The 115,343-nt window shown below is 38.1% G+C and carries 93 protein-coding genes and 7 pseudogenes (2 of these 100 running past the window's edge); 32 read left to right on the forward strand and 68 right to left on the reverse strand.

Annotation, left to right across the window (positions count from 1 at the left end; all coding sequences use genetic code 11):
• From AC2IP4_RS07560 to sbcD, 5 genes are all read right to left on the reverse strand, one after another.
• Nucleotides 1–1,317 carry the 5' portion of an MATE family efflux transporter gene (locus tag AC2IP4_RS07560; RefSeq protein WP_486307222.1) on the reverse strand. It extends 81 nt beyond the left edge of the window, so the window shows 1,317 of its 1,398 coding nt (coding positions 1–1,317); its start codon is at nt 1,315–1,317; its stop codon lies beyond the left edge, outside the window.
• A gap of 138 nt (nt 1,318–1,455) precedes the next feature.
• Nucleotides 1,456–1,887 (reverse strand): DUF2000 domain-containing protein, encoded by a 432-nt coding sequence (locus AC2IP4_RS07565; RefSeq protein WP_486307221.1) that lies wholly within the window; start codon nt 1,885–1,887, stop codon nt 1,456–1,458.
• 168 nt (nt 1,888–2,055) lie between these two features.
• Nucleotides 2,056–2,541, reverse strand: a complete 486-nt coding sequence (locus tag AC2IP4_RS07570) for an acyl-CoA thioesterase (protein WP_130086818.1) — start codon at nt 2,539–2,541, stop codon at nt 2,056–2,058.
• Between the two features lie 36 nt (nt 2,542–2,577).
• Nucleotides 2,578–6,258, reverse strand: a complete 3,681-nt coding sequence (locus tag AC2IP4_RS07575; protein ID WP_486310147.1) for an AAA family ATPase — start codon at nt 6,256–6,258, stop codon at nt 2,578–2,580.
• Nucleotides 6,255–7,499 carry an exonuclease subunit SbcD gene (gene sbcD, locus AC2IP4_RS07580; protein ID WP_486310148.1) on the reverse strand — a complete coding sequence of 415 codons (1,245 nt, stop codon included), beginning with the start codon at nt 7,497–7,499 and terminating at the stop codon, nt 6,255–6,257. The genes AC2IP4_RS07575 and sbcD overlap by 4 nt, the downstream gene beginning before the upstream one ends.
• A 180-nt stretch (nt 7,500–7,679) precedes the next feature.
• Here sbcD and AC2IP4_RS07585 point away from each other — a divergent pair, with 180 nt between their 5' ends.
• Entirely contained in the window at nt 7,680–8,696 is a 1,017-nt protein-coding gene (locus tag AC2IP4_RS07585; RefSeq protein ID WP_375322304.1) for an endonuclease/exonuclease/phosphatase family protein, read from the forward strand.
• A 51-nt stretch (nt 8,697–8,747) separates the two neighbouring features.
• Here AC2IP4_RS07585 and queD read toward each other — a convergent pair whose 3' ends face one another.
• Nucleotides 8,748–9,110, reverse strand: coding sequence for a 6-carboxytetrahydropterin synthase QueD (gene queD / locus AC2IP4_RS07590; RefSeq protein WP_061002237.1), 363 nt, complete (start codon nt 9,108–9,110; stop codon nt 8,748–8,750).
• A 266-nt stretch (nt 9,111–9,376) separates the two neighbouring features.
• Between queD and asnS the strand changes: the two genes are divergently transcribed.
• Nucleotides 9,377–10,777, forward strand: a complete 1,401-nt coding sequence (gene asnS, locus AC2IP4_RS07595; RefSeq protein ID WP_375322303.1) for an asparagine--tRNA ligase — start codon at nt 9,377–9,379, stop codon at nt 10,775–10,777.
• Between the two features lie 103 nt (nt 10,778–10,880).
• On the opposite strand, the gene mepK is transcribed toward asnS, so the two are convergent.
• The 6 genes from mepK to AC2IP4_RS07625 all read right to left on the reverse strand — a co-directional run bounded on the left by mepK (nt 10,881) and on the right by AC2IP4_RS07625 (nt 20,234).
• Entirely contained in the window at nt 10,881–11,432 is a 552-nt protein-coding gene (gene mepK, locus AC2IP4_RS07600) for a peptidoglycan L,D-endopeptidase MepK (protein ID WP_375322302.1), read from the reverse strand.
• A 169-nt stretch (nt 11,433–11,601) separates the two neighbouring features.
• Nucleotides 11,602–13,146, reverse strand: coding sequence for a L,D-transpeptidase family protein (locus AC2IP4_RS07605; RefSeq protein ID WP_375322301.1), 1,545 nt, complete (start codon nt 13,144–13,146; stop codon nt 11,602–11,604).
• Nucleotides 13,147–13,317: 171 nt separating this feature from the next.
• Nucleotides 13,318–14,553: a group II intron reverse transcriptase/maturase gene (gene ltrA / locus AC2IP4_RS07610; RefSeq protein ID WP_375320790.1), complete on the reverse strand. Its 1,236-nt coding sequence runs from the start codon at nt 14,551–14,553 to the stop codon at nt 13,318–13,320.
• Between the two features lie 226 nt (nt 14,554–14,779).
• Nucleotides 14,780–15,904 carry an ISAs1 family transposase gene (locus AC2IP4_RS07615; protein WP_375319889.1) on the reverse strand — a complete coding sequence of 375 codons (1,125 nt, stop codon included), beginning with the start codon at nt 15,902–15,904 and terminating at the stop codon, nt 14,780–14,782.
• An 830-nt stretch (nt 15,905–16,734) separates the two neighbouring features.
• Entirely contained in the window at nt 16,735–17,970 is a 1,236-nt protein-coding gene (ltrA, locus tag AC2IP4_RS07620) for a group II intron reverse transcriptase/maturase (protein WP_486310149.1), read from the reverse strand.
• A gap of 854 nt (nt 17,971–18,824) precedes the next feature.
• The gene (locus AC2IP4_RS07625) at nt 18,825–20,234 is read right to left on the reverse strand and encodes an amidohydrolase (protein WP_375322299.1); all 1,410 of its coding nucleotides are present in this window, start codon (nt 20,232–20,234) and stop codon (nt 18,825–18,827) included.
• 392 nt (nt 20,235–20,626) lie between these two features.
• Between AC2IP4_RS07625 and AC2IP4_RS07630 the strand changes: the two genes are divergently transcribed.
• Together AC2IP4_RS07630 and AC2IP4_RS07635 are read left to right on the forward strand one after the other, a co-directional pair.
• Complete coding sequence (locus tag AC2IP4_RS07630) at nt 20,627–21,910, forward strand: dicarboxylate/amino acid:cation symporter (RefSeq protein ID WP_375322298.1); 1,284 nt, start codon at nt 20,627–20,629, stop codon at nt 21,908–21,910.
• Between the two features lie 113 nt (nt 21,911–22,023).
• Nucleotides 22,024–22,536: a hypothetical protein gene (locus tag AC2IP4_RS07635; RefSeq protein ID WP_060990787.1), complete on the forward strand. Its 513-nt coding sequence runs from the start codon at nt 22,024–22,026 to the stop codon at nt 22,534–22,536.
• A 161-nt stretch (nt 22,537–22,697) separates the two neighbouring features.
• On the opposite strand, the gene AC2IP4_RS07640 is transcribed toward AC2IP4_RS07635, so the two are convergent.
• Complete coding sequence (locus AC2IP4_RS07640; protein ID WP_105054570.1) at nt 22,698–23,183, reverse strand: YehS family protein; 486 nt, start codon at nt 23,181–23,183, stop codon at nt 22,698–22,700.
• 142 nt (nt 23,184–23,325) lie between these two features.
• A complete protein-coding gene (htpX, locus tag AC2IP4_RS07645; RefSeq protein WP_061002229.1) occupies nt 23,326–24,201 on the reverse strand; it encodes a protease HtpX in 876 nt (291 codons plus the stop codon).
• A gap of 304 nt (nt 24,202–24,505) precedes the next feature.
• Between htpX and AC2IP4_RS07650 the strand changes: the two genes are divergently transcribed.
• Nucleotides 24,506–24,667, forward strand: coding sequence for a heat-shock protein HtpX (locus tag AC2IP4_RS07650; protein WP_105054569.1), 162 nt, complete (start codon nt 24,506–24,508; stop codon nt 24,665–24,667).
• Between the two features lie 85 nt (nt 24,668–24,752).
• On the opposite strand, the gene AC2IP4_RS07655 is transcribed toward AC2IP4_RS07650, so the two are convergent.
• Nucleotides 24,753–25,343: an acetate uptake transporter gene (locus tag AC2IP4_RS07655; RefSeq protein ID WP_060990784.1), complete on the reverse strand. Its 591-nt coding sequence runs from the start codon at nt 25,341–25,343 to the stop codon at nt 24,753–24,755.
• A gap of 241 nt (nt 25,344–25,584) precedes the next feature.
• On the opposite strand from AC2IP4_RS07655, the gene AC2IP4_RS07660 reads away from it, so the two are divergent.
• Together AC2IP4_RS07660 and btsR are read left to right on the forward strand one after the other, a co-directional pair.
• Nucleotides 25,585–27,267 carry a LytS/YhcK type 5TM receptor domain-containing protein gene (locus AC2IP4_RS07660; protein WP_486310150.1) on the forward strand — a complete coding sequence of 561 codons (1,683 nt, stop codon included), beginning with the start codon at nt 25,585–25,587 and terminating at the stop codon, nt 27,265–27,267.
• A complete protein-coding gene (gene btsR, locus AC2IP4_RS07665; protein WP_105054566.1) occupies nt 27,260–27,976 on the forward strand; it encodes a two-component system response regulator BtsR in 717 nt (238 codons plus the stop codon). The genes AC2IP4_RS07660 and btsR overlap by 8 nt, the downstream gene beginning before the upstream one ends.
• A 2-nt stretch (nt 27,977–27,978) precedes the next feature.
• Here btsR and AC2IP4_RS07670 read toward each other — a convergent pair.
• The 3 genes and pseudogenes from AC2IP4_RS07670 to AC2IP4_RS07680 all read right to left on the reverse strand — a co-directional run.
• Nucleotides 27,979–28,185 (reverse strand): annotated as a pseudogene (locus AC2IP4_RS07670) (LysR family transcriptional regulator); the annotation flags it as partial.
• A gap of 26 nt (nt 28,186–28,211) precedes the next feature.
• Nucleotides 28,212–29,312 (reverse strand): ISAs1 family transposase, encoded by a 1,101-nt coding sequence (locus AC2IP4_RS07675; protein WP_486310151.1) that lies wholly within the window; start codon nt 29,310–29,312, stop codon nt 28,212–28,214.
• Nucleotides 29,313–29,378: 66 nt separating this feature from the next.
• A pseudogene (locus AC2IP4_RS07680) lies at nt 29,379–30,059 on the reverse strand (LysR family transcriptional regulator); the annotation flags it as partial.
• Between the two features lie 109 nt (nt 30,060–30,168).
• On the opposite strand from AC2IP4_RS07680, the gene AC2IP4_RS07685 reads away from it, so the two are divergent.
• The 4 genes from AC2IP4_RS07685 (at nt 30,169) to AC2IP4_RS07700 (ending at nt 33,444) form a co-directional block, all read left to right on the forward strand.
• Nucleotides 30,169–30,777, forward strand: a complete 609-nt coding sequence (locus AC2IP4_RS07685) for a LysE family translocator (protein WP_486310152.1) — start codon at nt 30,169–30,171, stop codon at nt 30,775–30,777.
• A gap of 194 nt (nt 30,778–30,971) precedes the next feature.
• Nucleotides 30,972–32,438: a carbon starvation CstA family protein gene (locus AC2IP4_RS07690; RefSeq protein WP_486310153.1), complete on the forward strand. Its 1,467-nt coding sequence runs from the start codon at nt 30,972–30,974 to the stop codon at nt 32,436–32,438.
• 122 nt (nt 32,439–32,560) lie between these two features.
• Nucleotides 32,561–32,722 (forward strand): hypothetical protein, encoded by a 162-nt coding sequence (locus AC2IP4_RS07695; protein WP_375322295.1) that lies wholly within the window; start codon nt 32,561–32,563, stop codon nt 32,720–32,722.
• Between the two features lie 440 nt (nt 32,723–33,162).
• Nucleotides 33,163–33,444: a hypothetical protein gene (locus tag AC2IP4_RS07700; protein ID WP_486310154.1), complete on the forward strand. Its 282-nt coding sequence runs from the start codon at nt 33,163–33,165 to the stop codon at nt 33,442–33,444.
• Between the two features lie 278 nt (nt 33,445–33,722).
• Here the strand turns inward: AC2IP4_RS07700 and AC2IP4_RS07705 are convergent, their stop codons facing one another.
• Nucleotides 33,723–36,398 (reverse strand): peptidase inhibitor family I36 protein, encoded by a 2,676-nt coding sequence (locus AC2IP4_RS07705; RefSeq protein ID WP_375322293.1) that lies wholly within the window; start codon nt 36,396–36,398, stop codon nt 33,723–33,725.
• Between the two features lie 307 nt (nt 36,399–36,705).
• On the opposite strand from AC2IP4_RS07705, the pseudogene AC2IP4_RS07710 reads away from it, so the two are divergent.
• Nucleotides 36,706–37,216 (forward strand): annotated as a pseudogene (locus AC2IP4_RS07710) (methyl-accepting chemotaxis protein); the annotation flags it as partial.
• Between the two features lie 94 nt (nt 37,217–37,310).
• Here the strand turns inward: AC2IP4_RS07710 and AC2IP4_RS07715 are convergent.
• The 5 genes from AC2IP4_RS07715 to AC2IP4_RS07735 form a co-directional block, all read right to left on the reverse strand.
• On the reverse strand, nt 37,311–37,766 hold the full coding sequence (locus tag AC2IP4_RS07715) for an exoribonuclease R (RefSeq protein WP_375322292.1): 456 nt from the start codon (nt 37,764–37,766) through the stop codon (nt 37,311–37,313).
• A gap of 9 nt (nt 37,767–37,775) precedes the next feature.
• The gene (locus AC2IP4_RS07720) at nt 37,776–39,080 is read right to left on the reverse strand and encodes a DEAD/DEAH box helicase (RefSeq protein WP_375322291.1); all 1,305 of its coding nucleotides are present in this window, start codon (nt 39,078–39,080) and stop codon (nt 37,776–37,778) included.
• A 173-nt stretch (nt 39,081–39,253) separates the two neighbouring features.
• A complete protein-coding gene (locus tag AC2IP4_RS07725) occupies nt 39,254–40,543 on the reverse strand; it encodes an NAD(P)/FAD-dependent oxidoreductase (RefSeq protein ID WP_375322290.1) in 1,290 nt (429 codons plus the stop codon).
• 385 nt (nt 40,544–40,928) lie between these two features.
• Entirely contained in the window at nt 40,929–41,480 is a 552-nt protein-coding gene (ycfP, locus tag AC2IP4_RS07730; RefSeq protein WP_375322289.1) for an alpha/beta hydrolase YcfP, read from the reverse strand.
• A 128-nt stretch (nt 41,481–41,608) separates the two neighbouring features.
• Entirely contained in the window at nt 41,609–42,445 is an 837-nt protein-coding gene (locus AC2IP4_RS07735) for a phosphotransferase (RefSeq protein WP_375322288.1), read from the reverse strand.
• A 442-nt stretch (nt 42,446–42,887) separates the two neighbouring features.
• Between AC2IP4_RS07735 and AC2IP4_RS07740 the strand changes: the two genes are divergently transcribed.
• Nucleotides 42,888–43,631, forward strand: a complete 744-nt coding sequence (locus tag AC2IP4_RS07740; protein WP_486310155.1) for a class I SAM-dependent DNA methyltransferase — start codon at nt 42,888–42,890, stop codon at nt 43,629–43,631.
• Nucleotides 43,632–43,726: 95 nt separating this feature from the next.
• Here the strand turns inward: AC2IP4_RS07740 and AC2IP4_RS07745 are convergent, their stop codons facing one another.
• The 5 genes from AC2IP4_RS07745 to hinT form a co-directional block, all read right to left on the reverse strand.
• A complete protein-coding gene (locus AC2IP4_RS07745; RefSeq protein ID WP_375322286.1) occupies nt 43,727–44,065 on the reverse strand; it encodes a YggL 50S ribosome-binding family protein in 339 nt (112 codons plus the stop codon).
• A 155-nt stretch (nt 44,066–44,220) separates the two neighbouring features.
• The gene (gene lpoB, locus AC2IP4_RS07750) at nt 44,221–44,811 is read right to left on the reverse strand and encodes a penicillin-binding protein activator LpoB (RefSeq protein ID WP_060990773.1); all 591 of its coding nucleotides are present in this window, start codon (nt 44,809–44,811) and stop codon (nt 44,221–44,223) included.
• Nucleotides 44,812–44,870: 59 nt separating this feature from the next.
• Nucleotides 44,871–45,260, reverse strand: coding sequence for a YcfL family putative periplasmic lipoprotein (locus tag AC2IP4_RS07755; protein ID WP_375322285.1), 390 nt, complete (start codon nt 45,258–45,260; stop codon nt 44,871–44,873).
• On the reverse strand, nt 45,260–46,657 hold the full coding sequence (locus AC2IP4_RS07760; RefSeq protein ID WP_375322284.1) for a COG3014 family protein: 1,398 nt from the start codon (nt 46,655–46,657) through the stop codon (nt 45,260–45,262). Before AC2IP4_RS07760 ends, AC2IP4_RS07755 begins: the two co-directional genes overlap by 1 nt.
• 65 nt (nt 46,658–46,722) lie before the next feature.
• Entirely contained in the window at nt 46,723–47,073 is a 351-nt protein-coding gene (gene hinT, locus AC2IP4_RS07765; protein ID WP_060990770.1) for a purine nucleoside phosphoramidase, read from the reverse strand.
• Between the two features lie 301 nt (nt 47,074–47,374).
• On the opposite strand from hinT, the gene AC2IP4_RS07770 reads away from it, so the two are divergent.
• Nucleotides 47,375–49,366, forward strand: a complete 1,992-nt coding sequence (locus AC2IP4_RS07770) for a methyl-accepting chemotaxis protein (RefSeq protein ID WP_486307204.1) — start codon at nt 47,375–47,377, stop codon at nt 49,364–49,366.
• A gap of 82 nt (nt 49,367–49,448) precedes the next feature.
• Here AC2IP4_RS07770 and AC2IP4_RS07775 read toward each other — a convergent pair whose 3' ends face one another.
• On the reverse strand, nt 49,449–50,831 hold the full coding sequence (locus tag AC2IP4_RS07775; protein ID WP_486307203.1) for an alpha-amylase family protein: 1,383 nt from the start codon (nt 50,829–50,831) through the stop codon (nt 49,449–49,451).
• Nucleotides 50,832–50,994: 163 nt separating this feature from the next.
• Nucleotides 50,995–51,468, reverse strand: coding sequence for a LabA-like NYN domain-containing protein (locus AC2IP4_RS07780; RefSeq protein WP_130045289.1), 474 nt, complete (start codon nt 51,466–51,468; stop codon nt 50,995–50,997).
• A gap of 94 nt (nt 51,469–51,562) precedes the next feature.
• On the opposite strand from AC2IP4_RS07780, the gene AC2IP4_RS07785 reads away from it, so the two are divergent.
• Complete coding sequence (locus tag AC2IP4_RS07785) at nt 51,563–52,021, forward strand: RNA methyltransferase (protein WP_060990765.1); 459 nt, start codon at nt 51,563–51,565, stop codon at nt 52,019–52,021.
• A gap of 34 nt (nt 52,022–52,055) precedes the next feature.
• Nucleotides 52,056–53,036, forward strand: a complete 981-nt coding sequence (locus AC2IP4_RS07790; protein ID WP_486310156.1) for a phosphotransferase — start codon at nt 52,056–52,058, stop codon at nt 53,034–53,036.
• 128 nt (nt 53,037–53,164) lie between these two features.
• Here AC2IP4_RS07790 and AC2IP4_RS07795 read toward each other — a convergent pair whose 3' ends face one another.
• The 13 genes and pseudogenes from AC2IP4_RS07795 to AC2IP4_RS07855 all read right to left on the reverse strand — a co-directional run bounded on the left by AC2IP4_RS07795 (nt 53,165) and on the right by AC2IP4_RS07855 (nt 70,200).
• Entirely contained in the window at nt 53,165–56,968 is a 3,804-nt protein-coding gene (locus tag AC2IP4_RS07795; RefSeq protein WP_486317121.1) for an SIR2 family NAD-dependent protein deacylase, read from the reverse strand.
• A gap of 72 nt (nt 56,969–57,040) precedes the next feature.
• Nucleotides 57,041–57,580, reverse strand: coding sequence for an SLATT domain-containing protein (locus AC2IP4_RS07800; protein ID WP_486310159.1), 540 nt, complete (start codon nt 57,578–57,580; stop codon nt 57,041–57,043).
• A gap of 317 nt (nt 57,581–57,897) precedes the next feature.
• Entirely contained in the window at nt 57,898–58,074 is a 177-nt protein-coding gene (locus tag AC2IP4_RS07805; protein WP_486310160.1) for a hypothetical protein, read from the reverse strand.
• Between the two features lie 335 nt (nt 58,075–58,409).
• The gene (locus tag AC2IP4_RS07810) at nt 58,410–58,538 is read right to left on the reverse strand and encodes a hypothetical protein (RefSeq protein ID WP_258132450.1); all 129 of its coding nucleotides are present in this window, start codon (nt 58,536–58,538) and stop codon (nt 58,410–58,412) included.
• On the reverse strand, nt 58,519–59,553 hold the full coding sequence (locus tag AC2IP4_RS07815) for an SIR2 family NAD-dependent protein deacylase (RefSeq protein ID WP_486310161.1): 1,035 nt from the start codon (nt 59,551–59,553) through the stop codon (nt 58,519–58,521). The genes AC2IP4_RS07810 and AC2IP4_RS07815 overlap by 20 nt, the downstream gene beginning before the upstream one ends.
• A gap of 290 nt (nt 59,554–59,843) precedes the next feature.
• A pseudogene (locus tag AC2IP4_RS07820) lies at nt 59,844–60,017 on the reverse strand (BCCT family transporter); the annotation flags it as partial.
• Between the two features lie 73 nt (nt 60,018–60,090).
• Nucleotides 60,091–60,327 carry a hypothetical protein gene (locus AC2IP4_RS07825; RefSeq protein WP_486307198.1) on the reverse strand — a complete coding sequence of 79 codons (237 nt, stop codon included), beginning with the start codon at nt 60,325–60,327 and terminating at the stop codon, nt 60,091–60,093.
• Entirely contained in the window at nt 60,324–62,246 is a 1,923-nt protein-coding gene (locus tag AC2IP4_RS07830) for an S-type pyocin domain-containing protein (protein ID WP_486310162.1), read from the reverse strand. Before AC2IP4_RS07830 ends, AC2IP4_RS07825 begins: the two co-directional genes overlap by 4 nt.
• Before the next feature lie 203 nt (nt 62,247–62,449).
• On the reverse strand, nt 62,450–62,827 hold the full coding sequence (locus AC2IP4_RS07835; RefSeq protein WP_375322274.1) for a helix-turn-helix domain-containing protein: 378 nt from the start codon (nt 62,825–62,827) through the stop codon (nt 62,450–62,452).
• 20 nt (nt 62,828–62,847) lie between these two features.
• Nucleotides 62,848–63,159, reverse strand: coding sequence for a type II toxin-antitoxin system HigB family toxin (locus AC2IP4_RS07840; protein ID WP_486310163.1), 312 nt, complete (start codon nt 63,157–63,159; stop codon nt 62,848–62,850).
• Nucleotides 63,160–63,380: 221 nt separating this feature from the next.
• Nucleotides 63,381–64,985, reverse strand: coding sequence for a BCCT family transporter (locus tag AC2IP4_RS07845; RefSeq protein ID WP_486310747.1), 1,605 nt, complete (start codon nt 64,983–64,985; stop codon nt 63,381–63,383).
• Between the two features lie 329 nt (nt 64,986–65,314).
• Nucleotides 65,315–67,858 (reverse strand): hypothetical protein, encoded by a 2,544-nt coding sequence (locus AC2IP4_RS07850; protein ID WP_375322271.1) that lies wholly within the window; start codon nt 67,856–67,858, stop codon nt 65,315–65,317.
• 305 nt (nt 67,859–68,163) lie between these two features.
• Nucleotides 68,164–70,200: a prolyl oligopeptidase family serine peptidase gene (locus AC2IP4_RS07855; RefSeq protein ID WP_375322270.1), complete on the reverse strand. Its 2,037-nt coding sequence runs from the start codon at nt 70,198–70,200 to the stop codon at nt 68,164–68,166.
• 446 nt (nt 70,201–70,646) lie between these two features.
• Between AC2IP4_RS07855 and AC2IP4_RS07860 the strand changes: the two genes are divergently transcribed.
• Nucleotides 70,647–72,599 carry a BCCT family transporter gene (locus AC2IP4_RS07860; protein WP_375322269.1) on the forward strand — a complete coding sequence of 651 codons (1,953 nt, stop codon included), beginning with the start codon at nt 70,647–70,649 and terminating at the stop codon, nt 72,597–72,599.
• Nucleotides 72,600–72,802: 203 nt separating this feature from the next.
• Here the strand turns inward: AC2IP4_RS07860 and AC2IP4_RS07865 are convergent, their stop codons facing one another.
• Nucleotides 72,803–73,594, reverse strand: coding sequence for an arylamine N-acetyltransferase family protein (locus AC2IP4_RS07865; protein ID WP_375322268.1), 792 nt, complete (start codon nt 73,592–73,594; stop codon nt 72,803–72,805).
• 157 nt (nt 73,595–73,751) lie between these two features.
• Nucleotides 73,752–74,609, reverse strand: a complete 858-nt coding sequence (locus AC2IP4_RS07870) for a Vmh family MBL fold metallo-hydrolase (RefSeq protein WP_375322267.1) — start codon at nt 74,607–74,609, stop codon at nt 73,752–73,754.
• 143 nt (nt 74,610–74,752) lie between these two features.
• Here AC2IP4_RS07870 and AC2IP4_RS07875 point away from each other — a divergent pair, with 143 nt between their 5' ends.
• Nucleotides 74,753–75,658, forward strand: a complete 906-nt coding sequence (locus tag AC2IP4_RS07875) for a LysR family transcriptional regulator (protein WP_486310164.1) — start codon at nt 74,753–74,755, stop codon at nt 75,656–75,658.
• Nucleotides 75,659–75,680: 22 nt separating this feature from the next.
• Here the strand turns inward: AC2IP4_RS07875 and AC2IP4_RS07880 are convergent, their stop codons facing one another.
• The 4 genes from AC2IP4_RS07880 to murQ form a co-directional block, all read right to left on the reverse strand.
• Nucleotides 75,681–76,409: a sulfite exporter TauE/SafE family protein gene (locus tag AC2IP4_RS07880; RefSeq protein WP_375322265.1), complete on the reverse strand. Its 729-nt coding sequence runs from the start codon at nt 76,407–76,409 to the stop codon at nt 75,681–75,683.
• A 92-nt stretch (nt 76,410–76,501) separates the two neighbouring features.
• Nucleotides 76,502–77,041 carry a YaeQ family protein gene (locus AC2IP4_RS07885; RefSeq protein ID WP_105054542.1) on the reverse strand — a complete coding sequence of 180 codons (540 nt, stop codon included), beginning with the start codon at nt 77,039–77,041 and terminating at the stop codon, nt 76,502–76,504.
• Between the two features lie 230 nt (nt 77,042–77,271).
• Nucleotides 77,272–78,726, reverse strand: coding sequence for a PTS N-acetylmuramic acid transporter subunit IIBC (murP, locus tag AC2IP4_RS07890; RefSeq protein ID WP_375322264.1), 1,455 nt, complete (start codon nt 78,724–78,726; stop codon nt 77,272–77,274).
• Nucleotides 78,727–78,779: 53 nt separating this feature from the next.
• A complete protein-coding gene (murQ, locus tag AC2IP4_RS07895) occupies nt 78,780–79,682 on the reverse strand; it encodes an N-acetylmuramic acid 6-phosphate etherase (protein WP_375322787.1) in 903 nt (300 codons plus the stop codon).
• 261 nt (nt 79,683–79,943) lie between these two features.
• Between murQ and AC2IP4_RS07900 the strand changes: the two genes are divergently transcribed.
• Nucleotides 79,944–80,795: an SIS domain-containing protein gene (locus AC2IP4_RS07900; RefSeq protein ID WP_375322263.1), complete on the forward strand. Its 852-nt coding sequence runs from the start codon at nt 79,944–79,946 to the stop codon at nt 80,793–80,795.
• 205 nt (nt 80,796–81,000) lie between these two features.
• On the forward strand, nt 81,001–81,984 hold the full coding sequence (locus AC2IP4_RS07905) for an HAD family hydrolase (protein ID WP_375322262.1): 984 nt from the start codon (nt 81,001–81,003) through the stop codon (nt 81,982–81,984).
• Nucleotides 81,985–82,249: 265 nt separating this feature from the next.
• Here the strand turns inward: AC2IP4_RS07905 and AC2IP4_RS07910 are convergent, their stop codons facing one another.
• The 3 genes and pseudogenes from AC2IP4_RS07910 to AC2IP4_RS07920 form a co-directional block, all read right to left on the reverse strand.
• Nucleotides 82,250–83,149: a DnaJ C-terminal domain-containing protein gene (locus AC2IP4_RS07910; RefSeq protein ID WP_375322261.1), complete on the reverse strand. Its 900-nt coding sequence runs from the start codon at nt 83,147–83,149 to the stop codon at nt 82,250–82,252.
• Between the two features lie 131 nt (nt 83,150–83,280).
• Nucleotides 83,281–83,506, reverse strand: a pseudogene (locus tag AC2IP4_RS07915) (ABC transporter ATP-binding protein); the annotation flags it as partial.
• An 82-nt stretch (nt 83,507–83,588) separates the two neighbouring features.
• Nucleotides 83,589–84,365, reverse strand: a complete 777-nt coding sequence (locus AC2IP4_RS07920) for an outer membrane lipoprotein-sorting protein (protein WP_486310165.1) — start codon at nt 84,363–84,365, stop codon at nt 83,589–83,591.
• A gap of 497 nt (nt 84,366–84,862) precedes the next feature.
• On the opposite strand from AC2IP4_RS07920, the gene AC2IP4_RS07925 reads away from it, so the two are divergent.
• The 5 genes from AC2IP4_RS07925 to AC2IP4_RS07945 all read left to right on the forward strand — a co-directional run bounded on the left by AC2IP4_RS07925 (nt 84,863) and on the right by AC2IP4_RS07945 (nt 88,648).
• Nucleotides 84,863–85,207, forward strand: coding sequence for a YajD family HNH nuclease (locus AC2IP4_RS07925; RefSeq protein WP_105054534.1), 345 nt, complete (start codon nt 84,863–84,865; stop codon nt 85,205–85,207).
• A gap of 82 nt (nt 85,208–85,289) precedes the next feature.
• Nucleotides 85,290–86,207: a 1-aminocyclopropane-1-carboxylate deaminase/D-cysteine desulfhydrase gene (locus tag AC2IP4_RS07930; protein ID WP_375322257.1), complete on the forward strand. Its 918-nt coding sequence runs from the start codon at nt 85,290–85,292 to the stop codon at nt 86,205–86,207.
• A 40-nt stretch (nt 86,208–86,247) separates the two neighbouring features.
• Entirely contained in the window at nt 86,248–87,099 is an 852-nt protein-coding gene (gene bla, locus AC2IP4_RS07935; RefSeq protein ID WP_486310166.1) for a class A beta-lactamase, read from the forward strand.
• 50 nt (nt 87,100–87,149) lie between these two features.
• Nucleotides 87,150–87,647 carry a peptidylprolyl isomerase gene (locus AC2IP4_RS07940; RefSeq protein ID WP_105054531.1) on the forward strand — a complete coding sequence of 166 codons (498 nt, stop codon included), beginning with the start codon at nt 87,150–87,152 and terminating at the stop codon, nt 87,645–87,647.
• A 92-nt stretch (nt 87,648–87,739) separates the two neighbouring features.
• Nucleotides 87,740–88,648, forward strand: coding sequence for a glucosaminidase domain-containing protein (locus AC2IP4_RS07945; protein WP_375322255.1), 909 nt, complete (start codon nt 87,740–87,742; stop codon nt 88,646–88,648).
• 70 nt (nt 88,649–88,718) lie between these two features.
• On the opposite strand, the gene AC2IP4_RS07950 is transcribed toward AC2IP4_RS07945, so the two are convergent.
• Both AC2IP4_RS07950 and AC2IP4_RS07955 read right to left on the reverse strand, forming a co-directional pair.
• Nucleotides 88,719–89,924 carry a NupC/NupG family nucleoside CNT transporter gene (locus AC2IP4_RS07950; protein WP_375322254.1) on the reverse strand — a complete coding sequence of 402 codons (1,206 nt, stop codon included), beginning with the start codon at nt 89,922–89,924 and terminating at the stop codon, nt 88,719–88,721.
• A 285-nt stretch (nt 89,925–90,209) separates the two neighbouring features.
• Nucleotides 90,210–91,145 carry a LysR family transcriptional regulator gene (locus AC2IP4_RS07955; protein WP_375322253.1) on the reverse strand — a complete coding sequence of 312 codons (936 nt, stop codon included), beginning with the start codon at nt 91,143–91,145 and terminating at the stop codon, nt 90,210–90,212.
• 204 nt (nt 91,146–91,349) lie between these two features.
• On the opposite strand from AC2IP4_RS07955, the gene AC2IP4_RS07960 reads away from it, so the two are divergent.
• Nucleotides 91,350–92,213, forward strand: a complete 864-nt coding sequence (locus tag AC2IP4_RS07960; RefSeq protein WP_375322252.1) for a LysR family transcriptional regulator — start codon at nt 91,350–91,352, stop codon at nt 92,211–92,213.
• An 83-nt stretch (nt 92,214–92,296) separates the two neighbouring features.
• Here the strand turns inward: AC2IP4_RS07960 and AC2IP4_RS07965 are convergent, their stop codons facing one another.
• The 9 genes and pseudogenes from AC2IP4_RS07965 to AC2IP4_RS08005 all read right to left on the reverse strand — a co-directional run bounded on the left by AC2IP4_RS07965 (nt 92,297) and on the right by AC2IP4_RS08005 (nt 103,333).
• On the reverse strand, nt 92,297–92,998 hold the full coding sequence (locus AC2IP4_RS07965) for a class I SAM-dependent DNA methyltransferase (protein WP_486310167.1): 702 nt from the start codon (nt 92,996–92,998) through the stop codon (nt 92,297–92,299).
• Between the two features lie 49 nt (nt 92,999–93,047).
• Nucleotides 93,048–94,241, reverse strand: a complete 1,194-nt coding sequence (locus AC2IP4_RS07970; protein ID WP_486310168.1) for an ISL3 family transposase — start codon at nt 94,239–94,241, stop codon at nt 93,048–93,050.
• A gap of 160 nt (nt 94,242–94,401) precedes the next feature.
• Nucleotides 94,402–95,502: a transporter substrate-binding domain-containing protein gene (locus AC2IP4_RS07975; RefSeq protein WP_486310169.1), complete on the reverse strand. Its 1,101-nt coding sequence runs from the start codon at nt 95,500–95,502 to the stop codon at nt 94,402–94,404.
• A 184-nt stretch (nt 95,503–95,686) separates the two neighbouring features.
• Nucleotides 95,687–97,576, reverse strand: a pseudogene (locus tag AC2IP4_RS07980) (TRAP transporter permease).
• Between the two features lie 83 nt (nt 97,577–97,659).
• Nucleotides 97,660–98,157, reverse strand: a pseudogene (locus tag AC2IP4_RS07985) (TAXI family TRAP transporter solute-binding subunit); the annotation flags it as partial.
• 200 nt (nt 98,158–98,357) lie between these two features.
• A complete protein-coding gene (locus AC2IP4_RS07990; RefSeq protein ID WP_486307187.1) occupies nt 98,358–100,127 on the reverse strand; it encodes a phosphoethanolamine transferase in 1,770 nt (589 codons plus the stop codon).
• Between the two features lie 173 nt (nt 100,128–100,300).
• Nucleotides 100,301–101,614, reverse strand: coding sequence for an anaerobic C4-dicarboxylate transporter family protein (locus AC2IP4_RS07995; protein WP_375322249.1), 1,314 nt, complete (start codon nt 101,612–101,614; stop codon nt 100,301–100,303).
• A gap of 331 nt (nt 101,615–101,945) precedes the next feature.
• Nucleotides 101,946–102,425: a hypothetical protein gene (locus AC2IP4_RS08000; RefSeq protein ID WP_375322248.1), complete on the reverse strand. Its 480-nt coding sequence runs from the start codon at nt 102,423–102,425 to the stop codon at nt 101,946–101,948.
• Complete coding sequence (locus AC2IP4_RS08005; protein ID WP_375322247.1) at nt 102,416–103,333, reverse strand: winged helix-turn-helix domain-containing protein; 918 nt, start codon at nt 103,331–103,333, stop codon at nt 102,416–102,418. The genes AC2IP4_RS08000 and AC2IP4_RS08005 overlap by 10 nt, the downstream gene beginning before the upstream one ends.
• A gap of 365 nt (nt 103,334–103,698) precedes the next feature.
• Between AC2IP4_RS08005 and AC2IP4_RS08010 the strand changes: the two genes are divergently transcribed.
• Together AC2IP4_RS08010 and AC2IP4_RS08015 are read left to right on the forward strand one after the other, a co-directional pair.
• Nucleotides 103,699–104,289, forward strand: a complete 591-nt coding sequence (locus AC2IP4_RS08010) for a porin family protein (RefSeq protein ID WP_486310170.1) — start codon at nt 103,699–103,701, stop codon at nt 104,287–104,289.
• Between the two features lie 199 nt (nt 104,290–104,488).
• Nucleotides 104,489–107,245, forward strand: a complete 2,757-nt coding sequence (locus AC2IP4_RS08015) for a hypothetical protein (protein ID WP_486307186.1) — start codon at nt 104,489–104,491, stop codon at nt 107,243–107,245.
• A 101-nt stretch (nt 107,246–107,346) separates the two neighbouring features.
• On the opposite strand, the gene brnQ is transcribed toward AC2IP4_RS08015, so the two are convergent.
• A complete protein-coding gene (gene brnQ, locus AC2IP4_RS08020) occupies nt 107,347–108,666 on the reverse strand; it encodes a branched-chain amino acid transport system II carrier protein (protein WP_375322244.1) in 1,320 nt (439 codons plus the stop codon).
• Nucleotides 108,667–109,171: 505 nt separating this feature from the next.
• On the opposite strand from brnQ, the gene AC2IP4_RS08025 reads away from it, so the two are divergent.
• Nucleotides 109,172–109,696, forward strand: a complete 525-nt coding sequence (locus tag AC2IP4_RS08025; RefSeq protein ID WP_375322243.1) for a DUF1993 domain-containing protein — start codon at nt 109,172–109,174, stop codon at nt 109,694–109,696.
• A gap of 69 nt (nt 109,697–109,765) precedes the next feature.
• Here the strand turns inward: AC2IP4_RS08025 and blaALI are convergent, their stop codons facing one another.
• Nucleotides 109,766–110,506: an ALI family subclass B1 metallo-beta-lactamase gene (blaALI, locus tag AC2IP4_RS08030; RefSeq protein WP_375322242.1), complete on the reverse strand. Its 741-nt coding sequence runs from the start codon at nt 110,504–110,506 to the stop codon at nt 109,766–109,768.
• Nucleotides 110,507–110,660: 154 nt separating this feature from the next.
• On the opposite strand from blaALI, the gene AC2IP4_RS08035 reads away from it, so the two are divergent.
• A complete protein-coding gene (locus AC2IP4_RS08035) occupies nt 110,661–111,263 on the forward strand; it encodes a LysE family translocator (protein WP_375322241.1) in 603 nt (200 codons plus the stop codon).
• 14 nt (nt 111,264–111,277) lie between these two features.
• Complete coding sequence (locus AC2IP4_RS08040; RefSeq protein WP_375322240.1) at nt 111,278–112,108, forward strand: AraC family transcriptional regulator; 831 nt, start codon at nt 111,278–111,280, stop codon at nt 112,106–112,108.
• On the opposite strand, the gene AC2IP4_RS08045 is transcribed toward AC2IP4_RS08040, so the two are convergent.
• Together AC2IP4_RS08045 and AC2IP4_RS08050 are read right to left on the reverse strand one after the other, a co-directional pair.
• Nucleotides 112,098–113,582: an SgrR family transcriptional regulator gene (locus AC2IP4_RS08045; protein ID WP_486307184.1), complete on the reverse strand. Its 1,485-nt coding sequence runs from the start codon at nt 113,580–113,582 to the stop codon at nt 112,098–112,100. The genes AC2IP4_RS08040 and AC2IP4_RS08045 overlap by 11 nt on opposite strands.
• Nucleotides 113,583–113,593: 11 nt before the next feature.
• Nucleotides 113,594–114,589 (reverse strand): Gfo/Idh/MocA family protein, encoded by a 996-nt coding sequence (locus AC2IP4_RS08050; RefSeq protein ID WP_375322238.1) that lies wholly within the window; start codon nt 114,587–114,589, stop codon nt 113,594–113,596.
• A 251-nt stretch (nt 114,590–114,840) separates the two neighbouring features.
• Here AC2IP4_RS08050 and AC2IP4_RS08055 point away from each other — a divergent pair, with 251 nt between their 5' ends.
• On the forward strand, nt 114,841–115,343 hold the 5' portion of the coding sequence (locus AC2IP4_RS08055) for a DUF2860 domain-containing protein (protein ID WP_375322237.1). The gene runs 451 nt beyond the window's last position; 503 of the gene's 954 nt are visible here — the first part of the coding sequence; it begins with the start codon at nt 114,841–114,843; its stop codon lies beyond the right edge, outside the window.

The following is a 115,343-nucleotide window of genomic DNA, read 5'->3' on the forward strand; positions in this document are numbered from 1 at the left end:
TTCTAGAAAGAATAAACAGTATACAATTTCCGCAGAGTAACCAAAATAGATTGCCCCGAATGCCGCTATTGGAATACCGAAAAACCATTGAGTAAACATATCCTGATAAAGGCAAAACTTAACGTCACCACCCGCTCTTAAAATACCGACAACCAGCGTCGTAGGAATAGAACGAAGCATAATTCCTACACACAAAATAGATAAGAATGTATCTGCAAGATCTCTGGTATCCACTGTTAATGCCGTAAACAGATCTAAAATGCCCTCTTTTGAAAAATAAAGAGCGATTGACACCATTAAGGTTACAGTAAAACCAACCATCATCATTAATATCGCTTGATAATAAACCTTATCATATTCTTTTGCACCAATATGATTACCAACAAGTACCCCAGAAGCATTTGCAATGCCCATTAAAAAGCTTAGAGAAACCGCTTCAACAGGGGTAACAACAGCAAACGCAGCTAAACCTTCGGTTCCTGTCTGTCCCATAATAGCGGTATACGCAAATAACCCTCCCGCCCATAAAAGAAAATTGGTTGTCGTAGGAATAGCTAAACGAATAAATGGCGTTATTTTATCAAGACTTGCACTAGCGATAATGTCAGTGACTGTAAATCTTAAAAGATGCTTTTGATAAACCAAATAACCATAAAAGAGAGTAATTTCGATAAGAGAGCTAATTACTGTCGCCATCGCAGCCCCTTTGATGCCCAGCGCAGGAAAACCAAAATGACCAAATATGAGTATCCAATTTAATAAGATATTACTGGCAATCCCTATCGCGCTAAAAAAAGTGCTGACTCCGGGTCTTTGAATGGACCGAAAACTCGCGCCTAAGCTCGCACTAAAAGCAATAGCGAGCATACTCCAACTGGTAATCCGTATGTATTCAGCACCCAATCCAATGACGAGAAAATCAGATGACGCTAATCCCATGACCATCTCAGCACTAAACTGCAAAATAGCAATAATAATTAACGCACCAACCGTTGAGGTTAGCCAAGTTAGTGCCGTAGTTTCTCGTAATCCTTTATTGTCTTTTGCTCCCCAGTGCTGAGCAGCTAATAGCGCGCCTGTCGTTGCTACACCCGTTAATATAATCGTGGTAAAGAAGATAGCTCGACTAGCAACACCAACCGCAGCAATATCAGCTTCTGAAAGTTGCCCGAGCATAAAAACGTCAATTAAGCTTTTACTAGATAAAAGAATACTTTGAAGAGTAATAGGAATGGCAATCAAAAGGAGACGGCGGAAAAAATCACTATTAGCATGATTATAAACGTTACGAATTAGACTTGGGCTTACTTCTTTCACACTCTCTACCACTAAATTTAAGTTGTGAATTAAGTGTATCGAAAATCGCTAGAATACTCATAAGTAGGCACAAAAAGAGTTAGGTCGATTGCAAGAATATGAACCTTGACATTACTATGACAACCCACCATAACCACCTTATTTATACAAACTGAATTTCTTTGTTATTGCCTTAATGGTTTCCGTATTTCCAAATAAACAAATGCCAAGGTATTCAAAGTTTTCGTCTTTCGTTTCACTTGTTATCTGCTGTTGAACCGTTGATCCACCTTCAATCATCGTGTGGGTAAAATCAGTAAACGTAATACCAAGCTCTATCGCTTGCTCACGTACTGTTCTTATTTTATTTGAGTTATCAGCCTTTAAAACAATAAATGGATAATGAGATACATTAGGGTGAAGAGCTGCATAGCTATCAAGATAATCAACAAATGCCGCATCATGCTCTTCAAGCAAATCAGATAAGCCAACACTAATATGACCTAGTACATTAAGCGTACGCCCTAAGTCCATTTTTTTATTTAAGATTGCAACAAAACGCTTTTTATTCTCGTCAGGTAATGATGTCATTAGCATGAGCCTCTACTTTACTGTGTATGTTTTATTATCTTAATACACAACAAAGTGAATTTTGTGTCTATATCAGCGCTGAAAAAGAAAAATGCGCAACATATCTTCATCATTAAGAATTAATGCGAAAGTATATTGCGCAGATAGAGAGTAACGAGAAATATAGCGTTACTTTAGATATTGAACGTGAGCTTCCATCTCCTCGCCAATTTCTTTACGCATATTCATTAGTTTGATTGCTGAATCTCTTAACTTAATGTCTTCTTCTGTCTCTGGTACCCACTCAGGGACTGACGTCGGTTTACCATTTCCATCAACCGCAACCATGATAACGATACAGTGCGTTGTTAAGCGATTATTCTGCTCTTTAGGATCACTGGCTTGCACATCAATAGCGATGTGCATAGACGATTTTCCGGTATAGATAACTTTACCTGTGACTTCTACAAGGTTGCCGACAAAAATAGGCTCAACAAAACGAATACCACCTGCGTATGCAGTAATACAATATTTACCACTCCACCCTGCCGATGATGCATAAGCGGCTAAATCGATCCATTTCATCACTGCACCACCGTGAACTTTACCACCAAAGTTCACATCCCCAGGTTCAGCTAAAAAGCGTAATGTTATTTCTCGTTTTGTTTTTCCCATTTTAAATTCCTTTTTACTGCATTACATTGTGCAAAATTAACTGACTTTTTTATATTGTTTTTCTAGCTCACTCACGCCTAAACCACTGCGCTTGGTGACTTTTATTTGGACTGGTATGCGTTCTTTCATCGCTTCGATGTGGCTTATCACACCAATCATTTTTCCTGATGCATTTAAGTTATCTAATGCATCAAGCGCCATGTCTAACGTTTCACTGTCTAGCGTACCAAACCCTTCATCTAAGAACAGTGAATCAATGCTTGTTTTGTGACTAACCAGATCAGAAAGTGCTAATGCCAATGCCAAACTAACAAGGAAGCTCTCACCGCCAGATAAGGTTTTTGTATCACGAACCACATCACCTTGCCATGTATCCAGCACTTGAAGCTCTAATCCATTACTGGCTTTACGTTTAAGCTCATAGCGGCCATGTAAGCGAGTAAGCTGTTTATTGGCTAAATAGACAAGATTCTCTAGCGTTAACCCTTGAGCAAATTTACGGAATTTATCCCCTTTTTGCGAACCAATTAATGAGTGTAGATATTGAATATCATCGTATTCTGATTGATACGCTTCAATCGCTTCAAACAAGGCTTTTTGATTGGTTTTACGCTCACCATCTGAACGCAACGCTTGAGCGATTTCACCTTCACGTTTCACTAACGTCTCAGATTGAGATTTCACTTGGGCTAACTCAGCCTCAACCGTTTCTTTTGGCATTAATTGCCACTCTGCGGCTTTTGGCGCTTGATAATGATGTTCTTTGATTTGCTGTGCACTCTCTAGCAAAGCAGTAGTTCGTTCAATCGCTTGTTGTATTTCAGTTTTTAAGCTGAGTAGCTGTTGGCGTTCTTCTTCTGAAATCAATGCCGCTTGGAATAACTCAAGCGTTTCAAATGGGCTTTGTAATAAAGCGTCTTTCCATACATCAGAACGATCTACCGATAGTTTTTCACAACTTAAATAACTCTCTTTAAGACTATTCAACTTGCCATCTAAAGCCGCAAGGTCTTGTACTAATGCTTGTAATTTCTGTTGCTCAACATCATACGTTTGCTCTGAAATTGACAATTTCTCACTCATCATAAAGCGTGCTGTTTTGATCTCTTGTGTTCCAAACAACTCAATACGTTTTGCTTGTTGCTTCTCTAACTCTGTTGTTAATACTGACATTTCAGTTTGTGATTGTTGCTGTTGAGTGTTCAATTCAACCAATTGCTCGGCTAAATGAGCGTGATCACTTTGTAGCGTTAGCTGTTGTTGGGTTTGCACTTGCTGCTGTGTGATTTTTTCCTGAATTTGTTGTAAGTCTTGCTCTTTTTGTACAAACCAAGAGGTAATTTGACTCAACTCTGGTGCATTAAAGCCTGCTTGCTCAATTTCGGTGACCAACTGCTGCTTAAGTTCCGTTTGACGTAATTGCAGCTGTTCTCTTTTTTGATTGTTATCTTGTTGCTGTTGAAGCGCCGTTTGGTGTGATTGACGATCAAAATTTAACGCCGCAGTGACAGCGTCAAGACGATGCTGAACTTGTTGTAATTGGTTTTGTTGCACTCGAACCTTATCACCCGCTTGGCGTAATTGCTTTGCTTGCTCATTAAGCGTAGATAAAGAGGCTTCACACTCACTAATGAACTGAGTAATCGAATCAGTATCGCCTAAGGTTAGAGTGAGTTGCGTTGTTTCTAATAACGTAGACCATTGCTTTTGCGTGGATTCAACCGTTTGTTGCCACTGCACTGATTGAGATTGGGAATGATCTTGTTTTATTTTAAGCGAATCTAATTGTTCACGTACTGATTTACCTTGCTCGACAATCTCTACGCGTTTCTGCTCGGCTTCTTTTTTACGTTGTATTGTCGCGCTCAAATCAAGCAATTGAGCTTGTTCTAATAGTGGATGATGCGTTGAACCACACAACGGACAATCTTGATCTTTTGCTAATTCTGCTCGATATTTTGCTAACTCGCCTTCTTGCTCGATTAAGGTAGTTAAATCGATGACTTGCTGCTCTTGCTGCTTAAACTGAGTCGCTAGTTCAGTACGCTGCACATCCAATTTTTCAATGTCATTCGCTTGTGTTTTCTGCACGGTGGCAAGCATTTTCAGCTCTTTTGTCGCTCGTAAATACTCATTATTAGTATGAGTTAATTCAACACGGTATTGATGACGAGTCGTTAGTGCCGTTATCTGCTCAGTCAGTTGTGCTTCTGACCCTTTATCTTGCCATTGTTGTAATTCAAGCTCTGCGCACTTCGTCGCTTCTATTTCGTTATTAACGATAATTTGAGCTTGATTTAACTCTGCTTCTTTTTTATTGATAGCATCAAGCAGAGTCTCTAGCGCTGCATTCGCTGATGTCAATTGACCATCTAAAGAGGCAGTATCTTTATCTTGTTGTAAAATATGGCTAACTTGGTTCTTCCACTGACCTAAATAACGTTCAATTTGCAGATCAGCTTTATGCTCTTCAACATAATTGGCTAATAAAGAAAGTTTCTCTGTTATGTCAGATAATGTTGCTGTTAGACCTTGTTGCTTTTTATTACCATCCTCAAGACGCGCAGTAAGGTTTGCGATTTGGTGCTGCTTCTCTTGAGATTGTTGAGTCAGTTGAGCAATCGCAGTATCTAGCGGTTGCACCGAATCATTAATTAAGTTTTCTAATGTTTTACTCTCACCTTTAATAGTATCAAGCTCTTGTTTTAGCTGTGTAACATGAGACTCAAGTGCTTTTTTATCACTGGCCTTTTGTTGGTGAGATTGCTCTGTCGTCTTTAATTCTTTAACCAACTCTTCAAAGCGAGTTTGTGCTTCTTGCCATAGTTGATATGGCGTACGCAGTTTTTCAGCAGGTTCACTTTGTGCTAAACGATGTAATTGTTCGCTGGCTTGTTTTTCTTTCTCTAATGCTAATTGATTATTATCAACCGCTTGCTGCCACTGGAGTTGGTTTTTCGCATCTGCAATCCACCACTCAACATGTGCTTGCCAATCTGCAAGTTGAGCTTGTTGCTGTTTTTGGTCCGTTTGCAGTTCAGCTTGCTCATCGATTAATACTTGCTTATCTTCTTCAGACAGCAGCTCTACCCCTTCAGCTTTGGCTTTAAGCTCAGCTAATTTTTGTTTTGATGCAGTGTAATGCTCATGCACCTTCTCTGAGATCTGACCGTAGATCTCTGTACCTGTTAGCTCTTCTAATAAACCGGCACGATCATTCGCATCAGCATTTAAAAACGCCGCAAATTGACCTTGAGAAAGCATCATGGATTTTGTAAATCGAGAGAAATCTAAGCCTGTAATGGTATTAATTAGCTCATCTTTCTTTTTTACTTGCGTTGCTAATACTTTTTCAGAATCCACTTCTGCAAGCTCTACAGTAGCGGCTTGTAAGTTGCCATCCACTTTGCCACGTGAACGACGCTGGCTCCAAAACGCACGGTACGCTTTGCCTTTCACTTCAAATTCCACTTCTGCAGAACATTCCGCCGTGCCACGCGTCATGATTTCATTGCTTGAGGTTGAAATACCACCAAGACGAGGCGTTTTATGATAAAGCGCTAAACAGATCGCATCTAAAATCGTCGTTTTACCCGCACCCGTTGGGCCAGTAATCGCAAACAACCCGTTTTCAGCAAAAGGAGACGCTGAGAAATCAATTTTCCACTCACCTTTTAATGAGTTTAAATTTGAAAAACTTAGGCTTAAAATTCTCATGCATCACCTTCTTGTGAATCGGTATCTTTATGTTCTACTTCTGACAAAATCTGTTTAAATTTCATTGTCATTCTTTCTGCGCGTTGCTGCTCTTTCTCTGTCTCAAACGTCTCTTGCTCTATCCGTTTAGTAAACACATCAAAAGGCGTTAACTCCGCTAGCGTTTCTGTTTTTTCTTGTGCTAACGTTTGTTCACTGCGGTTTCTTGCACGACGCAGTTGCAACACTTCAACGTTAAGATCTTGAGTTAGTGCTTGAATGCGTTGTTGTAGATCAGATAAATAATCTTGAACTTCCACTTCAATGCATAACCAAGTCGTATCTTCACACTCTTTAAATTGTGCTAACTCTTTTTCGATGGTTTCCAAATCCCCCTTTAATGCCTTCATTTGTTGAAACATAGGCACATTAATTGGTGTAATTTGAGTTACGCTTGCTTTATCAAACTCCACCATCACCACTTGTTTTTGAGATTTTAACTCATCAAAGCTTAATGGTATTGGTGAGCCTGAATAGCGGATATGATCAGATTTAGCCACCAATTGCGGGCGGTGAATATGACCAAGCGCGATGTAATCTGCAGGCGGGAAACCATCGGCAGCAAAACCATCCAATGTGCCAATGTAGATATCACGAACCGAATCTGATTGTTTAACACCAAGTGCTGTTAAATGACCTGTTGCAATAATAGGGACTTCTACATTTAACTCTTTTCGTAACTCTAACGCTTTCTGATATAGCTGATGATAATGCTGTTTAATCGCTTCGCCGAGTGCTTGTTGTTTCTCTACACCGGTTGAACCTGCAATACTAGTGACAACGTCACGCGGACGAATAAATGGAACCGCGCATAAAATAGCGCCGACAGAACCATCACCGTTTGGAAGCGTCAGTAATTGAGTAGATAAATCATCATTAGTATTGGCAATCACTCGCGCGTTCAAGTGAGCCAATAATTGTTTAGATTCATTTAACGTTGAAACTGAGTCATGATTTCCACCAAGCACGAGCAATTCGCAATTTACTTTGTTCATCTCCACCACAAATTGGTTATACATTTCACGCGCGTAACTTGGTGGTGCGCCCGTATCAAACACATCTCCGGCAATAATCACCGCGTTAATGGCATTTTCTTGTACTTGTTCAAGTAGCCAGGTAATGAATTTTTGATGTTCATTACGACGACTTTTCGTGAAGAAATTTTGACCTAAATGCCAATCGGAAGTATGTAAAATACGCATATATATCAACTTGTTCGCTAGATGAAGAATACTATGACTCTTTTATACCATTTGAAACGCGAACTATGTACTTTTATAAGCTTTTAAAATCACACTATTCACTGGCAAGAGTAGACTAACCCCTTTACACTGAAGGTATATCCACTTCATATTCATCATAAAAATAAAGAGCCTTGTATTTTGTCATCACCTGAAAGCCTCACCTTTACTACCATCAATATGTTCAACTTTGTTGAGCCGCCTAATGCATTTTATGATTTTGAAAACATATTGACCCAAGATGAATGGCAAAAGAAACAAGGTTGGTTTAGAGATAGAATTACCGAATTAAACTCTGATGTGATTGGCTTTCAAGAAGTATTCAGTCCCAACGCGCTAAAAGCGTTAGTCAATGAGCTGGGGTATGCCTATTTTTGTACGGTAGATGAGCCAAAATCTGAAGATGGTTATGTCTTCAACTCTCCTGTGGTTGCCTTTGCTTCACGTTATCCAATATTGAACACTCAACCTGTAATAGCTGAGCAAACACAACTTGAACGATTTGGCATTGAGTTTGAATTTAATCGTATTCCCGTTCACGCAAGTATCAACTTACCTCACCTTGGAATTACTGACTGTTATGTGGTGCATTTTAAATCTCAGCGCCCAAAAGAGCCTGAAGGTATTAGTAAGATAGATGAAGAGAGTACCTCCTCTCTTAACCAACTCCATAATGAACAATTAGGGTCTTGGCTTTCTACGGCTCAACGTGGATTAGAAGCGAATATTCTACATAATCATATAATTCAGCAACGCAAGAAAACAAACCAACCTGTTATCGTCATGGGTGATTTTAATAAGCCCTTGTTTCATGATGAATTCAAAGGCTTGCTGTCTCATGAATTACGATTTGATAAGTTTAGCTCTGACTATTTGGCTCAATTTCAACTAAAAGACAGTTGGGATATTTATGGGGAACTAAAAGGGATAGATTTATTAGAAAAACGCGCTTACACCCATTATCACGGTGCGAAAGGTTCTGTGCTAGATTACATCCTGCTCTCTAATGAATTTGATAGCTCATTTTCGGGCAGTATTTTAGAAGTCGTTGATTATACAGTGACAGAACAACACATTGTGAATCCAAGATTTGATATTGACCAATTCAGCACCGATCACGCTTTGGTTTCTATCACCGCCCGTATACGTCAGTCATAAAAAAGGCGCTTCAAACAAGCGCCTTCATAAATACATTAATTCAAACTGAAATTACTCACCACGGTAAGTACAACCTGCTGTACATGTCTCTTTAATTTCAATTTTACTTAGTAATGGAAGACTTGGTTTTACTTCGTTCCAAATCCACTTAGCTAATACTTCACTTGTTGGGTTTTCTAACCCTTCAATGTCGTTTAGGTAGTAATGGTCAAGACGGTCATACGTTGGTTTAAATGCCGCTTTAATTTCAGAGAAATCAATTACCCAACCCGTATGTTGGTCAACTTCACCTTCAACATACAAACGAACTAAAAAAGAGTGCCCATGAAGACGACCACATTTATGACCTTCTGGTACATGTGGTAAATGGTGTGCTGCTTCAAACATGAAGTCTTTATATAGTTCAGTTGTCATTAGTTAAAATCTCTATTACCTATATTATGAAGCAAGGATAGTACTCTACTTCCCTACTAAACGACAAGACTCGTGGCACTTAAGTATATACAACCTAGCCATATTGGTGTTTTTTTCGACTAATTTAGAACGAAAATTGATTCTTATCCTGAATTTTTATCTTTATCGCGTAACAACACTTGATGCGAGCTATAAGAAAGGTAATATGTCATTCTTGAAATAAAAATATTCGTGCATGTAGCACAACAATGGAGAATGTAATTAACATGACTTACGCGCCTGTAACAGACGTATTAAGCGGCAAACTAGCGGTTGACAGTGAAGTAACTGTTCGCGGTTGGATCCGTTCACGTCGCGACTCTAAAGCTGGAATCTCTTTCCTAGCTATCTATGACGGTTCTTGTTTCGATCCGATTCAGGCCGTAGTTCCTAATGACTTAAATAATTACAATGATGAAGTCCTAAAACTAACAACAGGTTGTTCTGTTGAAGTGACAGGTACTATCGTTGCTTCTCCTGCTAAAGGTCAAGATTTTGAACTTGCAGCAACTAACGTTAAAGTTGTAGGTTGGGTTGAAGACGCTGATACTTACCCAATGGCGAAAACTCGTCACTCAATTGAGTATTTACGTGAAGTTGCACACCTTCGCCCACGCACTAACGTGATTGGTGCGGTTGCACGTGTTCGTAACTGTCTATCTCAAGCGATTCACCGTTTTTACCACGAGCAAGGCTACTTCTGGATGTCTGCTCCACTAATCACTTCATCAGATGCTGAAGGTGCTGGTGAAATGTTCCGTGTTTCTACTTTAGACCATGCGAACCTTCCTTTAGATGACAAAGGCAATGTTGATTACGACAAAGATTTCTTTGGTAAAGAAACATTCCTAACAGTATCTGGTCAACTTAATGCGGAAACTTACGCTTGTGCACTAAGCAAAGTTTACACATTCGGTCCTACTTTCCGTGCTGAAAACTCGCATACAAGCCGTCACTTAGCTGAGTTCTGGATGGTTGAACCTGAAGTTGCTTTTGCTGATCTAAATGACGTAGCAAAATTGGCTGAAGACATGCTTAAATATGTATTCGAAGCGGTTCTTGCTGAGCGTCGTGATGATCTTGAATTCTTTGCTTCTCGCATCGACAAACAAGCGATCACTCGTCTAGAGCAATTCGTAAGCTCTGATTTCGCACAAGTAGACTACACAGATGCAATCCAAATCCTGAAAGATTCTGGCCGTACGTTTGAGTTTGATGTTGAGTGGGGCATCGATATGTCTTCTGAGCATGAGCGTTACCTTGCTGAAGAGCACTTCAAAGCACCAGTTATCGTTAAAAACTACCCGAAAGACATCAAAGCATTCTACATGCGTCAAAATGACGATGGTAAGACGGTTGCTGCGATGGATGTTCTTGCACCTGGTATTGGTGAGATCATTGGTGGTTCTCAACGTGAAGAGCGTTTAGACGTTCTTGATGCTCGTATGATTGAAATGGGCATCGACCCTGAGCACATGAGCTGGTACCGCGATTTACGTCGTTACGGCACAGTTCCTCATGCTGGCTTCGGTCTTGGCTTTGAGCGTCTAGTGTCTTACGTAACTGGTATGGGCAACGTTCGTGACGTTATCCCATTCCCACGTACTCCACGTTCAGCTAACTTCTAATTAGTATTATCTCAATTGAGGTAAAGTAAATTAGCAAGTAATGAATACAAAAATGGCGACCAATGCGGTCGCCATTTTTTTAACTGTTTATTTTTAGGTATTATTACCAGAAACGAACTCTACCAGTGTCGATATGAACAAAATTACTGCCTGGGTAATACCCTACTCCACCCGCTTTTAATGATAATGCCGCTTTTCTTACCTCGGCTAAGGGAACGCCTTCTAAGCGAAAATCCATTGCTTTGCCTAGCATATGCAAACTTTTCTTTGCCACGCCACCATGTGATTTACCACGTAACATTTCATTTGTTGCTGGTGACCGATAACCCGAAATAATTTGAACCTGAGTATCACAACCAATGACATTTTGAATCGCCGACAATTGGTCAAATAATCTTTTATCCATTTCGATGCTTTCATTACGTCTGAAATCACGACATAAATGATTTAGTTTTGCTAACTCTGCGCTCTGATAACCTCGTCCATTGAAATATTCAGTCTGTAGCTCTTCACCGGTATGCAGGTTATTTAATGCTAATTTACGCGGTGACTCTTCAAATTGTGATGCGAAAGATAAGGTAGGGAATAGACTTAAACCAACAGTAGCTGCGCCACCAATAAGGATTTTACGACGTAATGGACTAAATTCAGACATGCAGTAAACAACTCACTTATAAATAGATCAATCAATAATTGAGCGCAAGATACACACTTTACACAGGCTGGTCAAATAATGAACAGTGATATTTTTCAGCTAAAACAGCAAATAATAGCTTACTTATTGAACTAAATATGTTTTTAAACTTAATCAAAAATGTAAATTATTAGTCAATTTTAGATTTACTCCATTCATCGTACTTATAAATATCATCTCTAAATTGAATAATATCTTTGTCATCTATCCATGTCGTTTGATAAGTTGTATAGACTGCTATTTTTTGTCCTAAACCAACAGAATTTGTTTTTGGTAATTGGTTATAATTTTCGTAATCTGTCGCAGTATAATCTGACTCTTCCATCAAAAGTTGTGCAAACTCTGATGCTTTTTCTACCCTAATACAGCCTGAACTATAGGCTCGATGCTGTTTTTTAAATAACGATCTTAATGGAGTATCATGCAAGTAAATTGAGTTCTTATTAGGAGTATTAAATTTGTACTTTCCTAATGCATTTGTTCCTCCAGGCTTTTGTCTTAACTTATAAGGAAAATTCTCCGCTGTCATTTCTTCCCATTTAATACTCTCAAAAGGTATTACGTTATTACTTAGCCATGAAGGGAGTACCTCAAAATTATGCTCTGTAAGATACTCTTTATTATCAAAGGCTTTAGGTAATATATCTTCCCTCATGATCTTAGTCGGTACTTTCCATTTTGGATTAAAGACAATCGAATCTAATCGAGTGGTAAATAAAGGCGTTCTTCTGGCTGGTTTACCTACGATCACTTTACTTTTAAAAATTAATTCACCTTCTTGAAAGTAGCCCATTTCATAAGACGGTATGTTTACCAATACAAACCGATTACTCTTTTCTTCCCACAATCGTAGTCGCTGAATATTAAGCGCAATGATCCGAACTCTTTCATTTGCACTCATGTTTAACCAGTAAAGTGTTTTCTCCCCAATAATCCCGTCGGCAACCAAACCATGCCTTTCTTGAAAGCCTTTAACTATCGTAACTAACTCTTCGTTGTATATACTGCTGTCTTTCTTCAGGAAATACTGAAGTTGCCTTTTATTTAGATCACCTGAAATATTCAACCTGTAGACCAATGACTTATAAGGTATAATTTGATTTGGTTTGAGCAAGCGAGTAATTTCAAGTTTAGGAGCCTCTTGGTGGTAAGGGTCATAATATAGATACAGGCGTTCATATAAATCTGAATATTGCTCAGATTGCGGCTGTAATGTTATAACCAATTGATATAAATTATTTGTTTGAAAATGCTGATTTATTGTATTTATAGCAAATGCTGATGGTTGACCAATATTCCCATCTAGCCTTCCACCAAACAACCATTTAATACCATGCGTTGCAATTAACTCTTTATATACAGAGAAATACAATAAAGTATCAGTTGCTAGAATATCAAACTCTAACCCTTGAGTTTGTTGAAGAAGATCATATCGTTTTTGAAGATCATCGTTCACATCAGCTAATACAAGCAAACCAAGTTGATTTTTTAACTGCCTTCTGTCTTTAACTAATTGCCATTTGAGTTGTGAATAAGGATAAAAGCTAGCCACGATTTCAGGATAGAATAACTGGGATTGATATTCTTTAATGTAATTATTTACACTACTGGACGCATAAACACCAAAAGATACATGCATTAACAAAGCAATAAGTAATATATTGAATCTATCCATGAAATCCCCTAATAAAATACACCAGTACTTTTATACTAGTCTTCAATAGGTGAATATCAAGTTAACCTCTAGTAATTAAAAACCCATCGAGTAGGGTGAGGCTTTTGCCTCATCCCTCTCACAGAACCGTACGTACGGACCTCGTATACGGCTCCTGCAATTTACTATTTCTTAATAAAAAGAAGCGAGTACACCTGTTTTAACTTCGTCTATTGAATACAAGCCTAGATTTTTGAACCACTGATTAGGCATCGCATAGCTTGCTAACGGACTCGCACTGTTTCGCCATGAGTCCATTTTTATGGACTTAAATGGCGGTTTGTACTTTAGTTGCTTAAGACGACGATGCAATCTGCACGGCTTCTTCCACAAACTCATTTGTACCGCTCGCAATCTCCGCCTTATCCAAGCCGCAAGGCTTTTCAGTGTGCTCGTAATATTGGCTATTTTGAAGTAGTTTACAAACCCTCTGAGCACTGGATTCAGTTGCTTTAGCACTCTCGCTAAATTCAATCCTCCATTACGCTTGGTGAGTTGTCTTACTTTCGCTTTTAATGTTTTGAGCTTCTTTTCTTGAATTGCCGTGTAATTTGTAAAAATTTCCACTCCCAAGAATTTAATACCTGTATCGCTATGTGCTATATGGGTTTTCCGCTCATTCACTTTAAGTTTTAGCGTTACTTCTAAAATATGGCTAGCTACTTTTAATGCATTCTCTGCACCCTTTTTCGAGGTGCAGAATATCAAAATGTCATCCGCGTATCGCACTATTCGATGCTTACGCCTCATCATTTCTTGATCGAATTCATCTAAGTAGATATTAGCAAGTAGTGGACTAATCACCCCACCTTGTGGACTGCCTATTACACTATTCTGCCAGTTTTCACCAACCATGACTCCACTTTTTAGAAATTGACGGAGCAAGCCTAAGATACTGCCATCCACGATGCGCTTTCGCACGAACTTGATTATCAGATCGTGGTCAAGCATGTCAAAGCATTTAGACAGATCCATATCAACAACATGCCGCTTATTATATTTACGTATAAAGAGTGTAGCTTTGCTGATGGCTTGATGACAGCTTCGCCCAACCCGATATCCATAACTGGATGGATGAAAGTTTGGGTCAAATATGGGAGTCATTATATTCGTTAAACATTGTTGAACAATTCGGTCTCGAACTGTGGGGATCCCCAATAACCTGATACCGCCATCGTCTTTGGCGATCTCAACTCGTTTTACGGGCCGCGCTTGATAGCGCTTTTCTTGTAGTTCAAGTAATAGTTTTCTGAGCTCTACTTCCAAATTTTGTGTGAAATCATCGATACGCTGCCCGTCAATACCAGCTGCGCCTCCATTCTTTCTCACTTGTTTGTATGCCACGTAAAGCGCTTGCAGTGATAGCATGCGCCCGTAAAGGCTATAGTGTACTCTCAAATTATTATCTCACATCACCTGCTGCTGACTTTATTTATGTTGGTTAGGTTTATTTCGTTGTCGCGTTAAGTTTTCTAGCAAGGCTACGCCCTTTTATTCGCAATATGCTTAACCGCCTCTATGCCTCTAGTAAAGAGAAACACTTACTCCCCGTGCCCCAGGGTTCCCTCGTGAGTTACAAAATTGTTAAAAACCCTTAAGTACCAAACAAAACTCTCTCTCGAAACTCAGTATTTAACGCGCATTTCAATTGTCTTCGTTTCAATGTCCCTTTCATCTCTACAAGCTTAATAAAATTCATACACATTTGACGAATTCGAGATAGGTTTTCTGATGCATGCTTGTAGATGATCCGGCTGTTATCTTCATTCATTACAGTGTCCAACCACCAGTGCATACTTTCTACGCCCCAATGGCCTCGGCATAATTGGCCAAATTCTTCTGCTTTCATTTCCTTAGAAGAAATGAAGTATCTAACGCCTAAACTTCCCGAAGGCTCTCCGTTTTTCTGTTGATAAGTCGTTGCTATACATAAACTTTTTAAGCCTTTCCATTTAGAGGCAAAATCTCCATATTTATCCGTAAATGGAACAACAATATAACTTCTTAAGGTCTTACGACCCCGTAGACAAATTTCTTCTTCCTCAAAAGAATCACTCGCATAATCGCATAATTGCCCTAACGAAAAGTGTTCAGTAAAAACCTTATGGAGACTTGGTTGATTGTCTTTTACTGACATTAAATAGTCCCCTTTACGTTCAACTATTAGCTCTGCAATTGCTCTCTGGCAACCCATTGCATCAACACTAATTACTCGACCTTTAACTCTGATTAATTTAAGCAACTCAGGGATAGTCTTTATTTCATTCGATTTCGAGCTCGTTTTTAGTTGACTTAAAACCAGACCAGTATCAACAGAATAAGCATTAACCATATGTGTTAGGCATTTCTTCTTACTATAATCATACGTGCCTTTTAAAGACTTCCCATCAATAGCTATATGATTGGTTTCTAACGACTTTTCATTTTGAATGTCGTTACACCATCGAGTAAAACAAAGAGAAAATTCATCTGGGTCAACCAATCCAACAATGCGAGCCGTTGTATCTTGACTTGGAATGCCTGATAAATATGGACTGAACTTTTTAAGCCATTCTAAGTTCTCTTCTCCAAAGGCTTCTATCTCATCCCAGGTTTTCATTCCACACAACATGGCTGTCACCACTTGGAACAAAACTTCGAAGAAATCGTAAGTGATTTTTCGTTTCTGACGGCTATCACTTAATATGTTAAAATGGTCTTTGAATTCGTCGTAATTCATCTTTTGAATCTCATTTAGTTATCTAAACAGTATAAGATCACGTCAGATCGCCAAATTCAACTTATTTTTAAATTTTTATCCCGAAAAATTAAGAAAATCCGCGTAAATAACATGCGGGAACCCTGCCCCGTGCCCAGTTCTATTCACAGCTTTAGTATCACCCTTAGCCATTAAAATAGAGACTTTACCTTATTTGGTAATTCGTGAACCCATCATAAATTACGTCACTTTAAGGTAATTTATAAATCACTTCCCCCCTTCGCAATCAATAAGTGCTTTTGGCTCAAATTGACTCTATCAGATATATTACTGATAGTCGGCTTGGTTTTGTCCTCCACACCATCACTGGCTTTCACAGGCCTAGCCTTACTCACTACTACGGGTTCATCTGCCACCTCACATCGGCATTAGATCTTGAGTTTCTTCTTGAATCTAAGCCACTTACTGACAATTAAGTTTAGATGCCAGGCTTCCCCAGTTATTGCACTGACTCCCTGTTAGATATGCCACCCTCAAGCACAGAATTGGTCTGACTAAGTATTGGGCTTCGCGCTATTTTGGACGCTTACCCACCAATCCCGCCGAAACAGGTTACGGTTAGTTGTGTACATCTAACTTCCTATGGTTTCCTTCAGACCTCACCGTTAGCCAGTGACGCCCTTGCCATTCAGATTGTCTTCCCCTTAGTCGGGGTGACTCTGCTATCTTGCAAGCAGACGGGTTTGCCAGCTTTGCTGGGCAAACATCGAGTAGGGTGAGGCTTTTGCCTCATCCCTCTCACAGAACCGTACGTACGGACCTCGTATACGGCTCCTGCAATTTACTATTTCTTAATAAAAAGAAGCGAGTACACCTGTTTTAACTTCGTCTATTGAATACAAGCCTAGATTTTTGAACCACTGATTAGGCATCGCATAGCTTGCTAACGGACTCGCACTGTTTCGCCATGAGTCCATTTTTATGGACTTAAATGGCGGTTTGTACTTTAGTTGCTTAAGACGACGATGCAATCTGCACGGCTTCTTCCACAAACTCATTTGTACCGCTCGCAATCTCCGCCTTATCCAAGCCGCAAGGCTTTTCAGTGTGCTCGTAATATTGGCTATTTTGAAGTAGTTTACAAACCCTCTGAGCACTGGATTCAGTTGCTTTAGCACTCTCGCTAAATTCAATCCTCCATTACGCTTGGTGAGTTGTCTTACTTTCGCTTTTAATGTTTTGAGCTTCTTTTCTTGAACTGCAGTGTAATTTGTAAAAATTTCCACTCCCAAGAATTTAATACCTGTATCGCTATGTGCTATATGGGTTTTCCGCTCATTCACTTTAAGTTTTAGCGTTACTTCTAAAATATGGCTAGCTACTTTTAATGCATTCTCTGCACCCTTTTTCGAGGTGCAGAATATCAAAATGTCATCCGCGTATCGCACTATTCGATGCTTACGCCTCATCATTTCTTGATCGAATTCATCTAAGTAGATATTAGCAAGTAGTGGACTAATCACCCCACCTTGTGGACTGCCTATTACACTATTCTGCCAGTTTTCACCAACCATGACTCCACTTTTTAGAAATTGACGGATCAAGCCTAAGATACTGCCATCCACGATGCGCTTTCGCACGAACTTGATTATCAGATCGTGGTCAAGCATGTCAAAGCATTTAGACAGATCCATATCAACAACATGCCGCTTATTATATTTACGTATAAAGAGTGTAGCTTTGCTGATGGCTTGATGACAGCTTCGCCCAACCCGATATCCATAACTGGATGGATGAAAGTTTGGGTCAAATATGGGAGTCATTATATTCGTTAAACATTGTTGAACAATTCGGTCTCGAACTGTGGGGATCCCCAATAACCTGATACCGCCATCGTCTTTGGCGATCTCAACTCGTTTTACGGGCCGCGCTTGATAGCGCTTTTCTTGTAGTTCAAGTAATAGTTTTCTGAGCTCTACTTCCAAATTTTGTGTGAAATCATCGATACGCTGCCCGTCAATACCAGCTGCGCCTCCATTCTTTCTCACTTGTTTGTATGCCACGTAAAGCGCTTGCAGTGATAGCATGCGCCCGTAAAGGCTATAGTGTACTCTCAAATTATTATCTCACATCACCTGCTGCTGACTTTATTTATGTTGGTTAGGTTTATTTCGTTGTCGCGTTAAGTTTTCTAGCAAGGCTACGCCCTTTTATTCGCAATATGCTTAACCGCCTCTATGCCTCTAGTAAAGAGAAACACTTACTCCCCGTGCCCAGTTCTATTCACAGCTTTAGTATCACCCTTAGCCATTAAAATAGAGACTTTACCTTATTTGGTAATTCGTGAACCCATCATAAATTACGTCACTTTAAGGTAATTTATAAATCACTTCCCCCCTTCGCAATCAATAAGTGCTTTTGGCTCAAATTGACTCTATCAGATATATTACTGATAGTCGGCTTGGTTTTGTCCTCCACACCATCACTGGCTTTCACAGGCCTAGCCTTACTCACTACTATGGGTTCATCTGCCACCTCACATCGGCATTAGATCTTGAGTTTCTTCTTGAATCTAAGCCACTTACTGACAATTAAGTTTAGATGCCAGGCTTCCCCAGTTATTGCACTGACTCCCTGTTAGATATGCCACCCTCAAGCACAGAATTGGTCTGACTAAGTATTGGGCTTCGCGCTATTTTGGACGCTTACCCACCAATCCCGCCGAAACAGGTTACGGTTAGTTGTGTACATCTAACTTCCTATGGCTTCCTTCAGACCCCACCGTTGGCCAGTGACGCCCTTGCCATTCAGATTGTCTTCCCCTTAGTCGGGGTGACTCTGCTATCTTGCAAGCAGACGGGTTTGCCAGCTTTGCTGGGCAAACAAAAAAAGAGCCGAATAATCGACTCTTTAAATCATCAAAGGCATATATTTATGTCTACTATTGAACGACTTCACCGCTTTCAATAACGGTTTTACGTACTATTTTTGTAAACTCAATCACTTCTTGTCGGATTTTGTCTTCATCAACCGTTAACATTTCACGATCTTTCATCAAGATATTACCATCAACAATTGTATGACGAACATTGCCTGAATTTGCAGAGTAAACCAATGCTGAATATGGGTTATATACTGGCAACATATTTGGTGCTTTAGTATCAATAACAATGATATCTGCTAGCTTACCAACTTCAATAGAACCAATTTTATCTTCCATATGAAGTGCTTTCGCTGCACCCATTGTTGCCATATCGATAACCTTGATTGGAGGCATTGCTGCACGATCTTTATTCACTAATTTATGAACTTTAGCAACTTGGTTAAACTCATCAATAATGCTTAATGTGTTACCAGACATTGGGCCATCAGTGCCTAAACCGATACGAACACCTTCATCGTACATTTTAAGTGCTGGAGACACACCTTTTGCTGATTTGATGTTCGCACTCATGTTATGCGCAACACCCATATCTGATTCTTTTACTAGCTCAATGTCTTTATCATCAATAAGAATCATATGCGCACCAATAAGGTTCTTATTAAGCGCGCCAATACTGTGCATGTACTCTACTGGAGACATCCCATTAGAACGCTCAGCAATCACTTCTTCTTCGCGATGAGATTCAGCTAAGTGGATCATGACTGGAACATCTAGCTCTAATGATAGCTTAGCAATTTTTTGTAACGTCTCAGTTGTATTTGTATAGGGTGCATGAGGAGCAAATGCTGGAGTGATACGAGGGTGATCTTTGTATTCTTCAATAAAGTTTAGGGCGTACTGAATCCCCTCATCTGCATTTGCGGCATCAGCAACAGGGAATTTAATAACACTTTCACCTAAAATTGCACGCATACCAATTTTGTCGACCGTCTTTGCAACTTCGTCTTCAAAGTAATACATATCCGCATAAGTGGTTACCCCACCCTTAACCATCTCAACATTACCTAGGTTAGCACCAATACGAACCATGTCGCGTGACACTAATTTTTTCTCTAAAGGGAAGATATAACGGTGTAAACGATCAGGAACATCATCGCCTAATGAACGAAAAACAGTCATTGAGGCATGAGTATGTGTATTAATTAAACCGGGTAAAACAATATCTCCGTCCACATCTAACATGGTTTTCGCTGTGTAGTTTTTTGCGATGCTTTGATCACCAACAGCAACAATTTTATTACCTTTAATTGCAACAACGCCATTTTCGAATGTTTGTTTAGACTCATTCATTGTTAATAGCGTTGCATCAGTAATCAACAAATCAACCTGCTGAGCTGCAAGCGCTGAAAAAGTGACAAAAGTATTTGCTGCAATTGCCGCTGCTAATAAGGTCTTTTTTAAATACATGGACTGACTCGCAAAAAGTAAGAATAATTCGCAGGGATGGTATACGTTAATATTTTTTTATCAAGCGAATTGTCATTAGGTATACGTAACATTCGTTCAAAGTAGTGATCAATCTCATATTTCCTGAAATCCAATACTCATTACGAATATAAAATAACAACATGGTAAACCGCAAACGATACCTAGTTAAGTATTTGGTTTTAATAAACTATAAATGTTAAATCAATCAATAAAATCGCACAATATATCCAAAACTACTAACAATCCATTGCTTTTATCCCTTTTATTTATATTAACAATATGTAAACATTCTGTTGATTTCTCAGTTAATAGAGAAACATTACAAGGACTCACCTATTAGTGAGCACAATATTCTGGAGAACAGGTAAATTATGAAAAAGTCACTTTCAAGTAGAATTTTTATAGGTTTATTCGCTGGCCTATTAATTGGTACAGCTATTCAATACATGTTTAATGGAGTTGCATTTTTTGACTCCTTTCTTTTAGGAGCAGCAGAAGGTGTTGGGGGAATGTTTGTTTCACTGATCAAACTACTCGTAGTTCCATTAGTGTATGTTTCGATCGTTTGCGGTATCGTTGAACTAAAAGACATTGCTTCATTTGGTCGCCTTGGTGGTAAAACTTTTGCTCTTTACCTTATTAACACCATCATCGCGATTGCTGCAGCACTAACTGTAGGTATGATATTTGCTCCTGGTGCTGACGCTAATTTAGTAGGTACTGTTGTGGCTGGCTCTGTAGAGCTAAAAGCTACTGAAACCCCAGATATCTTCTCTCTTATTACAAACATCGTTCCTAGTAACCCAGTAGAAGCTTTCGCTAGTGGGGATATGCTACAAATTATCTTCATGGCTATTCTAACCGGTCTTGCGATTCAAGCGCTTGATCACCGTGGCGGCCCTGCAATTAAAACATTTAAAGTTGCCAATGAAATCATGATGAAGCTAATCAGCTTAGTAATGAGTCTTGCGCCTTATGGTGTATTTGCACTAATGATTCAATTAGGTGCGACATTAAACGCAAATACATTAATGTCTGTTGCTGGTTATGTAGCTCTTGTTATTGCAATGCTTACTTTCTGGATTTTTGTTTTCTATCCAATAATGGTTGGCTTAACAACAGGGATCTCTCCAAAAACATTCTTACGTGCGGTACGTGAACAAATTTTATTCTCGCTATCAACAGCAAGTTCAAATGCAACGATCCCAGTAACAATGCGTACTTTAACGGATAAACTAAATGTATCTAAGTCTGTTGCAGGTTTCGGCGTACCACTAGGCGCAACTATGAACATGTCGGGTGTATCTATTTATATCGCACTGGCTGCTATTTTTGTTGCCAACGCATTTGGTCAACCAATTAACTCTGCTGACCTATTCACGTTAGGCTTTACGATTCTATTGCTATCAATCGGTGCTGGTGGTGTTCCTGGCGGCGGTGTTGTTATGGTAGGTGTTATTTTGCACCAACTAGGCCTTCCACCTGAAGGTTTGGCTATTGTTGCTGCTGTGGACCGCATTAACGATATGTTCTGTACTTCTTCTAACGTTGTTGGTGATACTGCAGTAAATACGATTGTTGCAAAATCTGAAGGCGAAGTGGGTAAAGTAGAGTCAACAGAAGAAGCTATCTTTACTGAAAAAGTAAACGGCTAGTTCTATATTTACTATTAATATCAATAAAAAGAGAGAGCTACCTATGCCCTCTCTTTATATTCAGACATAAAGCATTTATAATGCATCTACATTTTTTTTACATCTTTTGAGCTATGAAGCCTTATTTTTTTACCGCTTTACTTTTTCTTTTTCTATCACCTTTTAAAAGTAACGCTGAATCTCTTTCTCTTTACTCCATGAATACGGGGTCATTCCTTTATCACTTGGTACCTTATGACCCAGACTCTCATCAATACTTTGGTAATGAATACTTTTCTATAGAGCGTAAATTTTCTGAAGATTCAGATTACAGTTTTATGTTAGGTACTTTTTTAAATAGCCAAGCTAATCGTTGTATGCTAATTGGTGTACGAAAAGATTGGTATCAAGTCAGTGATAACGTAGTTATAAAAGGGGTTTACTCTTATGCGGGTGAGTTCTTTGTTGATGCATTTGAAAACTGTGGTGATGGAGGGATTTATAAAACTTCAAAAGAGAAATTCGGCGTTGCATTTGCACCTTATATCTACCATGCCGCGCAATACAATCTAACTGACTATTTTGGGGTTGAGGCTGGTTTTATTCTTCCTGGTATCCTTGTAATGAGTATGCAATGGAGCTTCTAACTTAACCACAACATTACTTATACCAATCGTAGTAAATAACTGTTTATCCTAGTTGGTTAAAATACTTACTGTGATTGATATTACTATATAATTACCCAATACAAAAAACCACGACTCATTAAATAATGATCGTGGTTTTTTATTAATAATGAAGAAAAAGCTTACTCGCTTTCGTTTTCTACTGCTTCTTCACCACGTAAATCTTGTTGCACGCCTTGTAAAAAGTTACGTAAAACTTGGTCTTTACAAATACGGTAGTGCTTATGATCTGGCTTACGGAAAAATGCACTCAGTTCGTGCTTGCTTAGACGGAAGTTTACTAACTTCATTAAGTCTAAAACATCATCTGCTTTTAAGTTCAAAGCAATTTGTAATTTTTTAAGAATGATGTTGTTCGTTAGTTTTTCTTCAGGCTTTGGTTGCTCGCCTTCACGTTTACCACGACGATCATTAATTAAACCATTTAAAAACGTTGCTAATTGAACATCTTGACAACTTTTATAGTCTTTATCGTCATCCGCTTTTAACCAGTTACATACTTCTTCACGAGTTACTTTAAGATCAGCTGCACCAAACAGTGCGATCATTTTTGTATCGTCAAAATCAAAAGTATAGCGAATGCGTCGTAGAACGTCGTTATTAGTCAAGGTAAATCCTAAATAGCTTAATTTAAATTAGGGGCAGACTATAACTCGTAATGCGTATAGGTAAAAGATTTATGTGATCTCTAAACATAAAAAAACCCGAGAATTATCTCGGGTTTGTTGAATTACTTGTAATCTTGCTTAATTACATTTGGCGTAATGCATTAATACGCTTATCTAATGGCGGGTGACTCATTAATAATTCCATTAACGTGTGCTTACCATTAATACCAAAAGCCATCATAGAACCTTCTAACTGAGATTCTTGACCTGTACGTAATCTTTCTAAGGCTGCAATCATTTTCTCTTTACCAACAAGCTGTGCTGCACCTGCATCGGCATAAAATTCACGATGGCGGCTAAACCACATTGTTAAGAAGCTTGCTAAGAAACCAAACGCAATCTCAAGAATAGTCGATACAATAAAGTAAGTCATAAAGCTACCGCCTTCACCCTCACCTTCTTCATCACTTGATGTAAAGCCACTTACTGCATTTGCAATCATTCGAGATAAGAAAATAACAAACGTATTCACAACACCTTGCATTAACGTCATTGTAATCATATCGCCATTTGCAATATGGCTCACTTCATGAGCAAGAACCGCTTCAGCTTCATCACGAGTCATGCTGTGAAGTAAACCAGTAGATACAGCAACCAATGAATCATCACGCTTAGCACCAGTAGCAAAAGCATTCATATCTGGTGAATCATAAATAGCAACCGTTGGCATACCAATACCAACTTGTTGAGCCTGACGTGAAACCGTTTCTAATAACCAATGTTCTGTCTCGTTACGTGGTTGCTCTATTACTTCACCACCAACAGAACGTAACGCCATTGATTTTGACATCATTAAAGACACTAATGAGCCACCAAAACCAAACAATACTGCCATAACTAGTAAGCCTGATAGGCTACCTTGTTGAATCCCCGTAACCGCATAAACAATATTCAACACAATGCTGAATACGATCATTACCGCTAAGTTTGTTGCTAAAAACAGCGCAATACGCTTCATTTATTGTTTCTCCAATATATTAATAAATTCTACTCATTTATTGTATTTTGTCGAGTAGATACCATAAGTGCAAAGCACACACTTTGGATATAAGCATAAGATAGTGTCATTTAATTCAAATACAAGGGGTTGACGTACTTTGATACACTTTCTTGGCATCTATTTACCTTTGTTCATTACTTTTTCATTTTACATGCTCATTAAAACAACCCTAGTAGTTAGACTTTGGTCGTATTGCGGTATATACAGTTTCGCTTTACCTTGTTTTTAATGATTTAAAATAAATAATGTTCAAGGATTTAACATGACAGAAAAAGAAACTTATCTGATGGCAATTGATATGCTTTGTTGTCACTTGGGATTATCAAAAGAAGAAGCTCAAAAACAGCTAGGTATTCATTCTTCTACTGATTTAGAAACTCAAATTCTAGAGACTCAAGAAGCATTAATGGGGCTTAATCAATAATATTGATTCTCTTTTATTACATAACAAAAAAAGCGGCTCACTAATACTTTAGTGAGCCGCTTTTTACATTCGTTTTTTTAGAAACTTATGCAGTAACTGTTGCCGCTTCTTTTGCTTTCATTTCACCAACAGGTAACACTGTGCGACCGTATTCACCGTTAATAACTTGAGCCATAGAGAAGTACATTGCACTTAAACCACAGAATAGACCAACATAACCAGCCATGTGACCAATGAATACGCTGCCTGTAAAATCACGAGCTGAAAGCAATGCGAATAAAATAGTTAATGTACCAAATACCACTTGTTTAGCACGTGGGTAGTTAAATGTACCTAAGAACAAGAAGAACGTTAGAACGCCCCACATTGCTAAGTACCAACCCATGAATACAGCTGATGTTGCTTGACCAAGACCCATTTCAGGCATAAGGATTAAACCAACAAGAGATAACCAGAAGAAACCGTAAGAAGTAAACGCTGTAGTACCAAACGTATTACCCTTTTTATACTCCATGATGCCTGCAATTACTTGCGCGATACCACCGTAAAAAATACCCATAGATAAAATAGCAGTATTTAATGGAAAGAAACCTGCATTATGTAGGTTTAGTAGCACAGTTGTCATACCAAAAGCCATTAGGCCTAATGGTGCTGGATTTGCAAGTTTGCTTGACATGCCGGAGCCTCAAAAAAAAGTGTAATGATTAAAAAAGTGTTTAGGACGCGCATTCTATTTACGCACGTTGAATATCACAACTACCAATTATGGAATCTTACATTTCATTTATAATATTCCTAAAGTTGAGTCACTTTATTATCCATTAATAACAACAAATCTTGTTTTTTATCTTCTCTTTTAGACTCTCTACACATTTACGATTACACTAGATAAACTGCTTTATTTATAGAGAACCTCCATGGAACTGGTCTTTTCCCTACTACAGCAATTAAGCGTTTACCTCGTATTGGCTTATCTATTAAGTAAAACTCCCTTATTTCTTCCTATTACGACTATTTCAGGGCGTTGGAGTCACCGTTTCCTTTGCTATATTATCTTTTCTGGCTTCTGTATTCTCGGAACGTATTTTGGCCTTGCGATTCAAGATGCAATTGCAAATACTCGAGCTATTGGTGCTGTAATGGGGGGCGTTCTTGGTGGGCCTTTAGTCGGTTTTTTTGTCGGTCTAACGGGTGGATTACATCGTTATTCAATGGGAGGGTTTACCGATCTCGCATGTGCAATATCAACAACAGCAGAAGGTCTTTTAGGTGGATTATTCCACTTGTATTTTTTAAGAAAAAATCAGATAGAACAATTATTTAGGCCAAGAACGGTTCTTATGATTGCATTTATCGCCGAACTACTGCAGATGACAATCATTCTGGTCGTCGCACAACCTTTCGATCAAGCTTACGATCTTGTCTCTTCTATTGTTTTACCTATGGTTGTTGCTAACTCCATAGGTGCTGCTATGTTCATGAGTATTATCCAAGATAGAAAAGCCATCTATGAAAAATATTCTGCTGCATTCTCAAATAAAGCTCTGAATATTGCTCAACGCTCTGTCGGAATATTAAGCCAAGGGTTCAACCAAGAAAACAGTGAGCAAATAGCAAAAATCATCTATGAAGAGACAGGTGTTGGTGCCGTTTCTATTACCGATAAAGAGAAAATATTAGCCTTTATTGGTATTGGAGATGATCATCACCTACCAGGTACCCCTATCGCATCGGATTACACCAGAGATGCAATAACACAGAGCAAAGTAATGTATATAGATGGAGATGAATTCCCTTATCAATGCTCAATTGATGATAAATGTAAACTGGGTTCTGCACTGGTTATTCCACTTATTGGAGCAAATAATGAGGTGATTGGCACCATTAAACTGTATGAGCCCAAACGGAAATTATTTTCCTATATCAACCTAACATTAGGAGAAGGCATTGCTAAGTTACTCTCTAACCAGATTTTAACTGGCCGTTATTTACAACAACAAACACTACTAACTCAAGCCGAATTACGCTTATTACAAGCTCAGGTAAATCCTCATTTTTTATTTAATGCACTAAACACTATCAGTGCTGTTATTCGTCGAGATCCAAACCGCGCAAGAGAGCTAATCCAGCATTTATCGCAATTTTTCCGTCGAAATTTAAAACAGAACTTTGAGCAAGTCACCCTAAAAGAAGAGCTACATCACGTACAATCCTATTTAGAAATAGAATTGGCACGCTTTGCTGATAGGCTAACCGTTAACATGGATATTGATGAGCGTTTGTATTCATTACAACTGCCAACTTTCACTTTGCAACCTCTTGTTGAAAATGCGATTAAGCATGGAACCTCTAATATGTTTGAAGCTGGTGAAATAACAATTAAAGCTTACCTCTCACATCATCAAGTGATTTTAGAGGTAATAGATAATGCTGGTCTGTATATAGAACAAGAAAACAGCGATGGATTAGGTACAACCATTGTAGATAAACGCTTAAAAAATCAATTTGGTGATGCGTTTGGATTAACTCTATCTTGTATAGAAAATCAACAAACAAAAGCCACTATACATTTACCACTAGAGACAATAAATAATGCTTAAAGCCATTGTGATTGACGACGAACTATTTGCTCGTGAAGAATTAATAGAACAATTAAATGAAATTGGTCACATTGAAGTTATTGCTGAATGTGGTAATGCGATTGACGGGCTAAAGCAGATCAATCAACTAAAGCCTGATGTGGTATTTCTTGATATTCAAATGCCTAAGATCACAGGGATAGAACTGATCAGTATGCTTGATCCTGACACCATGCCAAATGTAGTTTTCGTTACTGCATATGATGAGTTTGCAGTAAAAGCATTTGAAGATAACGCTTTTGATTATCTACTCAAACCCATTGAGCCTTGTCGCCTTAAAAAAACCGTAAAACGTTTATTGGCCCTAGAAACCAAACTCGATCTTACACCTATCACTCAAACTAAAATTGAACTGATCCCATGCTCTGGCCACAACCGCATTCTTCTATTGCCTTCTCAAGAGATTGAAGTTGCCAGTATTCAAGCTTCAGGCGTTGAGTTAGCAACCAAATCAGAAAAAGCCTGTACTCAGCTTACTTTGAAAGTACTGGAAGAGAAAACGCCACTCATTCGCTGTCATCGTCAATTTTTGATAAACCCTCATTTTATACGAGAGATTAAATTACACGATAATGGCACAAGTGAAATTCTCACACAAAGTGGCCATATAGCTCAAGTAAGTCGCCGTTACCTAAAGGAAATTAAAGAACGGCTGGGTATTCAGAGTTAGTTTCATGTTGAATTATTGATAGGTAAGCACTCTTTAAAACTATTTTCTAACCAATCAATGAACTCTTTTTCTTTCTGATTTTTAGCTCTATCTTCGCTTAATAATATGTAATTATGTCCCGATAAACTAAACCCAAAAGGAGCGATTAAATTGCCTCTTTTTAAGTCATCCATTACTAATGGGTATGAGCCAATCGCACCACCTAACCCCAGGGCGCGAGCATACTTTGATTAATTTATAACCCAAAGAAGATTCGAGCCCGATAATCATCATTCCAACTAGCTTTCTTCAACTTCACTTTTTGGCTTGGTGCCCCACAATCGCATTGCTTCAGCATGTTCATAACAAAGCGTCTAAATAACGCTATATTCTCCACTGCACCATCTAACGTTATTCGCGAGCTATCTTCTTTAAAAACAACATCTAAAACATAATGTTGGCTGTTTTCAATACGCCAATGCTGACGGATATAGTGGCCTAATAATTTGTGATTTGGAGACATAGAGCTTATGTAGTATGAGGTGTCTACGCTGCCTTTACCATTGATCACTCTGTGCCGTTCCACCGCTATGATGCTTCGTACCGTCGGCCATTTATTAGCAAGCTCTTCGGGTAACTTGGCCTTTAACTGGAATACGTATCGTTCTTCGCTGCGACCATGGCGCTTCTCTTTGATTTCGGTAACTATTTTCTCTTTACCTGCATCAAAGACAGCTTGAAATTGGTCAACAACAGCCGCTCTTAATTTGGGCTGATTGTTCTTTACTTGAACAACAACGTGAGCCTTTTTTTCTGCAATTTTCTCCAGTGTATCGCGCTGACAATGCAGAGCGTCAATGGTGATGACACTGTCTTTTACGTTAATAACATCAAGCATTTGGCGTACAACGTTGATCTCGCCATTCTTGCTCTTTGTCGGCTTTTGGCTCAATACAAGACCACGTTCAGTATCGTAGGCTGTGACCAATTGTAACGCGTTTTTTTTGTCATTTCGGTATGAACCACGCAACACTTTTCCATCGAATGCTATAATCGGCTTGTTTTGACTCGTGCGTTGTTCATTAATCCAAAGGGCTAACGCTTCTAGCAAAGATTCAGCAACAATTGAACGTAAAATACGAGCTATTGTATGTCGGCGTGGAATGCCATGTTCGAATGCTCTGTATTGTCTCAACCAATCTAATTTATCTTTTCCAAATAATTCAATATCTTGCCAGCCTTCACACCCCGATGTGATAGCGCTAATTACAAGGAACATAACGTCAATAAGGTCATGCTTCTGATTAATGTCTGATCGGGTATCTTGGACGACTGATAGGTGTTCGATTAAGTTCAAAGTGGCTGCGTGATTATGGATTTGGCACTATTAGATCATATTTTTTAACAAAGTGCGATCCCGCCCTGCACCTAACCCATCAACTGCAGCTTGAAAACAAAAATAAAAATGATCAAACATTTGAACGGAATTATCACCTAACTCTATTTCTGTATTGTCTTTAGCCCAATTACTCCACGCATTCACCCGTGTTTTACTGTGCAGTAATGTAACTTGAGATAAGTCTTGTTTTACTCTTTTCCAATATTCAGGAGAGAAGACGGGCCCGACCCACTCCTCACTTAACATCGTTTGTTTATAATCTTGACGAATCTCAAAATCATCACGACGTATCGCCATTGATAACCCAGCATAACCTAACACAACAGCGCCACCTGCTGTAGAAAGCCTGACATCTCCACCAACATTGTCATGAAAATTTGACAAGCGTGGCATTAACCACCGCATTGTCAATGTCGGCTCACAAGACACTTCTATTGACGTACTTGTCATTTGATGCAACCGATTAACTCCAGTATCTAGCGCACTAAACGCTTGCTCCGTATATTCTTTTAACAACTCACCTTCTTTGGTTAAACAAACGTTCCTACCTTTTTTGTAAAACAAAGAAATAGATAAATAATCTTCAAGAATCTTAATCTGCTTACTGACAGCACCATGCGTAATATTCAATTCATTCGCCGCTTTAGAGTAGCTGGAAAACAATGCTGCCATATGGAATACATGAAAAGATTTTAAATGCCTCATCTGTGAATTTTCCTCACATAAGTAGTGACGTTATTTCGATTATAAATCTTAAAAAACACACTTACAATGCAGACTTAAATTATTCATAATAAACAACATTGGAGTTATCATGGAGCTATTTAGCTTAATTATTCTTGGCATCCTTATCGTTATAAGCCCAGGAGCAGACTTTATCCTAGTATTAAAAAATAGCATAAACCATAGTAGAAATTCCGGTATATGGACAGCTATTGGTATCAGTCTCGCTATTATTATTCACATTAGTTACTCATTACTTGGGATCGGTTATCTAATCTCACAGAATGAACTACTCTTTAATTTAGTTCGATATGCTGGTTCAACTTATTTAATTTATTTGGGAACCAAAAGCATTTGCTCTGCTAGTGCCCAGATAGACATTACTGAACAAGATAAAGACAAAATAAAAACATCCAATTTTTTTATTCAAGGTTTTTTATGTAATGCATTAAATCCTAAGACTATGCTTTTTTTCTTAAGTATTTTCAGCCAAGTTATGTCACTTGAATCCGGTGATCACCTAACTCTATTCTACGGTGTTTATATTATCACTTTACATTTTTTATGGTTTAGCTGTGTTGCCATTTTATTTACCTCAAGAAAACTGCAAACACACCTGTTAAAAATGAAGAAGAAACTTAACCAAGTTTGTGGTGCAGGATTACTTATTTTTGGTGTTCTACTTGGTGTAACTGCATAAACAATTAACGATAGGATTAGCTATTTAAGTCACTAGCTAATCCATATCAATCACCATTCAACACTGGATAATACCGCTTAACCTCTTATCACAACCACTCACATTTTTTGGGCGTGAACTCTTTACGCCCATCAGTATGATAACCAACATATTAATTTACCTATTTAATTCGTAATTCAAACAAGGAATAAATTATGGTTTGGTTTCTAACCTGTGTTGCTGCGCTTATCGGTGGTTACTTCATCTATGGTGCATTTATTGAAAAAGTCTTTGGTATTAAAGAAGACAGGAAAACTCCCGCTCACACAAAAACAGATGGCGTAGATTTTGTTCCAATGTCGACACCAAAAGTATACCTAGTTCAACTTCTTAACATTGCAGGCGTCGGCCCAATTTTTGGCCCAATCATGGGTGCCCTTTACGGCCCTGCAGCTATGTTATGGATTGTACTTGGTTGTATTTTTGCAGGTGCGGTACACGATTATTTCTCAGGAATGCTGTCTGTCCGTAATGGTGGAGCCTCTGTTCCTACTATTACAGGTAAGTACCTAGGCAATGGTGCAAAGCACTTCATGAACGTGTTCGCGATTGTTCTATTGCTTCTTGTTGGTGTGGTATTTGTATCAGCACCTGCAAGTATGCTAACTAACCTAATGAATGACCAATTTGATCTAGGCATCACCATGACGGCGATGGTTGTTATCATTTTTGGTTATTACATCTTAGCGACAATTGTACCTGTTGATAAAATTATCGGACGTTTCTACCCGCTATTTGGTGCTCTACTAATCTTCATGTCAGTGGGTTTAATTTCTGCAATCGCACTATCAAATGATCATTCAGTACTTGGTGGTTATGAGCCAAGTGAAATGTTCACCAATATGAACCCGAACGACTTACCATTGTGGCCGGCACTATTTATCACTATCGCTTGTGGCGCGATCTCTGGTTTCCACGCAACACAATCACCTTTAATGGCGCGTTGTATGGAAAATGAAAAGAATGGTCGTTTTGTATTCTACGGCGCAATGATTGGTGAAGGTATCATAGCTCTGATCTGGTGTGCTATCGCTCTGTCTTTCTTTGATGGTATTGAAGCACTTCAAGCAGCAGTTGCAAACGGTGGCCCTGGTAACGTAGTTTATGCCTCATCATTCGGTCTTTTAGGTACATTTGGTGGCATCCTCGCGTTCTTAGGTGTGGTTATTCTACCGATTACTTCTGGTGATACTGCATTCCGTTCAAGCCGTTTAATCCTTGCTGAATATTTCAACATGGAACAGAAAACACTACGTAACCGTCTACTTATGGCGCTTCCACTGTTCGTTCTTGGTGGTATCCTAACTCAAGTAGATTTCGGCATTATCTGGCGCTACTTTGGTTTTGCTAACCAAACAACAGCGGTCATGATGTTATGGACAGCGTCTGCTTATCTACTTCGTCACAACAAGCTACATTGGGTTGCAACAATACCTGCTGTATTTATGACAAGCGTATGTATCACATTCATCTTAAATAACAGTCAACTTGGTTTTGGCTTACCGATGACACTATCTACCATTGTAGGTGTAGTCTCTGCATTTGTAATTGCTGGTTTGATTATTGTGAAATCAAAAGGCAAAGGTGAAATTGATTCAGAAGAAGAAAGTCTACAATCTTAATAATCTAGTTAAATAAAGAATCCCCATTAATCATTATTAATGGGGATTTTTGTAATACTAATTACCTTAGCTTTAACTCTTATTGCTTCGGGACGCTTTTTAAAACATACAAAGAAAGCAATATGACTCATGCAAGTAAAATTGCGCTCAACGTTACACAAGCTAACTTTAATACTGCAATAAATGGCCTTTATGGATCCATAAAGTCATTATCAACTGCTGTAGAATTAGATCCAAATCAACCATTTGAGGAAAAACTTATCTTAGGCAACATATCAGAGTGAGATAGCGAACGTTTTTCAATCAAAAATAGGGCGACTTGACGGTCACATTCAGCGGTGATCATATACTCCTTTTTAGGGAAAGCATCATGTACATTGACCACTTCAAAGAACATTTTCAAACGATTATTGACTAACATCAAGGTGCAAAGATCACATATTACCTGTTTAAAGTCCTCTTTGGCTCGCTATGTGCGGTGATTGCAAGTGCGAAAGGCTAGTTTGATATTCGTGAATACATTCTCGGTCATCATAGGTGCCTCATTAACTGAATGTCGCCAATACACACTCTTACGAAGGTCAAGTGATTACGATAGATGACAAAACGCTTCGAGGCTCATACAATCGTGAGACAGGACGAGCACCATCCATATGAACTGTAATCGTCAAACAAACTCGTGTTGGGACAGCTGAAAACCGAAGAAAAAAGTAATGAGATTACAGTGTACCCTGAACTGATAAAGATGCTAGATATCAAGGTAGCCCTAGTAACCATTGATACAATGGCCTGTCAGGCTAAGATGGCCAAAGCCATTATAAAACAAGGTGGTGATTACTTGCTTGCATCAAGGAAAACTCCGACAAGCGATAGAAAAAGCGTTCTCATATCAGCGAGCAAATATGGTAGATACCCTCACAGCCTTAAACAAGGGTGTGGACGTATAGAGTCTCGCCAATGCTATGTTTTTAATATTACGAAACTTGATGGTGACTTCTCTCTCTAGAAAGAGTTGAAGAGCATTATAATGGTTGAAAACTTCCGTTTTGAGAAAGGCAGTTCGATTATAGTTAAAACCGAGAATTTAATAAACTAACAGAACAATGTTGAGTTCGAATTAAACAAGGGCATCGCTGAGACTATGTTCATGTGTCCAGTGACGTTTTCAATACAGTTTCACCTACAACAAATCAAATTAGTTACGTTTAGGCACTTTGGGTAAGAACCAGGAGGACGCACTTAATGGCCCTCTTGGTTCTTGGTAGATTGAAAACGACCTTGACGCTATGGACGCGACATTATCTTAATGGAGCTTATATTGTTGCTAAGTGCTTCTTGGGCATTACCACTGGAATTTCGTGTATAGTACCTACCTGCAAAGTTGGCATCTTCATAAAATCTAACCACCCAGCCCTCAGGGATGATAAATGATTGTAAGCGATCATTCATTGAATCAAGGAAGGCCATATCTGACGTAATTTCCATATAATCACCCCCATAATTATTGTAATCAAATATCACAAGATTATTTCTAGGGCTTAATATTTTTACTGAGTTTATTATGTCATGAAAGCCATCGGCATTACCGCTTGTTGCTCGCGTATAGTACCTACCTGCAAAGTTGGCATCCTCATAAAATCTAACCACCCAGTCCGTTGGTAAAACCCATGATGACATTTTGTCATTCATTTCGGTACCTAAATCGTGCTTATCCGATGTGATAACCAATGAATCTCCTTGCTGATTGCTGTGTTCATAAATCACAACACCTTCAGTGCCATGGTTTTGTTGGAAAAAGTTGATTGCTTCAGCGTGAGTGGTGTTTTGAATAGCGACTACGTCATGTCCAAAAATACTCTCAGGTTTATACGGAACTGATGTTATGAATTGGGATTTCTTATCGACACCCATGACCAGTTCAAACGGTTTTTTACTGAACTTCTGATATGACTTAACTTTTGATTGTTCTCTGAATATCTCTGAATCTTGATTCTCAATATTTAAATCAGTGGCGACGCGAGAGTCTGTAAGCTCTAGTTCCCCGTTATAACATTGAGCGACGCCTTTAAATAGTTCATTGTAATAGATACAGTAATCACTATTCTTTTGGATGTCTTCAGCTTTCACTAAAGATAAATCCACATCTCCTCTTGAAAGGATGCTAGATGATAAATTCCCGATACTTTCCATTGATTCGGTTAAATAGAATGGAGGCTTATTTACTCTCAAGTCCGCTTTAACCCAATACCCGTCAGGAATATTTACGAACGATATATAAGACTGAGGGCTTTGAGGTTCTGAATTTTCACTTATACAAAATGAAGGCTCATTTAGATTCTCCTTATCAGCGTAAAAACATGCATTTTCAACAGAATTGAGGTCAGAGTCTGTTAGTTTTGACATCATGTGATTGTTGATCAGCTCATAGGGGAAATCGTTGGTGTTATAATCGGTTTTCTTAACGTTATTGAAATTAGTCAGTGCATGGAAATTATTTGTTTTTGTGCTCGTATCAATAAATAGCGTCATGCCATCAGATATGCCAGGTATATAGGCAAGAGCAATTTCAGATGTACTATTTCCAGGGTTTCTAATGTTATCTGCAAGTTGCCATATATTAAACCCCATGCTTAAAAGTTGGTCTGGGCCAAAACTCTTTAAAACACTAACGGGATTTGTCAGTCTAATAGATTTTATTGTTTGCTTAACACCATTTGTTTTAATACTGTTTTTAAATCGATTAATATTGTCAAGTGTCCCAAGATTCCCCATTAAAATCCCTTGGTAATGAGACGTAGTCCATTGTTTAAATGCTTTCTTTAACTCCTTTTGAGTCCTTTTGTTAGATTCAAATTTAATTTCATTAAATTTTGTCTCAAGACTTATAGTATTGTCATTCATTACCATTGTAATAAACCTTGAAAAGTCGTCATTTGTAGAATCTACACCATTCAATCTAAAGTTAACAAGTTTAGACCAAATAATCTTAACCGCTGTCAATGAGTTGTTTTTAATGCTTTCATCGGCAGCACCGGCGTTGAAACTTGGGGACTCCAAATCAAAAAAGATGTCTCGTAATAGATCTACTCCAACATATTGTATTTTATCGTCTCTCCAAAACTCATGATCTGTAATATTTAAATCTGACATGCCTGTAAAATGAGGGTAGCCGGTAATGTTAGGAACATTGACTACAATATCAACGATGTCAGCCAGTGCATTATCCCATACAAATTCATTTTCATTTATAACTCTAGAGCCTTTTTTAATCCTTATTATTGCAGGCTCATCGTATTTAAAACACCATCGTTCATTTGACTGTGTTTGGATAGCTCCTTTCTGAATAGCCATTCTTGAGAAGTTATTAATGGCAGCTTCTGGGTGATCTCGTATGATATAATCCGGTGCAGGCAAGTCAAAATTATTTGTTTCTTGATTGTATAGTGATACTTGAAACCACCATTGATCTGGTGAATTAACAAACCCTAAATTTGTGATGGAGTTCGCTGCATCAGCTGCAATGTCGGACAATTTATATCTTCGGTGGGTATAAATACACATTCGATCATCTTCAATTGTCGGCTCATAGGTGCTTGGCATGCCATCGGCATTCATTAAAAATTGCCAAACGCTATTTGTGGCTCCCGGTGGCTTCTCACCATTATCATAATAATCTTGAACAAGCCCTGCTAGATTTTCAGAAAATAATGGATGCACGCTTCTTAAACTTAGCCCCATTGGATTATTTACAAAGTCAATTTCTGAATTATCAAATGGGACTCTATTTAATGCATAGTGGTGAAAATTAAAAATAGACACCGGTCCCAATGGGTTTCCTGCGTTTTCAATTATCCTATGAATATCTGGCGTTTTTGTATCAATTTCAATAAGAGTTTCACTGTGTGCATTAATTGATAAGCACAGTAAAAAAGTACTATAAGTAAACCTTTTCAACATCATTACTTTAACCTTCTTCCTATCATGGGTAATATAATAACTATCTGTAATGTCTAACTTTAAATATATTATATTTATCCAACTGAAAAAGGAATTAATAATTTGAGTTAATAAATAAGGTTCATCGCAGATTAGCGGGAATTGAAAACAAAAACGGCAGTTAGTGGTAAAGTTACATCGCCAAACACAACTTTTCACAAACTGCCGTTTTCATGCCAAATAATACTTTTTTATCATTCTGGAAAGGTTTTCAGATCGTAAAATCTCATAAAACTGATTCATTAATCTCTATAACCTTAAAGCCTGATGGCAAATGGCGACCACTGCAAACGATATTACTGCAAACGCGTTATCAGCTGAAGGAGAAACAAGTGCGGCGTTAGTTCTTTCTTCTCATAGTTTAAAACGTTACAAGAGTCCTTTTGCATTATTGAAGAGCTAAAAATCTTATCAGATAACACCAGCTCTATGGTTGACGTTATTACTAACATTTCAGACCAGACGAACCTACTCGCTTTAAATGCCGCGATTGAAGCTGCACACGCAGGTGAACAAGGGAGAGGTTTTGCGGTAGTTTCAGATGAAGTTCGAGCACTTGCGGTGAAAACTCAAGATTCGACAGCCAATATTCAAACGATCATTGCAACCCTACAAACAAAAGCAACTAAAGCCGTTGATGCGATGGAAAATATCAGACAAAATTGAGGCCATATTTCAAAAAAAGTAACTCAGCTTGTTGATATTAACTCATCAGTTGCGACCGCTTCTAAAGAGCAATCGTAAACCAAAACATCGCTCATAATGTGGAAGACATTAAAAACAGAAGTCAATTTCTTCAAAGTCTCTAATCAATATAATTAAGTGCACAATAAAAAACCTTCACTCAGAAAGATGAAGGGCTTTTATTTATACTATTCAAATCACTGATTTTTTCGCAGCGATTGCGGCGTAATCACCAAGTAATTTGGATAAAATCGGCAACCAATTTAAAGCATCTGTTGGGGGCTTAGCTAAGATTTTCTCAACTAATTCACAATGCTCTTCTAACGATACCGCTTCTTCTAAATTAAATAACATTGCATAAGCATGCCATAAAACAAGACGCATCATTCGTAAGCTGTTTTGTTGTGAATTTTCAGACTCTGAAAATGCATGAGTCACTTCGCCAAGAGCGACAGCAGCAAGACGAAGCATGGCATCTAATTGAGCTGTTTGCATACGATCTGGATCTGCCGTTTCTTCTTGTTCAAACGTAAAGATCTCTTTTATTGTCTCTTCAGGCACCATACGACTAATCACACGATGACTGAACTCTTCAAGATCATGACGCGGCATTGTTACTAAACAAGAGAAAGTATAATCACGTTCCATTTTACTCTCCTACTTTTTAAGCTTAGTAATACCAGCTTTCTTTTGGATCACATTCTTCAAACGCATACGACGTTCTGCAGAAGCCTGATCTTGATTCACGTTAGTCGCGTTATTTGTGCGACCTTTACGATCTCTAAATCCAGCTTTAGTATTCACTTTTTCGATGTAAGCATCACGGCTCTTAGGCTCGTAACCTGCTTGAACTACACGGTGAATACGTTGCTGAATTAGTGTTTCAACTTGAACAACCGTTAATTCTTCTTCACGGCTAACAAACGAAACCGCATGACCTTTTTTACCTGCACGACCTGTACGACCAATACGGTGAACATAATCTTCAGCTAAGAAAGGCATGTCATAGTTAATTACGTGTGGTAAATCAGCAATATCAAGACCACGAGCAGCAACATCCGTTGCAACCATTACACGTGCTTTACCTTCTTTAAACTCTTCTAACGCACGACGACGAGCACTTTGTGCTTTATCTCCGTGACAAATAACCGCTTTAATACCATCAAGCTTAAGCTCTTTAACAATGCTATTTGCTGTTTCTTTGTAGTTTACGAATACCAGAACTTGCTGCCAGTTTTTACGACCAATCAACTCTGACAGTAATTCCGTCTTACGCTCTTCATCTACAGGATAAACAACGTGAGCAATCGTTGATGCCGTCATATTTTCGCGGTCAACCGAAACACGCTTTGGACGACGTAGAATATCGCTCGCCAATTTGTTCATTTGTGCCGAAGACGTTGCTGAGAACAACATGATTTGTGGAGCGGTATTCACTTCCATCATGATGTTACGAATCGCATTAACAAAACCCATATCTAACATACGGTCTGCTTCATCGAATACTAAAAATTCAAGATTCGCGATAGAGATGTTGCCTTCTTCGATATGCTCTTGAAGACGACCAGGAGTCGCAACTAAAATATCAACACCCGGATCTAATGCTCTCTCTTGAGAAGACATTTTCTTACCGCCAAACACTGCCGTTACTGATAATGACGTGTATTTTGTGTAATCTGCGATGTTTGATGCAATTTGCTCTGCTAGCTCACGAGTTGGCGCTAAAATCAAAGCACGAGCTGAACGACGGGTTGCTGTTTTTTTCGAATCAAGCAATTGCTGAATCACAGGCAATGCAAACGCAGCAGTTTTACCAGTACCGGTTTGAGCATTCGCAAGAATATCATGACCTTTACGTGCCAAAGGAATGGCTTTTTGCTGGATTGGGGTTAATTTCTGATAACCACATTCAGTTAATGCTTTTACGACTTCAGGTGCGAAACCTTGAGATGAAAATGACATAAAGTGGATTCCTTAAGCGAACAGTCTATGTATTCAGTGATCTATAATTTAGCCGCGCATTATAGATGATTTACGGTGAGTTAGCGCACATTTTTTGTAATTCAATCATAAAAAAAGGCAGAAACACTAAAGTATTTCTGCCTTTTTATCTATTTCGTTTTAAAACAACCCGATTAGTGAAGTTTTAAGTTTGGACGTAGAACTCGGTTAATACGCCCTACTAGCATAATCAAGGTTGTTTTAAAGAGACCGTGCAGTGCAATTTGGTGCATACGATACAGTGAAATGTATACAACACGTGCGATACGGCCCTCAACCATCATAGAACCTTTAGTTAAGTTCCCCATTAAACTACCAACTGTTGAAAAATTACTTAATGAAACTAAAGAGCCATGATCTTTATAGATATATGGTTTCATTTCACGATCAGTCATTTTAGCAACAATGTTTTTAAACGCATGACTTGCCATTTGGTGAGCAGCTTGTGCACGAGGAGGAACAAAGCCACCATCTGCTTTTTCACATGATGCCAAATCACCAATAACAAAAATATCATCATCACGTGTAGTTTGTAACGTTGGCTTAACAACAAGCTGATTAATACGGTTAGTTTCTAAACCTGCAATGTCTTTCATGAAGTCAGGCGCTTTAATGCCAGCAGCCCATACCATGATTTGAGCTGGAATAAGCTCTCCTTCTTTAGTATGTAAGCCTTCAGAATCTGCTTTAGTTACCATCGTCATCGTTCTAACGTTCACACCAAGCTTCGTTAACTCACTGTGTGCTGCAGAGGAAATACGAGGAGGCAAAGCAGGAAGAATTCGCTCACCCGCTTCAACAAGGTTTACATTAAGCTTTGCAGAATCTAAATCACCAAAGCCATAAGCGCGTAATTCTTTAACCGCATTATGAAGTTCTGCTGATAGTTCTACACCCGTAGCACCCGCACCAACAATCGCAATATCAACTGTTTTTTGTGTAGGATGAGCATGCAGCTTTAAGAACTGATTGTTCATCTCAGTACGGAAACGGTGTGCTTGCTCTGGGCTATCAAGGAAAATACAATTTTCACGAACTCCTGGAGTATTAAAATCATTCGACGTAGAGCCAATCGCAAGAATTAAGTAATCATATTCAATCTCTCTTGTCGGAATAAGCATTTCACCGTGTTCATCTTTAATTTCAGCGAGAGTAATGAATTTACGATCACGATTAATATCGCACAAACTGCCCATTTGGAAATCAAAAGAATGGTTCTTTGCATGTGCACGATAGCTAATAGCATCAACACCTTCATCCAAAGAACCTGTCGCAACTTCATGCAACAGTGGCTTCCATAGGTGACTTGCTTTACGATCTACTAATGTAACTTCAGCACGGCCTTTACGACCCAGTGTACGACCAAATTTAGTAGCAAGCTCTAAACCACCAGCCCCGCCACCTACAATAACAATCTTAGTCATTACAATTTTCCTCTAAAAAATAAAAAGGGGATTAATTCGATTTGATCGAATCAAAAAATTTGTGCTTTCCTGCTTTTTTACATACTTAAATGAGTAAAAAATAGAAAGTCTTGAGGAAACAGTGTTTACGTTAATGCAAGATTGAGCAATTTATACTTCTTTTCATTGTTTTTTGCATTATATATCCCTATTTCAGATGTTATCAAGCAGATATAGATGTTATGTAGAAGATTTCTTTTGAGGTGTAAAATAAATAGGGAAATTGTTCTATTTTGTAACAGGAGGTCGTTTCTTTGGTTTAGATCAAAAAACCTCACGATATTGTGAGGTTTTTATTATGTTACGACTATTTTTTATTCTCAAATCGAATTTACAAAAATAGCTTTTAAATCAGTGTTTCTGCTTCTTTAAATACTTTCATTGCCTGTAGATGTTGAGAAATTTTCTTAAATTTATGCGTTTCGTTTTCATCCCAAATAATTTGATAATAAGGTTCTAACTCTGTCGCCGTTGCCGAATTATCACGAATTTCATCACTTTTAGATAAAATACATAAGCAATGTTCTTTATTTTTACTACGGAACTTCTCAACACACTTAGTTGCAATGTCAGCATACTCTTCAGGACGATCAATACGTCCTTCCATATTCACTTCTGGGTGCAAGTTAGGATTAAAAATAACCTGACGGATCCCACATAAAAAGCCAATACGTTCAGCCCAAAAACCACCAAGACCAACACCACAAATAATTGGATTTGGATCACCCGCTTGCTCAATAACCTTATGCACTTCTTTTAATAAGTGCTGCATATCATGCTTAGGATGCAGAGTGCTGTAATTAATGAAACGAACATCTTCATCGATAAATTGAAGTTGTACCACTTTCTCATGATTACCAGGGCTTGTTGAGTCAAAGCCGTGAAGATAAATAATCATGTTTCCCCCTGTTCCTGAATAAGAATTAGTCCATATAAGTAAATTTAATCTACCATGAAAATTATGGTTTTAAAGCCATTAACTTAAGCAAAACTGAGAACAGTGATCTAGCCTAGGTAATTACCGATTTATTTTTTAATTAATGGCATTAATTTCTTTAACTTGCTCATTTCTCGTTCAGCCAACTCTTGATAGCACGCATCTTTCAGTAACTGATGGCCTAGAGAAAACCATAACGCCCCCATAAAACAAACCCAAGGCGTCCACTTATTCACCGCTTGCTTCCATTTGTTTTCATCAAAACCTCGTAGCAGGCAATAACGGTGAATAACCTCATCAGCATCGAACTGATTAGCAATGATCATGGTTGCTAAGTCTTGGCTTGGATCTCCGATAGAAGCGTATTCCCAATCAATCAACCCATACCCTTTCTCTTTGACAATAATATTATAAGCACCAATGTCGAAGTGACATAAACAAGGAGTAAATAAAGGCAGTTCTTCTTCTTGAGAGAAGTAATCAACATAAACTTGCATTTCACTTGTTTGGTTTTCTGGTTCTAATGATGACCAATAACTCAAAATACGTGATTTTAAGCTCATCACATCATTTTTAACTTCATCGTTAAACCCATCCAAAGCAAGTTGATGAACTGATACTAATAGTTCAACCGCAACGTCTTTGGCTTTATCCAGCTCAATCACATCACCCTTAAACCATTCAACCAATAAACCCTCATCATTTGAGCCGTAAACATTGGGAGCAAAAGACACTGTTTGCAATGCTGTTAATATGACTTGTTCTTTGTCTCTATTTGCCCCAAGTACTTTCGCTTGCTCAGATACTGGACGCCAAACAAAAGTTCCCTCTTTCGCTTCGACTTTTAAACAGGCATTAGTTAATCCACCAGACAGTAACGATACTTTGTTAGTATTTAACCCAAAGCCATCAAAATTAATATCCATATCTACTCCATAAATCTCGTAATAACATAAGCTTATAAAAGTTTATCACAATTAACCAAGCGCTTTTATTCTGTCTCTAATTTGCATTAAAAATTGATTTTAAAATCTTAATAATTTTCGCTATTCAAACCTAATAAATTGGATTATTATCCGCGCCCTACGCGTCTCTTCTGGCTTAACTATTATACAGTTCCTCATCAGACGTACTTCTTATACCAATCACAATAAGTAAGTGATCAGAAATAGCGCAGGAAAAATGCTTGAGAACAAGGCGAAGTTTTTCGATAAGTAGTTATTCTACAATCAAAAATTTCAACGTAGTTATCGAGCATTTTAACCAGTTAGGATGAACAGTTATTTACTACGATTGGTATTATATACCTATCCAAATAAGCGGTTAATCAAACACTTAGAGTAGACTGGTGTTATTTAGGATCGAGAGATGTCCTCTAACGCTTTATATACCGATTTATCTGGCTATTACGATTTAATGTGCGCTGATATCGACTACCAAGAGCAAAGTAATTTTGTTCGTCGCATACATCAAATCTTTGGTAATCAAGGACGAAATTACCTTGATTTAGCTTGTGGTACCGGCCCACACGTTAAACATTTTATTAATTACGGATATCAAGCGAAAGGCTTAGACATTAACCAACCTATGCTTGATCTTGCAAAGTTGCGAAATCCTGATGCTGAGTTTATTTTGCATGACATGAGTAACTTTACGGTTGATGAACCTTTAGATTTGATCACCTGCTTTCTTTATTCTATTCACTACAATGCAAATATTGAAAAATTAACAGAGTGTATTGCCAGTGTTCATACAGCATTGAAATCAGACGGTATTTTTTGCTTCAACTCTGTCGCTAGAAACAAGATTGATAATCGCTCATTTGTAAAACATGCAACTGAATATGGAGGTAACCAATTTACCTTCCAATCCGGTTGGAACTATTGTGGTGATGGTGAGCAGCAACATTTGCTACTTAAAATTGAGAAAACAACGGATAGTGTTACTGAGATTTGGGATGATAAGCACCCAATGGTAGCGGTAGATTTTGAGCAACTGCAAACGCTGTTAGAACCGTACTTTGACGTTCATTTGTTTGAACATGATTATGAAAAAATCACACCGTTAAATAATGGTTCAGGCAATGCTATTGTGGTTTGTGTAAAAAAATAGAGCGTGCATTCTATTTTTAATAATACAGAAAAAAATCCGCCAACTGAGGCGGATTTTTTATTTATATTCTGGTGCAGGCTAACTGCATTACAAAATTATAAATAGTTAGCATCAACTAATTCACTGATCTCAACTTTATTTACTTCAGCACGGCTGTCTAGCCAGTTAGCAACTAGAAGCTGCTCTTCTGCTGTTGCTGAACGGTAACGCTCAGTTGAACATACAAAACCTTCAAACAGCTCTAGACCACCACCACAGAAACATAACTCAATGCTGTTGATGTAATCAATGAAATCATCTACGAATACATCGTATTGGTCAAAATCTTTAAATTCAGTTGCACAGCTTACTTCAAAACCAAGAAGCGCAAACTCGCCTAGGTATAATTTTTTACGAATACGGCGATTTTTGTTTTCTAACTTATTAAGTTTCATAGTATTTCTCTCTTTGATTTATCTAGCACTACTTATACTCCTTTCCATCACTTTTCCCAAGCTTTGATTGAAAGAAATCAAGAAATTCAAATACAAAAAAACCAGAGCAGTTTCCTACTCTGGCTTTATTAAGCTATCAATTAAGGTTTAGTGTATTACCAACCTAATAGACTTTTCTCTTGTTGTTTACGGATCTCAGTTTCATCAGCCCATTCAATTAGGCCTGTTTCTAAATCCATTAAACGCATTGTCATTTTGTAGTAAACGTCTTTGTCGCTACCTGCATTTTTCACGATGCTAGAAAGGTTGCCATAAAGCATGTACTGAGCGCCGACCATTTTACCAAACTGAATCGCTGTATTTTGATTTACTAACTCATCATTGTTTTGGAAGTTAAGTTGTGAGCGAACAGCTTCTACACGGTCCATATCAACAAAACGGAACTTACCAGAGTTTAACAATTTAGTGCTGATAGAGTCAGTAACTGATTCAGTATCAATGTGCTCACTTGTTTTGTTCTTAATGCTTTCAACAAAAACAATTGGGCGATTGCCTTGAGTAATTTGAGCAACAGCGCCAGAAGACAGCATGCTTTCAGTCATCTCGCCAGCAATTTTCTGTAAATCCGTCGAACCAAAATCAACAGTTGTTGTTTCAACTGCTTGAGCGTCGCCGTAACTTACTTTGTTAGAACAGCCACCGAGTAATACAGCTAAGCTTAATAACGCAATAACACTTTTATTCATTTTTTATTTACCTCTAGTGAGTGTTTTATCTCAAATTATACCAATACAATTCATTGATATTACTCTAATGTACGAATTTGAACACGGAATTGAGTTGCTTCTGGCTTCATTGCGACACCTTGGATGCTCATTGTATCTAAGCCACGAACAATAAATGTACGCCAAGGTGAATCAGAACCATTAACTTCTAGGCCTTGGTCATCATACCAGTAAAAACGGTATTGAAGCTGTTGATCCCCTGTGAATTTACTTGTTACTGACACAATACCGCGAACTAAACCATTGTTATCTTGAGTGCTAATTTGCTCCACAGATAAGCGGTTACCGAGTACATTATCGCCAAAAAGTACTTTTTGAGTACTGCTATCAACACTAATCCCTGCAGTTTGGCTTGAACTACAAGCAGCCAATGCCAATGGTAATAGCAAAACGATAAGCCATTTTTTCATTATATTTCTCCTAATTGTTTATGCCACCATGTGACGGCATTTCCTTGTCTTGATACCCAGACGACGACGGTATGACCTTCTTTTATTGTAAAGTTTAGCTCATTTCCTAAATATTGGATTTGGTTCTCTCCCGCTTTTACATTCACACTTGCCACACTGATCATTGATGGCAATGTTTGCCAACTACGTGTGTCAGGTTGTTCTGTTAACGAGTTAAATATGGTTAATACCGCATTCGCCAAATCTTCTTCTTTCGTGTTTCTTGATGTTTTTCGCAGTTCATCTTTAGCGACAACACGTAATGCTTGACGAATAACCATCGCAGGAATTCGTTCATTTAAGTCATTTCGTGCCATTAACGTCACATCAGCCAATTGATCTGAGGCTAATGCTTTATTATTTACCTTAAGTGGTGAAAACACATCACGATTTGTATTTTTGTAATACGGCAATGCTAAATTATACTGCACAAAGTTACCTTGGCTATCCCACATTGGTAATCGTAATCGCCAATCAGAAAGTTGCGGTAGAATCCCCTGTTCATCAATAATAATGACACGACTATCAGTGCGTTTTGGCACTTTATAAGCACCATATTGCTTTTCTAACAAAGTAATATCATTACGCATTCCCAAGCGACGAGCAAGACGTTGGACTGACTCAATTACCGTTTTATTGTTCGGAGCTACCGCAAGCGCTCGCTTATAATCTATATAGGCATCACTATAGTTACTATTTGTTTCAAACAACAAACCAGAGTAATAGAAAAGATAGCCATTTTGCACAGCAGCTAATTTATTACCTACATCAGGGTAATTCGCTAAAATAGCACCAACATTTGCATCAACACCTTGCTTTTTAGCGTCTTTTTCTGCTGAACGTAGTTCTTTTTCTCTATCTCTCTTCGCTTGTTCTTGAATGTAATTTGCTTTTCTAACTTCAATCAAAGCACCTTCCAAATCATTATTTTTTAAATAATTTAATGAAAGATAAAGGTGTAAATAACCCAGTTCGTAATCCGCAGGCTTATAATCAATTAAATTATCATTCGTCACCAAAGAACCGACTTGGTTCGCTGAATCAGAAACAGAAATTACCGCTTGATCACTTTGTATTCTGGCAGCTTGTTCTGCTCCCTCAAAATCCGCTTTACTTGCTGCATACTGGTCGCTCAGCAAAGCCACTCGGCCACGTTCTAGGTTATCAAGGATTGGGCCACCCACTTCAGGGGCGTCCTCACTGTACGCTTGCTTCGCCTGACCATTTTTTACTAGCAGGTAGGTGTCATCCGTCTGAGCTGAATAATGGCTAAATAAATTACCGACAGACAGGTTAGCGCACCCCGTCAAAAGCAGAGTAAAAGAAAGAATAATGGATTTTTTTAGTATCGATGTCATTAAAATAGAAAACTCTCAGTCTAAAAAAGTAAGGCTCCTAACTAGGGAGCCTTATTTGAGATCGATTAACTTAATAGCATTGGACCTAATGGACGACCACCCACAAGGTGCATATGAATATGATAAACTTCTTGGCCACCATGAGGATTACAGTTAACAATCAAACGGTAACCGTCTTCAGCAATACCTTCTTCAATCGCTATTTTCTTAGCAACTGTAAATAAACGTCCCATAACTAATTCATCTTCAGCTTCCACATCGTTCGTGGTTGGGATCAATTTATTTGGAATAATTAACACGTGGCTTGGCGCACGCGGATTAATATCACGAAACGCAGTAACTAAATCATCTTGATAAACAACATCCGCTGGAATTTCTTTACGAATAATTTTGCTAAAAATAGTTTCTTCAGCCATGACTCATCTCCAATAAAACACAGTTTTTTATTTTCTACTGCCTCTAGTATGCGTTACAAATTTCTCGAAAACAATCACTTGAACTATAACTTAACGACAAATTAAGCCTTCATCTGCAAAAATCCCTTGAATAATTGAGAGTCATCTCTCTTTATGTATTGTTAATTTTATAGATATGGTCACAGCAGGTAATAGAAAATAATCATAATATGAATACTTACTGTAAACATATTAAGACTGAGTGTTATTTATACTAATCAACACTAGATTTAATAAAATCAATACTATAGAGAGATAGAACATGAATAGTTCGGTAGTACGTCGAATGTACGCAGGATTCTCGCTTATCGTGATCTTGTTTATTACGACGGTTATCCTGATGCTCAATGGAACGAGTAATATCCACAATCAGATGAAGTCAGTCTCTTCAGACTCTTTACCTTTAGTCAGCTTATCTAATGAAACCAGCGTTGCTCTTCTTGCGGCTGACAAATCTTTCAAAGACTTCTTAACCACTAATGACCCAGTTCAAATGCAGCAAGCACGACAAGCATTTGTTAGTGCAGAGACAACGTTTAATAATACGTTTCAACGTCTAGTTAATGTTGCCGAACAACAAAATACAGGCACTCAACAGCGTTCAGAACTTACTGATATTCAAGCTGCTTATTTCAATGAAGCACAAGTCGCAATGGACAACTATCAAGCTCTACTACTTGCTGATAATGAAAAACAAAAAGCAACTCGTAGCTTTCAACGCCTATACACAGAATTAAGTGTAAGAATGAAAGAGTTCGTCAACGACCAAGAAAGCATTGCGGTTAAAATGATGGCAAAAAGCTATTTTGTAAAACTTGAAGATGCCGAGCTAATTACCTCTGATGCATTAGCAAGTAACGATGTAGAGTTTGTAAAAAAAGCCGTTAATCAAAACAAAAAAGCCGTCACTCATTTAAATTATGCTTATCGTGGTTTAGTGAATCAATTACCTCAATTAAAAGAGACTTTTGATAAATCGGTAAATCAGTTCAGTGCTGAAGTAGGGAAAAAAGAAGGAATTCTAAATACTCACTTTACCTATCTAAGTGCTAAAGGTGCGCTTTACAACAACATATCTAACCTCGCTCGCCAAATTGATAACGCACTGGTATTACTGACCTCGTTTAATGAATTAGCAAATCAAGATCTGCAAACATCATTACAACAAGCTGAAGTTATTTATCAACAAAGTGTGTATAAAGCGATAGCATTAGGTGTGGTTGTTTCTCTACTTGCGACTATCATTGGTTTCCATCTTGCATCATCAGTAAGAACACCACTGCAAAATATGCTAAAGATATTAGAGTCACTAACTTCTGGAGACATGACACAGCGCATTCAGACTAAACACAATACAGAGTTTAGCCGCGTATCACGTCACATCAATACTGTCGCGGACAATTTACAAAAAGTACTTCTACAGCTAAGTGGGGCATCTGATGAATTAACAGCGGTTGCTCAAAATAACAGCTCAACGGCAGAGAAAGCAAAACAACAGCTACTCAATCAACGTGAACAAACAACAAGTGTTGCCGCTGCGATGACTCAAATGGAGCATTCAGTTGTTGAAGTAGCATCAAGCTCAGAAAGTTCATTATTGAAAGTACAAGAAGTTGAAGCCGCCTCAGAGCATGGTCAAAAAGTCATGGCGAATAACATTGCTACCATTGAACAATTATCAAGTCGCCTTGATGAATCTGTTCAAGCCGTTGGAAATTTACAAAAAGTCAGCAGTGAAATTGGCTCCATTTTAGATGTTATTAATAAGATAGCAGAGCAAACTAACCTATTGGCATTGAATGCCGCAATTGAAGCAGCTCGTGCAGGGGAACAAGGGCGAGGCTTTGCGGTTGTTGCCGATGAAGTTCGTATTCTCGCTCAGCGCACTGCAAAATCAACCTCTGAAATTGAAGCCATGATTGCTAATCTTCAATCAAGTTCTAAAACCACAACAACCGTTATTGAAAGTTGTGTTGAAGATATGCAACAAAGCGTAATGCAAACGAACGAAGCCAATAATGCGATGGTGATGATCCAAAGCCTAATTGATGAGATAAGTCACATGAGTAATCACATCTCTCAAGCAGCCAACGAACAAAGTGCAACCACCACAGAAATTGCACGCAGTTTAGAAGACATCAGTCACATTGCAGAAGAGAACCAAACCGCAATGAATGACATCGCTAACGTCAGTTCGACATTAAACGAATTAGCTCACCAACAGAGTGATATCGTGCATCAATTTAAGGTTTAGTTTAACGAGGGAAATAATTAAGTGGCAAAAACAAAGAGGTGGATAAATTATCCACCTTTTTATCATTTTCAGAGATGAAAACTTAGCGTGAAAATAACATGTAAGAATTCGCAGGAATAAAGAAGCGAAGATTGCCTTGTTGAGGTGCGTAATAACTGTTAGAGATGTTTTCTAACCACACAACATCAGCTCCCACAGCAACATTCACTTCGATATTATGATCCGATTTATTTAATGCCACCAAACCACACTCACCTCTTGCAAAGACTATGTGCTCATCACTGGCTTCGACCAATCGTTGCTCTTGTCCATACATCTCATTATGAAATGACATTAACTGAGTCATACGAGTACTTTTCCATTCATCCTTCCAACGAGGCTGTTCTTCCTCATTTTTAACCCCACTGGTTTCAAGCTCTGAATACACTAATGGTATTCCTCCCTCTCGACCAAATAAATAAGCATAAGCAAGCCATTCGTTCGATTCGCTCATGACCAAATCTTTAAACACATCGTTATTTGGAATATCGTGAGTAATGGCAAATATTATTGCTCGAAGTGGGGACAGCGCCATACCGTAGCAATAAGGGTCAATTAATGATTTAAACGAACCTTTATTTTCTAACGCTTGATACAAGGAATTGAACAGAGGAAAATCATACGCTCCCAACGTCGTTCCTTGTAGATAAGGATTTAAAAACGTTTCATATTCTTCTTTTGTCGCGCCACCATCAGTAATGATCTCACCAAAGATATGAACGTCTTTTGTTATCTCTTCATCCCATACTTTATTTAAGTGTTCAAGCGTCATGTGTTTTGCCGCATCAATACGGAAACCTTTGACACCAAGCTGTTTTAATGCTTTTAGATAAGCCCTTTGCTGCGTAACAACATGTTCATTATCAGATAATGTTGGTAAACCGGGATCATGTGGCCCACCAGAAATTCGTCCGTTTTGCACTTCCCATTTATCATTCCAGTTTTCAATACCGAACGCCTCAACGAAATCAGATTCAGAAAATAGTGGCTGAGATAAATCACCAAATAACGTGAGTGATTCATACTTTTTAGGATAGCGAGCATAATCCTCTCTATCCCATTGATTAGGGAACTCTAAATCAGCTCGAATATCAGATTCATTCGCCATATGATTAAACACAACATCAACGTAAACCCAAATATTAAATTCGGCTAAGCGTGACACCATACGAGTGAAATCAATAGTATCTCCTAATGGGTTGTCTATAAGGCGATAATCTTGAGGTTGATATCGTTGCCACCATTGAGTACCCGATGGCAAACGAAGAGACTTCATCGCAGGAGAGACTAAAACCGAGCGGTAGCCCAAACTGGCAATCAATTCAGCTTGTTCAGCAATATCTTGATAAGTCCAATCAAAAGCATGAAGTATAATATTACTGACAACCGGAACTTCTGTTGAATGCCATTGTGTTTGCTGGCTCATTATTTTTTATCCTTATAGGTAACGTCATTCAATTATAAAAAGTCCCTATTTTTCTGCCCTCCTCCTTAACTCTATAAAATCCAGTATGAGGCCTTAGGCGTAGTTTGATAAATAAGTACTACTCAATAACGTTACAATAAAGAACATTACTTGTTAACTTATTCTATAATAACAAGTTATCTTCTATTGGAATAAAGCGATCAGCGGCTTCTATAAGTGAATTAGCCGTTAAATTTTGCACGCCATACACTTCAACTTCTTTATTAAAACGTGACTGAATTCGCTTAACGAGTAAGTCAAAATCCCCATCGCCAGACAAAATAACCACAATATCCGCCTGCTCTGCCAACTCAATCGCATCAAGGGTGATACCTACGTCCCAATCACCTTTTGCTGACCCATCACGACGCTGAATAAAAGGCTTAAGCTTTACATCAAAACCAATACCACGAAGGATATTATGAAACTGCTTTTGTTTGTCATCACTGCGCGCAATCGCATACGCATTAGCCCCAACCACCTTACGGCCATCGGTCACTTTTGCCCATAATGCGTTGTAATCAAAATGACGTTGGTAAACATCACGCGTGGTGTAATAAATATTTTGTACATCAACAAGAATCGCAACGGTTTTCATATTTCGCCTTCCTAGGAAATTATCCAATGAGTCTATATGAATCCCTTTAATTTAGGTATACTTCGCGCAAATTTTGTATTGGAAAGACGGTAAAATGACTAAAGGCTACTCTTGTATTGGATTGGTAAACCCAAAAACACCTGAAAACGTAGGCTCGGTAATGCGAGCGGCAGGCTGCTATGGCGTAAACTCGGTATTCTACACGGGCAGACGTTACGATATCGCTAAACAGTTTTGTACGGATACAAAAAGCCAGCATCTTAACGTGCCATTGATTGGCGTTGAAGATCTAAAAGACATCATTCCTTTAGATTGTGTGCCTGTGGCGGTTGATTTAATTGAAGGCGCAAAACCGCTGCCAGATTACAAGCACCCACCACGTGCGTTTTACATTTTTGGCCCAGAAGACGGTACATTGAAAAAAGAGATCACTGATTTCTGCCGTGAGACTATTTATGTACCAACTAATGGCTGCATGAACTTAGCCGCTGCTGTGAACGTGATCATGTATGATCGCATGGCAAAAGGCGAAAACTTCTCAAACCATAAATAATCTACGTTAAGCTAGATGAATAAAGGAACTCGACATGTTTGATTTATCACGTATTTCGGGTTTCGAAAACGCATCAATTGCCCAAACCGATACCCTACAAACCTTGTGGGGCGGTTATGGGGAGTTGGTGCGTTTGCATTTAACCCATGCACCCACCTCTTCTATCATCATTAAACAAATCACCTTACCCAAGCCTAAAGTACATCCTAGAGGTTGGAATACGGATTTATCACACCAACGTAAACTCGACTCATACCAAGTGGAACTCAATTGGTATCAAGATTACGCCAATGCGGTTTCTGCTCATTGCCCTGTGCCGCGCTGTTTATACGTAGAGCAGCGTGATAACGAGCTCATCTTAGTATTGGAAGATTTAACAACCTGCGGATTTCCCATCGTAAAAACTGGACCATTACAAACCAGCGCCTCAATAAATGAAACCAAAGCCTGCTTAACTTGGCTTGCGAACTTTCATGCCGCACACCTTAATGTTGAACCAATTGGATTATGGCAAATTGGCACGTATTGGCATTTAGACACGCGCCCTGATGAGCTTGAAGCCTTAACGGATTTACCATTAAAGCAAACCGCAGTTAAGATTGATGAAACACTAAAAAACACCCGTTACCAAACCTTGGTTCATGGGGACGCTAAGTTAGCGAACTTCTGCTTCTCTGAAGATGGTAATCAGGTAGCTGCAGTAGATTTCCAATACATAGGAAAAGGCTGTGGCATGAAGGATGTGATTTTATTTATCAGCAGCGCGGTAAAGCCAGAACAGTGTGCAGAGCTTGAGAGCGAATTACTGGATCATTACTTTGCTCAACTTAAAACCGCCCTATTGCGTTTAGGCCACACCAAAGCAAGTGACGATATTGAACAAGAGTGGCGACCACTGTTTTGCATTGCTTGGGCTGATTTTCAACGCTTTGTTAAAGGCTGGAGCCCAGAGCATTGGAAGATTAATGGGTATACTGAGGGGCTTAAGTTAAGGGCTTTGGGTGTATTAGATTAGCAATGGATATTTATATTATTTAAATGATTTCTTATTTTTAAACAAAAGAGTGTTAGAAGAATAGATCTAACACTCTATTTAATTTAAGAAAAATACTCTAAGATTTCAAATTCTTGTAATGATTCTACCTACCTTGATCTTGCATCCCACTTTCTTTTTAGTTCAATTAAACGTTCGTCTTCACTTAATTCGTTACTAATTTTCATCATTTTATCTAAATAACTACCAATATCGTACGGCCATTTGTTAACATCGTCAGGTAATACTGTGTTCAAGAGTAATAAAAGATCATTAGGATACTTTTTGACAACATTTTCATCATTCAAGTAGATGTGATTAGCTCTTTCTAATTTAGTTAAGAACGGAATTATTAGCTCTACTACCTCTGAGAAATGCTTTTCCGACCAAAATGCAATATCACATAATCGCTCGGATACAGCCGGAGACTTAGCTGCAAGCTGTTTAGGCCAAACATTTGACATAAGCTCTCTAAATGGTTGTAGCCATTTTTCTTTATCTTTATTTCCGCCATGCCTAGCTTGCCATAATATTCCACACCTAAAGTCATCGCTTGCTTTAATTAATACTTCTTTTAATTCAAGGTCAGATACCCACCTTTCATTCTCATCTTTAATTTTCCAAGCTGAGTAAATTAATCCCACAATAGCATCCTGATGACCTCGGCTTTCAACGTCACCCTTACATGCCAACTCAAAAAGGTTTGATTTCAGAATTGCGAATAACTCTTCCCCTTGAATGCCTCCCCGCAAAACACCAGCCCAAAATGCCTGACGATCTTCTATAGAATGAGAGCTTAAGGCAGAAAGCAAGTTCTCTTTAGTCCACTCAGGATCAACGTAAAAACAAAAACTTAAACTACGGCTAAGTATAACCATAGCATAACGATGTAAATCATCAGGTAAAGCTAATAATTGGTTTAACAATAACAACAAATTGCCAGAAAAGCCCTCTCCAGATTCAAAAGTACCGCTGTGCTGTGATTGCAGTATTGCACGAGTTAAATTTCCAGTTGGTGAATTTATTGACTCCATTAACCAATCAGGGGCTTTACTTCCTCGTATAATTGAGGATACTCCCTTAGCAGGTTGTATCGACATGGCATCAACCAATTTAAAAGCTAACTTAAAGTATGTTGCATGATAGTTATCAGTCAGCACACTCGTAGATTTTTCAAACCAGTTTGATACTGAACGAAGTATTTTTGCCAAATCGTCACTAGTAAAACTAGACAAACGCTCAGCAATTAACGCTATAAATCGAGGTTTATCATTCTTACGGGTTTCAGCATAAAGGAAAGTATCCCAAGCCCATTCAACAACGTTTCCTTTCTTTGCCGAATAAGTTAAAGCATTGAAAGCTCGAATTGGTTTTTCTTGTGATAAGCCAAGAAATGGGTCTTCATCAATTAAAAAATCAGCTTGTCTACCAGATAATTCACTTGCTCTTTCAAGGATGGAGGCCAATGACTCATCAGCTAACAAAGAATAGTCTGTATTTTTTGTTACAAAGCCGCCGCGAGATTCAAAGGATCGTGCTGCATCTTCCGCATGCTCAGGCTGCCATTGAGGTGTATCTTCTCTTAGCTTATCTGTATCTATTGTTAATTCACAACCATTTTGTTTTAACCAAGTTACTCTATCCAGAATATTCCTCGCTTTCCGTTCCTTAAATCTACCTTCATCTTCGGTTTCCCATGGTTTAGGTCCTTGCAATATTCTATTTTCTATTGTGGAACGGCTGCATTTATCGAGTTCTTGCCATCTGGCTACAAAAGCTAGAAGCAAGTCTCTAGCATGAGAACTATCCCAAAATGCTTCGTCTGATAGTTGATTTAAAGTAGCACTAATACTGTCATTAGGCACCAGATTGGTTTTCCCTAATGCCCAAATCCTTAACCTTGCAAAGATAGTATTGTCATCGCATGACCACTTTGAAAGCTCCTTCTGAGCGGCATCAAGATCAATCAATACTAATTTCTCTAAGTAAGAAACAAACAGTAATACCCATGCAGATAGGCCATAAGATCGACTATACCTATTCTCTGTATTCTTCTCGGGTGTTAACGAACAACTCAGGTTCAGACCGTACCCTCCTATTTCGTTTTCTAACTCAACAGCAAGCTCAAGATTACGTCTCAGGATTTCAACGGTACGAATTATCCATTCATCAGGAATATCTAGCCTTCTTGGTAGTTCAGGGTAATGGACATCCAAATGAATTAAGTCATTTAAACTAACCTGCTCTCGATTGAGCTCATTCGAGGTTCGGTAAGGAGGAGTAACCTTGATGTATGGCTTAGTTACCTTTGCAAGATGCCGTAATTTCCTGGGGCACCAGCCATTGTTCTTTATTGCTCTTTCCAGAGTAAACCAGTTGAGTTCTCCTCTTTTATCAATTTGTTCAAAGCCGTCCAAAATATAGCCCCATGCCTCACTGAGTGCACTATCCATATCTTTAGAACGACGCTCTAATTCAGATTTAAGAATTAATTGAACCCAAGGATGAAGGCATTTTTGTTTCGTAACCCACCAAATTGCTTCTGGTTGTTCTGCCACTTTACTCAACCACCCTGCTAATGTGTTGAGCCTTTGAGGTAAAGTAGAAAACTGAGGGAAATTAGAATTATCTCCTCTAAAACTGATAACACCTTGCTCTTGTGAGCTTTTTATATCAAGTAAATTAAATTCAAAAGCACTCCACACATCTGTAGGAATCTCTCGTTTACTATAAAAATCCTCAGGATCAGTATATTGTGGAGTACAATCTGAGTCCAAAGAATAAAGATAAAATGGATCTACAATATCAGCTAGGTTTTCTGTACTGGATACATTCTTATGGGGAGTTTCATACCTCAACTCAGGATCAAACACATAAAGCCAAGTTGCAGGGGCTAATATTTCACTATTAGCAAACTTTTTAGCCCCTTCAGTTGTAGAAACAATATGTGCAATTTGACCACGTTCAAAGGGCTGTAAGAGGTGAGGCCCCATTCCAGCTTTTGTGATTATTCCTTGATACCAGGAATCTGGATCAGAAGCCCTCCCAGCCCAAGCTTCCAGAGTACTCCAAAGTGCAACATGCCCATTTGTATCGTCATACGCAATCGCTTTTACTCCTTTATGGTGCCATTTTGAGCTAGCGTAGCTTTCATTGCCAGATTGAAATGCATATATATCGTTAAGATGGCTTGAATTCTTATTGAGCGCTTCTAACAGATACTGAATTGGCGGATCGTCCGCGGAATAACCTACAAAAACTACGACATATTTTTCCAATATCCCTTTGACGAATGAAGTCGCCCAACCATTAGCCAAGTAAGCATCTCCAAATTCTGAACTTGATAGAACAAAACCGTTGCTTGCCGCTCCTGTCCCCCCCTCGTTTACTTTACCATGAAGATATACTGTGCCATTAAATTCATTTGGATGACTAAGATCAGGTAATCTTGGGGGAATAAAGGTATGTATATCTGGTTTGCAAAGATCAAATAAACAATCAAAGTTAGTTGTTACCAAACGTACTAAGCCATCCTTCGTTGTAGCTAATTTAAGCATCGTTTGGTGGGCACTGAGGTCAACTTCTCTCTCAGGAGTGAGAGCCTTAGCTACTGATTTATATATATCTTTCGTTAAAAACTCTTGTTCCAACAAACCAAATATCCTATCTGCCGAAACTACTCCTTCCACTCCAGTTCTACTGGTTATTTCTTTAGCAGCATCTATAAGCTTCAAGGCTGGACTGCTTGTTTCTACACCAAGCTCTGATGTTACAAATGAAGCTAGCCCAAAAAAGTCGGAAAAACCGGCTTTTGCTCTCGAAACCCCTGCACCACAGAAAAACACAACTCGGCCTTGGTCTCTGGCTAATAATAGTTCATCAGGTATGGAAGGTCCGTTTTCAAGAAATCGCATTTGGTTTCCTTCTATGCTACAAAGATTATTTTAGATATTGTGAATGAAGCAATGACTTAGCATATTTAAATTCTAAGTAGCTTTTTCTGCTTTCTTAATAGCTCTTCTTGTTGTCAAAGGAGCATCAGTAGAAATATAACTCCACTCAAGCTTTATTTTATCAATTTCGATTTCAATACAAGAATTGTCAATTGAAGGATCCTGTCCTATTTTAGCTAAAAGATACTCAATACTTCTTCTTATATTTCCATATCGCCCAGCAGCAGAACGATGCTGTTCCGCCCTTTCTGCAAATCTCGATTGAGAAACAACTCCAGATAAAAAAGCAGCCATGATGCCAACAAATATTACGAAGTACTGCATATTTTTCGCATTAAGCTTAAATAACCAAAGGTTTACACTCGATATACCATGTAAATCTTTTCCATAAGCAAAAAAAGACATGGCTGTAACAAAAACAGTCGATATAATAAGCAACCACCCTGTAACATTAGCTATTAAGTAAAGGGTTTCTGAACGGCTATAATGTCCAATCTGAGCCTTTATTATACGACCATGCCAATCAATCAACGTTGACTCATAATTAATGTTAACTATCTGATTCTCTATCATTTTTACCATCGTTATGTTCTGATATGCATTACATGAATCAAATTAAAATCAAAGTTACCTTTAAAATAATAACAATAATTTAATTTATTCATGTACCTAACCTATTTGAAATATATTGCTTATTATAACTAAATCTTTAACTGATTACTTTAAATACCAATATGTAGCATTTCCATTGTCCTCCGTATCATTTTCATTACGTAAAACAACTAAACCGAGTAGTTATAATTACTACATATTATTTAAACCAATGAACTATAAAAACATATCCAATTAAGAGTGTTTGAAGTTGATTGTAGTAACCAAGAGTTAGATTATTATTTAGCAAGTTGATATTCACCAATGAGGCTCTCAAGTGGAATGTTCAACTTATGATTTAAGTTTCTAATCATGGTGAGTGAAAGTCGTCTCTTTCTTTTCAAGATCTCAGTCACTCGGCTGCGTTGCCCTAATATTGGTGTCAAATCACTATCACTTAATCCAAGCTGTTCCATTCTAAATTTAATTGCCTCAACTGGATCTGGCGCTTCAATTTTATAATGAACGTTTTCGTATGCTTCAGCTAAAGTGGTTAAAATTTATAATTCATCAAACTCAATATCTGGTTTAGTGTTTGTGAACTCTATATAGGAATAAGTATTGAATATGCTTTATCGTAGGAAAAACACTTCAAGTACTTTTTTATCCATAATCCTTACTTTAATTCGATAAGGCTGAAGTTTAAATGGTTGCATGAGATACAGGACAGCCATCTTGGACAATAGTTTCTAAAACCACACGCACAAAAAAGCCGCGATGAACGCGGCTATTTTTTAAATCAATTGTTTTATTATGGTTTTGCAACAGTCAAAACTTTTCTTACCGTACCAGCTTTAATTGCATCAGAATATGCTTGAGATAACTTACGTAAACCTTCTGTTTTACGTTGCGCTGTAGTCTTACTGTTTTTTGAACGCATAGTTGACTCCTTCTAACCCAAAACCACACCAATGGTCATATTGTAATCTACTTGCATAAACGTTGGCAAGTCGATTGTAGAATAGCACAAGATTATCTTCAGCTGCCGATGCAGTGTATAATGTGACTTGTCTTAAAGATGAATGAGCTTTGATAGTAGACGCTATGATCATGCCAAGTAAGTTAAGCTCTCTCAAAGTAAAATTATTGTCAGGCTGTTCGAAGGGTGACTCACTTTCTCTATTAGACTGTAGATCAAACTTAATCTCATAAGCAGTATGATCGAGTTTTTGTCCGACAAGTTCTTCTAATTCTTTCTGTTCTTCCTCAGAGGTTACTACAAACTGTGTAGGAGTAAAGTAAACCTCATATGTTCGCTCATTGATAGAAAATGTTTTAATATCAATTTCATAATCCCCTAAGTCAATTATGTTAAACTCACTATGTAAATTTTGACTCAGTTCAAGAACAGAAAATGTATCTGAAAGATCTCCAACAGTTGTCTGTGATAATAAGTCGTCGTTGTTTACAATATTAAAGTTTAGAAAGCTTCCACCACATGCAAGTACTTCACTCTCTAGATAAGAAAGCGGATAACCATTATTACTAACACCAAGTACAACCATTAAATCACCAGAAGTCCAAGTAATAGAATTTAGGTCCAAAGATGCCACATCTTTATGATCGAAAATACTCTTAGGATCCTTAATGTTGCCATGGAGGTGGTGAACTGTTCCTCCTACTTGTTCAATAAGATCGTCGACGTTCAAAGTATAGTGGGTCATCTCTACACCGTGTGCCTGACAATAATGGTGCAGTTTAACTAACTCGCGATGTACAGAATTGGGCTTTATATGCAAAAACCTAGATTTCAAAGAAGAGATAGCACCTATCACAATATCTTCTGCTTGTGCTGAATGAAGAAGTAGATAATCACTGTCTAACTTGATTTCATCGTATATAGGCATACCCGATGGACTAGAAAGACCGGCTCCAGATAGTACAACTAGTTTCATTTTTACTCTTAAATATTTGAAGTTAGTATAACGATATAATGCTTATGGGTAACGTATATGATATTAAAAGTAATAACAAGAGGCTAATCCCCTCGCCAATCAAACTCAATTTCAAGTAACGCATCAGGAACGCCGCTAATAAGCTCACCGATACGAGCCATAGCTGCATTGTTATTTTGTGTTTATGGACTCTCTAAAAAACAAAAAACTCCCTAGCACAAAGTACCAGGGAGTTTTATTGTAGATCTAACTTTTACTTTAGTTCTTAATCTAGCTAAATACTAATGTGATTAGTTAACTCGCTTAGTCGCTACCTTTGGTTTATCAACTTCCGTTAATAGGCCTTTAAGTAGACTTGCACTGCCTAACAACATAATCATGGCGATAGCACCAGAGATAACAGCCCAAACCACTTTCTGTTTAACGGGTACTTCTAATTTACCACCCGCTGTCATGCCATCAATATAGTTTTCAATTTGAAGTAAGCACATCAGCACCATTTCCATCATGATAAAAATACTAATTTTTATTTACATGTTAACCATCATATTCAGCATACTCAATAATACGTTGCATAGAGTCGGAACCAAGATCTTCAATAACATCCAGAACTAAAAATATTTCAAGAAAATACGATAAATTACTTGGAACATCAATAGAATCCTCTAAGCAAACTATTGCATTTGATTTTATTGTCCAAGGCCTTTCTGCATAAATCGTATGCTCAGGATCTTCATTATTAATATTTAATAATACTTGTTCTAACGTTCTCATTTTTTCCCCCATATAGCATAACCCCCCTTATTTTCAGGGTGTAATATTTTCCATTCATCACTACCAATCGTATGATGCGAACGAGGAACTAAAACCATTTCCCCTTCACCTCGTTCATGGTGCCACGTCCAACCTTCTGGTGGTCTACGTGGAGCAAGGCCTGTTATTGTTCTACTTAAATTAACATCTAATAATTCCATTTGTCTTTTAAAATCAGCATCCGTTTCCATTTTATTCAACAAGTTTTCATTAGCCTCTTGAAAGTGCCTAGCCCTAGAGACCCCAGGATATGAATTAGGAGATAATTTAGTTTTAAATCCTGCGGTATATGCCTTTTTACTAAAAACCAAATATAACGGTGGTAAACCTGCATCAGCAGGAAATGTAACGATATACTCAACTAATTCATCTTCTGGGTAAAGTACCGTTCCTAATTCTTGCTCATGCTCTTCTATTGGTCTCACCCATACATCATGGACATCTAAGCCATCATACTCAGGACGCTCTGTGCTTGGGTCTAGCTTATCCTCTTCGCCATCGGGTACCCACGTTAGTGTAATACCCTCTTCAAGATCAATAACGAACTTATCACCATCTCGATTAGCAACTTTCTTTTTTACTCTTTCGCCATAAGCATACCCATCACCAGAATGTATACCAACGACTTGCTCAACCCCATTTTCATCTTTGTATAAGTTAAAACGAACGGTTGTATTTATTGCATCTGAGGTATCAAATTGAAGACTGCCATCAAGCGAGCCATCCCCTAACTGTGACGGCCATAATGCAGCAATAAGACCACCACCTAAACGAGCCATGCCACTAACTGCTGCATCAGATAAAATCCAACTCCCCATAGGTTTACTGACATTACTGCTTAGCGTGCCTAATAAACTACCGCCACTGGCGCTTGATGCAGGCAAGGCAAGAACGGTCATATCACCAAACTCTGTAGCTTTAGCCGTTGGATCTATCTTACATACATTCAATATCGGCGTTTGTTGCGGTATCGCATTATCATTAATCGCAGCTTTTACATTATGACGAAGCTGTGGAGTAGATGCCGACGTACAAGTATTAGCAAAGCTTATTGATTGTCCTATATTTTGAATTTTTACTGCAGGAAGCGTCTCATCTTCTTGTCCATGAGCTAACTTGTTTTCATGTTTGCTTTGAACGATAGCATTAACATCAAGCAAACAAGCGTGTGTATCAAGCCAATTTGAATCAATATCCTTAAATTGCTTAGAAGACATTTTTTGCGGAAGATAAAGTAAATGCTGACGTGCAATCACTGTGTTATTGATTTTCCAAGGCAGTAAAATGAAAGCATAATTATGAGCCGACACTAACTCATCAGTGAGAGTTTCTTTCGTTGAGCTAGTAACTTGAAACGCCCATTTTCCGGAACCTTTTAATTTATATTCATAACTTAATACATCATCAATAAAATGATAAAAATAACCTTCAGTTGGCCACCCTAAACGCTCCCCTACTTGAACAGCAGGCTTAATAGAAACAAAAGATTCAGTATGGCTTCCAGATCCTGCTTTAACTGGCTTTACATCATCAAATAAAATTGCATTGCCACATGAACAGAAAAATTCACGATAAAGTTTTTTCGGTTCATTAATATTTACGCTTGCAGTGAATAGAGTGAAACCTTCGTCGGTTTGTGTTTTATGCCATGATGATATGCTTTCTTCTTCCTTGGTCTTACCTAAAGAAAAAACACCGACTTGATAGGTATTCAATTCATCTTGAGAACAAGCGATTTCAATTGAGTATTCAAAAGCAGCGGCTTTCGCTTGTGGATCTGTAACTGGCTCATAATGAGGAATATCTGGCTTCGCTTGTTTTGCCACCTCTTCATTCCATGGAAAATAAGCCTTTACAAACTTTGTCGTCTTCTTTTCCATTTATTCCCTATCGTTACTTAAACCTCATCTGCAATGATAAGTGAAAACCTAAATGCATTTTTACTGAATGTAATAGGTAAAATAACCAAAACACCAGTTAAATTATATTAGTGATAAATATTCAGAATCAAGGATACCGGAAAAACAAAAACACACCTAGATAGGAGCGTTTGGAGTTAAGTATAGCATCAGGAGTTAACTGATTATTTCACAAGTTGATATTCGCCAATAAGACTCTCAAGTGGAATATTCAACTTACTATTTAAGTTTCTAATCATGGTGAGTGAAAGACGTCTCTTTCTCTTTAAAATCTCCGTAACTCGGCTGCGTTGCCCTAATATTGGTGTTAAGTCATTATCACTTAATCCAAGCTGCTCCATTCTGAATTTAATTGCTTCTACTGGATCTGGCGCTTCAATTTTATGATGAACGCTTTCGTATGCTTCAGCTAAAGTGGTTAAAATTTCTAATTCATCAAACTCAATATCTGGTAATGCATCAGGATCTCCGCTAGTAAGCCTACTGATACGGGCCATAGCTGCTGTGTAATCATCTTTAGTTCTAATTGGCTTAATATTCATAATTTATTACCACTACATTGTTATTTGAATAAATCGATGCTTTCTGCATCAACGTCATCATACTGTTTATGTGTCCCTACAAATTTCACGTAGAAAGCTTTTAAACGATAGCTCACTGAAACAATCAATCTATATTTGTTACCACAGATGTTAAAAACGACCCTTTTATTTCCTACGATACTTGCGTTTTTATACTGTGCTTTTATTTCATGAGGAGAATTCCAATCTGCTTGAATAACCTCATCGTGCCACGCTTTTAATGCTTCTTCTGAATCTTTATAGAGTGGGTTTAAGTAAAACTCTATAAGAATTGGTTTTGAAATAACTCGCACATAGCCTCCGTTCTATGATTAAGTTCCCATTATGGGAATAACTGTATAAAATGTCAACTTAACTTTCCCATTTAGGGAATAATAAAGATAAAAAGTAATAATTTTGCGTTATTCAACCGTATCAATTATTTGTTATTGCATAAAACAAAAAACTCCCCAGCACAAAGTACCAGAGAGTTTTTCAGTAAATCTAATTTTAACCTAACAACAAGCTAACCTAACTAATTAACTCGCTTAGTGGCTGCCTTTGGCTTATCAACTTCCGTCAATAGCCCTTTAAGTAGACTTGCACTGCCTAGTAAGAGAATAATTGTGAATGGCATTGCTGCAATAATAGTGATTGATTGCAGAGCTTGAATAGATTCAGTACCACCAATCCACAACATAATCATGGCAATAGCACCAGAAATAACAGCCCACACTACTTTCTGTTTAACAGGTACTTCTAATTTGCCACCTGCTGTCATGCCATCAATAACGATAGAGCCTGAGTCCAACGTTGTCACAAAGAAAACGATAATCAATGCTACCGCAATAAAAGATAAAATATCCCCAAACGGATAAGCATCTAGCATGTGGAACAAGCTTAGAGAAACATCGCTAATACCTTGTTGAGCGCCTAATAGCCCAATTTTATCCATCACTTGTTGAATAGCCACACCGCCGAAGATAGACATCCAAGCCGTTGTTACCATAGTAGGAATAAGCATTACGCAAAGAAGGAATTCACGAACAGTACGTCCTTTAGATATACGAGCTACAAACATACCAAAGAAAGGCGCATACGCAACCCACCATGCCCAATAGAACACCGTCCAACCATGCAACCAAGTCGTATCCTCACGGCCAGACGTTTGGCTTAACGGAATAATATTTTTCACATAACCAGTAACTGCCGTCACTAAAGAATCCAATACCGTCGTGAAATTCAAAACAGCAATCAAACCAAGAAAGATAAAGGCAATAACCATGTTTAGGTTACTTAGAAACTTAACACCGCCATTCATACCACGGAGAACAGAAATGATCGCCAGACCCATGATCAACACGATAATAGACTGCTGAAGGTAAATGCTGTTGTCCATTCCGAAAACATGACTGATGCCACTGGCTGCTTGCGAGCCACCTAAACCAAGAGACGTTGCCAAGCCAAACAAGGTAACTAATACCGTTAAGATATCAATCACATCACCGGTTCTACCCCAAACTCGATCACCTAGCAGTGGATAAAACACCGAACGCATTGATAATGGCAGTCCTTTGTTATAAACAAAATAAGCAAGGCAAAGTGCCGTCATGCCATAAATAGCCCATGCATGTAAGCCCCAATGAAAGACGGTTGCACCTAATGCTAATTCACGCCCTGCTTCTGTAAAAGGCTCTACGTTAAGCGGGGTTCCAAACCAATTGGTAAAGAATGCGGTTGGCTCTGCAACACCCCAGAATATAAGTCCAATCCCCATACCTGCAGCAAATAACATCGAGATCCAAGAGGCTTTTGAATAATCTGGTTTCGCCCCCTCTCCACCTAAGCGGATTTTACCCAAAGGTGAAAACGCAATAATAATCGCCAAAATTAATAATATGTTAGCTCCCCACATAAAGAGGAAGTCAAAATTTGCTAACACTGAGCCTTTAATTGAATCAATGGCGGCTTTTGCGTCTGTAGGAGGTAATGCGAGAAGAGTGATAATGAAGAGAAGAGATAAGCCGACTGAGGCCATAAAAACGGTGTTGTGGACATCCATGCCCCATTTACTAATGTTATCTTGACCAACTTCGTAATCCGTCGATTCAATACTGTACTTTTTTGATTTAAAACCCATAAATGATAATGTTCGCATATCCGGATTAACGAATATAAGGACAACTCCTTATCCAATTACTATTTGATTGAGTAGCGGTACCATATAAATAAACATGATAGATATCACCACTGTAGGTGATTAATTACTCTTTTTCTCAATCCCAAGCGGCGAATTGTAACACAAATGAGGGGTTATTGTGATTATAGTGTTTCGGGAGGATTGCTAAGGTAATTGCTCAGTAAATACATCATCATTGCCTCCAGTCTTTGACAATGATTTATAGCAAAAAATAAAACGCTTCTAGATAGAAGCGTTTGGAGTTAAGTATCGTTATTATGAACTACTGGTTAATCGAACTCAATAACATACATTGCTTCACGGTTATAAACCGGTGCCCATGATGGAGCTACCATTTCTTGTTTAATGTAACCACGGTTAATGTACCAACGAATATTTACATCAGCCATATCACCAACAAAGACTTTTTCGGTTACTCGGCACGCATCAAATGTACCAGCTTCAACTGTAACTGATTCTTTCCCTTCAAAGGTTTCAGAGTAGTTAATTACATTACGCTCAAGCTCGTTAAAAGAGCCACCAACCAAATCCAAATTTTTAAGTGCAACGAGTGATACTTTCTCATACGAGTTAGCATAAACGTAATTGAGAAGCTTAGGCGAGCTTGATTTTTTCACTGGTAAAGTGGCTGTTAGGCTACCCCATCCACCAAAATATCCATCAGCATTTAACCCCTCAGCACCATAATAGTAATCTGCGTCGTAATAGAAATCTTCCATTGAAAGTAGCGTAAAATCAGCATCATGAGATTTAAATCGGGTTTTCTCTAAACTTTCATTTGTAGCCGCAACCCAAGCAGGCATGTCATATACATTACTATACGCTGTCGCCCATGAGAAATCGTTCCCCATGTACTCCTTTGTTTCAATATACTCAGTTAACGCACCATCATTAACCCAAGCAACAGATTTTTGTGCACTATAAGTGATTGTATGGCCTGATTCTAATACATAACTTGCATCTTCTAAACTTGCTAAACAAGCATTAAAAGTGAGTGCTTCTGGTAAGCTGTCCTTCAAAAATTGAAGTGTATTCGCACCAAATACATACTCTTCTTCAAGCTCAAGTGATATCTCAGCTGCAACACGTACAAATCCTTCAACTACCGTTAGATAAAGAGTTCCATCCTCTCGGCTAAAGTTATTCCATGTAATATCGTCTCGATTCATTAACGCCTCAGGAGCCGTAACCTTTCTGATTACTTTTCCGTGAGAATTCATATCTTCCCAATGTCCAACGGCCACAACTTCTGAAACTGGATTCATGTAGTCCCATGTATAAAAATTAACGACACCCCCGGCAACGATTTCAGCTAGAATACCTCCGTTTGAAATACCAGCCATGATTGCCGTCGCATTTACATCACCATCTGCCACGTCTTTGAAAATTTGCTCAAGTGCTGTGGCTGGCGCTCCCGGGCCAACTCCAGTCTCCACAGCAACCGAGTTACACATTCCACCACGCTCTGCTTTTTGCTCTTCAGTACACCAGTTGCCTTCATTAAAGGTGAAATAAGACTCAATCTCAGGCTGAATTTTTAAGTTATATGCGTAAGTACCTTGAGGGAAATCGAGAGTATCTGCGTAGAGACTTGTCCAAACACCATCATCGGCAGTTTTCGCTAAGATTTTTTGAACATTAAGACCTGATACATCTACCTTTTTCATTCTGGCTTTAAGAGATAAATCTCGGGTTGCCGTAACTAATGTCTCTGCTCCATCTGATCTTGGTTCAATAGTAACGATAGTGTCGTCAGCGGTAACCCAACCATCCGCAGTTAGTGCACGTTGAAGATTTTCTGAAGAGCCTGAAACTTGTAAATCAAAGCCATCAAAATCGGCGTTAGAAAAGTATATTTTTTCATCTACATTGCCATCATTATCCTGAGTAATAACACCGTACTCTAAACGTGGTGTAATGCCGGTATTGCTACCTAACCAGAGTAAGCCTTCGTTCTCAGCCAACTCAGCTACGCTTGCTTTTTTCGATTCAAGAGCAGCATTGTTTACATCAACTTTGTCTTGCAGATTTTCAATGGTGATATTGATATGCTCATCTTTCACCGAATTAGCCACACTTCCTACATCAAAAGCACCACCAGCAGACTGCACACTAGACACAATGACTGCAACCGCATTGCTTACTTCTTCAGTAATAACATTCATTAGGTCTTTATTTGAAATACCATTTTGTGCGGCCGAGTCTTTTAGCTCATCTAATTTATCTCCCAGGACGGTCGCCGTGACTTGAGCTACTTTATGTAGTTTTTCAAACTCTGCTTTTTCTGCATCACTTAATGAAGTGCTTTGCTTTTCTGCAATGTAGTCTTTTGTAATATCGAGATCTGTACCTAGTTGAGCTTGGACAAATTGAATCGCCTCTTCAGCAGAATTTCCCTTTTCAATTTGATTTTGAATAAAGGTACTTATCGGACTGACAAAATCAGAACCTGCTGGAGCTGTCAGTGAATAGCCTTTAGTTAATAAAACACCAGGAGCATCACTATCAATGGTTTGATTAGCAATGACTTCAACAAGTAAATGATGAAGATCTAATTGTTCTTGAATGACATCAAGAGTAAATGAACCATTTTCATCGGTGGTTGCAGAAGGTTCGTCATCATCACAAGATTTATTGTTATTTAAATCTAAGCAGACATTTGCATATTGTAAGTAGCCATCTGCTGCTTTACCTGCATGAGTAATATTAGTTTCATTTGGCGTGGTCGCGCCATTATCCGATGAAGAATCACCACCACATGCCGATAATGAAAAGGCAATAACACTAGCCAACAACGTTTTTGGGAAGTTCATAATATCTCCGTATATATTAAATTGGTTATATTTATCGGAGTTATTTTTTATCAATTAGATAACATTACCAACATAAAATAAACATTCATGCGATCGACAACACATCATTGTGTTAATTACTGTTATGTCACTCGAACTTTATTTTTCTGTAATAAAAACCTGCTAACAACGCCGATCTAACATATTGAATAATAAAGATAAAAAACAAAAAACCGCACACAGACCTACATACGGTTTTAATATTAATGACTAACGGTATATATCGTTAATTCATAGAGGGGGAATTAAGACGATAAACTAACCAGTTACTCAAACGGATTCACCTTCATATTACTCAAGGTAAATGCGTAAACATCCGCCATTAAGTCGATCGATTTTGAAATTGGCATTCCTGCTCCATGACCAGCATTAACATCAATGCGGATCAATACAGGGTTCTCACCCGATTGCTTGGCTTGCAACTCTGAAATGAACTTATAAGAGTGTGCAGGAACAACGCGATCATCATGATCCGCTGTCGTCACCAAAGTAGCTGGGTATTCCACGCCCTCTTTCACGTTATGCACTGGAGAGTAATTTAATAGGTAATTAAACATTTCTTCGCTTTGTGCCGAAGTGCCGTAGTCGTACGCCCAACCTTCACCAGAAGTAAAAGTGTGATAACGAAGCATATCCAACACGCCTACTGCAGGCAAAGCGACTTTAAATAACTCAGGCCGTTGCGTCATACACGCGCCAACCAATAGACCGCCGTTTGAGCCGCCACGAATTGCCAAATGTGATGAGTCGGTATAACCAGCATCAATTAAATATTCCGCAGCTGCAATGAAATCATCAAATACGTTCTGTTTTTTCTGTTGTGTTCCTGCATTGTGCCATTCTTTTCCATACTCACCGCCACCGCGAATATTGGGAATCGCATAAATACCACCTAACTCTAGCCAACTGGCCATTACACCACTAAAACTTGGCGTTAAGCTAACGTTAAAACCCCCGTAGCCATATAGAATGGTTGGATTGGTGCCATCAAGATCAATGCCTTTACGATAAGAGATAAGCATTGGGACTTGAGTGCCATCTTTTGAGGTATAGAACACTTGTTTAGATTCAAACTTATCAGAATCAAACGGTGATGCAGAGGCTAAGTACAACTCGGTATGGCCGGTTTTTACATCAAATTGGTAGATAGTTGGTGGTGTGACGTAGTTGGTAAAGGTAAAAAATAGATCTGTTTGATCTTTCTTACCTGATAATCCCGTCACTTGGCCTTCTCCCGGTAACTCGATCTCACGGAGTAAGTTACCTGAAAAATCATATTGTTTAATTTGGCTTAAAACATCCACCATGTAATGCGCAAATAAGGTACTCCCACCAACACTGATCTCAAGAGGCTGTGGCTGCTCTGGAATAACATCTATCCAATCACATGTGACTGCATTATAGGAAACGATCTTACCGTTTGGTGCATTGAGATTGGTGTACATTAATAGACGAGTGTCTTCATTCTCAATAACGTAAGTATCTGAATCAGTATGATCTAATACGGTAATTCGAGTTGGGTTATTACCGTTTAATCGATCAATAAAGAGCTTGTTACCTGAGGTTGATGTCGCGGCTGAAATAACCAAATATGCATCGTCTTCTGTCGTATAGCCACTGACATAACGGTGCTTCTCTTCTTCTTTAGATCCAAAAATGATTTCATCTTGAGATTGAGGTTTACCGATTTCATGAAAATAGAGTTTATGTTGCTCAGTTCGTGCTGATAACTCACTGCCAGTCGGTTTATCATAGCTAGAGTAATAAAAACCTTTAGATCCTAACCATGAAATATCAGTAAATTTTGCATCGACAATCGGTGCTTCAATCTGTTTCTTGGTTTCAGTATTTAATACAAAAATCTTTCGCCAATCACTGCCCGCTTCTGAAATCGAATAGGCAACTAATGAGGTGTCTTTAGAAAAGCTAACCGATCCTAAAGAGGTGGTACCCTCTTCACTAAAAGTGTTTGGGTCAAGAAAGACTTCTATCTCTCCGCCTTCTTTTGAGCGATACAGAACACTCTGATTTTGTAAACCGTCATTTTGATAGAAGTAAGTATAATCACCACGCTTGAATGGCTGTGAGGTTTTTTGATAATCCTGGCCTTTTGCGATTAAAACACGAATATCATCACGAAAATCAATATGAGAAAGATAATCAAAGGTGGCTTCGTTTTGTTTATTTACCCATGATTCAGTTTCTTCACTTCTGTCATCTTCTAACCAACGATATGGGTCAGCAATGGCATGAGAAAAATAGTGATCAACCGTTGAGTCTTTTTTTGTGAAAGGATAAATCATGATACATCCCTATTTATAATTAGTTATCTATTCGTAGAATACGCTCATTAAAAATAAGAATGCAACAGTTTGATGATTTAAGACTAGTTATTGATGCATAGAGTATTAAGGTTCGGTTTACAGTGACGCATTAAGGTTTTTATTTACTTTAGAATATTTATTAAACAGTTGGTTTTTATCACAAATATTTATGATACTTTGATCACACTTTTGATTAATTCAAGAAATAAGTTTGTCGACAGATGAACCAATTAGCACTATTTTATCTTCAATCCACATTAATCGTGATCTGGATAACTTTCGAGCATTACATTACTCACAAAAAAACCGTCCGCATACAATATTTATACTCTATTAATTTAAGTTGAACCCGTCTGATCCCCTCAGCACGGGGAATTATTGGTGCGTGCACTTAATTAAATCTGTTTTTATTACGGACAATAAAAATGAAAAAACACTTCGAGCTTATCGATAAACCCACTTTTTTCGGCGCAATATTATTGCTTTGTGCAGTTGTTATTCCTTTACTGGTATTTCCAGCGGAAGGCGCTGAGTGGATTGCCGTAGCTAAAACATTTATGACCGACAAACTAGGCTTTGCTTATTTAGCTCTAGGTTTAGCGGCATTTTTCTTCATGATTTACATCGTGTTCTCTGATATCGGCCAAATCAAGCTGGGTGATCCAGATGAAAAACCTGAATTTGCATTAGCGTCTTGGGCTGCAATGCTATTTTGTGGCGGTATCGGTGCCAGTATTTTATACTGGGGGACGATTGAATGGGCATACTACTATCAAAATCCCCCGTTTCAACTAGAAGCTGGCAGTGAAGAAGCGGTACGTTGGGCGGCAACTTATGGCTTGTTCCACTGGGGTCCAATTGCGTGGTGTATCTATATGATCCCTGCAATTCCAATTGCTTACTTCTTCTATGTACGTAAACAACCTGTACTCAAAGTATCTGCTGCTCTTATGCCTGTTATTGGCGAAGCACACAGCTTTGGTAAGCTAGGTAAAGTCATTGATGTACTATTTATCTTTGGTTTATTAGGCGGCGCGGCTACAACCTTAGGTTTAGCAGCACCACTGATTAACGAAGGTATTAGCTACTTATTTGGTATTCCGGCAACAACTGGCAGCCAGATTTTAGTATTGATGGTATGTACCGCCATCTTTGCTTACTCATCTTACATGGGTATGGACAAAGGCATTAAGATTTTAAGTAACATTAATTTCTGGGGTGCGCTAGGTTTACTGCTGTTTGTATTAGTTTGTGGCCCTACCATCTTTATGCTGGAAACAGGCTTAGATTCAATCGGTCGTATGCTGTCTAACTTCTTTGTGATGGCAACTTGGGCTGAACCTTTTGGTGGTATGGGCACATTTGAAGATACTCATTTCCCACAAGATTGGACGATTTTCTACTGGGCGTGGTGGTTAGTATTTGCACCAAGCATGGGTCTATTCGTTGCACGTATTTCACGCGGTAGAACAATTAAGCAAATGGTTTCTGGTGCGGTATTCTTCGGTTCTTTAGGCTGTTCAATGTACTTCATCATTCTAGGTAACTACGGTTTATCTCTGCAGTTATCAGGTGAGCTAGATGTAGTGGGAATTCTGAATTCAGAGGGCGCAACTCGTGCTATCTTCGCAACTTTAGAAACACTGCCGTTTAGTACTTTCGTCATTGCTTTGTTTACCTTGTTATGTGTGATTTTCACCGCGACAACGTTTGACTCTATCTCTTATATTTTAGCGTCAGTAGTACAAACGAACGTAACTGAAGACCCAATGCGTTGGAACCGTCTGTTCTGGGCTTTCACTCTATCATTTATGCCATCAGCATTAATGTTTATGGGTGGTTTGGCTACATTACAAACAGCAGCAATTGTTGGAGGTTTACCGCTATTGGTTATCGCAGTAATGCTAATGATCTCTGGTGTTAAAGCGGCAATGCTAGACTTATCTCACCAAGATAATTACGTGGATCCAGTAATCAATATCTCCGATTTACCAGATGTTGATCCTTGGAGCAAAGAAGGCCAAGCATTGGCTCGCTTTGAACAACTACGTGATAACGCAATTGAAGCAGCAGACCTAGAACGTGAAGCAAACGACGCAATTTGGATGCTGAAAAAACAATTACGTAAAGAAGCATTAGCACGTGGAGAATCAAGCGTTGATTTAGGCGATGCGCCTGATGAGATCATTGAGAAGTTACGTCAATTAACGGATGACTCAATGACAGCTAAAGAAGCAAAACTAGCGGCGTCTGAGCTTGCTCAAGAAGCCCGTGTTTCTTTTGATGCATTGATGCGCCAAAAGGTCGAAGAAGAAACTTTACAAGCAAATGAAAATGTTAAATCGGCGATTAAAACAAGGTTGAACTCGCCAAATTAACCTAGTTTTGTAGTTAATATTTCCTGTAAATACGCAGATATTGACTCAAACACTAAATACAAAAAACCGCTCAATCTAAGAGCGGTTTTTTGCTTATTCATCCACATATTATCAATCTTTTACCAGAATATGGCTCAAGGTGCTATAAAAAATATAACAGAATAAACATAGCTACCTCCAGCTCAAATATGATTAGAGTTAGCCTAAAAATACTGCTCAACTTTTTGATAAGATATATTAGGCTTTAAACCAAAATACTCTTTCAGTGCTGAAAAATACGCCTGCTCATCGTCAAGAATCGTTTCTTTAATCGTATCGCCTACTCTGATTTTCAACTGTTGATTTACCATTACATTACTGCCGACTTCAGTCGCTAAAACAATAACTAATTTTGACGTAAAAACAGAGTTCGGATGAGTTGAAGAATAGTGATTTGCATACTCTAAATCCCCCATGCACACATGCTCCATATCAAAACTGTAGGTATTTTTCCACTCACCTTCATCTTTAATTTGCAGCATCACACCATAACGTTCATAACGAACAAAACGGAAAGACTGAAGATCCGTCGTCAGTTCTTTATTAAAAACAATAGGTAATGGCGACCTTGGTGTAAAAAGACCAAAACCCGCGTCTACCAACCAGTGTTGATTATTAATAACGGCTAATGTAACGCGATGTCCACGCCCTGTCGGTGTTTCTGATAAATGAACTCGGCCCAGCAACGCTCTTACTTCAAAGCCTAATGTATTCAACACTGTGTGAAGTAAACCGTTCACTTCATGACAATAGCCTCCTCGTTTGTTTACAACAAGTTTGTCGTATATCGCGTCGTCCGATAAAAGAATGGTTTTACCGTCGATTACATCAATATTTTCAAACGGAATATGTCGATGCTGGGCACGATGAATCTTTTTCAGGATCTCTTCAGTTATTGCCGTCTCTCCGACAAAGCCTATTCGATTGAAGTATGCCGTTAGTTTTTCTGGGTTCATACAATGACCTTATTTCATATTTAAATGTGATTATTCAAAACTTGAAATCAAGCTTAATACCTAAAGCTAACTTTAGGTAAAGCCTTTTTCACGTTAAATATCATAAATATGAAATAGCATCATAAATCCCTAAAAATAAATTAAAATATCATTCAAATTACCATTCCATCTCACCTGTATTTACTTTCGCGCTTAATGACAAATCCTCTTCACCAGCTAACAATGGGTAATGACCTTTCATTGTTTTAATGACATTTTTAGATTTATTTGATTGAGATAACGCCTCTTCAAAGTGTTTTAAATAGTTAAGCGTAAACGAAACGGCCTCAGTCTTTTTCGGTATATCTCCAAGATAATGCCCCGGAATAACTACCTCTGGCTCTAATGCCATCATTCTCTCTAATGATTGTGACCACTCATTTCTTGCTTCTTTTGTTTGTGAATCTGCTGTCCAAACGTGCATTCCAGAAGAAATCGATACACCACCAAACACAGCCTTCGCTGATGGTACCCACAAATAAGCTTGGTGTGTGTTTATCTCTTTCACTTCTATCTTTTTACCATCAAGCATCAGCGTTGTATCGTTTAATACCTCTGGCACGATAATCTCTGCTGGCGCACCATCACCTAAAATTGGTCCCCAATACGCCAATTTCATGTCCATTGTCTGCTTAATGTGCTCAACAACAGATTCACTTGCGACTACTTTTACGTCGGGAAATGCTTTTACTAGCGGTTGTAGTCCAAAGTAATAATCTGGATCGCCACCACTGATATAAATCATACTAAGCTTTTTATCCTGATCTTTGATCTTATTGACTAACGCGAAGCCATCGTTAGTACTGAATTGTGCATCGAATAAAATTGCATTCTTTTCTCCACTAACAAGAACCGATGTAGTTGGAAAAACCCCCTCTTTACCTGGGTTATACGGTGACAATTGCAAATCAGCTGCCGAGGCATAGCTCATCAATATAAAGGTGCTCGTTAAAGTGATAGCAGAAAGTTTAGTCATAAATTACCTACGTATAATTAAGATTATTTTAATAAATAGTCGCGTTAAAAGACCATGTTATTAGATTGTATTTCGTTGAAATACCCGATAATCTAACTTTCACTGTTTCATTTTTCGAACATATAAATATTGAGTAGGTTGTTATGGATAGGCTGACCGCATTACATGTTTTTGTCACTATTGTTGAACAGAAGAGCTTAAGCTCAGCGGCTGAGCATCTTGGTATGTCACGAGCAAAAGTGTCACGTTATTTAGCTGAATTAGAGAATTGGATGGACGTAAGATTACTTCATCGAACAACCAGAAGCTTGAGTTTAACAACCCCAGGTGAAGAGACTCTTGAAGCTGCACGTAATCTACTCGCACTGGCTGGCACCTTGGATGGAATTAGAAACCAAAACACAATACAACTAAAAGGTCAGCTCAGAATAACAGCAAGCTATTCATTAATAGATAGTTTTCTTATTGATGTTATCGATGACTTTGTCACTATGTGGCCAGAGACATCGGTTGATATTCTTTCTACTGATGAATCTGTAAATATTGTTGAATCTCGGATTGATTTAGCCATTCGTATTACGAATGATTTAGAACCCAATGTCGTCGCTAAACGATTAGGTGAATGCAGATCTGTCATTTGTGCCTCACCAAAATACCTAGAAAAACACCGAGGACCTCAAAACGTACAAGAGTTGAGTCAGCATAACTGCCTTTCTTATACATATTTTGGACGTTCTGCGTGGGTATTTTATGGCCCAAACGGAGCAGAGTCCGTTCCGATTCAGGGCAATATTAGTGCGAACCTCTCTGAGATCTTACTTTCTGCAACGCTGCGTGGTAATGGGATCAGTCAACAGCCATTCCCGACGGTTCAACCTTTAATTGAACGTGGCGAGCTAATTCAATTATTACCAGAGTGGCAGCCAAAAACCTTGAGTGTTTATGCTATTTACGCAACTCGAAAACAAGTGACTCCCTTGCAGAGAGCATTCATTGATTACCTAACGGAGAGCATGAAATCATCCTCATATTGGCAAAGTCAGAAATGAATGTTGTCTTAATGATTAACCCTTATGTTAGCGCCAATAAAATCGCAGCAATACCAGAGATTGAACACATCACTAGAGATACTTTTCTTATCGTATCTTTGTCGATTTTGTCGACCAGTTTCATTGCCACTAAATAGCCAATAAACGAAGCGGGAAGTAATGGTAGAGTAAGATACAGATGATTCAGACTCATGTACCCAGCAGGCACTTGAATCGCTAATGAGATAACACTACTCACAACAAAAAACGCCGATAAATTAGCTCGAATCAGATTAGCCTCTTGATGCTGTAATAATAACGCCATTGGAGGGCCACCAATACCAGAGCTTGTGCCAAACAAACCAGAAAAGAAACCCGCAACCGTCATTCTTGAGTTATTTGGTTCAATACGAAATGGCAATAAGCTCACCGCAACGGCAAGTAATACAACAACCCCAATCCAAAGTGACAAGAGTTTTGAGTCAACATAATAAAGTAAAAACCCACCACATACCGAACCCGGAATTCTACCTAAAAAAGCATAACCTAAACCACGAAAAGAGACATTCGCTTTGTATTTATAGGCGTTAATAATGGAAAGAAATAACCCAACAATAACAATAGGTCCAGGAACATAATTGGGCGAGATTAGAAATAATAAAGGAGCGGTTACAATCGCCAAACCAAAGCCAATCGCACTTTGTATAAATGAGCCAATGAAAATCAAGATCATCGCAAAGAACAAACCAAAATCCATTAAAGTAAACTCCATAAAAAATGCCTTCTGCTATGGTTATAACAGAAGGCATTATGAACTAGATTTTAAAAAGGAAATAGCAGTATTACACTCTTTACCCTTCTATATTAGTCAACAGATTGCAATGTTTCCCATGTCACTTCACAATCACCTTTCACTGTAGAAATAAACGCCGAATCACCCGTGATCATCACTGAGAACTCCATTGTTCTTTCTAAGAACGTAGAAAACTCTTGTATCTGCTCCCAATCAAAACGGACAACATCAACTGGGTATTGTCTAAATTTGCTTTGATTTTGTTTCCACCACACATCCGATTTTGAGTTAAAGCTGTACACTTTAGTCACTTTAGATTGACGTGAGGCTTTTTTCATACGCTCAGGATCTGGCTCACCAGCATCAATCCACAATGAGATAGTGTCATCGTATTCACGAACCCAAATATCGGGCTCATCAACCGCTGATAATCCCTTAGTAAACGTTAAGCGCTCTTCTGCATTCAAACAAAATGCTAATACTCGAGCCATCATACGCTCTACATTTTCTGAAGGATGCTGAGCGATGGTTAAGTTTACTGAATCATAATGGTCACGGTTCATGTCCGTTAGAGCAACACGAAATTTATAGATGGTTGGTTTGATAGCCACTGGCTTTCCTAACTATTGAGAATTGCAGGCATTGTACGCGATTCTTGTTGGTTAGCTAGGCATAAAAAAGCCAATAATTTCTCATTGGCTTTTCATCTTTAATACATTGTCTTGTCCTAAATGTGTTTACACATTTAGGACAAGACAAAAAAAGACCTCTCTGTGGTACCAGAAAGATCTTTACGTACTTATAGGGGAAAGTACTTATTTAATGAATTAACTTAATAAGCTTAGCTCAAATCTACGTTTTTGGTACCAAAGAACCACGTTGCGATGAAACCAACCGCATAAGAAATCACAAGACCAGCAGCAAATACCATCATACCGGCAAAAATACCTGCACTTGATGTCATTAGAGGTAAAGCTACAATACCAGATGGACCAAATACCGTATTCAAACCAACTGGTAATCCCATGTAAGATACTAATCCAATAAAGAAACCACCTGCTGAGCCACCAATACATGCCGTAATAAATGGCTTAACTCTTGGTAATGTCACACCATAAATTAATGGTTCACCTATACCTAAGAAGCCGGGAATAATCGCGCCTTTAACTTGAGTACGCAATAACGCATCTTTACCCGCTTTAGCATAAAGAGCCAATGATGCTCCAACTTGACCAGCACCTGCCATTGCTAGGATTGGGAACAATGAGTTAAACCCTTGTGCATCCATTAAAGCAAAATACACAGGAACAAAACCTTGGTGAATACCAAACATTACCGAGATTAAAAACAGACCCGCTAAAATTGCACTACCAAATGGATTACCATTCAAGTTAATGAATAACCAAGACATGCCTTGGAATAACACTCCGCCTAGTGGCATGATAACCACAAAGGTAACTGCACCCATGATAAGTAAGGTCACTACCGAGGTTAAAATCATATCTAGGTTATCAGGCATGTATTGACGCACTTTACGCTCGACACCTGCACCAATAATCGCAGCGATTAACACCCCGATAATATTACCTCTTGGATCAATACCATGGCCAAAGAAATCCGTCATACCAGAATAAATGCCAGTCGTGGCTTCTGGGTTATAACCCAATACAAACAATGACGCTAAAATCGCCCCGTTCACACCAGAACCACCAAAAGCTTGCTGTGCATTGTAACCAATCAAGATACTAAGAAAGCTAAATAAGCCTTTACTAAACACTTTCATGTAGAGGATCAAATCAACCAAATTAGCATTTGGTGACTCATTACCCATTACATACACTTGATCTAACAGTGTCGCAAAACCTAACAACAGACCAGCAGCAATGAAACCCGGAATTAACGGGGTAAAAATGGTCGCGAACTTACTTAAAAATCGCTGAGTCGCACTGGTTTGTTTCTTTTTCATCTTCTGTTTATGTTCAGAAGCTACATCTTTTAAGTTTTTATTTTCAGCTGTAATAGGCGCTGAAGTTTCTTCATCCCCTTCCATCATCTCGTTCATCATTTCAGCGGCAGTTTGTGCTTTACCTGGACCTAAAACAATTTGAAATTGATCGTCACTTTCAACTAAACCCATTACGCCTGAAATACGTTTGATAGTATCTCGATTGGCAAGACTGTCATCATGTAGCGTTAAGCGTAGACGTGTCATACAGTTTCCGCATTTGATGACATTATTTTTGCCACCGATTGCATTTAAGATCTCTTGTATCATTGATGTTGTTATCTTGGCCATGCCATTTTCCTTTCTAGATGCTGCGGCAGACCACGAAGATCTGCCCAGTCTGATTAGCTGTTAGCGAGAGCGTCGCGAATAAATCCATTATGTTGCGCTAGTTTTTCTGTCGCGCTTTTTGCGTCTAGTCCTGACAACACCATAAGAATTGCGGTTTTACAGTGATTATTACATTGAGATAACGCAGTAGAGGCTTCTTCTTCTGCACAGCCCGTCGCTTCAATTACAATATTTTTTTGTCTTTGTACTAATTTTGCATTAGTTGCTTCTACATCAACCATTAAGTTGCCAAATACTTTACCTGTACGGATCATTGCGCCTGTTGTTAGCATATTTAGAACTAGCTTTTGTGCTGTTCCTGCCTTCATACGAGATGACCCTGTCACCACTTCAGGGCCAACCACTGGGGTCATGTTAATATCGGCAAGCTCTGTCATTGGGCTATTTGGATTACAGCTTAATGTAGCAACTGTCGCCCCAACTGATTTCGCGTATTCCATTGCACCAAGAACGTAAGGTGTACGACCACTCGCTGCGATACCTACTAATACGTCTTTCTCATTAAGGCCTAGGTCTTGTAAATCTGAAGCACCGAGTTCACGGTTATCTTCTGCATTTTCTACTGCCTTTAAAATGGCTTTGTGACCGCCAGCAATTAAGCCAACAACCAAATCAGGATTAGAACCATAAGTTGGAGGACATTCACTCGCATCTAAAATACCTAAACGGCCTGATGTACCAGCACCGGTATAGATTAAGCGCCCACCCGATTGAAATGCGATTGCAATGGCATCGACTACTTCTGCTATTTGAGGAAGAATAGCTTCAACAGCTAAAGCGACTTTTTGATCTTCTTTATTAATCACTGTCAGCATATCAACCGTTGATAGCACATCGATTGTCTCACTGGCTTGATTACGACTTTCTGTTACTAATGTAGTTAAGTCAATTTTCATTATTAGGTTCTCTTCAAACGTTAAATTCTCAATTCCAATGGTTGCCATCATAAAGAATAAAAAATTCCATTTAGTGACCAAAATCACAACAAAAGTTATTCTAAACTTCCAGAATAGGTGGAATAAATAAAATTAACAATAAGAAGAACTCGACACCAAAAACAAAATAACTATTTTAACTTCAATAAATTAAGATAGATTAACTCATAAAGAATAATAACAATTAATTTGGAATAATTAATTCAAAAAAAGATAGGTACTATGAGTATTTTAGAAAAGATACAAAACCAAAGAAGCAGCTTATCTGCTAATGGAATAAAGATTTTGGATTTTATTCTTGATGAACCCGCCGAAATTAGCTCATATTCAAGCCAAGCGCTTGCCGCTAAAGTCGGTGTATCTCAATCAAGTATTGTAAAACTGACACAGCGACTTGGATTCAAAGGGTTTACTGCTTTTAAATTGGCGATTATTGAAGACATAGGACGAAAACACGCAATACTAGAACCTGAGCGTCCTATTCATAACAAAATAAATAGTGATGACTCTTCTCTAACAATCGCACAAAAGCTAGTACAAGAAAAAAACCACGCGCTTATTGCAACAACCAATGCTATTGATTTCTCAGAGTTTGAAACCATCACCACCCTGCTTAATCAAGCACAACGAATTCAAATAGTTGGTATTGGAGGCTCAGCATTAACCGCTAAAGATCTCGCCTTTAAACTGTTAAAAATAGGCATGACAGCCTTAGCTGAGCAAGATAGCCATGTCCAAATTGCAACCGCCAATGCCTTAACCAAAAATGACGTTCAAATTGTCATTTCGTATTCTGGCAGTCGAAAGGAAATCTTAATGGCTACACAAACAGCCCTAGATAAAGGAGCAACAGTGATTGCGTTAACCAGTACAAAGAGAAGCCCTTTACGTAAACTCGCTAATTTCTGTATTGATACCATTGCAGATGAAAGGCAATTCCGCAGTTCATCAATATCGTCAAGAACCGCTCAGAATGTTATTACCGATTTATTGTTTATGACGTTACTGCAAATAAAAAGCGATACAGCAAAACTATTGATTGATGAAATATCATCAACCATGGATAGAATTTAAGAAGTCCGTGTAAAGCAGAGAGCATGAATGGCTACGAGAGAAACAAAGGTCAGTGTGATCGTAATAGCATTTATAACCTTTAATTATGATATTTATTGCTAATCTTCATAACGGCTTTATAGCCAGTCTATAGTTATATTGGAAATAGACCAATATAGCTTTGCGCTTAGCCTTAAATATATACAAACTTTAGGTAAATAATTATATGAATAAGAAAAAAATCTGTGCCCTAACAGTCTTATCAAGCCTATCCTTTTCAGCGATGGCTTTGGATTGCGATCAAAATTTACTGCCTTCATGGAAAGATGGTACCAGCAAAACAGCAATTGTGAACTATGTTAAACAATCAACCAACACCTCACAAAAAACCTTTATTCCAAAGCAAGATCGCATTGCTGTATTCGATAATGACGGAACATTATGGTCAGAACAGCCTTACTACTTTCAAGTCGCCTTTGCGTTAGACCAAGTAAAAAGCATGGCAAAAGAACATCCAGAATGGAAAACACAAGAACCATTTAAGTCTGTTTTAAATAACGACATTAAAGGTGTGTTTGCAGGAGGAGAAAAAGCGCTACTAGACATCGTAATGGCAACTCACAGTGGTATGACGATTGAAGAATACGAACAGACAGTGACTCAATGGTTAAAAGTGGCAAAAGACCCACATTTCGACACAGCGTATACTGAGCTAACGTATAAGCCAATGCGCGAGATGATCACGTATCTACAAGATAATGGATTTAAAACTTATATCGTTTCAGGCGGTGGCGTTGACTTTATGCGTGCATGGGCACCAGAAGTCTATGGTATTCCTGAAGAGCAAATCATCGGCAGCGCATTGAAATACAAATACGATTACAATAATGGTAATCCAACAGTAACGAAACAAGGTGAGATCCTAACTATCGATGACAAAGCAGGTAAAGTGGAAAATATTCAGCACATCATCGGTAAGAAGCCAGTATTAGCTATTGGTAACTCTGATGGTGATCAGGCTATGATGCAATGGGCAACAAGTCAGCCGAATTCAATGGCAATGATAGTCCATCACACTGACAAAGATCGTGAGTGGAAATACGATCGTAAATCAAATTTTGGTCATTTAGATAAAGCAATGGATGAAGCGAATCAACGCGATAATTGGCACCTAATCGACATGAAAAGTGAATGGTGCACTGTTTATTAGCATCAACCTCCATTTCCCCTCCTTGCTCTATTCAGTGAAGGGGAAGCGACCGTTTAAAATTAAATATATTCATCTGACATAAATTTTGATCGCCAACATCAATACAAAGTTATTCTAACTGGAAAATAGAGTAATTTACCTAAAGGTTTAGGCAACATGTTTTCATATTCTTGAGTATAATTTAGAACCATAAAAAAGGCACGAACGCTGTGAATAATTTATTCATCGTTCATGCCTCCTATTAGAATATATTGACTTAGTAAGCTTACGCTAACTCTTTAAACTCCATCAATAATTCTTTCTGTTTTTCACTCAGATTTGTCGGTGTAGCCACGATAATCTCAACCATTAAGTCTCCGGTCATTCCTTTACGACTTTTCACGCCTTTTTCTTTCATTCGGAATTTACGACCACTTTGAGTTCCTGCTGGAACTTTAAGTTTAAAACGACTTTCTAGTGTCTGGATCTCGACTTCACCACCCAATGCTGCGGTAACAAAATCAGTCGTTACGGGACAAATTAAATCATTACCATCACGTTTTAAATGCGTATGTGGACGAGTATTAATTTGAATAAGTAAATCACCCGCAGGACCACCAAAGGCTCCAGCTTCACCTTTACCAACAAAACGAATCTTTTCACCATCTTCAATACCAGCAGGTACTTTAACATTGATTTTCTTATTTACGCCATTAATCGGTAACTCGATGATTTGCTCACAACCATTAATCGCTTCAGCAAACTCAACGGTTAAATTGAATTGACGATCTTGTCCTTTTTTAGGACGAGGTTGACGCTGTTGAGAGAACATGTCCTCAAATCCGCCACCGAAACCACTACGGCTACGACCGCCGCCGCCAAATGCACCACCAAAAATATCTTCAAAACCGCCGTAACCCTGACTTTGACCACCAAAGCCGCCGCCGCCCATACCACCATTTTTAAATGCAGCATGACCGTAATCATCATACTGGCCGCGCTTATCTGCATCGGTTAGGATTTCATACGCTTCTTTAATTTCTTTAAATTTGTCTGCTGCTTGAGCATCACCCTGATTCTTATCTGGGTGGTATTTCATCGCAAGACGTTTATATGCTTTTTTGATCTCTTTTTCTGTGCTGCTTTTTGGCACACCAAGGACATCATAATAATCACGTTTAGACATGACTTAACCTCGTCAATGAATAGAAACAGGCGTAAGAGAGGGCTCAAACGCCTGTTATTGAATAAATCTAATCAGTGAAGTTTATGTCCTATCAGATTAAGGTCAAGATCTATCTCACATAAAGCGGTAACTTATTGTGCTTTATCTTCTTTTAACTGCCGATCTTCAAACACAATAATACGCTTGGCTCGATTAAATACCCGTGAATCATGAGTTGAAAAAATGAAAGTCGTCCCCTCTTCTTGATTTAATGCCTCCATTATATCAAGCAGTTCTGAGGTACTTTTTACATCAAGGTTGAGTAGGTTCATCCGCCATAATAAAACGTGGTTGTGGGGCTAATGCTAAGGCAGACGCCGTTAATAAAGTACGTCTTTTTTGTCGTCATAGGTTTCGCCAGGCTAATTGAGTAAGCATGTTTACTGCCTAATCATTATTATTAATTACGCAATGATTTCATCTGCGCCTGAGAAAAGAACTCATCATTTATCAAGAAATTAAAATGGGCTTTATGTGTGATCACTTCTGTTTTATTACCCGGTTTATCGGCTGGAACCATTTCCATTCGAGTTGCAACCATTCTTCCACTGAAGTTCTGCACATCATAGGTCGTCATAGTATGAACTAACTCATTAAACTCATCATAAGATTCAACTTTGCGCTGTAAAAATGTCTTTTTTGAAATCCACAAGCGTACTTTACTCCATACAACAGGAGCACCTGGTTTAGCAATGGCGTCGATCACCCATGTTTTATCTCCATCTATCACGTCTTCTTTAATTATTTTATGATCATAATCCACCACGATGGAAGATTGGTTAATCAAATCATCATTAGTGAAATCCGAACCCATCCATGATTGCCCGAGCATTGAAGGCGCTATTTTGATCACTCGTTCAATATTCGGGAGCCAACCCCACATCTCTTTATCACGCTTTAATGAAGCACTTCCTCGTTCTTCTACTGGCCCTGTAATTAACACTAAAGAAAGGTTTTGTTCTTTCGTCCAACTTTTCATGCTCATGCTACGAGTCCAGTCAGGACGAATGATGTTCATGGTCAGCTCGGTATAGCTCGAATCGCCACGCATTTGTTGATCTGACTTTTTCACTATTGCATTTGCAGTTAATGAACCGGCGGCAAAAACGTGCCCAACAACGCCGAAAAATGCAAAAAATAGTGCGATCTTAATAATAAGTTTGATTTTCTTTTTCATAATACACCCAACCATGATGTTTGATTTATGAACATATTTTAATGGATTTATTGTGATTAAATCGTGACCTCTAAGACGAAAAATGGCAAATCTCTGTCAAGGTAATGTCAAGTTCTAGCCATAGTATGAATAATACGTTCAACCAAAATAGTTAACGCTTTAGGCTGAAATTTACGCTCTTTATGATATCGGGATCAATGTCAGCAATAAGAATGGGAGGAGTAAGTATAGAATGGGTATCTGCTTGGTTATACCGAGACAAAAACACCCAAACTGTCACGGAATCATAGTTATTTATAAATTAAAACAACAACATAAATCAGAAATAATTCATCAATCTAAATACATTCCTTACTTTAAAAAATGACTATATTGTGACTCAAAACAATACCGTTATTGGTATTTATATGTTTATATATACGCAAAGCTAATATGCTAAGTCGTTATTTTTAAAGAAAAACCTTTAAAATTAAAAGGTTAGAAAGGAAATGAATATTATGTCATCTGATTTTTATGGCTCTAGTGCCGCCTATGCCCGTCAAGAAAGTGGTTACCGCGAAAAAGCATTAAAATTGTACCCTTGGGTCTGTGGTAATTGTGCGCGTGAATTTGTGTACTCAAATCTACGTGAATTAACGGTTCACCATAAAGATCATGACCACACAAACAACCCTAATGATGGTAGCAACTGGGAGCTTTTGTGTCTTTTCTGTCATGATCATGAGCATTCAAAATACACAGAGCATGACCAGTTTGGCTCTGAAATTAAAGCAGGTGAAGATGATCACCAAGGTGCAACTCACAACCCGTTTGCTGCTTTAAAATCGATGATGAAAAAGTAATTATCATTACAGCAAAGATGGCCTTTCCACTCACGGTAAGGTCATTATTCTCTTCTTACCCCATAAACATTCAAACCTCATCATGAAAATCCAAAACAGCCCAGTAACTCAGCATCAATTTAATGGTGTCGATTTCTATTTAAAACGCGATGACCAGCTCCACCCTCAATTTTCTGGCAACAAAGCTCGTAAGTTTATGGGATTGTTAGATGGTGATTTTCCTGCGATTACCACGATTATTGGTTATGGCTCACCGCAGGCAAACTCTCTTTACTCGTTAGCATCACTGGCACAATTAAAAGACTGGCAATTAGATTTTTATGTCGACCATATCCCGTCCTTTTTACAAGAAAATCCAAAAGGAAACTATCGCGCTGCATTAGATCTTGGGGCTAATATTATTGCCTTGAATGACACTGAAAATGCCAAACTAGATAACGGTAGCACGCTAGGCAGCTTGGATTACATTCAACAAGTTAGGCAACCAAAAAAACATGAGTTATTTATGCCTGAAGGTGGACGCTGTGGTTTAGCTGAAAGTGGCGTAAAGCAACTGGCCATTGAGCTTATTGAATGGAAGAAAGAACAAAAGCTCTCCTCTCTGACCGTGGCTTTGCCTTCTGGTACAGGAACAACCGCACTGTTTCTTCATAAACACTTAAAAGACGACGATATCAAGGTGATTACCTGTGCATGTGTTGGCGGTAATTCTTATCTTACTGAACAATTTTTAGAACTTGGGGAAACGGATCATCCTGAGATTTTAACTCCAACGAAAAAGCACCATTTTGGTAAGTTATATCGCCATGATTACGAAATTTGGCAACAACTTCAAGCGCAAACGGATGTTGAGTTTGAACTTCTATACGATCCTTTAATGTGGCGTTGCTTAGTCGATTGGATGCCAAACAATACAGATCAGACGCTAGTTTATATCCACCAAGGTGGGTTGTTAGGTAATGAAAGTATGTTACCTCGCTACCAACGAAAATTTGATTAATCCATAATCGCATACAAAAAAAACTTCTTTAGGGCTTATAATGAAACGTATCACTTTTCTTTTTTGTTTAACTTTGATTTCTCATATTGCACAAGCAACATCACTAACCAAATCAATTGAAGCGATTGAGCTTGCTAGTTCTGGTCAGGTTGGGGTTTCAGTTCTTGATACATCAAACAATCAATCATGGAGCTATAAAGGCGACCAACGCTTTCCGATGATGAGTACCTTTAAAACTCTTGCTTGTGCTCAAATGCTTTATAACTCAAGCAATAACCTCTTGGATAAAGATTCGCTAACAAGGATCACCAAAAAATCCATTATTCCATGGTCTCCTATCACTGAAAAATTAATCGGTGAAACCATTAGCACTGAAAGCGCATGCCAAGCCACCATGCTAATGAGTGACAATACCGCTGCAAATATTGTACTAACAAAGATTGGCAGCCCTACCTCTCTCACGCTTTTCTTACGTTTAATTGGAGACAACATCACTCGATTGGACCGTATTGAACCTGCATTAAATGAAGCTCAAAAGGGAGATGTTAGAGATACGACTACTCCGAATGCGATGACAAATACCCTTAATGAACTGTTATTTGGTCAAACACTTAATACCAAAGACAAACGCACGCTAAAGGCCTGGATGGTCGATAACAAGGTATCTGATCCGCTATTACGTTCTATTTTACCTGCTAAGTGGTCAATTGCTGATCGCTCTGGCGCAGGTGGATTTGGATCCCGCGGGATCACGGCCATTGTTTGGAATAACAAACGCGCACCTATCATTATCTCTATTTACTTGACTCAAACGAATTTAGATATGGCTTCACGCAATCAAATTATTGTGGAAGTAGGCAATGCGATATTCAAAGAGTTCAACATAAACTAAGAAACTACGTATAATCTTTCTCAATAAACTTTTAAATAGACATTAACTATATGATCATTTTAACCACCAATTTTGGCGACATTCACATTGAGCTTAACAAAGAAAAAGCACCTGTAAGCTCAAAAAACTTCTTAAAATACTGCCAAGATGGTTTTTACGAAGGTACTATTTTTCACCGTGTTATTAAAGGGTTCATGATCCAAGGCGGTGGTTTTACTGCTGACATGCAAGAAAAAGAGATGCGTGCTCCGATTGTTAATGAAGCGAACCGTGGTTTGAAAAACTTAAACGGTACTATCGCTATGGCGCGTACTGATGCACCCCACTCTGCAACCAGTGAGTTCTTCATTAATATCGCTAACAATACTTTTCTTGATCATACTGCAACCACGAATGCTGGTTGGGGTTATGCGGTATTTGGTGAAGTAACTATTGGTATGGATGTAGTTAAGAAAATTGCAAAAATTAAAACTAAATCTATCGGTGAATTTGACGATGTTCCAAAAGAGAGTATTGTGATCGAGAAAGTGACTATTGTAGAAGAATAACAGAGCGACTGTTAACTCCACATAAACACTAAAAACGGTGCTGAATATAGCGCCGTTTTCGAGCCTATTAATATTAAAATGGAACTCCATTTATGTCTTTATCTAAAAAGTTAAAACATATCTCTACCTCTTTACTTCTCATCGCATCTTCTAGCACTCTTGCGGATACTCAACTGCCTATTTCACCAGAGAAGACCCACAATCCCTACCCTGAAGTAAAAGTCACCACGCTTAACTCAGCTCAATCACTTATCAAGCAATTTGAACTGCATCAATATCAATTAGCTAACGTTAGCAGTACAGATAAAATCCCGCCGTTCTTTGTTGAGAATCTTCCTAGTGATTTAAATTCGTTACCTGTTCAAGAGAAAATCTCAGGGTTTATTCGTTTATTACTGCCTACCATTATTGAGGTGAATAAACGAATAAGTGCGGTTAGAAATGACGTAATTACGCTATCGAAGCAGCCTAAAAGTGAATGGTCGAAAGAAGGAACGGTGTGGTTAAATGATTTAATGACGTCTTATGATATTAAATCAAACAACATTGATGACCTACTTTTACGTCTTGATATTATTCCTGTTGGTATGGTTCTAGCCCAAGGAATTGATGAAAGTGGCTGGGGAACCAGTTATTTCGCAGTTAAAGGGAATGGATTATATGGAGAGCATTTATCTTCTAAAGGCGGTAAGTATTTAAGTACCCCTGGTGGGCATGTAAAAGTTGCTGCATTTGATAACCTGTTCGCAGGAACTGCTCGTTATATGTATAACTTAAATACGACATCGGCTTATAAAGATCTTTGGGTTTTACGTAAAAAACTAAGTCGTGAAGGTAAATTATCAGGGTATGAGTTAGTCGAGGCTTTATCTCACTACTCTACTCGTGGTGACGCTTATGTTGAGAATTTACAATCTCTAATTAAGCATCATAAATTAGATAGTTTTGATCAGGTTACATTTGATAGCTCAACGCCGATTCGAGTGAGATTTGAGGACTAGGATCTAGAAAAAATAAAGGTTGCGACTTTTTGATCGCAACCTTTTCTTTATTTGAAATTGAGCAATTAACTTAAAGTGACAAAATCACACCGGCAATCGCGGCACTCATCAAGTTTGCTAATACGCCTGCAGTAATCGCTCTGAACCCCATTTTAGCAATGAATGGACGACGCTCAGGAACAAGACTTCCTAAACCACCAATCAAGATCGCCATGGTTGAGATATTGGCAAAACCACACAAAGCAAAGGTAACAATCGCAACAGAGTGTGGGCTTAATTGATCTTTAACTTCCATCAATTGAATAAAGGCGACAAACTCATTTACTACGATCTTATTACCAATCAGTGAACCCGCAAGAATCGCTTCATTCCATGGAACACCTAATAAGAATGCAACTGGTGCAAATAGGTAACCAAGGATCAACTCAAAGCTTAGTTTTAAGCCAAAGAAATCACCGACATGGCCAAGCAAACCATTTAATAAGGCAATGACACTCACGAACGCCAATAACGTCGTACCTACTGCTACTGCAATACGTAAACCAGACATTGCACCATCCGCTAATGCTTCAAATACGTTTGTCGCGTGGTCAATCTCAACAGAGGTAATTTCATCATCATTATTGGCTTCATCACCTGGTGGAACCATCATCTTCGCCATTAATAGGCCAGCAGGTGCTGACATGAATGCCGCAGAAATAAGGAAGTTAAGATCCACACCTAGAGATGCGTAACCGACCATAGTACCGCCAGCCACTGACGCTAAACCACAAGTCATGACAGCAAAGAACTGTGAATCACTCATGTGCTTTAAATAAGGTTTTACAACAAGAGGGGCTTCTACCATGCTCACAAAGATGTTTGCCGTCGCTGCAAGTGATTCTGCGCGCCCAGTGCCTAATAATCGTTGTAATCCACCACCAATAAAATTGATGACTCTAGGCATGATACCCAAATGATAAAGTGCAGAGATAAGCGCAGAGAAGAAGATAATGATACCAAGAACATTAACGGCAAATACAAAGCCCACTTTACCTGTTGCTAAGCCACCGAACAGAAACGCGATTCCTTGTTGGCCATAATCAATCACGCCTGAAACGCCAGCAGTTACTGAATTTAAAACTTCTTTACCTGCTGGAACGTAAAGTACCAGTAGAGCAAATAGAATTTGTAAGCCAAACGCCAAAGAGACAGTTCTTAAAGGGATATTACGGCGATCAGTCGAACATAAGTAAGCAAATAGTAAAATGGCAAAAATACCAAGTAGCGATGTCATGATAGAAACCTGTGCTATCGAAAATGAGCCTGCATTCTAATGCGCAAAGGTTTGCGTGCAAGTCGAGGTTGCTAACGCCCTGTTAATGAGATTTAGATCACATTTTGTAGACCCTCTTAACTTATTGATTTATAAAATAAGAGCTGTATTTGGAAAGGGTATTGTTGCTGTATGGAAAATATATTTTTTTCAAGGCTGATAATGAATTTAAGTCATTGATTAAAAAGGCATCATTGCGCTGTATTTAATTTAATCAATGCCAATATCGACCATATAATACTTTGATTATAACTTAACCCATTTCATTAACGCTTTATCCCAATATGGCTGTTGACCAATATGCTGACGTAAGAAATCAATGGCCGCACTTATCTTTCTTGGCAAATGTTTACGACTTGGGTAAACCGCATAAATTGGCATTTTTTGACTCGCTTTCCAGTCAGGTAAGAGCTGAATCAATTTGCCATCATTAAATTCATTTGTTAATAAATAACTGGCTAAATAGGCGACGCCCCACCCTGAAATAGCCGCGTCCCTTACCGCTTCTGCTAAGTCAACACGATAGTTCCCAGAAACTTTGACACACAACTCTTCATTGCCTTTGCTGAAATCCCAATTACTGTAATCACGGTGACGACTTTGATAAGTTAAACAGTTATGTTTAATAAGATCTTGCGGATGATGAGGAACTTCCCTATTTATTAAATAATCAGGAGAAGCCGCTAGCACAAAATGCGAATCAGCTAAACGTTGAGCAACATACCCCTCAGGTAAATCTTCAAAGTTTGTCACCCATAAATCCAACCCCTCTTTAAGCATATCTGCTCGGTGATCAAACAAGCGAACTTCCACTTGTAATTCAGGATATTGCTGACGTAATTTATCAATCGCAGGGATAATATGCATGGTGCCAAAAGACTGCGATAGCCCTAGTCGCAAAATACCCGCAACACCGTCACGTTCATTATCCATAATGGCACTGGCTTCGCTCATCGCACTGTACATTTTTTCGCAGTACAGATAAAACTGTTGCCCTGCATCCGTAAGAATAAGTGAACGTGTCGTTCTTTGAACTAATTTTACATTCAAATTCGACTCTAGCACCCCCAGTTGTTTACTGACATGAGAGGTAGACACACCCATTTGTTTTGCTGCAGCAGTAAAACTACCTGCTTTTGCTAAGGCGTAAAATATCACCATTTGACTGGCACGATCATGCATCTCTCTTGTCCTTTATTTCAAAGGGAATATGGGCGGCGGATAATAACACTTACCTCCTCAATTAAAAGAAATGAACCGAACTTTTTTCTCGAGAAACTGAATGAGTCATAAAGACAACCTATTTATGTACTAAAATTAAGTTTCACTATTCTCATTCAAAATTTTGATATATTGTAATAAATTAGTATCTAATAGATGGATCTTATGTTTAATCTTCAGCAACTTAAAACGCTTATTGAATGTGTTGAATCTGGTTCTTTTTCTGCTGCGGCACGAAAATTGGGGAAAGCACAATCAGCTATTAGTACTGCTATTGCTAACTTAGAGATAGACACCGGAGTGGAGATCTTTGACCGTTCGACCCGAATACCTACACTGACACCTCACGGTAAGCGTTTATATATCGAATCCATCCATTTATTATCCCAAGCGAAAGACATTGAGACCATGCTCAACTCTTTTAGTCTCGGAATAGAAGATACATTAACCATCGTTATAAATGAGTTATTATTGACTCCGACGTTTTTCAAAGTAATAAACGAATTTTATCAGCAATTTCCACATACTGAGTTGAATATTAATACCGCAGAGAATCAAGAAATATCGGAATTAGTAGCACAAGGAAAAGCCTCTATTGGGTTTATGCTGTGTAATGATGCTCTTCCTAAAAAAGTCGAGCTTGGTTTAGTAGGGTACTTACCTATTTCGATTGTAGCCAATAAAGATCACCCTCTACACTCACAAGAGTCAATTCACCTCAATGAATTAAAGCGATACCATCAAATATTATTGACTAATATGCATAGCCCTTGGAATGTTCATTTCTCATCTTCCATAACTAAAACGAACAATGTAAATGCTCTGCAATCATTATTAACGGTTGATGATTGTTGGGGGTTTGTTCCTGACCATCTAACAAATAAGAATCAAGCATTAAAGATACTCGATGTAGACTCAGAAGAGAAAAATTGGCTCTTACATATAGACCGTGTCGTGATAAAAAATCACAATCTTGGCCAAGCTCATTCATGGTTATATCAACACTCTGTAGAAATGTTTGAACTATAAAGTACAGGTAATCATTCGATGCTACTAAATATTCATCTTCACATAATTAATAGCATTGAATTACTTGTATTAAACCTCAATAACTAACCTAACTTTTGGCATTTAATAAATATAAAATTTGGATTCTTAGATAAGTATTCGTATTTTTCTTCAGAAATCGCTTTTACTTTTTCAGACACTTTACCTTCTGATAAATGGGTTACAACAAGGCCACTGTCCATAATAACTTGCATCAATTCAGTTAAAGATCGACGGTAAAACTGAACCTCAACTGGCTCACCTATCGTATCCCACACTTCGCTCACTAATTCTCTTTCAAAATAGTTACCAGATATTGATGATTCAAAATCAACAAAAGGATGATGAGTTGAAAAAACAAAACTACCGCCGTGTTTCAACACACGAGTAATATCTATAAATAAAGGCAAAAGTTCATCAATATAATGAACCATTAAAGGTGCTATCACCAAATCAGCACTCTCAGTTTCTTCTTTAATAAGGCCCAAAGACGCATCTTGATCATAAGCCGTAATTCGTTCACCAAATTTACGTTTTACCATTGCGACCATGTCTTTAGAGTAATCAATGCATGTTAACTTGCTCGCACCTTGATTAATCAAATACTCAACATAAACCCCGGTTCCACAGCCTAGATCAATAATATCTAACCCACTAACATCACCAAGAATGGTTTGTAAAGATGATCTCTCTAAGTGTGCATTGTAGATATTATCTTGCACTGCTGAATCGTATTTTTCAGCAAACGTGGTGTACATTTTAGACATCGTATTATCCCATCAAATGTAATTAATAACAGGGGGGCTAATTTAAGGTTCATCGCGGCTTTCCGGGGAAAGCCGCTTTTATCTTCATAAAGAAATAGTCTGTATCTCTGTAGCCATACCCCATTCTTTTGATCAGCTTAATTTTGTTATTTATTCCTTCCAGTGTACATGTATTTAATCGGTATAAAGCCGAACTAACAATTCCGTGAAGGTATGGTTTTAACTTTCGTGCAAAACTGATTAATGGTTGGATCCCACTCTCATTTACCTGTTGCCACCATACATCCCATAGTTCTATTGCCTGCGTTTCTGAATCACAATACCAGAGCTCTTTTAATTGCTCTCCTAGCAAATGAGTCACCATTAAATCGTGGTTTACCGAAAGTATTTCATCTAGATAACTCTGTTGATTTGCGTCTAGGTTGTCTCTATTTTTCAAAAGGATCCAGCGTGAACGCTTAATCCAACGACGAGCTTTTTTGTCTTCTTTGAGTTGATTCGCTTGATCTACCCTAACTCTATCCATTACCTCTCGTCCATATTTGGCTACCACATGAAAAAGATCGTATACAATACGCGCATTAGGGCAATGAGCTTTCACTTCGAGATCGAAAGCTGTATTCATATCCATAGCTACTGCTTCGATATTTTCGGCATGCTCACCAAGCTCTTCAAAGAAAGGCCTGATATCAGTTCGGCTTCTACCTAAACCAATCCAAAGCACTTGATGTGTCTGCGCATCGGCAATCACTGTTGCATATCGATGTCCTTTAAATATGGCAAACTCATCCATCACTAGTTGACGTAATTTATCCCATGGTATGTCAGGGATAACTCGTTTAAGTCGTTGTTTATCAATGTTCTTTATCGTGTGCCAATGTACTCCAGTCAGTTCTGAAATATGTTTAATCGGCAGCAAAGGCAGCAGTTGTTCAATATATTCTATCAATCGATTAGTCAGGCGTGAGTATGGTTTAAGCCAAGATATTGCTTCCGTTTTTGTACCACATAGCGAACATGTAATGCGCCTAGTCTGAATCAAAAGTTCAACTGGAGTTCCTAATATCATAGCGTCTTTAATAGTTCGCCACTGAGTATCGTGAGTAAATTCAGAGAGTCGCCCGCAAGAGCAGAATGCTGGGGAATCAGGCTTTAAGGTTATAGAGATTAATGAATCAGTTTTATGAGATTTTACGATCTGAAAACCTTTACAGAATGATGATAAAAAAGTATTATTTGGCATGAAAACGGCAGTTTATGAAAAGTTGTGTTTGGCGATGTAACTTTACCACTAACTGCCGTTTTTGTTTTCAATTCCCGCTAATCTGCGATGAACCTAATTTAAGAGGGCTAATCATACGATACAAAATACAAACTCGATATCTTTTCGCCATCAATTACGGTTACTTTTCTGTAAAATATTCCAATAATATCTGATGCCACTCTGTCGTTTCTCTAATTTGCAATAATGCTCGATTGATGTCTTCTTCATACTCACTATTTTCGATTAATACCAAACCATAATTCTGTTTTTCAAGTTGGTATGGCAGTACCACTAAATCAGAAAAATTGTCTTTCCCCTTTCCTTTTTTTATCATATATCGAAGTACCGCATCATCAGCAACAATGGCATCTACCTCATCATTTTCTAACGCTAATAACAACTCATCCATTGTTTGATAATTTTCATGAGCAATACTGTGATCAGCCAACAATAGGGATGCTGTCGTCGCTTGTTTTGCGCCTGTTCTTAACTTGGATAAATCATTTACATTTTTCACATCAAACCGTAACTGCTCTAATGTAAGTGAACTGGTTAAAATAGCCGTAATACTGGCAATAAAAACGGTAGAAAACATAGCAATGAGTACCGTCATCACTCGTGCTGATAAGGTTTTAAACTCGAAATAATTAAAAGGCCCTTTGGTGATAAATAAGACGCCAAGAATAAAGGCTTCAGCTATACGCCCTCTCTTAGTCGGCATTGAATATAACTTATCGTTATTTTTCCGTTCTAACAGATAGAAAAAACCACCTACACTAATCGCGACAGCAAAGAAAATCCCAATAGCTTTCCATAAGGTTTTATTGGTAATAATACTGATAAAAGTATCTAGGTAACTGCGGCTTTTTACTGCCATCGCAAGGTGTGTTTCATAAAATGAATGAGAGAAATCGACATGCTCTTCACGATCTGGCGTGATCGAAATACAAGAAACACCTACATCAATATCACCTTTTTCTGACGCTAGTAATAAATCGTCTAATTCGTAATTTTGTAATGTATAAGTCACGCCCATTATTTCTGCAATTCGTTCCCATAACATCATACTAAGACCGTCGAACTCTTGGCCTTTGGTGTGGAAAATAAAGGGGGGGCAATGATAGGTTCCGACTTTAAGTTCGGTATTCGCTCTACTTTTCTCTATCCCTACAAACATAGCTGCCACAAAGATAACCATTGAAATAATATAATGACGGAAAACCCTTTTCTCATCATACATAGCACTCTCCCACCTATATGTCGAAAATACCCTATTGAATTGATTCTCTTATTAAAAGGTAGCAGTTGAATGATGATTCTTCGAATTATAAGACTTAATATTCGTGAATAAATACTAAAAATCCTCTTTGATTCTCATTACCAAAGAGGATTTTAATTAAGGTGAGTTGTTTAACGATAAAAAACTAACTCTGACTGATCTGCCCTCTACCCTTCCACTGAACCAAAATTAAACCAAGCATGATTACAATACCTAAGAAACCGACGCCAAAAGGGTTCAACATAATTAGTGGTATAGTAAAAAATGCCAATAGCCTTTCTATCCCAGTTAATGAGCGTAATAAATACCCTTCAATAGCCATAATAATAGTTAACGTCTGAATGATTGAAAACGTTAAATCAACGACTCCAGCATCTGAATTAACAAGATCGGTATACGCCATCATAATTGGAATAATGAATAAACCACCGGCCAATTTAAATGCCTCAACAGAGGATTTCATTGGATTTGCGTTCGCAACACCTGCACCAGCAAAAGCTGCTAATGCAATTGGAGGGGTTACGTTTGAGGTTTGCGATAACCAAAAAACGATGAGGTGTGCTGTTAATAATGGTAAACCAAAATCACTTAACATTGGCACTGCCATTACTGCTAATACAATATATGCAGCAGTAACAGGAAGCCCCATACCTAACACTAAAGCCACAAGGCTTATTAAACCCAAAGCAATTAGCATGTAGCCACCAGAGAAATCCATCACAAATTGAGTGAACTGTAAGCCTATCCCCGTTTGTCCAACCACACCAACTATAATACCCGCAGCACCACACGCAGCTGAAATTGGTAATGCCATTAAGGCACCATTTTTCATGCCTTCAATGAATTTTTTCAAGCCAATTCGGCTATGTTTTCGCAGCGCTGCCGTCACTAAAATCGCAGCACAACCTGCAACACCCACTAATAATGGAGAATATGCCATCATTATAAAGTCGTGATTAGCGCTAGTGGAATTAAGTGATGCGCGCCATCTTTCATCACACTAATAACGGCTTCTGTTCGACTTACCGCTTTAAGATCAAGCTTACACGCCATTAAATGCACATATAACAAGGTACAGAAGAAATACAAAATCGCAGGCGCGATAGAAGCAAGCATGATCTCACTGTAAGGCACACCGGTAAACTGTGCCATTACAAACGCACCCGCCCCCATAATTGGTGGCATAATTTGCCCACCCGTTGAGGCCGCCGCTTCAATTCCTGCCGCTTGTTCTGGAGTTTTTTCATCATAGGAATGGTGATTGAGCCTGTAGTTACGGTGTTTGCTATTGCTGAACCAGAAATAGAGCCTAGCCCTGCCGAGGCCAATACGGCAGCTTTAGCAGGACCACCACGATATTTACCTGCAATAGAGAACGCCAAATCAATAAAGAATTTACCCGCCCCTGTGACTTCTAAAAATGCGCCGAATAAAACAAAAATAAATACTGTTGTTGCCGCGATACCTAAGGCTGAACCAAATACACCATTGGCAGAAAAGATCTGAAATTGAATCAGCTCTTGCAGAGAGTATGACTTAATTGCAAAGCCACTCGGTAATAAATCACCAATGCACTGTAGGATAGGAATAGTACCGCGATAAGGACCATTACCCAACCGACCGTTCTACGGCACCCCTCCATTAATAGTAAAAGTAATGAGCAACCTGCGATCATATCGGGTAACTGTAAGCCATAAAATAGATGATTTATGTCGTTATAATCAAATATCGATATGCGATAAGCTGCAAAAACAATCAAACCACATAACGCGAGATCAATGACTCGTCCAGCAAGATAAAATGAACTCTTTCGATTTGTAATTAATGGGTAATGTAAAAAGATAAGAATAAGTGCCCAACATAGGTGAATTGGTCGAAAATACGTTGCCGAGATAGTCGAACTTACTCCCTGCCAAATTTGAAAAACAGACAACGTAACAGCAATACCTAAAATAAGATACCCAAATAGATTTACTGTTCTTCCGTGAGGTAAATGCTCTACATCAGGTTGGTTTTTATCGGTCATAATATCCATATTAATGCCTTTGGATAAAGTCAGAAAAGAAGAAAAGGTAAGCGAGACACTTACCCTTTCGTTTTACGTGTATTTGGTACTTATTATTTCATTATTGAATCAAGATATTTTTGAGCACCAGGATGAAGAGGAACACCTTGCAGGCGGTCTGCATTTTTTGGTGTTGTCATCTCAGCCATTTTTACTACTTTACGAATATCACCCATATTTTCATACGCGGCTTTCGTTAAGTTATACGCCATGTCATCGCTCATTTTTGCATTTACCACTAATACGCTCCAAACGCTTAATGTCGATACTTCACCAACGTTGTTGTATACGTCCGCAGGAATATCATAACTGCTGTATGCTGGGTATTTTTTCATAAACATTGCACTTTCTTCTGGTGTAATTGAAAGCACTTTAATTTTATGTGTTAGCGCGATTTGTGTAACCGCCCCTACTCCTTGTCCACCAACAATAAAGCCTGCATCAATTTGACCATTAGCCAATGCGTTCGTGGTTTCAGAATAGTTTAAGTACACCGCATCAATGTCTTTTTTTACATCAATACCTAATGATTCAAGCAATAATACCGTACTCGTCATGACAAAAAAGTCCAACTGCTTAGATCCCGAAATGTGATATAAGTGTTAAAAATGTCAAATAAGAAACGGCTGTCTCCACAAAGTTGAATTGGTAACAATACTAATAAATAAATCAAGGTAGCTGTGGTTGTGGTATTCACTGCTATTTACAGGTATTTTTATCTCTATAGAAGATAGAGGTAGACTTACCTCCGTTATTTCTTTTGACCCGGCAACCGAGAAATAAGCACTTTATTATGCAATGTTGCCGCTATCTCTTTCGGTAAATAATACTGCTCTGAGCTCACATCAAACTCAGGTTGATACACATTATTTTCAATACCAATAAGCCCAATCATCGTGTCGAATATTAGGTCATTAGTAAATATTTTATGCCTATTCCTCATTAACTGCTCACGTATTTTATTGTTTACCCCTTTTCCGGTCCAAATTAAAAAAGGAATTTCACTCATTGCCTCTGTAAATTGTTTTGCATCGTGCCCTAGTCCATTAATCACATCCTCACCGTGATCAGAAAAATAGGTCAAGCTTGCAAAGCCCTTTTCTTCTTTAACTAAATTAAAAATTTTATTTAAGAAGTTATCTGTACTTTTTACTGTCTGGTCATAACAACGTAAATCTTTATCTGAAGTCATATAAAAGTCGTTCTCTGGTAACTCAATATTCTCGCCTTTCACTCGGTCACAATAGCTAATATGACTCCCCATCATGTGTAAAACTATAAAATGGTTTTTTGTCTTATCTATCGTTGCAAGATACTGAGATAACTCACCAATTAAGGCTTTATCCAACTTATTAGTCCTATCCGATTTCCCAACGTTATTATTAATAAAGCGAACATAAGAGCTTTCATAAGCTAAGGCCGATACTAAATTGTCCCACTCACTTGCGGATACTTGATTGCTAAGCCATGCAGTTTGAAACTTAGCCTGATTAAGCAATGATATTAAGGATACGCTCTCATAATACGGAAGGTCGTTATATTGATTACTTTGAGTTAAGGCGAGAGACAAAGATTCCATCGTGTGCGTATGATTAGAGTAAGCATTGGTAAATAGAATTTTATCACTCGCATCGATCCACGGCGTTGTCCTGACATGATAGCCGTAACTGGATAAATGAGATTTAGCTAAAGACTCCCCAATCACCATAATATGCAACTTCCCTTCTGAGGTTGCCACTGCAGAATATTGGTGATTAAGCAATTGCCGTTCTGAGATAACCTTTTGGAGTTGGCTTAATTCATACTGATACTCTTTTACGTAGCCATACGCACGCTTCACACCTCCAAACGATGATTCATTTTGAGATGAAATGCCTAAAAATAGAAAAGAAATAACAAGAAGAACATAGGGAATCTGTGATGAACGGTACGACCTAGATGCCACTTTCAAATAAAAAAAGAACCCGCCAATAAACAATGAGACATAACCTATTAACTGCCAATTCCAGAGAACATCTAAAAAATATTCTAATGACTCATTTGGGTTCGTTTGCATAAGAGCAAAAATAAAGCCTTTATCAAGATCCCCATAAGTTTTATAAGTAAAAAACAAACCAAAAGTCACTAACCAAAAAGCCCCTACTAGAACATAGAATCCCCATCGAATAACCTTTGTTCTCTCTACTTTTTTTAGTTCAAGTAGGCTAATTAACGTAATGAGCCAAAAACATGAAAGTACTGTAAAGGTTGTTAATTCAGTTTCTGCATCAAAAAAACGTTGATACGAATAGAGTCCAACCGTAAATATTAATAAATTAAAAATGACTACCCTTTTTACTACTACCGATTTTTGAGTAAAAAAGAATAATGGCCACAACATTGAAATGAAAAGTATAGACAATGAATTTACTATCGGATTAGAAGATAATCCACGTAACCAAAGGGAAAGGTTAATACAAAAGAGTAAAACAAAAATAAAAGGAGAAATATATCGCTGAAAACGTTTATACGTATTAGTCATCCAGACTCCTTGTCTATTTTTGTTACCCATCCTTTTATCTAAGGTTAGTTAAGCTTTTGACTATATTCCAGTTATCTACGTTAACTACAAAATCATTATAAAAAAAGCGACCAGTATTTACTGATCGCTTTTCTTTTATTCGATGCTCATACACATCATCATTTACATATCAGCTATAAAACCATACTTGCAAAGATGAAACCAAAGATAATACTAAATACCATGCTTAATAGACCTGGGATCATAAAGCTGTGGTTGAATATGTATTTACCAATCTTAGTCGTACCTGTGCGGTCAAAGTCAATAGAAGCAATGATTGGACCGTAGTTTGGAATAAAGAAGTAACCATTTACAGCTACAAATGTCGCGATAATCACTTCAGGTGGAAGACCTAGTGTGATACCAACAGGCACTAATACTGCTGTTGTTGCTCCTTGGCTGTTTACCATTACAGATAAACCAAACAGTGCAAAAGCGAAAGTCCATGGCGCCACTTCAACTAAACCTGAAACCGCCTCTTTAACCATTTCATAGTGACCAGCAATAAATGTGTCGCCTAACCATGCAATACCAAAGATAGCGACGATGGCACGCATACCAGCATGGAACACTGAACCTTGAGTGATCTCGTTACCATCAGGCTTACATAATAGAATAATCAATGCAGCCATTGCTAACATGACGATTTCAATTGTGTGCGCCATTCCCATTGGTGAACCATTGAAGTTAGGACGCAGCGATGGGAATGCACCCATAACAACCACCACAATTGCACCGAATAAGAACAGACCCACCGCTTTTTTAGCGCCCGGTTTAATCTCAATCTCTTCAACTTTAACTTCTTTTTCCATTTCGCTGCGGAACTTAGGGTCTTCCATACGACGTTGGTATTCAGGATCGTCTTTTAAGTCTTTACCGATCTTGTTTACGATAACGCAAGCAACCGCTAAACCACAAAAAGTACCAGGGATTGTTATCATCAATACGTTTGCTAGTGTAATGCCTTGAGGCTCTAAAAAAGCAACCAAAGCAACAACAGCTGCAGCAATTGGACTTGCTACGATCGCAAATTGCGACGCAATAACCGCCATACCTAATGGACGCTCAGGGCGAACACCACTACGACGACTTACTTCTGCAATTACAGGTAGTACAGAATAAGCCACATGTCCAGTACCTGCTAAGAAGGTGAACATATACGTCACTAAAGGAGCAATGAAAGTAATATGACGTGGGTTTTTACGAAGAATATTTGAAGCAATCTTAATTAGATATTCAAGACCACCAGCGGCTTGCATTGATGCTGCTGCTGCTACTACCGCCATGATCATTAACATAACGTCGATTGGCGGGCTAGTAGGTTGTAGACCAAATACAAAACTCAGTATTGCTAAGCCAATACCACCCATAACACCCAAACCGATACCGCCAATTCGAGCACCAATTAAAATACAAACTAAAACGATTAAAAACTCAATTAAAAACATATCAATCTCCCTGATGATAGCTTTTATATAATTAATTTTTAAATTACGACATTAATTGGACGTAATTTAAACTCCAAAATCGAGTGGATAATAATCGCGTTATTCGTTTAATAAATAGCGTCAGATCACACATCATTAAGAATTATGTAAATAAAACAATAATTATATAAATCATTGTTATAGAAGTTATTTATAAAAACAAACAGACAACAATTACGCTACTTTTTAATCCAATTTTACTTACCAATTTTATTAAATTAGCCGTTTTAATATGCTTTGTTCAATGTAAATATTCACTCTAACAAATAAAATGTATCGCTACTTCGATCGGTTAAGAAGCAAAACAAACAAAATTGGTATTTTCATGATTTTTACGATTATGAAAATACAGCTGTTCATCACTAATAATAAAATTTAAATCCATTTCAAAGTCTTTTAATGAATCAAGGTCTTGAATAAAGACGGGGGCATTTTGGGGTTTAAGATGCCAATCAATCTTTCTGTATTTCACTGAGATCTTATCTTTTGTTACTTTGTAATCGGCATCTATTATGGCTTCATACTTCTCGCGTTCTCCATTTTTAAAGACTAATTTGCCTTTTTGAAAAATAGTCAAGTTAGAAGAAGACGCAAAATAAAGCACATATCGCTCACCAATTTCTTGGTACTTTTGATATGGCGTAGATATAAAATTCGTTGATAGTTCATTACAGGTCCAACGAGAGCCTTGTAGTTCTGAGTCCTGTAATAACCAATGGTAAGAGAGCATTCCCATTAGTAATAACAACAAAATCAGGTTAACTATTCGCATATGAGTTTGGTCCTGTTAAACGATTTAGCAATAATTACAGGTAAGTCAGTATATGAAAATTGACTCAATGAATAATTTGCATTCCTGTTACTATTTTTAGCGGCAATATACCCTCGTAAGGAAATGACATCATCGTCATAAGCTGAATCATATATTCGAATATAAACTTCAGCATTACACTCTGCAGGGTTTAATGTTTTTAATTCTTGTTGAATAGCCTTAATACCCACCGATTTTCGTGTCTTATTGAGAAAGTAAATATCGGTATTGTTTATTTCAAAATGTTGATAATTATCTTTCACAAGAAAATGAGGCGCCGATGAAATCGCTTTATATTGATATACAAACACAATCAATACTAATAAAAATAATGATAATAATACCGAAATTAGTGAAGGTTTCGTTAACCAAAAATGACGAAAACACGATTCATTTGAAACCTTCACGTCTTTTTGATCTATAGCGACAGAGACCTCAGTGACAATGGCTGGTGTCGATTTATTTTCAACTGCAGGTAAAGTCAATGGCGTATGATCAGATATAGCCTGAACCGTTATCTCATCTGCTTCTTGTTCAATTACATCATCAGCGATAGAGAAAGCGTTATCCACAAACAGTAAATAACCCACCTTACTCACTGTTTTTATCTCAATACCTTCCGCTTTTAATTTGACTAAGTGACGTCTTAAACTTGAAATTACATTAGTTAAAGCTTGGTCTGTAACTACCGCCCCTTCCCAACAAACATCAAATAAATAATCACGGTCTAAACAGTTACCTTTTTGCTCTAGCAATAAGATAAATACACTATAAGGAAGAGGTCTAAGAGTAATGACTTCACCAGTAGTATTACGTAATGTTCTTGTTTCTGGCTCTAACACCAAATTTGCAACTATGATTTTCTGCATCTAGGCCTAACGATTAGTGATAATTCGATTAAATCGTTCTGATTATTTAAATAACAAAACTAAAAACACTTTGAAAAAACAAACATTTAAACATTTACTGATCAACGTTTGAAGTCTACCGCAATTAGAAAACAAATCAATAACAGACTCTTAATTTGAGGTTAAATCATAGATTTATCTTTTAAAACATTAAGTTAAATAAATCAACATATTTGGTTATCAGTTAAATTTAGATTTTTATAAAAAACGTCACATCAAACAAAATTCAAATGTTTGCTGTTAGTGTGGAACTTATTTAGTTTATTTTGTTTGTGTTCTTATAATTTGCTTAAGTTTTAGATACTCAATTTAGATGGAATCAAACAATGAAAAAATCGATACTATTATTAGCATTACTGTCTGCTTGTTCATACGCAAATGCCGCAACAAACGATGTGTCTGGTGTTTACTTAGGGGGTGGTTTCGGTACTACTAGTTTTGATGACGATGGGGGCTTTGGTTCTGCTAACGTTGATGATGATGACTCTACCCTTAAATTAATTGGTGGCTATCAATTCAACCGTATTGTTGCAGTAGAAATGCAATATTCTAAATACGGAGACTTAAAAGTAACAGCTCCCTACTCTCTTCTACATGGAACAGTTGAACATTCTTCTATCTCACTCGCTGCAAATGTTGGTTACACCTTTGATAGTGGCTGGCGTCCATTTGCTGTTGCTGGCCTAGGTTCTATTAAACAATCAGGTAAAGCATACGGCATTTCGGATAGCGACAGTGGGACTTCTTTCCGCTACGGGGCAGGTGTTGAATATACACCTAAAGCATTAGGTGGCCTTGCTTTCCGTGTTGCTTATGAAGGTGACTTGTTTGTTGTTGATTCTGGCACCGCAAATAATTTTGATGATTATGCTATGACCATAGGTACATTTTACGCTGGCGCAACTTACAAATTCTAATAATAACAATTGTTGGCCAGGGAATTAATCAATGGGTAGTTTTTAACTGCCCATTTTATTCTTCTAATCTATCTATATATCTAAAAATAGACCTATAATTTATTTATCTCATCGCCTTTTATTTCCATTTCATTTCCATTGCTCACTTATTTATATCAGCTCTAGGCAACACAACCTTTAATATATTAAGAGAATTTAAATGAAAGTATTCATTTCCAGATTAACGCTATTTTTTACCATTCCTACGCTTGCCTATGCCGCCCCATTGGTAACACCTAATAATGCAGGGGTAGCCCAAGACCAAGACTACTATACTCAAGATGTACGTAATACTCGCCTTATTTTCACCGAAGAAAACAAACAACACGCAGAGCATGCCGCTGGTATTGAGAGCATATTACAACCAGCTTACGAGGATACTTTTGGCTATCAAATGGATGACCGTTTAAATGTCGGCTTGATGTCATCTTATAATCAAATTGCTAATGGTTTTTCAACACAATACCCACTAAATCGACAAATCAACTATATGGGTGGCGCACAACTCCCCGACTATTTTTCATCAAGCTCTTGGCTCGACACCTTGTTGTTTCATGAAACGGCCCATGATTATCAAATGAACGCAAAAGATAATCTCGTCTCTAAATCTATGTTTGCTGTTCTTCACAATGGTTCTATTGGGCCTATTGGTATTATTCCTGCTGTATTACCCAATTCAACCTCTTCAAGTTTTATGCTTGAGGGGAACGCAGTTTTAAATGAATCTTGGCATGGTCAAGGTGGTCGACTTTACAGTGGTCGATACAGAGCAATGACGCATGTGCACGCTAAAGCCGGTAATTTATCGCAAGAGCGCCTTTATAACGATACGCTTTTCTTCCCATATGGAGAAAGTACTTATGTCTTTGGCTCTCAATACCAATATTATCTAGCTAAAACTTACGGTCTAGATGTCACTAATAAGTATTTTAAAAATCGGTCTCAACATTGGTTATGGCCTTTCCAAGTCAACAAACCAATGAAAAAAACGGTTGGAGAAGATTTTGATACCACTTTCGCTGCATGGGTTAAGCAAGAAACCCAAGAAGCAAAAGAGATGCAATTAGCACAAGGGAAAGTCATTGCTCGATCTAAATATTATGGTGAGCTCAACACCCAACAAGGGAATATTCTTTTCTTAACCAACCCTACCGCTGTCCGTGCCCCGACTCTGATTCATTATAATTTAACGAATAATGAAGTAACCAAAGAAAGCAGCAGCTTAGATATGGGGAAAGTTTATTACAATCAAGATAAATACTATACCGTTTCAGGACGTCGCACTTCGGTTTGGCGTACCACTCAAGGCTTATTTGATAACGACGCTCAAATTAAGAAAGGCAGCGAAGGCCGGGTGCATCAAGGCTATACGAGCGATGGCAAAGACGTGTATTTCAAAACTACAGAGTCTTTTGTTCAACCTCAACTCTATGTTGGAGATGAGTTATACAGGGCAGTTAACTCATCGGTATTAGTTCACAATGACAACCTCTATTACTTTGTCCAAAAAGGTAATAATCGAACGTTATATCGCAATAAAGAATCCCTCTTAACTCTACCCGCTTTCTATTCCATCGTTAAAGATGTTGATAGCCAAGGTAGAGTTTATTTTATTGCAAATACAGAAACAGGTAGCTCCCTTTATCGCACCAAAAATGGGAAAATTGAGCGTGTATTGACTGCTGATAATGTCATCGATGCCCGATTAGTTGATGACCAGCAAGTACTCGCAACGGCAATCTCTGCAGATGATTACTATTATGTCGTTGAGGATATGGAGATAACAAAAGAAGCGCCCTATCAAGTTAAGCTCTTTTGGGATAACAAAGGCGGTCTAGCTGATCAACAACAACAAAAATTAGCGAATGCTGAGGATAAATCACTCAACACAGATACCTCTTATGGGCTTTTCAATAACCTTCATTACACCCGAGGAGCACTAACGGTTGGCGCAGTAACAGAGAAAGAGGATAACGGCGATAGTAAACAAAAATTACGTTATAACGCGACGTTTGAGTTTTCTGATCCACTGCAACGCAGTACCTATAGTCTATGGGCAATGAATGATGAGGAATACAGTGACTTAATTGGTGCTGGTTTCAGTAATAATCAGTTTTTCATTATGGGCGGAATTCGTGCTTATTATGTATTAAACGACAATTACTCTGATACTAGTATCCAAAAAGATCAAACTCGAAACAGCGGCCTTGCTGCTCAATTACGTCTACCTTTCCTACAGACTGGTTTTTGGAATGCAGAAATCTCAGGTAATTTCTATCAAGATTATAAATTAAACGAACGTGAGCCCTTATCTGCTCAATTAGATATTTCTCGTACCGAGCATTACGGTAATAGTTGGCTATTAAACAAGGAAGCAGCAGTGTCACTCTATGGTGTTCAAGATCGAGATGACGCAATTCACGGAGCGTCTTTATCATTTGGAACCGATTTACCTGCAGAGTTTTACATTAATCTATCAGGGAAATATTCAGGCAGTGATACAAACAAAGCTGGAATATATGAACGTCGAGGTGTCGAGCTAACACAAGGCAATGATTTTATAAATAACGACCCTAGTAGCTTCATTATGCCATCACTTAAAGACGATGCCTTTGCCGAAACCGCTAGTTTGGCTGAATTAACACTTTCAAAAGTGATTAACCTATCGACTTATTCTTTCAAAGGCCCAATATCACTGCGTCGCGAAATGATTGAGCTTTCTTACCGACGTTATGATTTAGGGAATGTGAATACTCTGGGTGATGTGGGTATTAACCAAGGCATTATTGGACTTCATTTTGATACGTTAATCATGAATGTATTACCTATTGGGTTTTACACTCAATATATTCACAATGATGAGAATCCAATTACCGATAAGAACAGTTTTAAAGCAGGATTCTCCGTTCCATTATAATACGTTTAATGTAGATGTAAGAAATTCGTATTTAACATGAGTAATTCCAATAAAAATCCCCTTGTAGTAAAGCAAAGGGATTTTTTGTGTCCGTTTATATTTTATTTAGTATTCGTTGCTTTCTCACCACATTCCATTGAACGGCTTGATTGTCGATGAAGTAATTTACTTAATCCTATTACAACAAAAACTGGGAAGAACCAACTCGCATGAGCTTCAAATAACGGAACATAACGAGTTAATGACTCCGCCAAAGAGGTAGGTAATTGCCCTAAAATATGCAGAGCATCTAAACTACCAAAAGCCAAAGAAATCATAACGATTGTGACATAAGTAGATAAATTACGCTTTGTTGTCGGTAAGAAAAGCGCCGTTAGCACTAATGCAATGGCTATAGGGCAAAGGATTAGAATAGCAGGTAAGCTAATCGCTAAGATTTGCTCTAAACCGAAGTTCGCCACCACTCCAGTGACCGTAGTAACAATAATAGCCGTAAGCGCAAATGGTGAACGGAATGTTTGTTGGTAATATTCAGCACACGCATTCGTTAAACCAACTGTCGTTGTTAAGCACGCCATAATAATAATACCCGCTAACAAATATTGTCCCATTGGGCCAAATATTTCCGCCACATAACGAGTTAATAATTCACCGCCATTAGTTGCGCCTGCAGAGATAGAAGCCGAAGTCGCACCGACATAAGCCATTGCTAAATAACACGCCGACATAAGCACTGCATAAACTAATGTTACTTTAAGCGTTGCTTGAAAAACCGTTTGTGGAGACTCACACCCTTTGTCTTTAATTGCTTTGATAATAACCCAACCAAATCCAACAGCAGCAATCGCATCCATCGTCATATACCCTTGGATTAATCCACTGGTGACCGCTTTATATTGGTAATCAGCACTTGGAACATTAAGCACTCCTAAAGGTGTAATAATGGCAGCTAATGCCAATGCAGCTAACATCAAAACCAATAAGGGAGTCATTACTTTACCAATATAATCGACTAACTTTCCTCTCTGAAAGGCCAGCAATAATGTAATACCAACAAATAATATCGAGAAGATAAGCAGGTGGTCACCAGAAAAGAACGGCTTAATTCCCATTTCATAAGCTACAGTTACCGCCCTTGGCATACCAAAAGCAGGTCCAATTGCAGTAAAAAGTAATACCCAGAAAGAAATAGCTAATGGTTTTGGAAGTGCCTCTGTTAACTGACCACTACTACTTAAGCGCCCTAACACGATTAAAGTAAGCGCAGGAAGCCCAACAGCAGTAAGCAAAAAGCCAAACATAGCAGGAAGATATTGAGTGCCAGCCTCTAAGCCAAGAAAGGGAGGAAATATAATATTTCCTGCGCCAAGAAACATGGCAAAAGTCATTAGACCAATCGCAAGTAAGTTGTGTTTTTTCAATGTACAAGTCCTCTTTGCTATTGGGCTGAACCCTAGTAGCTTTTATTGTAGACCGTCAGATTGGCTGAGAAAAACAAGAAGAATATAAAGCAGTCTCCCGTCAGCCTGGCTGACGGAAGTGCCGCCAGCCTAGTTAATAATCACTAGAATGACCGCGATAATAGATGATGTTACACGCGACACAGCACCGAACATTGTTTTGCATAAAGCAACAAATTGTAGGGCTGTAGAAGAAAGCATGAATGTATCCTAGTCGTTTATCGTGGTAACAAATTCAATATATAAGTAATAAACCACATTGTAAACACCATAATAGTTAAAAATATCACTATCTCAATTATGAGTAGGTTTATACTTCAGAAGAGCCTTCCTGTTTTTTACTCCAAAAAGCGAGGAGGCCATGTAAGCGACAATAAATACATTAACTAAAAATACAGCTAGTTTGCAAAGCATCTATTATATATCTACAGTAAACTCAACTTTTGTCATTACTAAAGGAATCTTTATGACTATGCTTTCTGACATCACCCTAACCCCTTTCTCTAATTCATTAAATGTTGCTATTCACTTAATGACTAAAGCTAAAGCGTATTTTGAAGTAGAACACAGAGAGGCGAATGAGATCGTAAATCTTCAATTAGTCGATGATATGCTGCCTCTTTCATTTCAAGTAAATGCCATTTGTCAGCACACACTTCAAGCAACAAAAGCCGTATTAAACGGTGATTTCTATATTCAATCACCATTAGGAGAAATTGATTTTAATGGTTTGATTACATTACTTAAAAAGACACAACAAGAATTGAATAACATTGATTCTAAAGAGCTAAACGCTCGTTCTGGTGAAACCGTTATCTTCCATTACCCGGAACAACCAATGACCTTCACTTCTGAGCACTTTATTACATCATTCTCAACGCCTAATCTTTATTTCCATCAAACAACGCTATACAACCTATTACGCAAAGAAGGTGTGCCATTAAGTAAAATAGATTTTATTGGTGCGTTATCTCTTAGTCCTTCAAAATAAAATAGATCTTAACCCATTAAAAGCCCTGTTTTATAATTACTAAACAGGGCTTTTATATTCTATTTCATCTTATAATTTTTCAACAATATCGACAGTATGACTAATAATACTGGTTCCTTCGCCAACATTACCATGCCCAGGAACAACGAATCGAGCTTCAGGATATTTTGTTAATACTTTCTGAGCCGAGTTTGCCCATTCTTTCTTATCAGCATCACCAGTCCATCCAATCGTATTGACTTCATTCGCTCGCATTAAGCAACCACCCAGTAATACTTGTTCTTTTGGTAACCATACAACAGCATTATCTTTAGTATGACCCGCTCCCGGATAGAAGACTTCAATCTTATTTTCTAGTAACACAAAATTATCATTTGAAAACTCATGATTAGTGGCTTTCTTATTATCACCTTTTAAAAACGTATTCGTTAATGTTGAAGCGTAAGTATCAAAATTATGCTCTTGCAAGTACTCTAAACCACCCGTCTGATCTTCATGAAAATGAGAAAATATGGTTTTCTTTAGTGTTAACCCTCTGTTTTCAATCCATGTCATTAATTGAGGCATATTCGATGCATTCCATGGCGTATCTATCAAATACACATCTTTTCCATCAACATACACTAATGAATTAGCGTCGACTAAAATAGGTTTATTCGGATTCTGTAAATTTTTAAATTCACGGTACGACTTAACCAAAAAAACATTATTCGTAATTTCTTCAAACTGAAGAGGTTTAACTGGTGCATCGGCTGCTGAAGCATTAAAACCAATAACGGCACTTAATAGCGCTAAAGTAATTTTAAACATGAATTCCATTCCTTTTTAATATTGCCACAAACATACAGTAAAACCCCATTAAAATGTGTTAGCTAAATGTAAAAAAACAATTTTGTACAATAACTCTCATCTTCTTATCGCTTATTGTGATTAGCAGAATATTAAAAACAAAAAAGGGATACATATGACTTTATTTCTAGCCATGGCGATGTTCGCATTAGTGACTTCATTATCACCAGGGCCAGTCAACATTCTAGCCACCATTACCGGCGCTAATCATGGATATAAGAGAACTATTCCCCATATCTTTGGGGCTACCGTCGGTTTTGTGTCTATTCTTATTACATTAGGATTAGGGTTGATACAAGCCTTTGATGACTCTCACACAGCAACACTTGTTTTAAATTATCTTGGTAGTGCCTTTTTACTTTATCTCGCCTACAAAGTCGCTACGAGCAAAAAGACAGAACAAGATAAAACAAAAAAAGGCGACGCACCAACCATGCTACAAGGTTTATTGTGTCAATGGTTAAACCCAAAAGCTTGGATTGTCTCTTTATCTGGTGTCACCGTATTTTCCAGTAACGGTGTGATCCCTCTCGAAGACCTTGGTGCATTTAGTGTCATATTTTTTATCGTATGTTACTGCTGTATATCCACTTGGGCCTTATTAGGATTAACCATCGGAAAATACCTTGAGCACCCGATTCATTATACAATCTTTAATCGATTGATGGGAACCTTGCTTACTCTGACCGTAGTATATGTATTTTTTATATCAAAATGACAATGGACGTTATATTGGCTAATTCAAAAACACACTTTCTAAGATCCTCTTTCCTACCATTTGAACTACGTTATTCAAATAATTCTAACGCTTGCTACAAAAAACACGCTCATCCAGAATTTTCAATCGGGGCCGTCGATAGCGGTGTGAGTGATTATATAAACCAACATTCAAAGCAAGAAATAAGTACGGGGTCCACAGTCATCATAAATCCTGAAGCAGTGCATTCTTGTAACCCAAAACCGGGAACTGATTGGAGTTATAAAATGCTTTTTATTGAATCAGATTGGCTAACACAGCTACAAGCAAGTATTTTGACTACACAACAAAACAAATTTCAACCATTTAAGCAAAACCACAGCCGATGCCCTATTCTCTTCCGAGACTTCCAGTCATTGATTCAAATCCTGATTAAAAATGAATCTCCATTATTAGTTGAAGAATCTGCGATCACTTTTTTCTCTGCTCTTTTTATTAAGGATCTTAACGCACCACTACAGCACAACATGATCCCTAAACAAACAACTCACCTCGCCTATCAGTACATCTCAGATAATGTAGATAAAAACATTTCTATCTCTGAGATTGCAAGAGAATCAGGCTTGAGCCATTTTTATCTTATCCACTCATTTAAAAAACAATACGGGATAACACCGTATGCATATCACATGATGATGAAAATAAATAAAGCCAAGACCTTATTAAAAAAGGGAAATGATATTACCTCTATAGCAATAGATCTCGGGTTTAGCGATCAGAGTCACTTTCATCGGCATTTTAAAAGTATTGTTGCCGCTACTCCAAAGCAATATAAGGCAAATAAGCACTCAACTATTAATGATTAACTATCCATAGTTGCGCTAAATTACACCAACCAAAACCGTTCACTTTTACCCCTTTTAGGTTTTCTGATGTGATTAATTCAAACGACTCTTTCTTAACTATTTCTATAACACCTATCTGTTGTAACCAACTATACAGCAGGTCAAGCGCTTCCATAGCTTGCACTACATCTGAGGTATTTTTTATGTCTGATACCTTATTTAAAAACAAATCATAATCTACATCTTGAGTCATATGATTTTTAAAAGGGTAAAGAGACAGAAAAGCCAACCGACTGTACAAGCGGTCACTTTCTTCAAGAATGCTACATAATGCAATATCCGTTTGACGGTAGTATCCATAAAAAACTTCTTGTCGTATCTGCGATGGAAAAAGTCTAAACGCTAACGTTTTACATTCATTATTGTTTTCATAAGTCACTAAATCAGAGCTATCCAAATTACTGCCTTGCTTTTTTATTATCATAAATAATGAATGGTACTGACTGTTATAGGTAGCGGTCTTCTCTGGAAATGACAAACTTAGCTGATTTTGAGCACAAACTTTATCTTTCGCCCATTCTTCATATACCCACAGGTCCACTCTTTCTAACAAGGGTAATGTTAAAGCATAGTGCTCAAATCGACCTAATCGGATCATTCTTGGTGATAATACCTCGACCAAAAATGAGCCTGATCCAACAATCTTATCTGCTGACAAATGCACAGGGTAAATAGACGCTTCACTTCGAGCTAATAATCTTGGTAGATGGAAGTCGCTTTCTAATAAGGTAATTTCAAGACACTCTTCAGAAAGAGACGTTATATCAATGAAGTTAGAATAAAGTGAACGCCAATAAGAGTTAGTTATTAGTTTATTCAAACAACGAACTGCATCTTGTGCCGTTAACAGGGTTCCGTCATGACATACGACGCCACTGCGAAGATAAAAACGCCACCTCGTTGCTGAAGGATTGCTTTCCCAATAATGAGCAAAATCAGGACAAATACGATCGTTTTCTATACTAACCAAACGCTGGAAAATTTGAGTTACTAAGTATCGTTCAGTACGGCAAATTGCGTTATAAGGTAATAAAGAACCAATCTCCCGATGGAAAGGCATACAAACTGAGCGTGGTACCGTTTTGTTAGAATGAAGAAGATATTTTTTAAGTTCAATAGAAGCATTACGTCCACCAAAACTTAATATATTCAAAACAGAATCAGTATTACCTGAGTCGACTACATTCGATACGCAGTCATAACACGCTTCAATAGGCTCTTTAATGCACGTCAATTGTGCTTTTTTGCTGCGGCCAGGTGTGGCTTTCCATTCAATCCAATCCGTATTAATTAATCTCTTAATTATCGTCTGAACATGACGTTCACTCACTTTGAGAAGCCGTGAGAGTTCTGTGATATTACAACTTGATGCTACAGGTCCATACTTACGAAAAAGTATTTCATAAACTTCTAGTTTTCGTTTTATATTCTCCATAGCACCCAACTCTATCTTCTTGTTAAATGAGCATATCCATTAGTGATTAATGCCTGCTCTAGTATAGACAATACCTGCCCACTAATCTCGGTATTAAGTACAGGAGATGTTTGCTCATTGTTTAATAATAATGCAGAGCAGTGATCTATTTCATGTTCAAAGCCGCCACCACTATTATGAATGATAGTGTGGATTTTACCGCTTAGATTCACATCAATTCTCGACGGATTCCACCATTTATCATGTATGACGATTTCAACACCATCACCTTTTAGAATGGCACTCCTTGGTAAGTTTTTTGAAATTGACGCCCCTATCTTTCCTTTAATCTTACCTTCAAATAGAAACACCACATTTTCATCAACTCGCCATTCTGGATGTTCGACGGTTATGGATACAGATGGTGTTAGAACATCTTCACCAAAGAAATGGCATAAATCACAGTAAAGCCAAACGCCATATACTCCGACATCCAGTGTCGCTCCTCCTGATAAGTTAGGATTAAATACAAAGATATTAGGGTCATACTCACTTTTATTTCCAAAAGAGGCTTCTATTGAATCCACGGTAATCTCGTGTTTATGCATAAAAGTCTTCAGTTCTCGGTAAGCAGGAAACGCTACCGTTTTCATCGCCTCAAGCAATAACACACCGTTATCTTTAGCCAATTTTTGCATGTCTTGCCAATCTTGGTAATTCGTAAAAGCAGGTTTTTCAACTAAAACGTTTTTATGGTGAGACAGAAATAACTCAACCAGTGGCTTATGATAAGGATGAATCGTCGCTACATAAATAATATCAACATCAGGATCCATCGCTAATTGTTGGTAGTTACCATAATGTGAAACCGCCTTATAAATAGTCGAAAATTGCTGCGCTTTCTCACTGTCTCTAGCAGCAACAGCTTCTAGCTCACCTAATTGACTGTTATTAATCAAATCTTGCGCAAATCGATGCGCTATATTTCCAAGCCCCGCAATGCCCCATTTTATTTTTTTCTCATTCATTATCTCATCCCATTCTTTTCGAGTTGAAATAGTGTAGCCATCTCGACATAAAAGAAAAATAGAACAAATAAACGTATTTGTTCCTATTTAAAAGAAAACCGTCTTCTTTATTTAGTCAAAAGTAACTCATTTGCTATTGGCTTTCACATTACACAATATAAACACCACTTATGGTTCGCGATCATTGATAACTTCTACTATAACTGTTTCAATACAATTATTAACACTGTAGTAACCCAAGGATGACGACAATGAATTTACGCTATTTACTTCTAACTACTTGCGTAATAAGTATGCCCACACTAGCAAAATTAGCAGATAAAGAAGGCATTAGTGGCGAAATTGCATTAACCACAGGATTTGTATCTTCAACTTCCAATTTTAATACTGAGGGGGATGACACCATTAGCTCTAGGGATCAAAAAGGCTCTAGCGACAATGGATTTATGGCCTTTCCTCTTGGTAATATTGCCTATACATTTAGCCAAGAGTTAAATCAGCAAGTATACGCAGGTACAACTCGCCAAGATGTAGCAACAGGTACTGTTGTTCTTGAAGTCGGTTATAAATATCAATTTGAATCAAGAATGGCAATTGATGTTTCTATCCTACCAACCATTATGTCAAGCAAAACATGGTCTGATCCATATTTAGTCGGTTCGGCTCGCACAGAAACAGATGCTTCAGGAAATGCATTTCGTTTTAAAGTCGATAATATTGCAGGATCAAATTTTACTATTGATAGCGCCTATGC

This window comes from Aliivibrio thorii (assembly GCF_057368585.1).

What these genes read in the sequence shown, in the direction of transcription:
- AC2IP4_RS07565 (WP_486307221.1), bottom strand. Translation starts at nt 1,887, where the DNA reads ATGACATCATTACCTGACGAGAATAAAAAGCGTTTTGTTGCAATCTTA.
- AC2IP4_RS07570 (WP_130086818.1), bottom strand. Translation starts at nt 2,541, where the DNA reads ATGGGAAAAACAAAACGAGAAATAACATTACGCTTTTTAGCTGAACCT.
- AC2IP4_RS07575 (WP_486310147.1), bottom strand. Translation starts at nt 6,258, where the DNA reads ATGAGAATTTTAAGCCTAAGTTTTTCAAATTTAAACTCATTAAAAGGT.
- sbcD (WP_486310148.1), bottom strand. Translation starts at nt 7,499, where the DNA reads ATGCGTATTTTACATACTTCCGATTGGCATTTAGGTCAAAATTTCTTC.
- queD (WP_061002237.1), bottom strand. Translation starts at nt 9,110, where the DNA reads ATGACAACTGAACTATATAAAGACTTCATGTTTGAAGCAGCACACCAT.
- asnS (WP_375322303.1), top strand. Translation starts at nt 9,377, where the DNA reads ATGACTTACGCGCCTGTAACAGACGTATTAAGCGGCAAACTAGCGGTT.
- mepK (WP_375322302.1), bottom strand. Translation starts at nt 11,432, where the DNA reads ATGTCTGAATTTAGTCCATTACGTCGTAAAATCCTTATTGGTGGCGCA.
- AC2IP4_RS07605 (WP_375322301.1), bottom strand. Translation starts at nt 13,146, where the DNA reads ATGGATAGATTCAATATATTACTTATTGCTTTGTTAATGCATGTATCT.
- ltrA (WP_375320790.1), bottom strand. Translation starts at nt 14,553, where the DNA reads ATGCTATCACTGCAAGCGCTTTACGTGGCATACAAACAAGTGAGAAAG.
- AC2IP4_RS07615 (WP_375319889.1), bottom strand. Translation starts at nt 15,904, where the DNA reads ATGAATTACGACGAATTCAAAGACCATTTTAACATATTAAGTGATAGC.
- ltrA (WP_486310149.1), bottom strand. Translation starts at nt 17,970, where the DNA reads ATGCTATCACTGCAAGCGCTTTACGTGGCATACAAACAAGTGAGAAAG.
- AC2IP4_RS07625 (WP_375322299.1), bottom strand. Translation starts at nt 20,234, where the DNA reads ATGTATTTAAAAAAGACCTTATTAGCAGCGGCAATTGCAGCAAATACT.
- AC2IP4_RS07630 (WP_375322298.1), top strand. Translation starts at nt 20,627, where the DNA reads ATGAAAAAGTCACTTTCAAGTAGAATTTTTATAGGTTTATTCGCTGGC.
- AC2IP4_RS07635 (WP_060990787.1), top strand. Translation starts at nt 22,024, where the DNA reads ATGAAGCCTTATTTTTTTACCGCTTTACTTTTTCTTTTTCTATCACCT.
- htpX (WP_061002229.1), bottom strand. Translation starts at nt 24,201, where the DNA reads ATGAAGCGTATTGCGCTGTTTTTAGCAACAAACTTAGCGGTAATGATC.
- AC2IP4_RS07650 (WP_105054569.1), top strand. Translation starts at nt 24,506, where the DNA reads ATGACAGAAAAAGAAACTTATCTGATGGCAATTGATATGCTTTGTTGT.
- AC2IP4_RS07655 (WP_060990784.1), bottom strand. Translation starts at nt 25,343, where the DNA reads ATGTCAAGCAAACTTGCAAATCCAGCACCATTAGGCCTAATGGCTTTT.
- AC2IP4_RS07660 (WP_486310150.1), top strand. Translation starts at nt 25,585, where the DNA reads ATGGAACTGGTCTTTTCCCTACTACAGCAATTAAGCGTTTACCTCGTA.
- btsR (WP_105054566.1), top strand. Translation starts at nt 27,260, where the DNA reads ATGCTTAAAGCCATTGTGATTGACGACGAACTATTTGCTCGTGAAGAA.
- AC2IP4_RS07685 (WP_486310152.1), top strand. Translation starts at nt 30,169, where the DNA reads ATGGAGCTATTTAGCTTAATTATTCTTGGCATCCTTATCGTTATAAGC.
- AC2IP4_RS07690 (WP_486310153.1), top strand. Translation starts at nt 30,972, where the DNA reads ATGGTTTGGTTTCTAACCTGTGTTGCTGCGCTTATCGGTGGTTACTTC.
- AC2IP4_RS07695 (WP_375322295.1), top strand. Translation starts at nt 32,561, where the DNA reads ATGACTCATGCAAGTAAAATTGCGCTCAACGTTACACAAGCTAACTTT.
- AC2IP4_RS07705 (WP_375322293.1), bottom strand. Translation starts at nt 36,398, where the DNA reads ATGATGTTGAAAAGGTTTACTTATAGTACTTTTTTACTGTGCTTATCA.
- AC2IP4_RS07715 (WP_375322292.1), bottom strand. Translation starts at nt 37,766, where the DNA reads ATGGAACGTGATTATACTTTCTCTTGTTTAGTAACAATGCCGCGTCAT.
- AC2IP4_RS07720 (WP_375322291.1), bottom strand. Translation starts at nt 39,080, where the DNA reads ATGTCATTTTCATCTCAAGGTTTCGCACCTGAAGTCGTAAAAGCATTA.
- AC2IP4_RS07725 (WP_375322290.1), bottom strand. Translation starts at nt 40,543, where the DNA reads ATGACTAAGATTGTTATTGTAGGTGGCGGGGCTGGTGGTTTAGAGCTT.
- ycfP (WP_375322289.1), bottom strand. Translation starts at nt 41,480, where the DNA reads ATGATTATTTATCTTCACGGCTTTGACTCAACAAGCCCTGGTAATCAT.
- AC2IP4_RS07735 (WP_375322288.1), bottom strand. Translation starts at nt 42,445, where the DNA reads ATGGATATTAATTTTGATGGCTTTGGGTTAAATACTAACAAAGTATCG.
- AC2IP4_RS07740 (WP_486310155.1), top strand. Translation starts at nt 42,888, where the DNA reads ATGTCCTCTAACGCTTTATATACCGATTTATCTGGCTATTACGATTTA.
- AC2IP4_RS07745 (WP_375322286.1), bottom strand. Translation starts at nt 44,065, where the DNA reads ATGAAACTTAATAAGTTAGAAAACAAAAATCGCCGTATTCGTAAAAAA.
- lpoB (WP_060990773.1), bottom strand. Translation starts at nt 44,811, where the DNA reads ATGAATAAAAGTGTTATTGCGTTATTAAGCTTAGCTGTATTACTCGGT.
- AC2IP4_RS07755 (WP_375322285.1), bottom strand. Translation starts at nt 45,260, where the DNA reads ATGAAAAAATGGCTTATCGTTTTGCTATTACCATTGGCATTGGCTGCT.
- AC2IP4_RS07760 (WP_375322284.1), bottom strand. Translation starts at nt 46,657, where the DNA reads ATGACATCGATACTAAAAAAATCCATTATTCTTTCTTTTACTCTGCTT.
- hinT (WP_060990770.1), bottom strand. Translation starts at nt 47,073, where the DNA reads ATGGCTGAAGAAACTATTTTTAGCAAAATTATTCGTAAAGAAATTCCA.
- AC2IP4_RS07770 (WP_486307204.1), top strand. Translation starts at nt 47,375, where the DNA reads ATGAATAGTTCGGTAGTACGTCGAATGTACGCAGGATTCTCGCTTATC.
- AC2IP4_RS07775 (WP_486307203.1), bottom strand. Translation starts at nt 50,831, where the DNA reads ATGAGCCAGCAAACACAATGGCATTCAACAGAAGTTCCGGTTGTCAGT.
- AC2IP4_RS07780 (WP_130045289.1), bottom strand. Translation starts at nt 51,468, where the DNA reads ATGAAAACCGTTGCGATTCTTGTTGATGTACAAAATATTTATTACACC.
- AC2IP4_RS07785 (WP_060990765.1), top strand. Translation starts at nt 51,563, where the DNA reads ATGACTAAAGGCTACTCTTGTATTGGATTGGTAAACCCAAAAACACCT.
- AC2IP4_RS07790 (WP_486310156.1), top strand. Translation starts at nt 52,056, where the DNA reads ATGTTTGATTTATCACGTATTTCGGGTTTCGAAAACGCATCAATTGCC.
- AC2IP4_RS07795 (WP_486317121.1), bottom strand. Translation starts at nt 56,968, where the DNA reads ATGCGATTTCTTGAAAACGGACCTTCCATACCTGATGAACTATTATTA.
- AC2IP4_RS07800 (WP_486310159.1), bottom strand. Translation starts at nt 57,580, where the DNA reads ATGATAGAGAATCAGATAGTTAACATTAATTATGAGTCAACGTTGATT.
- AC2IP4_RS07805 (WP_486310160.1), bottom strand. Translation starts at nt 58,074, where the DNA reads ATGGAACAGCTTGGATTAAGTGATAGTGATTTGACACCAATATTAGGG.
- AC2IP4_RS07810 (WP_258132450.1), bottom strand. Translation starts at nt 58,538, where the DNA reads ATGCGTTCAAAAAACAGTAAGACTACAGCGCAACGTAAAACAGAAGGT.
- AC2IP4_RS07815 (WP_486310161.1), bottom strand. Translation starts at nt 59,553, where the DNA reads ATGAAACTAGTTGTACTATCTGGAGCCGGTCTTTCTAGTCCATCGGGT.
- AC2IP4_RS07825 (WP_486307198.1), bottom strand. Translation starts at nt 60,327, where the DNA reads ATGAGAACGTTAGAACAAGTATTATTAAATATTAATAATGAAGATCCT.
- AC2IP4_RS07830 (WP_486310162.1), bottom strand. Translation starts at nt 62,246, where the DNA reads ATGGAAAAGAAGACGACAAAGTTTGTAAAGGCTTATTTTCCATGGAAT.
- AC2IP4_RS07835 (WP_375322274.1), bottom strand. Translation starts at nt 62,827, where the DNA reads ATGAATATTAAGCCAATTAGAACTAAAGATGATTACACAGCAGCTATG.
- AC2IP4_RS07845 (WP_486310747.1), bottom strand. Translation starts at nt 64,985, where the DNA reads ATGGGTTTTAAATCAAAAAAGTACAGTATTGAATCGACGGATTACGAA.
- AC2IP4_RS07850 (WP_375322271.1), bottom strand. Translation starts at nt 67,858, where the DNA reads ATGAACTTCCCAAAAACGTTGTTGGCTAGTGTTATTGCCTTTTCATTA.
- AC2IP4_RS07855 (WP_375322270.1), bottom strand. Translation starts at nt 70,200, where the DNA reads ATGATTTATCCTTTCACAAAAAAAGACTCAACGGTTGATCACTATTTT.
- AC2IP4_RS07860 (WP_375322269.1), top strand. Translation starts at nt 70,647, where the DNA reads ATGAAAAAACACTTCGAGCTTATCGATAAACCCACTTTTTTCGGCGCA.
- AC2IP4_RS07865 (WP_375322268.1), bottom strand. Translation starts at nt 73,594, where the DNA reads ATGAACCCAGAAAAACTAACGGCATACTTCAATCGAATAGGCTTTGTC.
- AC2IP4_RS07870 (WP_375322267.1), bottom strand. Translation starts at nt 74,609, where the DNA reads ATGACTAAACTTTCTGCTATCACTTTAACGAGCACCTTTATATTGATG.
- AC2IP4_RS07875 (WP_486310164.1), top strand. Translation starts at nt 74,753, where the DNA reads ATGGATAGGCTGACCGCATTACATGTTTTTGTCACTATTGTTGAACAG.
- AC2IP4_RS07880 (WP_375322265.1), bottom strand. Translation starts at nt 76,409, where the DNA reads ATGGAGTTTACTTTAATGGATTTTGGTTTGTTCTTTGCGATGATCTTG.
- murP (WP_375322264.1), bottom strand. Translation starts at nt 78,726, where the DNA reads ATGGCCAAGATAACAACATCAATGATACAAGAGATCTTAAATGCAATC.
- murQ (WP_375322787.1), bottom strand. Translation starts at nt 79,682, where the DNA reads ATGAAAATTGACTTAACTACATTAGTAACAGAAAGTCGTAATCAAGCC.
- AC2IP4_RS07900 (WP_375322263.1), top strand. Translation starts at nt 79,944, where the DNA reads ATGAGTATTTTAGAAAAGATACAAAACCAAAGAAGCAGCTTATCTGCT.
- AC2IP4_RS07905 (WP_375322262.1), top strand. Translation starts at nt 81,001, where the DNA reads ATGAATAAGAAAAAAATCTGTGCCCTAACAGTCTTATCAAGCCTATCC.
- AC2IP4_RS07910 (WP_375322261.1), bottom strand. Translation starts at nt 83,149, where the DNA reads ATGTCTAAACGTGATTATTATGATGTCCTTGGTGTGCCAAAAAGCAGC.
- AC2IP4_RS07920 (WP_486310165.1), bottom strand. Translation starts at nt 84,365, where the DNA reads ATGAAAAAGAAAATCAAACTTATTATTAAGATCGCACTATTTTTTGCA.
- AC2IP4_RS07925 (WP_105054534.1), top strand. Translation starts at nt 84,863, where the DNA reads ATGTCATCTGATTTTTATGGCTCTAGTGCCGCCTATGCCCGTCAAGAA.
- AC2IP4_RS07930 (WP_375322257.1), top strand. Translation starts at nt 85,290, where the DNA reads ATGAAAATCCAAAACAGCCCAGTAACTCAGCATCAATTTAATGGTGTC.
- bla (WP_486310166.1), top strand. Translation starts at nt 86,248, where the DNA reads ATGAAACGTATCACTTTTCTTTTTTGTTTAACTTTGATTTCTCATATT.
- AC2IP4_RS07940 (WP_105054531.1), top strand. Translation starts at nt 87,150, where the DNA reads ATGATCATTTTAACCACCAATTTTGGCGACATTCACATTGAGCTTAAC.
- AC2IP4_RS07945 (WP_375322255.1), top strand. Translation starts at nt 87,740, where the DNA reads ATGTCTTTATCTAAAAAGTTAAAACATATCTCTACCTCTTTACTTCTC.
- AC2IP4_RS07950 (WP_375322254.1), bottom strand. Translation starts at nt 89,924, where the DNA reads ATGACATCGCTACTTGGTATTTTTGCCATTTTACTATTTGCTTACTTA.
- AC2IP4_RS07955 (WP_375322253.1), bottom strand. Translation starts at nt 91,145, where the DNA reads ATGCATGATCGTGCCAGTCAAATGGTGATATTTTACGCCTTAGCAAAA.
- AC2IP4_RS07960 (WP_375322252.1), top strand. Translation starts at nt 91,350, where the DNA reads ATGTTTAATCTTCAGCAACTTAAAACGCTTATTGAATGTGTTGAATCT.
- AC2IP4_RS07965 (WP_486310167.1), bottom strand. Translation starts at nt 92,998, where the DNA reads ATGTCTAAAATGTACACCACGTTTGCTGAAAAATACGATTCAGCAGTG.
- AC2IP4_RS07970 (WP_486310168.1), bottom strand. Translation starts at nt 94,241, where the DNA reads ATGCCAAATAATACTTTTTTATCATCATTCTGTAAAGGTTTTCAGATC.
- AC2IP4_RS07975 (WP_486310169.1), bottom strand. Translation starts at nt 95,502, where the DNA reads ATGTATGATGAGAAAAGGGTTTTCCGTCATTATATTATTTCAATGGTT.
- AC2IP4_RS07990 (WP_486307187.1), bottom strand. Translation starts at nt 100,127, where the DNA reads ATGACTAATACGTATAAACGTTTTCAGCGATATATTTCTCCTTTTATT.
- AC2IP4_RS07995 (WP_375322249.1), bottom strand. Translation starts at nt 101,614, where the DNA reads ATGTTTTTAATTGAGTTTTTAATCGTTTTAGTTTGTATTTTAATTGGT.
- AC2IP4_RS08000 (WP_375322248.1), bottom strand. Translation starts at nt 102,425, where the DNA reads ATGCGAATAGTTAACCTGATTTTGTTGTTATTACTAATGGGAATGCTC.
- AC2IP4_RS08005 (WP_375322247.1), bottom strand. Translation starts at nt 103,333, where the DNA reads ATGCAGAAAATCATAGTTGCAAATTTGGTGTTAGAGCCAGAAACAAGA.
- AC2IP4_RS08010 (WP_486310170.1), top strand. Translation starts at nt 103,699, where the DNA reads ATGAAAAAATCGATACTATTATTAGCATTACTGTCTGCTTGTTCATAC.
- AC2IP4_RS08015 (WP_486307186.1), top strand. Translation starts at nt 104,489, where the DNA reads ATGAAAGTATTCATTTCCAGATTAACGCTATTTTTTACCATTCCTACG.
- AC2IP4_RS08025 (WP_375322243.1), top strand. Translation starts at nt 109,172, where the DNA reads ATGACTATGCTTTCTGACATCACCCTAACCCCTTTCTCTAATTCATTA.
- blaALI (WP_375322242.1), bottom strand. Translation starts at nt 110,506, where the DNA reads ATGTTTAAAATTACTTTAGCGCTATTAAGTGCCGTTATTGGTTTTAAT.
- AC2IP4_RS08035 (WP_375322241.1), top strand. Translation starts at nt 110,661, where the DNA reads ATGACTTTATTTCTAGCCATGGCGATGTTCGCATTAGTGACTTCATTA.
- AC2IP4_RS08045 (WP_486307184.1), bottom strand. Translation starts at nt 113,582, where the DNA reads ATGGAGAATATAAAACGAAAACTAGAAGTTTATGAAATACTTTTTCGT.
- AC2IP4_RS08050 (WP_375322238.1), bottom strand. Translation starts at nt 114,589, where the DNA reads ATGAATGAGAAAAAAATAAAATGGGGCATTGCGGGGCTTGGAAATATA.